Annotated in this window: 67 protein-coding genes (1 of these 67 only partly in view); 37 read left to right on the plus strand and 30 right to left on the minus strand. The window is 68.7% G+C overall.

The window, feature by feature from the left end; genetic code table 11:
• On the minus strand, window positions 1-156 hold the 5' portion of the coding sequence (locus ASG69_RS22100) for a wax ester/triacylglycerol synthase domain-containing protein (RefSeq protein WP_156380459.1). The gene continues 1,542 nt to the left of window position 1, outside the view; 156 of the gene's 1,698 nt are visible here — the first part of the coding sequence; it begins with the start codon at window positions 154-156; the stop codon falls past the left edge of the window.
• A 150-nt stretch (window positions 157-306) separates the two neighbouring features.
• Between ASG69_RS22100 and ASG69_RS08130 the strand changes: the two genes are divergently transcribed.
• Window positions 307-8,793: a non-ribosomal peptide synthetase gene (locus tag ASG69_RS08130; protein WP_162246743.1), complete on the plus strand. Its 8,487-nt coding sequence runs from the start codon at window positions 307-309 to the stop codon at window positions 8,791-8,793.
• Window positions 8,794-8,842: 49 nt separating this feature from the next.
• Here the strand turns inward: ASG69_RS08130 and ASG69_RS08135 are convergent, their stop codons facing one another.
• The 4 genes from ASG69_RS08135 to ASG69_RS08150 form a co-directional block, all read right to left on the minus strand.
• On the minus strand, window positions 8,843-9,715 hold the full coding sequence (locus tag ASG69_RS08135) for an ABC transporter permease (protein ID WP_235578881.1): 873 nt from the start codon (window positions 9,713-9,715) through the stop codon (window positions 8,843-8,845).
• Entirely contained in the window at window positions 9,691-10,500 is an 810-nt protein-coding gene (locus tag ASG69_RS08140; protein ID WP_056441824.1) for an ABC transporter permease, read from the minus strand. Before ASG69_RS08140 ends, ASG69_RS08135 begins: the two co-directional genes overlap by 25 nt.
• Window positions 10,497-11,507 carry a daunorubicin/doxorubicin resistance ABC transporter ATP-binding protein DrrA gene (locus ASG69_RS08145; protein WP_056441827.1) on the minus strand — a complete coding sequence of 337 codons (1,011 nt, stop codon included), beginning with the start codon at window positions 11,505-11,507 and terminating at the stop codon, window positions 10,497-10,499. The genes ASG69_RS08140 and ASG69_RS08145 overlap by 4 nt, the downstream gene beginning before the upstream one ends.
• Before the next feature lie 183 nt (window positions 11,508-11,690).
• On the minus strand, window positions 11,691-13,118 hold the full coding sequence (locus tag ASG69_RS08150) for a wax ester/triacylglycerol synthase domain-containing protein (protein ID WP_082544323.1): 1,428 nt from the start codon (window positions 13,116-13,118) through the stop codon (window positions 11,691-11,693).
• A gap of 212 nt (window positions 13,119-13,330) precedes the next feature.
• On the opposite strand from ASG69_RS08150, the gene ASG69_RS08155 reads away from it, so the two are divergent.
• Complete coding sequence (locus ASG69_RS08155) at window positions 13,331-14,398, plus strand: alpha/beta hydrolase (RefSeq protein ID WP_056441833.1); 1,068 nt, start codon at window positions 13,331-13,333, stop codon at window positions 14,396-14,398.
• Window positions 14,399-14,499: 101 nt separating this feature from the next.
• Window positions 14,500-15,390: a glycosyltransferase family 2 protein gene (locus tag ASG69_RS08160; protein ID WP_056441836.1), complete on the plus strand. Its 891-nt coding sequence runs from the start codon at window positions 14,500-14,502 to the stop codon at window positions 15,388-15,390.
• Window positions 15,391-15,507: 117 nt separating this feature from the next.
• Here ASG69_RS08160 and ASG69_RS08165 read toward each other — a convergent pair whose 3' ends face one another.
• A complete protein-coding gene (locus tag ASG69_RS08165) occupies window positions 15,508-15,984 on the minus strand; it encodes a hotdog fold domain-containing protein (protein ID WP_027504645.1) in 477 nt (158 codons plus the stop codon).
• Between the two features lie 596 nt (window positions 15,985-16,580).
• Between ASG69_RS08165 and rpsJ the strand changes: the two genes are divergently transcribed.
• The 12 genes from rpsJ (at window position 16,581) to ASG69_RS08225 (ending at window position 22,677) form a co-directional block, all read left to right on the plus strand.
• Window positions 16,581-16,886: a 30S ribosomal protein S10 gene (gene rpsJ, locus ASG69_RS08170; RefSeq protein ID WP_003938093.1), complete on the plus strand. Its 306-nt coding sequence runs from the start codon at window positions 16,581-16,583 to the stop codon at window positions 16,884-16,886.
• Window positions 16,887-16,900: 14 nt separating this feature from the next.
• Entirely contained in the window at window positions 16,901-17,566 is a 666-nt protein-coding gene (rplC, locus tag ASG69_RS08175) for a 50S ribosomal protein L3 (RefSeq protein ID WP_027504646.1), read from the plus strand.
• On the plus strand, window positions 17,563-18,252 hold the full coding sequence (rplD, locus tag ASG69_RS08180; RefSeq protein ID WP_027504647.1) for a 50S ribosomal protein L4: 690 nt from the start codon (window positions 17,563-17,565) through the stop codon (window positions 18,250-18,252). The genes rplC and rplD overlap by 4 nt, the downstream gene beginning before the upstream one ends.
• On the plus strand, window positions 18,249-18,554 hold the full coding sequence (rplW, locus tag ASG69_RS08185; protein WP_027504648.1) for a 50S ribosomal protein L23: 306 nt from the start codon (window positions 18,249-18,251) through the stop codon (window positions 18,552-18,554). Before rplD ends, rplW begins: the two co-directional genes overlap by 4 nt.
• A gap of 47 nt (window positions 18,555-18,601) precedes the next feature.
• A complete protein-coding gene (gene rplB / locus ASG69_RS08190) occupies window positions 18,602-19,438 on the plus strand; it encodes a 50S ribosomal protein L2 (protein ID WP_027504649.1) in 837 nt (278 codons plus the stop codon).
• A 17-nt stretch (window positions 19,439-19,455) separates the two neighbouring features.
• On the plus strand, window positions 19,456-19,737 hold the full coding sequence (gene rpsS, locus ASG69_RS08195) for a 30S ribosomal protein S19 (protein WP_027504650.1): 282 nt from the start codon (window positions 19,456-19,458) through the stop codon (window positions 19,735-19,737).
• Entirely contained in the window at window positions 19,734-20,138 is a 405-nt protein-coding gene (rplV, locus tag ASG69_RS08200; RefSeq protein WP_027504651.1) for a 50S ribosomal protein L22, read from the plus strand. The genes rpsS and rplV overlap by 4 nt, the downstream gene beginning before the upstream one ends.
• Window positions 20,138-20,941 carry a 30S ribosomal protein S3 gene (gene rpsC, locus ASG69_RS08205; protein WP_027504652.1) on the plus strand — a complete coding sequence of 268 codons (804 nt, stop codon included), beginning with the start codon at window positions 20,138-20,140 and terminating at the stop codon, window positions 20,939-20,941. Before rplV ends, rpsC begins: the two co-directional genes overlap by 1 nt.
• Window positions 20,942-20,944: 3 nt before the next feature.
• Complete coding sequence (gene rplP, locus ASG69_RS08210; RefSeq protein ID WP_027504653.1) at window positions 20,945-21,361, plus strand: 50S ribosomal protein L16; 417 nt, start codon at window positions 20,945-20,947, stop codon at window positions 21,359-21,361.
• The gene (gene rpmC, locus ASG69_RS08215) at window positions 21,361-21,606 is read left to right on the plus strand and encodes a 50S ribosomal protein L29 (RefSeq protein WP_027504654.1); all 246 of its coding nucleotides are present in this window, start codon (window positions 21,361-21,363) and stop codon (window positions 21,604-21,606) included. The genes rplP and rpmC overlap by 1 nt, the downstream gene beginning before the upstream one ends.
• Window positions 21,603-21,884, plus strand: coding sequence for a 30S ribosomal protein S17 (gene rpsQ / locus ASG69_RS08220; protein ID WP_042575434.1), 282 nt, complete (start codon window positions 21,603-21,605; stop codon window positions 21,882-21,884). The genes rpmC and rpsQ overlap by 4 nt, the downstream gene beginning before the upstream one ends.
• 100 nt (window positions 21,885-21,984) lie before the next feature.
• Window positions 21,985-22,677 carry a hypothetical protein gene (locus tag ASG69_RS08225; protein ID WP_056442399.1) on the plus strand — a complete coding sequence of 231 codons (693 nt, stop codon included), beginning with the start codon at window positions 21,985-21,987 and terminating at the stop codon, window positions 22,675-22,677.
• A 6-nt stretch (window positions 22,678-22,683) separates the two neighbouring features.
• On the opposite strand, the gene ASG69_RS08230 is transcribed toward ASG69_RS08225, so the two are convergent.
• The 6 genes from ASG69_RS08230 to ASG69_RS08255 all read right to left on the minus strand — a co-directional run bounded on the left by ASG69_RS08230 (window position 22,684) and on the right by ASG69_RS08255 (window position 30,308).
• Window positions 22,684-22,935: an alanine:cation symporter family protein gene (locus ASG69_RS08230; protein ID WP_056441839.1), complete on the minus strand. Its 252-nt coding sequence runs from the start codon at window positions 22,933-22,935 to the stop codon at window positions 22,684-22,686.
• A gap of 44 nt (window positions 22,936-22,979) precedes the next feature.
• Window positions 22,980-23,984 (minus strand): aldo/keto reductase family protein, encoded by a 1,005-nt coding sequence (locus ASG69_RS08235; RefSeq protein WP_056441841.1) that lies wholly within the window; start codon window positions 23,982-23,984, stop codon window positions 22,980-22,982.
• Window positions 23,985-24,026: 42 nt separating this feature from the next.
• On the minus strand, window positions 24,027-27,146 hold the full coding sequence (locus tag ASG69_RS08240; protein ID WP_056442402.1) for a helicase HerA domain-containing protein: 3,120 nt from the start codon (window positions 27,144-27,146) through the stop codon (window positions 24,027-24,029).
• 14 nt (window positions 27,147-27,160) lie between these two features.
• Complete coding sequence (locus tag ASG69_RS08245) at window positions 27,161-27,847, minus strand: hypothetical protein (RefSeq protein WP_056441844.1); 687 nt, start codon at window positions 27,845-27,847, stop codon at window positions 27,161-27,163.
• On the minus strand, window positions 27,844-28,866 hold the full coding sequence (locus ASG69_RS08250) for an endonuclease domain-containing protein (RefSeq protein ID WP_056441848.1): 1,023 nt from the start codon (window positions 28,864-28,866) through the stop codon (window positions 27,844-27,846). Before ASG69_RS08250 ends, ASG69_RS08245 begins: the two co-directional genes overlap by 4 nt.
• Before the next feature lie 137 nt (window positions 28,867-29,003).
• The gene (locus ASG69_RS08255) at window positions 29,004-30,308 is read right to left on the minus strand and encodes an AIM24 family protein (RefSeq protein WP_414891258.1); all 1,305 of its coding nucleotides are present in this window, start codon (window positions 30,306-30,308) and stop codon (window positions 29,004-29,006) included.
• 185 nt (window positions 30,309-30,493) lie between these two features.
• Between ASG69_RS08255 and rplN the strand changes: the two genes are divergently transcribed.
• The 5 genes from rplN to ASG69_RS08280 all read left to right on the plus strand — a co-directional run bounded on the left by rplN (window position 30,494) and on the right by ASG69_RS08280 (window position 33,659).
• On the plus strand, window positions 30,494-30,862 hold the full coding sequence (gene rplN, locus ASG69_RS08260) for a 50S ribosomal protein L14 (RefSeq protein ID WP_027504662.1): 369 nt from the start codon (window positions 30,494-30,496) through the stop codon (window positions 30,860-30,862).
• Window position 30,863: 1 nt separating this feature from the next.
• Window positions 30,864-31,178, plus strand: a complete 315-nt coding sequence (gene rplX, locus ASG69_RS08265; protein ID WP_027504663.1) for a 50S ribosomal protein L24 — start codon at window positions 30,864-30,866, stop codon at window positions 31,176-31,178.
• Window positions 31,178-31,744 carry a 50S ribosomal protein L5 gene (gene rplE, locus ASG69_RS08270; protein ID WP_027504664.1) on the plus strand — a complete coding sequence of 189 codons (567 nt, stop codon included), beginning with the start codon at window positions 31,178-31,180 and terminating at the stop codon, window positions 31,742-31,744. Before rplX ends, rplE begins: the two co-directional genes overlap by 1 nt.
• Window positions 31,745-31,748: 4 nt before the next feature.
• Complete coding sequence (locus tag ASG69_RS08275; RefSeq protein ID WP_027504665.1) at window positions 31,749-31,934, plus strand: type Z 30S ribosomal protein S14; 186 nt, start codon at window positions 31,749-31,751, stop codon at window positions 31,932-31,934.
• Window positions 31,935-32,144: 210 nt separating this feature from the next.
• Window positions 32,145-33,659, plus strand: a complete 1,515-nt coding sequence (locus ASG69_RS08280; RefSeq protein WP_051613170.1) for an APC family permease — start codon at window positions 32,145-32,147, stop codon at window positions 33,657-33,659.
• 71 nt (window positions 33,660-33,730) lie between these two features.
• Here ASG69_RS08280 and ASG69_RS08285 read toward each other — a convergent pair whose 3' ends face one another.
• Entirely contained in the window at window positions 33,731-34,204 is a 474-nt protein-coding gene (locus tag ASG69_RS08285; RefSeq protein ID WP_156382959.1) for a hypothetical protein, read from the minus strand.
• Window positions 34,205-34,968: 764 nt separating this feature from the next.
• Here ASG69_RS08285 and rpsH point away from each other — a divergent pair.
• The 9 genes from rpsH (at window position 34,969) to map (ending at window position 40,604) form a co-directional block, all read left to right on the plus strand.
• A complete protein-coding gene (gene rpsH / locus ASG69_RS08290) occupies window positions 34,969-35,367 on the plus strand; it encodes a 30S ribosomal protein S8 (protein ID WP_027504667.1) in 399 nt (132 codons plus the stop codon).
• A 14-nt stretch (window positions 35,368-35,381) separates the two neighbouring features.
• Window positions 35,382-35,921 carry a 50S ribosomal protein L6 gene (gene rplF, locus ASG69_RS08295; protein ID WP_027504668.1) on the plus strand — a complete coding sequence of 180 codons (540 nt, stop codon included), beginning with the start codon at window positions 35,382-35,384 and terminating at the stop codon, window positions 35,919-35,921.
• The gene (rplR, locus tag ASG69_RS08300) at window positions 35,921-36,343 is read left to right on the plus strand and encodes a 50S ribosomal protein L18 (RefSeq protein ID WP_037184745.1); all 423 of its coding nucleotides are present in this window, start codon (window positions 35,921-35,923) and stop codon (window positions 36,341-36,343) included. Before rplF ends, rplR begins: the two co-directional genes overlap by 1 nt.
• 46 nt (window positions 36,344-36,389) lie before the next feature.
• Entirely contained in the window at window positions 36,390-37,061 is a 672-nt protein-coding gene (gene rpsE, locus ASG69_RS08305; protein ID WP_027504670.1) for a 30S ribosomal protein S5, read from the plus strand.
• Window positions 37,054-37,239, plus strand: a complete 186-nt coding sequence (gene rpmD, locus ASG69_RS08310; RefSeq protein ID WP_027504671.1) for a 50S ribosomal protein L30 — start codon at window positions 37,054-37,056, stop codon at window positions 37,237-37,239. Before rpsE ends, rpmD begins: the two co-directional genes overlap by 8 nt.
• On the plus strand, window positions 37,236-37,679 hold the full coding sequence (rplO, locus tag ASG69_RS08315) for a 50S ribosomal protein L15 (RefSeq protein WP_027504672.1): 444 nt from the start codon (window positions 37,236-37,238) through the stop codon (window positions 37,677-37,679). Before rpmD ends, rplO begins: the two co-directional genes overlap by 4 nt.
• A gap of 220 nt (window positions 37,680-37,899) precedes the next feature.
• The gene (secY, locus tag ASG69_RS08320) at window positions 37,900-39,222 is read left to right on the plus strand and encodes a preprotein translocase subunit SecY (protein ID WP_027504673.1); all 1,323 of its coding nucleotides are present in this window, start codon (window positions 37,900-37,902) and stop codon (window positions 39,220-39,222) included.
• Entirely contained in the window at window positions 39,219-39,806 is a 588-nt protein-coding gene (locus ASG69_RS08325) for an adenylate kinase (RefSeq protein ID WP_027504674.1), read from the plus strand. Before secY ends, ASG69_RS08325 begins: the two co-directional genes overlap by 4 nt.
• Window positions 39,807-39,809: 3 nt before the next feature.
• Window positions 39,810-40,604: a type I methionyl aminopeptidase gene (map, locus tag ASG69_RS08330; RefSeq protein WP_056441857.1), complete on the plus strand. Its 795-nt coding sequence runs from the start codon at window positions 39,810-39,812 to the stop codon at window positions 40,602-40,604.
• A gap of 28 nt (window positions 40,605-40,632) precedes the next feature.
• Here the strand turns inward: map and ASG69_RS08335 are convergent, their stop codons facing one another.
• Entirely contained in the window at window positions 40,633-41,652 is a 1,020-nt protein-coding gene (locus tag ASG69_RS08335; protein ID WP_056441861.1) for a glutathione S-transferase family protein, read from the minus strand.
• Between the two features lie 9 nt (window positions 41,653-41,661).
• Complete coding sequence (locus tag ASG69_RS08340) at window positions 41,662-42,378, minus strand: GNAT family N-acetyltransferase (protein ID WP_056441865.1); 717 nt, start codon at window positions 42,376-42,378, stop codon at window positions 41,662-41,664.
• An 82-nt stretch (window positions 42,379-42,460) separates the two neighbouring features.
• On the opposite strand from ASG69_RS08340, the gene ASG69_RS08345 reads away from it, so the two are divergent.
• Genes ASG69_RS08345 through ASG69_RS08355 form a run of 3 tightly spaced genes read left to right on the plus strand, consistent with a single transcriptional unit; the run spans window position 42,461 to window position 45,415 of the window.
• A complete protein-coding gene (locus ASG69_RS08345) occupies window positions 42,461-43,051 on the plus strand; it encodes a PadR family transcriptional regulator (RefSeq protein WP_056441868.1) in 591 nt (196 codons plus the stop codon).
• On the plus strand, window positions 43,048-44,571 hold the full coding sequence (locus ASG69_RS08350; RefSeq protein WP_056441871.1) for an MFS transporter: 1,524 nt from the start codon (window positions 43,048-43,050) through the stop codon (window positions 44,569-44,571). The genes ASG69_RS08345 and ASG69_RS08350 overlap by 4 nt, the downstream gene beginning before the upstream one ends.
• A gap of 52 nt (window positions 44,572-44,623) precedes the next feature.
• The gene (locus tag ASG69_RS08355; RefSeq protein WP_056442405.1) at window positions 44,624-45,415 is read left to right on the plus strand and encodes an enoyl-CoA hydratase/isomerase family protein; all 792 of its coding nucleotides are present in this window, start codon (window positions 44,624-44,626) and stop codon (window positions 45,413-45,415) included.
• Here ASG69_RS08355 and ASG69_RS08360 read toward each other — a convergent pair whose 3' ends face one another.
• Together ASG69_RS08360 and ASG69_RS08365 are read right to left on the minus strand one after the other, a co-directional pair.
• Complete coding sequence (locus ASG69_RS08360; RefSeq protein WP_056441874.1) at window positions 45,416-46,186, minus strand: tyrosine-protein phosphatase; 771 nt, start codon at window positions 46,184-46,186, stop codon at window positions 45,416-45,418. It abuts the gene before it with no gap.
• A complete protein-coding gene (locus tag ASG69_RS08365) occupies window positions 46,179-63,800 on the minus strand; it encodes an amino acid adenylation domain-containing protein (RefSeq protein ID WP_156380460.1) in 17,622 nt (5,873 codons plus the stop codon). The genes ASG69_RS08360 and ASG69_RS08365 overlap by 8 nt, the downstream gene beginning before the upstream one ends.
• A gap of 228 nt (window positions 63,801-64,028) precedes the next feature.
• On the opposite strand from ASG69_RS08365, the gene ASG69_RS08370 reads away from it, so the two are divergent.
• Together ASG69_RS08370 and ASG69_RS08375 are read left to right on the plus strand one after the other, a co-directional pair.
• Window positions 64,029-64,508 carry a MarR family winged helix-turn-helix transcriptional regulator gene (locus ASG69_RS08370; RefSeq protein ID WP_056441889.1) on the plus strand — a complete coding sequence of 160 codons (480 nt, stop codon included), beginning with the start codon at window positions 64,029-64,031 and terminating at the stop codon, window positions 64,506-64,508.
• Window positions 64,509-64,618: 110 nt separating this feature from the next.
• Entirely contained in the window at window positions 64,619-66,550 is a 1,932-nt protein-coding gene (locus tag ASG69_RS08375; protein WP_156380482.1) for an MDR family MFS transporter, read from the plus strand.
• Between the two features lie 138 nt (window positions 66,551-66,688).
• Here the strand turns inward: ASG69_RS08375 and ASG69_RS08380 are convergent, their stop codons facing one another.
• The 10 genes from ASG69_RS08380 to ASG69_RS08425 form a co-directional block, all read right to left on the minus strand.
• Window positions 66,689-67,156, minus strand: a complete 468-nt coding sequence (locus ASG69_RS08380) for a heme-binding protein (RefSeq protein WP_235578883.1) — start codon at window positions 67,154-67,156, stop codon at window positions 66,689-66,691.
• Window positions 67,153-68,205, minus strand: a complete 1,053-nt coding sequence (mgrA, locus tag ASG69_RS08385; RefSeq protein WP_056441897.1) for an L-glyceraldehyde 3-phosphate reductase — start codon at window positions 68,203-68,205, stop codon at window positions 67,153-67,155. The genes ASG69_RS08380 and mgrA overlap by 4 nt, the downstream gene beginning before the upstream one ends.
• Before the next feature lie 12 nt (window positions 68,206-68,217).
• On the minus strand, window positions 68,218-68,829 hold the full coding sequence (locus ASG69_RS08390) for a bifunctional 4-hydroxy-2-oxoglutarate aldolase/2-dehydro-3-deoxy-phosphogluconate aldolase (protein ID WP_056441899.1): 612 nt from the start codon (window positions 68,827-68,829) through the stop codon (window positions 68,218-68,220).
• A complete protein-coding gene (locus ASG69_RS08395) occupies window positions 68,817-69,560 on the minus strand; it encodes an IclR family transcriptional regulator (RefSeq protein WP_027504686.1) in 744 nt (247 codons plus the stop codon). Before ASG69_RS08395 ends, ASG69_RS08390 begins: the two co-directional genes overlap by 13 nt.
• Before the next feature lie 34 nt (window positions 69,561-69,594).
• On the minus strand, window positions 69,595-70,494 hold the full coding sequence (locus ASG69_RS08400; RefSeq protein WP_056441903.1) for a sugar kinase: 900 nt from the start codon (window positions 70,492-70,494) through the stop codon (window positions 69,595-69,597).
• A complete protein-coding gene (locus ASG69_RS08405; RefSeq protein ID WP_056441907.1) occupies window positions 70,487-71,992 on the minus strand; it encodes a tripartite tricarboxylate transporter permease in 1,506 nt (501 codons plus the stop codon). The genes ASG69_RS08400 and ASG69_RS08405 overlap by 8 nt, the downstream gene beginning before the upstream one ends.
• A complete protein-coding gene (locus ASG69_RS08410) occupies window positions 71,989-72,498 on the minus strand; it encodes a tripartite tricarboxylate transporter TctB family protein (protein ID WP_056441910.1) in 510 nt (169 codons plus the stop codon). Before ASG69_RS08410 ends, ASG69_RS08405 begins: the two co-directional genes overlap by 4 nt.
• Window positions 72,495-73,487: a tripartite tricarboxylate transporter substrate binding protein gene (locus tag ASG69_RS08415; RefSeq protein ID WP_235578884.1), complete on the minus strand. Its 993-nt coding sequence runs from the start codon at window positions 73,485-73,487 to the stop codon at window positions 72,495-72,497. The genes ASG69_RS08410 and ASG69_RS08415 overlap by 4 nt, the downstream gene beginning before the upstream one ends.
• A gap of 306 nt (window positions 73,488-73,793) precedes the next feature.
• Complete coding sequence (locus tag ASG69_RS08420; protein WP_200933795.1) at window positions 73,794-75,290, minus strand: molybdopterin-dependent oxidoreductase; 1,497 nt, start codon at window positions 75,288-75,290, stop codon at window positions 73,794-73,796.
• A gap of 13 nt (window positions 75,291-75,303) precedes the next feature.
• Window positions 75,304-76,602: a D-arabinono-1,4-lactone oxidase gene (locus ASG69_RS08425; protein WP_056441913.1), complete on the minus strand. Its 1,299-nt coding sequence runs from the start codon at window positions 76,600-76,602 to the stop codon at window positions 75,304-75,306.
• Window positions 76,603-76,655: 53 nt separating this feature from the next.
• Between ASG69_RS08425 and ASG69_RS08430 the strand changes: the two genes are divergently transcribed.
• On the plus strand, window positions 76,656-77,291 hold the full coding sequence (locus ASG69_RS08430) for a TetR/AcrR family transcriptional regulator (RefSeq protein ID WP_056441916.1): 636 nt from the start codon (window positions 76,656-76,658) through the stop codon (window positions 77,289-77,291).
• Window positions 77,288-78,424, plus strand: a complete 1,137-nt coding sequence (locus tag ASG69_RS08435) for an alanine racemase (RefSeq protein ID WP_056441919.1) — start codon at window positions 77,288-77,290, stop codon at window positions 78,422-78,424. The genes ASG69_RS08430 and ASG69_RS08435 overlap by 4 nt, the downstream gene beginning before the upstream one ends.
• Before the next feature lie 6 nt (window positions 78,425-78,430).
• On the opposite strand, the gene ASG69_RS08440 is transcribed toward ASG69_RS08435, so the two are convergent.
• On the minus strand, window positions 78,431-81,844 hold the full coding sequence (locus ASG69_RS08440; RefSeq protein ID WP_056441921.1) for a TM0106 family RecB-like putative nuclease: 3,414 nt from the start codon (window positions 81,842-81,844) through the stop codon (window positions 78,431-78,433).
• Window positions 81,845-81,874: 30 nt separating this feature from the next.
• Complete coding sequence (locus ASG69_RS08445; RefSeq protein ID WP_056441924.1) at window positions 81,875-82,828, minus strand: alpha/beta hydrolase; 954 nt, start codon at window positions 82,826-82,828, stop codon at window positions 81,875-81,877.
• A gap of 89 nt (window positions 82,829-82,917) precedes the next feature.
• Here ASG69_RS08445 and ASG69_RS08450 point away from each other — a divergent pair, with 89 nt between their 5' ends.
• Window positions 82,918-83,529 (plus strand): alpha/beta hydrolase, encoded by a 612-nt coding sequence (locus ASG69_RS08450; RefSeq protein ID WP_056441929.1) that lies wholly within the window; start codon window positions 82,918-82,920, stop codon window positions 83,527-83,529.
• A gap of 2 nt (window positions 83,530-83,531) precedes the next feature.
• Here ASG69_RS08450 and ASG69_RS08455 read toward each other — a convergent pair whose 3' ends face one another.
• The gene (locus tag ASG69_RS08455) at window positions 83,532-85,106 is read right to left on the minus strand and encodes a molybdopterin-dependent oxidoreductase (protein WP_056441931.1); all 1,575 of its coding nucleotides are present in this window, start codon (window positions 85,104-85,106) and stop codon (window positions 83,532-83,534) included.
• Between the last annotated feature and the right edge of the window lie 93 nt (window positions 85,107-85,199).

Raw genomic sequence — 85,199 nt, forward strand, 5'->3', positions numbered from 1 at the left:
ATGCACCCATTGCGGTAATGGTTTCGAGATGGGCGACAGGTAATGATCGGCGACGCGAACGTCAGGTTTTCGAGGATTGCACACAAAGATTTTCAGACCCGTTTTCGGGTGCGCGTGTCGGTGAGATCCCTGCTCGATCACCGAACTCCGTGTCATAGTTCGGGAAAACCGTCCTTGTCTGAACTTTCGGTATGTGCAACACTCGCCGTTCGATCGTGTGGCGAGCGCGCCTCGACGCCGAGCCTCGGTCGTCGGAGCCCGCGAGTCGAGTCCCGCCGTCGGCGGCTGTCGCAGGAGGTGTCGCTCGTGGGTTCGGTCGACTCAGCGCCCACGCCCGCTCGGGACGGCGCGAGCACCGGTCCTCGGGTCATCCCCCTCACTGCTGCACAGCGCGGGATCTGGTTCGCGCAACAGTTGTCCGGCAACGTTCCGGTGTCCATCGCCCACTACGTCGACGTCCACGGCTCGATGGATCACGCGGCACTCGAGCGAGCGATGATCGACGTCGGCCGCGCGTTCGGATCCGGATTCGTGCGCATCGTCGAGGTCGACGGTGTGCCCGGCCAGGTGGTCGACCTGGACACCACCGACGCGGTCACCGCCGTCGATCTGCGCCACGAGCCCGATCCCGTGGCGACGGCGCTGACCTGGATGCGGACCGAATGCGCCTCTCCCCTCGACATCACCTCCGACCGTCTGGTGGTGTCCCAACTCCTCCGGGTGGGTGACGAGCGGTACTTCTGGTACTGCCGGATCCACCACATCGTGCTCGACGGTTTCGGCGCGATGACCATGATCCGCCAGGTGGCATCGCACTATTCAGCCCTGATCGAGGGACGGGAACCGGCCGCCGTCGTGGCCGGCGATCTCGGTGCCATCCAGGCGGACGACGTCGCCTACCGGGAGTCCTCGCGCTTCCGGAAGGATCGTGAGCACTGGGCGGAGAAGTTCTCGACGCTCCCCACCGGGTCGTCGTTCGTCGATTCCGTCGCCCCCGTCGCCGTGCCGTGCAGATCGTCGTCCGGTGCCATGCCCGTCGACGTCGCCGAGGCGCTCGGCAAGGCCGTCGACTCCTACCGGAGCAGTACCGCGACCCTCGCCATCGCCGCGTTCTCCGCCTACGTCTCCCGCATGACCGGGGTGTCGGACGTGGTGCTGTCTCTCCCGGTCTCGGGCCGAACGAGCGCACTGCTGCGTCGGTCGGGAGGGATGGTCTCGAACGTCGTGCCGTTGGTGGTCACGGTCGACGCACGTGCGACGGTCGCAGACGTCGTCGACCGAGTGCAGCGTGAGCTCACCGGCGCGCTGCGCCGTCAGCGTTACCGGCACGAGGACATCAGACGAGACGCCGGCGAGCTCACCAACACTCGGGGCCTCTTCGGACCCACGGTGAACTTGATGCTCTTCGACAACGAGATCGTGCTGGGTGACACCCGCGGGTCCTATCACGTCCTCACCACCGGTCCGGTCGAGGACCTCGCGATCAACATCTATCCGGCGCCGGGCGACCGCGACGAGTTGCAGATCGACTTCGAAGCCAACCCGAACCTGTACGCGCAGAGTCACATCGATGATCTTCGTGGACGTTTTCTCGACTTCCTGCGACGGTTCTCCGAGGGTGGCGCGGACAGGACCGTCCTCGACATCGAGATGCTCGACCTGCACGAGCGGTCGGCTCTCGTACCGGCTCGCGGCGCGCCCGCCGTCATGGCCAGGCGGTTCGTCGACGTCCTGGACGACGCTGTCGCATCGGCGCCCCAGTCGATCGCGGTCGAGACCGTGCACAGCAGGATCACCTACGCCCAGCTGGACGCGTCCGCCAATCGCATGGCTCGACTGTTGATCGCGCGCGGAGCCGGCCCGGAGACGACGGTGGCCATCGCGTTGCCTCGATCGCTGCACTCGACTCTCTGTACGTGGGCGGTCGCTCGTACCGGAGCCGCGTTTCTCCCGATCGATCCCGCCCTGCCGGCCGCGCGCATCCAGCATCTGGTGTCCGATTCGGGAGCCATCCTCGGGATCAGCGATCTGGGCCGCGTCCACGATCTGCCCGGGTCGGTCGATTGGATCGCGGTCGACGCCGCCGAGACCGACAGAATGGCGTCGCAGTACTCCCCGGCTCGAGTCACCGATGCGCATCGGCGATCGGACATTCATCTGCACACACCGTCCTGGGTCGTCTACACCTCCGGATCCACCGGGCTCCCCAAAGGTGTGGTGGTGACCAACGGCGGTGTCGCCAACCTGACTCGCGACATCGCGCTGCGCCTCGACGTGGATCGCGACTCGCGAGTGCTGGCACTCGCGTCACCGAGTTTCGACTCGTCGCTCTTCGAGATGCTTGCCGCCGCAGGGCGTTCCGCGACGTTGGTCGTGTCGCCGGCGGACGTCTTCGGCGGTGAGGATCTGTTCGACTACCTCGTCGACAAGAACGTCTCGCACGTGACCATCACCCCGGCGGCGCTGGCCTCGATGGACCCGAACGGTCTCGACCACGTTCGACACATCGTCACGGCGGGCGAGGCTCTGCCGCCGGATCTCGCCGCACGCTGGGCGGACGACGGGAGTGGCGACGGGCGTCGACGCCGGCGGGTGTACAACGCGTACGGTCCGACGGAGATCACGATGATCAGCCATCTGTCTCCGGCACTCGAGCCGGACGCGCCGATCACCATCGGAGGGCCCATACGCGGTGCGCACTGCGTCGTCCTGGACAGGTGGCTGCAGCCGGTGCCGACGGGCGTCGTGGGCGAGCTCTACCTGGGTGGCCCGTCCGTCGCGAGGGGGTACGTGCGCGCCCCGGGGACCACAGCCTCTCGATTCGTGGCATCGCCGTACGACCCCGGTCTGCGGATGTACCGGACGGGTGACCTGGTCCGGTGGAACGCCGAGGGCGCCGTCGTCTACGTCGGCCGATCCGATTTCCAGATCAAGATCCGTGGAATACGCGTCGAACTCGGTGAGATCGACGCGGTCCTCTGCATGCACGACGCGGTCCGTTCCTCGGTGACCGTCGCGCATCGCCAGAGCGCGGGTGTGCTCCTACTCGCGTCCTACGTCGTGCTGCAGGACGGACACACCGTCGACCACGATCAGATCCATCGTTTCGCCGTGCAGAACCTGCCCTCGCACATGGTGCCCGCCTCGGTGCAGATCCTCGATGCGTTGCCGGTGACCGTGCAGGGCAAGATCGATCGGGCGCAGCTCCCGCAGCCCGTGATCGAGGTGCACGAGTTCCGCGCGCCGAGCATGCCCGTCGAAGAGATCGTGGCCTCGGTGTTCGCAGAGCTTCTCGGCGTCGACCGAGTGGGCCGTGACGACGATTTCTTCGCGCTCGGAGGGAACTCGTTGATCGCGACGCGCGCCGTCGCACGGCTGGGCAAGGCCCTCGACACGACCGTGACCGTGCGGACTCTGTTCGAGTCGCCGTCCGTCGCTGCTCTCGCGGCGCGCGTGCAGTTCGACGAGGTGCAGGAGCCGAGGCCCGCGCTGGTGCGTCGAGCGGAGTCCTCGTCCGATTCCCTCGCGGACGCTCCCCCGTTGTCCTACGCGCAACGGCGCATGTGGTTCCTGAACCGTTACGACCCGGCCTCCGTGGCGTACAACATTCCGTTCGCGGTTCGACTGGTCGGCGATCTCGATGTGCCCGCACTGCAGGTCGCGATGCTCGACGTCGTCGATCGGCACGAGTCGTTGCGCACGATGTATCCGGACACGCTGACGGGACCGGTACAGGTGGCGTCGATCGCCGAGTCCGTCGTTCCGGACCTCACCCCGGTGGACATCCGCGAGAGTGATCTCCCGCGCGCGATCACGGCCCTGGCGTCCCGTGCGTTCGACGTGACCGAGGAGGTGCCGGTAGCGGCTTCGCTGTACCGGGTCTCGCACGACACGCACGTTCTCGCGGTCGTCGCTCACCACATCTCTGCGGACGGTGCCTCGATGGCTCCGCTGGCACGGGATCTGATGACTGCCTACAGTGCGCGCCTCGGGTGGCATGCACCGACGTGGGCGCCTCTCACGGTGCAGTACGCCGACTACGCGATCTGGCAACGCCAGACCCTCGGCGACGAGAACGACCCGCAGTCGATCATCGCCCAGCAGGAGGCCTACTGGCGCAGCGCTCTCGCGGACATGCCCGACGAGCTTCCGCTTCCACTGGACCGGTCGCGACCGAGCGAACCGACGTACGCCGGGTCGTCGGAGAGCTTCTCCATCGATGCCGACCTGCACGCACAGCTCCTCGAGGTGGCGCGGGCGAACAGCACGACCCTGTTCATGGTGGTGCACTCCGTCCTGGCCGTCGTGCTCGCCCGTCACTCGGGTACCGGTGACATCACGGTCGGGACCCCGGTCGCCGGGCGCGGTGAGGCCGCGGTCGACGACATGATCGGAATGTTCGTCAACACCCTCGCACTCCGCACGCGCGTCGATGTGACCCGCACGTTCACCGATCTGCTCGCTCACACCCGAGAGCAGGATCTTGCTGCGTTCGCACACGCGGACGTGCCGTTCGAGCGACTCGTGGAAGTCATCGATCCGCCACGATCACGCTCGCGACACCCCATCTTCCAGGTCGTGCTGGCCTTCCAGAACCTGGGTCAGACGCATTTCGAACTCGCCGACCTGCGGCTCGAGACGCTCGAGTACGACCCGGGCGTCGTGAAGTTCGACCTCCAGTTCACCCTGGTCGATTCGGTGACGCCGCTGGGGGCGCCCGACGGTGTCGCCGGCACGATCGGGTACGCGACGGACCTCTTCGATCGAGAGACCATCACCTCGTTGGCGGACCGGTTCCTGACGGTGGCGCGTGCGATCGCGGCGGACACGGACGTGGCGCCGGCCGACATCGATCTCACCGGAGCCACGGAACGCGAGCGCGCCGCCGGACCGGTGGAACCGGAGGCCACGGGGGAGCAGTCGCCGTCCGTTCTGGCCCAGTTCTGGGCCCGGGTCGCCGAGACACCGGACGCACCTGTCCTCGTCGACGCCGCGGAGACGCTCACCTATCGGCAGTTCGCGGCGCGCGTCGATCGAACGGCCCGGGCGCTCACGGCGCGAGGCGTGGTTCCGGACACCGCCGTCGTCGTCGCGCTGCCGCGTTCAGTCGACGCGGTGGTGGCGATCTACGCGATCCTGGAAGCCGGGGGCGCGTACGTTCCCGTCGACCCGGCTGGACCGGACTCCGCTGTCGCGCAGATCGTCGAGACCGCGAACGCGCTCATGGTCGTCTCGACGGGACCGCTCGCGGCGACCGACCGCCCGACCGTCACGCTGTCGACACTCGCGGCGGAAGTGTCGGAGACGGGGGTGTCGGAAACGGGGGTGTCGGCTCCCGACTCCCGGCTGGACAGTCGAGTGCGCGGAGGGACCACCGCCTACATCCTCGTCACGTCCGGATCGACGGACACGGTGGAGGGCGTGGCCGTGCCGCATGCCGCCGTTCGGAGTCAGATCGCCCGATTCGCCGAGACGTACTCGATGACGGCCCGCGATGTCGTCCTGGCGAGAACCGCGATCACCTCGGACATGTCGGTCTGGGAACTGCTCGTGGCACCTGCGGTCGGCGGAACCCTGGTGATCGCCGACCCGCAGGGCGACGGGTCTCCCGACCATCTGATGCGAGCGATCGCCGCCCACGGCGTCACCGCCGTGTCGTTCGTCCCGTCCACGTTCGCGGCCTTCGTCGAGGTCGCGGACGAGTACGCCTGTCGATCACTGCGGATGGTTCTCCTCTCCGGAGAAGCGTTGTCGCGCTCCCTGGTGGAGGATTTTCGTGCTCGGTGCGACATCGATGTCCACAACCTCTACGGCCTTACCGAATTCACCGTGCACGCCGTTGCGCATCCCGTCGGGCGCGGCGAGCCGCCCCAGGTCCCGATCGGTCGGCCCGTGCGCGGAACGACCGCCCTCGTCCTGGACGGACGACTCCGACCGGTTCCCGACGGTGTCGTGGGCGAGCTCTACCTGGCCGGTGTCCATTCCGCTCGCGGCTACGTCGGCAGGCCCGAGCTGACGGCCGACCGCTTCGTGGCGTTGCCGGGACACGACGGCGTGCGGATGTACCGCACCGGCGACCTGGCACGGTGGAACCACGGCGGCGATCTGGAATTCGCGGGGCGTGCCGACCACCAGGTCACACTGCGCGGACTCCGTATCGAACTCGGAGAGGTGGTCGCGGCCGTGACTGCCTCGTCTCGGGTGGCCCGCGCCGTCGCCGTCGTGCGTGAGGATCGTCTGGTCGCCTACGTGGTGCCCAGCGTGGGTGCGACCGTCGACATCGACCTGGTGCGCGCCGACGCTGCACGCACCCTTCCCGCGTACATGGTGCCGGTGGTCGTCGTCCTCGACGCCCTGCCGGTCACTGCGAGCGGTGAGCTCGATCACGAGGCTCTGCCGGATCCCCGCGCGCGGGTCACGCGCTACCGCGCGCCCCGGACCCGCGAACAGACGGTCGTCGCCGATGTCATGGCAGAGCTTCTGGGTGTCGCACGAGTGGGGATGTACGACAACTTCTTCGCGCTCGGCGGGAACTCACTGCTGGCGACCCGTGTGGCCGCACGCGTGGGTGCTGCTCTCGGTGTGCGGGTGCCCGTGAAGGCGATCTTCGACACGGCGACGGTGGCGGAACTCGCCGGTGTTCTCGACGTGGATTCCTCCGGTCGTCGACACCCGCACGCGGGACCACGTCCGGACGTGGTGCCGCTTGCACCCGCCCAGCAACGCCTGTGGATCTCGAACCGGGTCGACCCGGGCTCGACTGTCTACAACTTGCCGCTCGGCCTCCGGCTGCGAGGACCGCTGGACGTCGACGCACTCCGCGCAGCGGTCGGTGACACGGTTCGCCGACACGAGACCCTCCGAACGGTGTATCCCGAGGTGGACGGAGTCGGTCGGCAGGTCGTCCTGGCCCCGACACCCGTGACGCTCGAACCAATGCAGGTGACCGAGTCCGATCTGCTCGCCCGCGTCGCCTCGGTGGCGACGACCCCGTTCGACGTCACCTCCGACGTCCCGCTCCGCGTCGAACTGCTGCGTCTCGGCGACGAGGACCACGTTCTGGTCGTGGTGATCCACCACATCGCTGCCGACGGCTTCTCCCTCGTGCCGCTCACCGTCGACGTGGTCACGGCCTTCGCGGCTCGAGCATCGTCGTCGGGTCCGCCGTCATGGTCGCCGCTCGACGTCCAGTATGCGGACTATGCGCTCTGGCACCGTGACATGCTCGGTGACGCAACCGATCCCGAGTCGACCATGGCTCGTCAGATGGAGTACTGGACGACCACGCTGGCCGGCCTCGGCGGCGAGCTGTCCCTTCCGCAGGACCGTCCCCGGCCGTCCGCCGCGTCGGGGGTGGGAGCGTCGGTCAGGGCGGAGATCGCCCCCGCCACGTTCGAGGGTGTCCGAGAGTTGGCGCGGGAACGCCGCGCGACGCCGTTCATGGTCGTCCATGCCGCTCTCGCAGTAGCTCTGTCGAGAATCAGCGGAGCCGCCGACGTGACGATCGGAACCGCAGTCGCCGGACGGGGTAGTGCCGAACTCGATCCCATGGTCGGGATGCTCGTGAACACGCTGGCCCTCCGACTGCGGATAGACGAGAACATGTCGATCGTCGACCTCGTGGACGATGCCCGCGGTGTCGCACTGTCGGCATTCGCGCACGCGGACGTTCCCTTCGACTCCGTGGTGGGCGCTGTGGGCGCACAACGCGGGTCCGGTCTCTTCCGGGTCGCGCTGGCGTACCAGAACACCGAACACTGGGAGATCGACCTCGACGGACTGCACGTGGACCGGCTCGAGAACCCCTTCGAACCGGCACAATTCGATCTGACCCTGACCGTCCACGATTCGCCCGGACGGCGGAGCCAGGACCCGATCGGCGTCGACCTGCTGTACGCGACGGACATCTTCGACGTGGACACGGCTCGCATGATCCTGGCGTCGTTCTCGTCCGTCCTCGAGGACATGATCGCCGATCCGGGACGTGCGGTCGCCTCCATCGCGATCGCCCCGCCCGATCAGCGAGCGGACGACGTCGCCGCGCCCGCACGCGACACGGTCGCGCACGGGGTCGACGTCCCTGTACGGGTCCTCGTCGCTCGATCTGTCGAAGCGGATCCCGGCGCCCCTGCCTACGCACACGGCGAGCGGGAGTCGAGCTACGCGGAGATCGATGCGCTGTCCAACCGGATGGCGAGGTGGTTGCTGCTCCGTGGTGTCGCACCCGGTGACCTCGTGAGCGTCGAGGTGTCCGACCCGGTGGGTCGCCTGTGCGCCGCGTGGGCTCTGGTCAAGGTCGGGGCGACGTGGACGACGTCGGGCGACGCGGTCGTCCTCACGGACCGCGTCGCGTACGACGGACCGTCAGGTCCTGTGACGTCGAGTGATCGAGTGACTGCGCCTGCCGTCCGCGATGCCGTCGTCACTTCGGACGGGGTGGTGACCAGCTACGGCGAGCTCGCGAGTGCTCTCGCCGAGAACGTTCTCGCGCTCGACTACGACTCGCGAGTGTTCGTGGACGCCGATGCTCCGCTCGCTCTCTACGTTCTCGCCGTCGTCGCGGCCGCGAGTGTGGGGGCGACGGTGGTCGGTGCCGACGTCGCCGACGATCCGACCCATGGGCTCGCGGAGGAATGGGTCACCCACGCGGTAGTGTCGGCTGCGCAGAGAAGTGCCCTGGTCGATGAGGAACTGGACGACCTCGAGCTGGTGGTGGTCCAGGACTCGTCCGAGGTGCAGACCCGACAGGACGGCACAGTCCGGGTCGTCTCCGCCGACGCTCTGCGGCGGTGACGCCGGACCCGGCCGCCGCCAGGTCGAGCGGCCGATCGCGGCGGACCGGTCAGGACGCCGCGGCTGCGCTGCGGTAACCGCGCACGGCGGGAACCAGGAAGACCACGAACAGGCCGACCGACCACAGCATCGCCTGGATCAAGGGCGACGCGACCGGACCGCCGAGCGTGAGTCCCTTCATCGCGTCCACAGCGCACGAGATGGGATTGTGCTCGATGAACGGCTGAAGCCACGTCGGGTACGCGCGAGTGGGCACGAAGCCCGAATTGAAGAACATGAGAATCGTGAACACCATGCCGACGACCTCGACGATGGGGAAGGTGGTGGTGACGATCGCCGCGGAGGTGACGAACACCGCGAAGCCCAGCCCGAAGGCGAGGGGTACGGCCATCGCGATGATTCCTGCCACGGGACCCTGGTCGAAGCGGTAGCCGAGGAGGAAGCCGACCGCGATGATGAGAGTCGTCGTGACCACGATGCGCGCGGTCTCCGCCATCAGGCGCCCGAGAAGTCCGGCGGCGCGGTGAACGGGCAACGTCTGGAACCGCGAGACGAGGCCGGCGGCTTTCTCGCGGCGGAGGCCGATCGCGCTCGCGAGTGATCCCGACATCGCGGCCACCATCGCGATCAAGGGGACACTGCCGAAGATGCTGTCCTCGCCCGTCGCGGACGACACGGAATTACCGAGCACCGTGCGCAACATCAGGAGGAACAGAACGGGGTACACGACGGCTTGGATGATGGTGAGGGGGTCTCGCCCCCACCGCCTCAGAAGCCGGCCGCAATGCAGTGCGCTCTGTGACCACAGCGCGACGGGGCTCGTCTCTTTCAGGACGCGATCCGGCTCGGGAAGGATCCGGAGGTCGAGGGCATCGCTCGTCGATGCGTCGGGTGCCATCATGACCGCCTGGTACTCGCCCACACGGCCAACGGTGCGAGAACGGCCATCAGACCGACGGCCCATGCCACGGCCGGCCAGAGCGTGGTCGCATTGACGCCGCCTTCTGCCATGTCGCGCATGGCCTTCGAGAACAACGAGATCGGCTGGTTACGCACGAACGGGCGGATCCACTCGGGGAAACCGGTCTCCGGCACGAAACCGGAGGACAGCATCCCGAGGATGAGCTGGGGGAGGGTCAGCGCCTGGCTCGTGGCTTCCGGCGATCGGGACAACGAGCCGATGGCGTCGCCACCCGTGGTGAGCGCCGCTCCGACGAGCAGCGCGAACAGTATGAAGACGATCGCGTCGTCGACTCCGGCCTGGAATCGGAAGCCGATGAGGGATCCGTAGACGAGCGCCGCCACCAGCGAAAGTGCCGCGTGCAGAAAATTCGCGGTAGTGCGCGCGAGCAGCGGAACCCACGGCGTGACCGGCATGGTCTGCAGGCGGGACGTCATGCCCGACTGACCTTCGACAGCGGAGCGTTGCGCGGCGGAGATGGCGGTGAACGCCATCGCCTGCAGGCAGATGATCGGCATGAGGAACTGCGCGTAGTCGAGTCCCTGGAACTGCATCACCAGCCGGAGCGGTAGGTAGAAGCCGACGGTGTAGACGGCCGGCGCGATGATGGCGATGAGCAAGCCACCGGATCGCACCATCGAACTGAGAGCGCGTCCGGACAGGCTGGACCACTGTTTGAACGCGGTGGGTTCCGGTGCTCGATGCCTCCTGCGCGCCGGTGAGGTCTCGCGTAGTTCCACGGTCACGACACGTCACTCGCAGCGGTGGGAACCTCGGAACGCGTGCCGGGTGACGCTTCCACCTCGCTGGGCCGGCCGGTGAGGCTGAGGAACACATCGTCGAGCGACGGACGACGTAAGCCGATGTCGGACAACTCGATTCCGGCCGCGTCGAGCCGCTTCAGGGCTTCGGTGAGGGTGGAAGGACCATTCGGTGCGGGAATGGTGAGACTGTCGGCCTCGAGATCCTCGCGGCTGAAACCCGGTGGCAGCATTCCGGCGAGGACGTCGGCTGCGCGACGCAGGTCCGCTGGGTCCAGCGGCACGATGTGGCACTGGTTGCCGCCGGTCATGGACTTCAGTTCGTCCGCTGTGCCGTTCGCGATGACACGGCCGCTGTCGATCACGATGATGCTGTCGCTCAGCACGTCGGCTTCTTCCAGATACTGCGTCGTCAGCAGAGTCGTGATGCCCTGCTCGCGGAGCGACGCGACGAGGGACCACACTGCTTTGCGGCTTCGCGGATCCAGACCCGTCGTGGGTTCGTCGAGGAACACGACCTTCGGACGGACCACGAGTCCGCACGCGATGTCGATCCGACGCCGCATTCCGCCCGAGTAGGTACGCACGGGACGGTCGCCCGCTTCGAGCAGGTCGAAGTCGTGCAGGAGATTCTCCGCACGTACGCGCGCCGCCTTCTTCGTCAGGCCCATCAGTCGTCCGAACAGCACGAGGTTCTCGCGACCGGTCAGGGCGTCGTCGATGGCCGCGTACTGACCGGTCATCAGAATGGAGCGACGAACCGCCGCCGGATCGCGCGCGACATCGTGTCCGGCCACGATCGCGCGCCCACGATCCGGCTTGATGAGTGTCGCCAGCACCTTGACGGTGGTGGTCTTTCCGGCCCCGTTCGGGCCCAGGATGCCCAGGATGGTGCCGGCCTCGACACTGAAATCGACGCCTTGCAGTGCGTCAACCGAACCGAAGGACTTGTGAACGTCCTCGACGAGTACGGCTGTGTCATCTGTAGGCATGGGTCTCCACTGTCGTCGGGCGAAGCAACTGTGAGAAGCCTCGAAGAACCGTCCGCGCGAGTGGTCCTTTCCCTGAACATCCCGCAAACCCCGCCCGATGTTACTCACCGAGGGTGAGACTCCCGTCTCCCGGCGCGGTAACCGTACGACTGTGGGCCGGGCGGTCTCGCCCGACCGCCCGATTCAGACCGCTGCCAGATTCCGACCCGTCGACGCGCGAAAGAGCTGGTCCAGCGCGTCGTCGAGACAGGCGATGTACCTGCTCACGTCCGGCATGAGGTCCCGGTGCGACACCGCGGTCAGGCACATCCGACGACCACTGGAGACCACCACGTGCGCGAGTTGCACGCCTTCGACGACGGGAAGAGGTGCGAAGACACCGACCACGGGCGCACCGAGCAACTCCATGGGATCCGGGCCGTAGGGGATGTTGGACACCATCAGGTTCGTCGGCGTGGTGTCGGGACGCGCCGGCCGGCGCGGCATCACGGCTGCCAACCCGGCCAACAATGGTGCGGGCGCCGAGAAGACCGGGTGTGTCGGGAGGTCGCGGGTGCGCGCGACCAACTCCGCCTTGCTGGACGCTGTCGCTGTCGAGATCGCCTGCAGGCGGGCCATCGGGTCTCGAACGTCCGTCGCGAGATCCGCTACCGCGATCGACAGGCGATTGGCAGTCTCGTCCTCCGCAATGGCCCTGATGTTCACCGGGAACGATGCACCGAGGGTGTCCCGCGGCATCTCGTCGCCCAGATACGACGACACCGCCAGAGACACCATGGTCATCACGACGTCGTTGACGGTCGCCCCGGGTACACGGGCCTTCACGGCACGGACCCGATCGAGGTCGAACCACGTGAGTCCGAACGTCATGTCGGGCGGTGTGTTCCTGTTGAATCGGGTGGCCGGGTACTTGTGCCCGGCCGGGCGGGCCGGAGAGCCCGGTCGCCGAGTGGCCACCACGCTCGTCCCCACCGCGCCGATGAGCCGGGCCGCATCCCTCGGGAGAGCCCGCAGTGCCGAGCCGATCGTGGGGACGGTGGACCGAGTCCTCCGGAACTGGTCGTCCGCATACGTCGACGTGTCCGAGCCTGCCGGTGCGAGGAGGCGATGGACGAGAGCCGCGGTGCCCATGCCGTCGATCGCACTGTGGTGCAGCTTCACCAGCAGCACGGTCCCGCCGTCCGGAACGCCGGTGACACCGCGAAGGCCGGTGACGAAGTGTAGTTGCCAGGCCGGGACCTCGAAGTTCATCGGTGTGCGCGAGGCGTCGATGACGCGCCGGCAGAGGAACTCGTGGCCACCCACTGCCGGTGCCGGGTGCACGAAGACGTGGTCGCCGACGTCGACGGCGCAATCGACCCAGTGCGGGAAGGCGAGGTGGCCGGTCACCGTCTGGAGACGGCGGGTGAACAGCGGGTGGGTGTCCAGGATCCCGGCGGCGAAATCGACCGCGTCGGCGTGGGTGCGGACCGACCGGGACGATCGCCCGGCGTCGACGACCACCCCGTGCACGATGGTGCCCGGGGTGCGGTCCGACTCGAAGAAGTAGTTCACGGCATCGCGCGCCGACATGGGCTCGCCCACGACTCGCTTCTGGTGGTCTCTCGACATGATCGCCCCCTCAGTCTCCCCGACCTGATGCAGGTTTAGATGCCCAAAGCATACCTCGAGAAGGTTTCGGAAGGAAGGAATTGGCGTCCGGTTCGGACTGTCGTCGCTGGTGAGGCGAGTTCTGGAACGTGTCTCGGGTACGACCGGCGGTGCCTTACAGTGAGGGCGATCTGTGGCTGTGGACACGGCTGTGACGAGAGGGCCCCCTGCGCATGACAACACCACGACGACGCGTCCGCGACGCGGTCCGCACGGGGCGTCTGCTCGTGCCGATCGCGATCGTGACGGCCCTGTTGAGCGGATGGCTGGTCGCGCCGGTGGCCGCGGCGGCGGAATCGACGGCGCCGATAGCCGGAGTGGTCGGCACCTCGGGGGCCCGCGTCGAGAGCGTCGACCATGTCGGGGGGCTGCGGTACCTCGTGACCGTGTACTCACCGTCCATGGGTCGATCCGTGCCGCTGCAGGTGTTCCGTCCCGCGGACACGTCGGCTCCGCGGCCCACCTACTACCTGCTGAACGGGGCCAGCGGCGGCGAGGATCCGTCGAGCAACTGGCCGGATCAAGCGGACGTCGAACCCTTCTTCGCCGACAAGAACGTCAACGTCGTCATCCCTGTGGGCGGCGCCTACAGCTACTACACGGACTGGGTCGCGGACGATCCGGAACTGGGTCGCAACAAGTGGGAGACCTTCCTGACGCAGGAACTCCCTCCTGTGATCGACGCGTCTCTCGGTACCACCGGAACCCAGGCCATCGGCGGCATCTCCATGGCGGCGAGCGCTGTGCTGATGCTGGCGGCCGACCGGCCGGGCTTCTACTCGTCCGTCGCGTCGTTCAGTGGCTGCGCCGGCACGTCCGATGATCTCGGTCGGGCGTGGGTGACGCTCGTCGTCGAGGCTCGCGGCGGAGGAGACACCGAGAACATGTGGGGCCCCGCGGGCGGCCCCGAGTGGATCGCGAACGACGCGCTGCTCAACGCCGAGAAGCTGCGCGGTACTCCGCTGTATCTGTCCACAGGCAACGGGCTGCCGGGCTTCGACGAGTCGTTGGACAGCGCACGCATCGCGGGAGACGTGCGAGCACTGGTCAACAGAGTCGTGGTGGGGGGCGGGATCGAGGCGATCACCGACTCCTGCACGCGAACGTTCGCATCGAGACTGGCCGAGCTGGGCATTCCGGCGACGGTGGCCTTCCGTGACAGAGGAACCCATTCCTGGGCGTACTGGCAGGACGACCTCCACGATTCATGGCCCATGGTGGCGTCGTCCCTCGGGTTGTGACCTTTGTTCGACGGTCGGGGAGGGGCGACGAGATGCATCCCGAGGTTCTTGCTGGCATTCTGTCCGAGGATGTGTCCTGGTGTCGTGATGAGGAGCAATAGATGCGGTCCGCAGCAAGTGACATCTCACTGGTCGTCCCCGTCCTGAACGAGGAGGACTACATCGGTGCCTGCCTCGATCACGTTCTGGCGCAGATCGACGAGTTCGCCGAGGTCATCGTCGTGGACAACGGCTCGACCGACAGGACTGTCGAGATCGTCGGGAACTACGTCACCCGCGAGCCGAAGGTCAGGCTCGTGCACGAGCCGCGCAAAGGGCTGTTCTACTCGCGTAACACCGGCTTCCGGGAAGCGACGTCTGCGATCGTCGGCCGCATCGATGCCGACACGCGGATCGCGCCGGGGTGGGCGAGCGCGGTTCGCGCCACGTTCGACGACGCGGATCCCGACATCGACCTGGGCGGCATCACGGGGTTGAGCGCCCCGTACGACTCGCCGTTCGACCGCTCGAAGAAGCTTCTCGTCGATTTTCTGGTGAAGCGGAAGTTGCTCGGCAACAGCATGAAGATCGACAACATGCACGGTGCGAACATGGCAGTGCGGCTCGAAGCGTGGAACGCGGTGCAGGACAAGCTGACTTCTCGCGCCGACGTGCACGAGGACATCGATTTCGCGCTGTGCCTGAACGAGGCCGGCTACACCATCGTTCAGCCGACGGAGATGTGGGCCGCTGTGTCGCCGCGGCGCGCACTCACACCCCCGTTCGCCTACACGTCGTTCGTGAAGGCGGGTGTCACCAGTTTCGACGTCCACGGGAAGTCGAACTGGCAACTCCGATGGCTGGTCGCGCCTGTGACGTGGCTCTCGCACGCGGTCTTCTGGTTCCCCTACCGCGCATACGATCCGACCACGCGGCGCTTCTCGGTGCGCCGGCTCGTCAGTCGCCAGGAGTTCCGGCCGGCAGCGCTGTCGGAAGCACCTCCCGGGAGCTGACCGACAGCAGAGCACCGGATGTCACCGCGGGCAGGCCGGAGGCCGGTCGGATGTCACCGCGGGCAGGCCGGAGGCCGGTCGGAAGTCACCGCGGGCAGGCCGGAGGCCGGTCGGAAGTCACCGCGGGCTGACCCACACGGTGATGTCGGCGTGGACGACCTCGGTGCCGCCGGCGTCGCGCAGGCTGACCGGGATCACGAGTTCCACGCCGCTGGTCACCGATTCCCAGTCCGGCCGATCGTCGAGTAGCGCGGTGGCGGTGAGCCCGGATCTGCCGGGGGCCAGGTACTGGACGTTCATGCCCTTGGGGATCCACCGGTGGGTGGTTGGGATCGTCGCCTCGGCGAGCATCCCCATCGCCACCTCGGCCAGATTGCAGGCCGCGATGGCGTGGAAGGTGCCCAGGTGGTTGTGCACTCCGAACCACGTGGGCCCGGAGACCACGCACCGCCCGGGGGCGAGCTCCCGTACGCGGGGGAGGACCGTGGCGAAGAAGGGCACGCGGACACACATTCCCGCGGAGAACGCCAGGGAGCGGGTGATCCCGCCGGGGAGTCGCTGCCAGAGCGCGTACGTGCTGGTGACCGTTGCCATGGCTGCACCTTACTCGGCGGTAAGATGTTCGGGCGCGGTCGATCCGCGCGCCCACCGGTCGTCCGCGCTGGTTGCATCACGCGCGGATGGGTACCACCTGCGCGGATCGCTGCGATCGCGCGATCGACCGTGCGATCCGGCCGCGCTACCGCCTCGATTTGAACTCGACCCCCGGCGTGGGTCATACTGTTCGGGTTGCCTTGACCGAGGTGATCTCTGTCGTGCGTGTTGCGACGTGATCTCGCGGTCGAGGTATGCGACGAGAACGACATGCAGTGATTGCGCCGGCACGATGGGCGCATCCGGTCCGCGTTCTCCCGCCGGTCGAGTTCGGGCCGAGGGAGAATCATGTGCGGGAATGCGACACGCCCGACCGCGTGGACCGGAGAACCATGACAGATGAACAGCGGCAACGGATTCCTCCTGGCCACGCGTGTGCGTGGATGCGAGAGTCCGCCACGTTCGTCCTCATGGATGCGCCTCGCGCTCGGCTTCATGCCGGCGTCGGGTCAGCACACTGCCGGGTTCTCCGGATCGACATCCGGAGACGAGAGACCTGACCAACGGTTAACCAGGGCAAGGAAGAGGACATAAGCGTGGCGGGACAAAAGATCCGCATCAGGCTCAAGGCCTACGACCACGAGGCGATCGACGCGTCCGCGCGCAAGATCGTCGAGACCGTGACCCGCACCGGGGCACGCGTGGTCGGACCTGTGCCGTTGCCCACCGAGAAGAACGTGTACTGCGTCATCCGTTCGCCGCACAAGTACAAGGACTCTCGCGAGCACTTCGAGATGCGCACGCACAAGCGACTCATCGACATTCTCGACCCGACGCCGAAGACGGTCGACGCGCTCATGCGCATCGACCTGCCGGCAAGCGTCGACGTCAACATTCAGTGAGCGCGGAGACAACCATGACTGACAACATCAAGCGTCCGGCCAAGGGCATTCTGGGCACCAAGCTCGGCATGACCCAGGTCTTCGACGAGAACAACCGCGTCGTCCCGGTCACCGTCGTGAAGGCTGACCCGAACGTCGTGACCGCGATCCGTACCGAGGAGCGCGACGGCTACAGCGCCGTCCAGGTCGCCTTCGGTGCCATCGATCCCCGCAAGGTGAACAAGCCGGTCACCGGCCAGTTCGCCAAGGCAGGCGTCACGCCTCGCCGCCATCTCGCGGAGCTGCGCGTCGCCGACGCCGCAGGCTACGAGATCGGCCAGGAGCTCACCGCAGCCGAGTTCGAGGACGGCGCTTTCGTCGACGTCACCGGAGTCAGCAAGGGCAAGGGCTTCGCGGGAACGATGAAGCGCCACGGCTTCAAGGGCCAGGGCGCGAGCCACGGTGCGCAGGCTGTCCACCGCCGCCCCGGTTCCATCGGTGGCTGCGCGACCCCCGGCCGTGTCTTCAAGGGCATGCGCATGTCGGGCCGCATGGGTAGTGACCGCATCACCACGCAGAACCTCTCGGTGCACAAGGTCGATGCCGAGAACGGTCTGCTGCTGATCAAGGGTGCGATCCCGGGCCGCAAGGGCGGCGTCGTGATCGTCAAGAGCGCAGTGAAGGGTGGTGCGCGAGCATGACCAGTCTCGAGAAGAAGACCGAAGCCAACCTGACGCTCGACGTCAAGGAGCTCGGTGGCAAGACCAACGGCACCGTCGATCTCCCCGCCGAGATCTTCGATCGCACCGCGAACATCGCGCTGATGCACCAGGTCGTCGTCGCGCAGCTCGCTGCTGCACGTCAGGGAACTCACTCGACGAAGACGCGTGGCGAGGTCCGCGGTGGCGGCAAGAAGCCGTACCGCCAGAAGGGCACCGGCCGCGCACGTCAGGGCTCGACCCGCGCACCGCAGTTCGTCGGCGGTGGCACCGTCCACGGCCCGCAGCCGCGCGACTACAGCCAGCGCACCCCCAAGAAGATGATCGCTGCAGCTCTCCGCGGTGCCCTCTCCGACCGGGCGCGCAGCGAGCGCATCCACGTGATCACCGAGCTCGTCGCGGGACAGGTGCCCTCCACCAAGGGTGCTCGCACGTTCCTCGCGGAGCTCACCGATCGCAAGAAGGTTCTGCTGGTCATCGGCCGCGCAGACCTGGCCGCATGGAAGTCCGTCCAGAACCTCGACGGCGTTCACCCCATTGCGCCCGATCAGCTCAACACCTACGACGTCCTCGAGGCAGACGACGTGATCTTCAGTGTCGAGGCACTGAACACGTTCATCGCAGGACCGGCCAAGGCAGCAACGGATTCACAGGAGGAGGACAAGTGAGCACCATTGCCGATCCCCGCGACATCCTGCTGGCCCCGGTCATCTCGGAGAAGTCGTACGGGCTCATCGAGCAGGGGACCTACACGTTCATCGTGCACCCCGACTCGAACAAGACGCAGATCAAGATCGCTGTCGAGAAGGTCTTCGGCGTGACTGTGACCAGCGTGAACACCGCCAACCGGCAGGGCAAGCGCAAGCGGACCCGATTCGGCTACGGCACGCGTAAGAGCACCAAGCGCGCGCTCGTGACCCTCTCGGCCGACAGCAAGCCCATCGAGATCTTCGGAGGCCCGGTCGCGTAAGCGGCCGGAGCTCAGAGGGTCCTCGAGGATCAAGGGACGAGACAAACATGGCAATTCGTAAGTACAAGCCGACCACTCCCGGTCGTCGTGGCGCGAGTGTCTCCGATTTCGCGGAGATCACGCGCTCGACACCGGAGAAGTCGCTCATCCGCCCGCTGCACGGCCGCGGTGGCCGCAACGCACACGGCCGCATCACCACCCGTCACAAGGGTGGCGGTCACAAGCGCGCCTACCGGCTCATCGACTTCCGCCGCAACGACAAGGACGGCGTGCCGGCCAAGGTCGCTCACATCGAGTACGACCCCAACCGCACCGCCAACATCGCGCTGCTGCACTTCGCAGACGGTGAGAAGCGCTACATCATCGCGCCGAAGGGCATCTCGCAGGGTTCGCCCATCGAGTCGGGTGCCACGGCCGACATCAAGCCCGGCAACAACCTCCCGCTCCGCAACATCCCGACGGGTACCACCATCCACGCGGTGGAGCTTCGTCCGGGTGGCGGCGCCAAGATGGTTCGCTCCGCCGGTGCCGGTGCTCAGCTCCTCGGTAAGGAAGGCGCCTACGCCACGCTGCGTATGCCGTCCGGTGAGATCCGTCGAGTCGACGTGCGCTGCCGCGCCACCGTCGGCGAGGTGGGCAACGCCGAACAGTCCAACATCAACTGGGGCAAGGCCGGCCGTATGCGCTGGAAGGGCAAGCGCCCGACCGTCCGTGGTGTCGTCATGAACCCGGTCGACCACCCGCACGGTGGTGGCGAGGGCAAGACCTCCGGTGGTCGCCACCCGGTCAGCCCGTGGGGACAGCCGGAAGGCCGTACCCGCAAGAACAAGCCGAGCGATCAGCTCATCGTCCGCCGCCGCCGCACCGGCAAGAACAAGCGATAATCAGGAGGGAGTAGCAGATGCCACGCAGTCTGAAGAAAGGCCCGTTCGTCGACGACCACCTCCTGAAAAAGGTGGACGTTCAGAACGACAAGGGCACGAAGCAGGTCATCAAGACCTGGTCACGCCGCTCGACCATCACCCCCGACTTCATCGGTCACACCTTCGCCGTCCACGACGGTCGCAAGCACGTCCCGGTGTTCGTCTCGGATGCGATGGTCGGACACAAGCTCGGTGAATTCGCGCCGACGAGGACCTTCAAGGGTCACATCAAGGACGACCGGAAGGCGAAGCGGCGATGACCAACTTCACCCCCACCGACAACCCGATCGCCCGGGCCACGGCCAAGCACGTTCGCGTGACGCCGATGAAGGCCCGTCGCGTCGTGGACCTGGTCCGCGGAAAGAGCGTCGAGGATGCCCTGAACATCCTCAAGTTCGCACCGCAGGCTGCCAGCGAGCCCGTCGCCAAGGTCGTTGCCTCGGCAGCGGCCAACGCGGAGAACAACCTGGATCTCGATCCGAGCACGCTGATCGTCTCGGCTGCATTCGTCGACGAGGGCGCGACCCTCAAGCGTTTCCAGCCTCGTGCCCAGGGTCGTGCGTTCCGCATTCGTAAGCGCACATCTCACATCACGGTCATCGTGGAGAGCCTGCCCAAGACCGGCGGCTCGACACGTGGTCGCCGGAAGGGAGCTCAGTAGTGGGCCAGAAGATCAACCCGCACGGCTTCCGCCTCGGCATCACGACCGACTGGAAGTCCCGCTGGTACGCAGACAAGCAGTACGCGGAGTACGTCAAGGAAGACGTGCAGATCCGCAAGCTCCTCGCCACGGGCATGGAGCGCGCCGGCATCGCCAAGGTGGAGATCGAGCGCACCCGTGATCGGGTTCGCGTCGACATCCACACCGCGCGTCCGGGCATCGTCATCGGTCGCCGCGGCGCCGAGGCGGATCGCATCCGTTCCGAGCTCGAGAAGCTGACCGGCAAGCAGGTCCAGCTGAACATCCTCGAGGTCAAGAACGCCGAGTCCGAGGCACAGCTCGTCGCACAGGGTGTGGCCGAGCAGCTCTCGAACCGAGTCGCTTTCCGTCGTGCGATGCGCAAGGCCATCCAGTCGGCCATGCGTCAGCCGAACGTCAAGGGCATCCGCGTTCAGTGCTCCGGTCGCCTCGGCGGCGCGGAGATGAGCCGTTCCGAGTTCTACCGCGAAGGTCGCGTTCCGCTGCACACGCTGCGTGCGGACATCGACTACGGCCTCTACGAGGCGAAGACCACCTTCGGTCGCATCGGCGTGAAGGTCTGGATCTACAAGGGCGACATCGTCGGTGGCAAGCGTGAAGCTGTCGCCGCCGCTGCTCCGGCAGGCGATCGTCCCCGTCGTGAGCGTCCGTCTCGTCCGCGTCGCAGCGGTGCCTCGGGCACCACGGCGACCAGCACCGAGGCCGGCCGCGCAGCGACCGCAACCGCTGATGCACCCGCTACGACCGAGCAGAAGGAGGGCTGACGCATGTTGATCCCCCGTCGGGTCAAGCACCGCAAGCAGCACCACCCCAAGCGTTCGGGTGCCGCCAAGGGCGGAACTCAGGTGACCTTCGGTGAATACGGCATCCAGGCTCTCGAGCCCGCCTACATCACCAACCGTCAGATCGAGGCAGCCCGTATCGCCGTCACCCGCCACATCAAGCGTGGTGGCAAGGTCTGGATCAACATCTACCCGGACCGTCCGCTCACGAAGAAGCCTGCCGAGACCCGCATGGGTTCCGGTAAGGGTTCGCCGGAGTGGTGGGTCGCCAACGTCAAGCCCGGCCGCGTGCTCTTCGAGCTCAGCTACCCGGACGAGCAGATCGCTCGTGAAGCACTGACGCGCGCGATTCACAAGCTGCCGATCAAGGCACGCATCATCACGAGGGAGGTTCAGTTCTGATGGCTACCGGTACCCCGGCTGCCGAGCTCCGCGAGCTCGGCGACGAAGAACTGATCACCCGCCTTCGTGAGTCGAAGGAGGAGCTGTTCAACCTCCGCTTCCAGATGGCCACCGGCCAGCTGGACAACAACCGTCGGCTGCGCGTCGTCCGCCACGAGATCGCGCGCATCTACACCGTGATGCGCGAGCGTGAGCTCGGGCTCGCCGCAGGTCCTTCCGAGGACACGGCAGGTGACGCAGCATGAGCGAGGAAACAGTGACCACTGAAGAAGCACGCAACAGCCGGAAGACGCGTATCGGTTACGTCGTCTCCGACAAGATGCAGAAGACGATCGTCGTCGAGCTGGAGGACCGTGTGAAGCACGCCCTCTACGGCAAGATCATCCGACGCACCACCAAGGTCAAGGCCCATGACGAGAACGGAGTCGCCGGCGTCGGCGATCGCGTTCAGCTCATGGAGACCCGCCCCCTGTCCGCCACGAAGCACTGGCGACTGGTCGAGGTCCTCGAGAAGGCCAAGTAAGACCTGCAGCACCCATGGACGACCCCGCACTCCTCGTGAGTGCGGGGTCGTTCTGCGTTCTCAGGTCCTCGCTACGATGGCCGGACGAGAGGGGATCGGCATGGACAGTGTGATGCAGTTCGCCGGCCAGTACTGGTGGCTGTGGTTCGTCTTCGGCGGGTCCATCGCGGGTGCGGCCAAGGCGGTCAGCGCCGCCAACGAGCGACGTGCGGATCGTCGCCTCGAGCGGTACCGCATCAAGCAGCAGGCCAAGGTCGCAGCGCTCGAACTCTCGAAGTCCACGAAGCAGGACGCGGAGACACAACGTCGATCCGTCGAGAAGGCGCTCGCCGAGCACGACGACGTGAACGCTCGGTGGTTCGCCTACGAGACCGACGTCATCAACCTGCTCGAGTTCCCCATGATGACGAACATGCGCGACCCGATGACGGTGGCCTTCCACCGCGCCAAGCTCGAAGCCGACTCGCTCCGGCCGTCGGCGGCGGACGAACTGGTCGGCGATCCGGAGGCGCAGCGGCTCTACCGCTCGGCCGTGCACGACTACGCCGTGGCGTTCACCGCTGCCGAGTCCGAGGCGAAGCGTCGTCGCCGCGGAAACTTCAGCGAGGCGGAGCAGAACCGACTCACTCGCGCGCAGTCGCTGCTGCGCATGGCCTTGGACGGCGCCTCGACCCCCGCCGAGCGGCAGGCGGCGTACCGCAAGGCGCGCACCGAGCTCGAGGGCCTGGTGACGCTGCCGACGACGGCGTACGCACAGATCGAACAGCGGATCGCGGGGGCGTTGGAGGCGTAGGCGCGGTCAGCCCGTGACGTCCACGTCGTTGACCGCCACCGTCTCGCCCCGGCGATGCGCCATGTAGTCGCGCAGCTCCCGCCTCACGACGGGAAGCAGCAGGTAGAGGCCGATGATGTTGACGAAGGCCAGGGCGAACAGCGCCGCATCCGCGAAGTCCAGTACGGATCCGAGCGACAGCACTGCCCACGTGATGGCGGTGGACAGCGCGAAGAGCGCCACCGCGACCGTCAGAATGTACGGGAACCAGGGGAGCACCGTCTCTCAGACGTATCTGACCGATCCTTTACCTGATCTTGACCTCAGACCAGACGCTTCTCGGGACTCACCGTCTTCGACGGATCCTTCTCGACGATGTCGCCCAACGCCTCGTCGATCTTGGCGAGCACGTCGGCGTCGAGGGTGACGTCCTGCGCCTTGACGTTGTCGGCGATCTGCTCGGGACGAGACGCGCCGACGAGAGCGGCCGCGATGTTGTCGTTGGCCAGCACCCAGGCGATGGCGAGCTGGGACATCGTGATGCGCAGGTCGTCGGCGATCGGCTTCAGCTTCTGCACGCGCGTCAGCGTCTCGTCGTTCATGTAGCGCGAGATCATGTCCGCGCCGCCCTTGTCGTCGGTCGCGCGCGAGCCCTCGGGAAGCGGCTGTCCGGGAACGTACTTGCCCGTGAGGACGCCCTGAGCCAGCGGTGACCAGACGACCTGCGAGATACCGAGTTCCTTGGACGCCGGGACCACGTCGGACTCGATGACGCGCCAGAGTGCGGAGTACTGAGGCTGATTGGAGACGATGGAGAAACCGCGCTGCCGGGCCAGTTTCTGCGCTTCGCGGAGCTGGTCCGCGGTCCACTCGGACACACCGATGTACAACGCCTTGCCCTGCTGGACGACGTCACCGAAGGCGGCGATGGTCTCCTCGAGCGGCGTCTCGTGGTCGTATCGGTGCGCCTGGTAGAGGTCGACGTAGTCGGTGCCCAGGCGTCGCAGCGAGTTCTCGATGCCCTCGAAGATGTGTTTGCGCGAGAGCCCCGTGTCGTTCGGGCCCTTCTCGCCGACCGGGAAATACACCTTGGTGAAGATCTCGAGACCTTCACGACGCTCGCCCGCCACCGCCTTGCCCAGCACGGTCTCGGCCGCGCCGTTGGCGTAGACGTCCGCGGTGTCGAACGTCGTGATGCCGGCGTCGAGAGCCGCCTTCACGCAGGCGGTCGCGACGTCGTTCTCCACCTGCGACCCGTGGGTGAGCCAGTTGCCGTAGGTGATCTCGGAAACCTTGAGTCCGCTGTTGCCCAGAAATCTGTAAGCCATGCGAACAACGCTACTCGCGCGCCGGCGCCAGGACTTCTCCTCTCACTCGCGCGCCAGCGCGAGGACCTCCTCTTCGGTGGGGGGACTCTTCGGGTGGAAGGTGAGGCACAGGGGAGTGGCCGTACGCCGGAATTCCGAACCCTCGACGGCCGCGTAGAACTGACCTGCGGGGAGACGTCCGACGTCGGGCACAGAGCCGCCCTTGGCGCGCGCCATCTCCTGCGCCGCCTGGATCTGGGCGGGGCTGTTCAGCAGGCCGTAGAACTGGGTGGCCGCGTTCCCGGCGATGCGGTTGTGGAGCCCCTTGGGGGCCTGTGTCGCAAAGACGAGGCCCAGGCCGTACTTCCGGGCCTGCGACGCGAGTGCGAGCGTGCTGTGCGTGGCCGGTGTCGCTTTGTCCGAGGGCGCGTAGTTCTGCGCCTCGTCCATGACGAAGAGTCCGCCGAGCGGTCGATCACCCGCCGGGTTCTTCTTGATCCAGGCGAACAGACCCATCTGCAGCTGATTGACGAAGCTCTGCTTCTGCTCCTCGGTGGTGAGCCCCGAGAGGTTGATGACGGACACGCGCGCCTTCTTCCCCTCGGCCGGGGTGAGCAGCACGCCCGGATCGACGGGAGTGCCGGACCCGGCGAACATCGGGTCGTTCGTCATCGCGGCCTTGAGGTTCTCGGCGAGATCGGCCGCGATGCGCACGGCGTCGCGCAGATCGCTGGCGTCGGCGGGGAGATTCTCCAGCAGGTCGATGAAGTCCGACATGTCGCCGGCCGAGCGCCGCCCGAACCCGTCGAGTGCCGCGCGAAGCACCGCCTGGCGGTGCTTCGCCTTCTCCGTGGTGCCCGTCGCCAGTGCGGCGGGAGCCAGCGCCGCGAGACCCGACTCGACGGACGCGTCGAACTCGTCCTTGTCGTTGACGACGCTGGCGAAGTCGGGGAGCGGCTGGAAACTGAGCGGCCGCCCCGACGACTTGCGCGGAGTCCAGATGACGACGTCCGTGTCCCGCAGATACGCAGCAGCTTTCGCCTCGTCGCCCGGCGGCCACGTGCGCTCGTCCTCCGGCCACGGTGTCCCGAGGCGGGCGAGATCGTTGTTGATGTCGAGCACGATCGACGAGACACCGTGCAGGGCACACTCCTCGACCAGCCGACGGATGAGCACGGTCTTGCCGCTACCCGATCCGGCGAAGATCGCCGTGTGCTTGCGCAGCGCCTCGAGCGGAATGCGGACCTCGGCGTTGGTGCTGAGCTCCGTCCCCATCTCGATCTGCTCCCGGCGCGGAGTTGCCGCGGGAGCCTGCGACACCTCGGGTTCGATGAGTGCCTGATCGTCGTCGACGACGCTCGCGTCGGGCAGCACCTCGCGGAACAACGCGATCTCGTGCGCCGGCTTGCGAGCGAGCAGCCACGACGTGAGGGCCGGCGAGTTCTCCGACCGGAGAGCGCCCAGGGCGTGCAGCGAGCGGCGATCGTCCTCGCTCAGCGGCACCTCGACACCACCGGCGCGGTGCAGCGCCGCCACGGTCTGTTCCGTCTTCGCACCCTTGGGCCAGGGTGCGTTGCGGATGAGGATCAATCGACGGCGCGGCATGTCGATGTGGAGACCCGCCGCGGTGACGGCCCGCTCGATACGGGCCAGGGCCGCACGGGCATTGGTGGAGGAGACGGCGCGGAAGCACCAGTGTTCCTCGTCGTCGGTGTCGCTGTCGACGGTGTGGCGGAGCCGTGCGTGCAATGCTGGGCGGCCGCTCGGCGGAGGATCCTGCGCGAGGCTGTCGTCGGACGACTGGTGCTCGTGGATCCACGCGTCGAGACCGGCTGAGAGCAGTGCCGGGACGAGGCTGTCCTCGGTGCTGGGTTCGAGCGGTGTCGACACGTCCGCGGCGCTGCGCAACTGCGCGTACCGCTCGTCGAGCGCCTCGAGTTCGGATCGCTTGGCCGTGGGGAGCGACGGTGTGTCGGATCCCCCTCCGCTGGAGGCGAAGTCGGTCAGTTCCGTCGCGACCCCCGTCTCGAGGCAGTGGCGGATGTGCTTGTCGACGGCGATGAGCAGCTGGCGGGGAGTGAAGTCCGGCGCCTTGTCGAACGCGTCGACGGCCACCGGCCATGTCGGGTGCGGGGTGGCGAAGCCGACCTCGCGGAAGCACGCCTCGAGGCGACGCTCGAGCAGCAGGCGGCCGACGTCCGACGACGGAATCGGCTTGAGCCGCTGCGTCACCCGGAACCGGTCACGCATCGGTGCGACCCCGCGAGCGGCGATCAGGTCCCACGCGCTCGACAGCGCCGACAACACGGAGGCGGTGCGCGGCAACGTCTCACGGAGAGTCATCAGACCGTGGGCGAGCTGCTCGACCACCTTGTCCTCCTGCTCGTCCGCGTAGTCCTTGTCGGCTCCGGTGCGCGCCTGCGCGACGAGGGTGTCGATCTGATCGATGGCGAGGATGGTGGGACCCGTGATCGCGAGCAGTCGGGAGATGTTCTCCGCGATGCCCTGGTGACCGAGCTCCGCGCGGCGGATGCCCCACGACTCGAACTCGTCGGCGTCCACGTCGTCGATCGACTGCAGGTAGGCGTCGCCGATGTCCTGCACGGCCGCGTCGGGTGCGATCGAGAGGACCAGGGCACGCAGGGTGTGCTGGGAGGTCCGACGATGGCGGGGATGGGCCTTGTAGACGCCGGTGACGAACTCGTTCAGCGTGTCGGCGTCGATCATGGTCTCGCCCATGACCTGTCGCCGCTGGTCCTCGCTCACGCCGGCGATGTCGCAGAGCCGCCGCAGGACCAGGCGGAGCTGACTGTCGTCACCGCGACCCGATGGGCGGTTGAGATCGTCGAGCATGCCCATCAGCGTCGAGCGCCAGAAACCCGCGGCGTCGAGGAGCCGGATGAGGAAGAAGTAGCCGCCGCGCGACTGCACCTCCTCGCGGACCTGCCCGAGAAGGTGCGTCTTGCCGGAACCCGCGGGGCCCTGCACGACGACGCCGAGCGGACTGGCGTCGTCCGAGTTCTCGGCGTCGGTGTACGCACTCATGACCTCGGTGAACACCCGCTCGTGCATCCCGGGCACGTGGACGTCCGACTGGGACCGCCACACGTCGTCGGGTGTGGGGGCCCAGCTCAGCCGCACCGACTCGAGAGCGCGGATCTGTTCGGACTTCGTGGTCGTCATCGTGGAGCCGCCCATCACTGTTCGATCGCCAAGAGGTGGTTCTGCTGGTTGCCGACATCGACGGCCGCGGCGCGGTCCTCGTCGGTCAGCGTCTTCTGGTTCTCCTCGGGGATGAGGGAGGCGTCGGGGGCGCGTCGCAGCCGGGCGAGCGCCTCGTCGAGATCCGTGCGCGAGATGTCGGACAGGGCGGGCCGCAGCCGCGACAGCCGCACCCAGGCCCCGGGCTCCCGAGCGAGGTCCGCGTACGTCGACCGGATCCGCTGTTCGACGTCCGCGGCGGACAGTTCACTGCGGACCGCGGGGGCGACGATGGCGTTGGGTGGCGTCGGCGGCGCCGTGATCGACGTCGGAGTGTCGCGCGGGAAGAAGACCTCGGCGGGACGTACGTCGTCGCGGTGGAACCACCGGCCGAGGCCTGCCATGACGGTGAACAGGGCCTTGCCGGGGCCGGCCGCACCCTTCGGCGCCTGCGTGCCCATCAGGTCGGAGCAGTGCTTCCAGCCCTTGTCGGTGAGCTCGACGGTCATCGTCCGCCCCTGCTTGCCCACCTCGATCAGGCCGAGCGACGCGAGGTGGTCCCGGTGGGGCTTCTTCAACTCGGGCCCGAGCGTCGACAGTTCGGGGTTGCGCACCGCGCGTGCCTCGGCCATCAGCACCATCAGCACGGACACCTCGGTGCCGGTCAACTCGTTCGCGCTCACGTGGGAGTCCCCTTCGATCGTCGTCGGTGCAGTGCCTGTTCGATCATCGTCATCACGCTCTCGTGGTCCGCGAGCACGTCCTCGTTGGTGAAGCGCAGCACGATCCAGCCGTGCGTCTGCAGCAGGTTGTCACGGGACCGGTCGTCGGCGAACTGAGCACGCGCACGGTGCTCGTGGCCGTCGATCTCGATGGCGACCTTCTCATCGACCCACGACACGTCCAGCGTGAACGGTCTGCTCAACGTCGTCGGCCGGACGGAGCGGTTGTGGCGTCGGCCCGCCGCCCACTCGCGGGTGGAGAGGACGCGATCCAGCAGGATCTCCGCCGCGCTGGCCGCGTGCGGACGCCCCTCGACGGGCGGGTAGCTCAGCGGCCGGAAGCGGTCGACGATGGTGTCGACGTCGTCCGGGGTCGACGGAGTGCGCACGGTCAGCACCGGGAACCTGTCCACGGCGGGTGCACCGGCCCCGGTCAACCACACTCCCGTCCCGGTGCTGCACCACCATTCCGCGGCGGTCGCCACCGCTGCCGGGTCGGCGTCGGCGGGGACGTCCACGACGAGGACGGCGCGCTCTCGCCCGTGGACGTCGGCGATCACGCGGGCGGCACCGGCGGCTCGGGTCTCGCGAGCGAAGGCGTCGACACGCAGGGGGCGTCCGGACGTCGACGCGCCCGCGAGATGGGCCAGGTACGGGCCGAAGTGTTCGCTCGAAGACGCGTGCTCGTGAGCTCGTGCCCGAGCGGCGTCGCGGGCCAGCGACGAGCGGTCGCCGACGTCGCCGGGCAGCAGGAAGGGGACGAGGTCGAGCGCGGCCTGCTCGATCGCGGCGACGACGGCGTCCACCATCTCCGACGCGGAGCCGTTCGTCAGGGTGAAGAAGAGTGCGGCCGGAGCATCGGACGGCAGCGGGTCCACCGACTCGGCGAGATCCCTCATCGCGGCGCCGGACAGTCGTACGACCCGGTCGAGCGGGGCGTCGTGCCACCAGGGCGTCGCGGTGTCGACGCGTGTCGTCACGTCATCACCCCCGCCCTGGTGTCGAGGCCGACCGGACCGGCCACCGCCCCGCGGCCGATTTCGGCCGACTTCAGGCCTGCCCTGTCGGTTACCATCCCCGAAACCGTACCCGGGGACGGGAACCCGTGTCGCGCGGGTCACCGTCCGAGCAGGCCACCCAGCGCGCCGCCGACACCGGCCTGCTGCCCGCCGCCCGTGCCGCCGACGAACCCGCCGGGCGGCTGCTCCGACGGCTGCACGACGACGAACCCCTGCCCGGAGAACTGCAGGGTGAAGCGCTCGCCGGTGCTGCGGCCGATGAGGGTGCCGAAGTTGAGTTGATCGTTGCTCTTCACCGAGGTCTGCAGGCTCGACGACCACGCGACCGCAGCCTGCGGATCCGCGAAGGTGGGCTGGTCGACGTTCAGCACGACGGGTTGCCCGTCGGTGGTGATGGCGATGCGCCCCTGCCCGGTGAAGATGCAGTTGAACAGGCCCGCGTTGCTGCTGGCGGCCGCACCCTGGACCCGGCCGATGCGGTACGACAGTGACGAGTCGAACGCGAGCACGTTGGCGCCGTTGATGGTGAGACCGTCGCTGCCGTCGAGGTCGATGATGTGCACGTCCTGGGCGGCGTTCGCGAGGAAGAGGTCGCCTCTACCGGACACCTTCATCAGCGGCACGCCCTCGCCCGTCACCGTGCGACGGATCATGTTGCCGATGCCGCCGGATCCCTGCGCCTCGAACTTCAGGTCGCCCTGGTAGGCCACCATCGATCCCGAGCGCGCCATGATCTCGCCGTTCATCGCGACGCGGGCCATCTTGCTGCCCTGCTTCTGGATGCCGACGCCCTGGACCTCGGCGTGGGTGGGGGCGAACAGTTCACTTCTCACGGCCAGTGCTCCCTGCGTCGGTACGGGTGGTGGTGCTGCTGTGGTGGGGACGACGGTCGGTGTCGGTGTCGGTGCCGGTGTCGTGGCCGGCGCGGGCTCGTCGTCGACGGTGATGCCGAAGTTCGTCGCGATGCCCGCGAGCCCGTCGTCGAAGCCCTGGCCCACGGCGCGGACCTTCCAGGCGTCGCCGCGTCGGTAGATCTCGACGCACACGACGGCGGTCTCGCTCGTGAGTCCGCTCATCCGGAACGACAGGTCCGGTCCGATGGAGATGGTCGGCTCCAGGCCGCCGAACGTGGTGGGGCCCGATCCGTCCAGGCTGGCGGTGACGGCCACGGTGTCGACGTCGCGGGGCACCGCACCGGTGTCCACGCGGATCCCGCCGCTGCCGTACGTCACGCCGGGGCCGACCGGGTTGTTGAAGAAGACCAGGTCCGCGTCCGATCGAACCCGGCCCGCGGAGTTCAGCAGGAGCGCCGAGACGTCCACGGCGGCGCCGGACACGGAGATGTCGAGGCTGTCCGAGGGTGCGGGGCGGTTCTCCCCCCGTGCGAGGCTGTCCACGGACATCAGTGTGCCACCGGCGCCTGACAGAGACCTGTGCCGTCGCGCGTGGTGGGGATTTGGATCCCGTCCGCGTGTTCCCTACACTAGAGCGGTTGCCCGTGGTAGACGCATGCGTCGGCCAGGGCCACAGACCGCGCGCGTCGGGTCGGTATCCGCCGCGTACGTACATCCAGGTCACTAGGAGACCCATGATTCAGCAGGAGTCGCGGCTTCGCGTCGCCGACAACACGGGTGCCAAGGAAATCTTGTGCATTCGCGTTCTCGGCGGCTCGTCACGCCGTTACGCCGGGATCGGCGACGTCATCGTCGCCACCGTCAAGGACGCGATCCCCGGTGGAAACATCAAGAAGGGCGAGGTCGTCAAGGCCGTCATCGTCCGCACCACGAAGGAGCGTCGCCGCGCCGACGGTTCGTACATCAAGTTCGACGAGAACGCTGCCGTTCTCATCAAGCCTGACAACGATCCCCGCGGTACCCGCATCTTCGGCCCGGTCGGCCGCGAGCTGCGCGAGAAGAAGTTCATGCGCATCGTGTCGCTGGCTCCGGAGGTGTTGTGAGATGAAGGTGCACAAGGGCGACACGGTTCTCGTCATCTCCGGTAAGGACAAGGGAGCGAAGGGCAAGGTCATCACGGCCTACCCCGAGACCTCCAAGGTCCTCGTCGAGGGCGTCAACCGCATCAAGAAGCACACCGCTGTCTCGGCCAACGAGCGCGGCGCCTCCTCGGGCGGCATCGTCACGCAGGAAGCCCCCATTCACGTTTCCAACGTCGCGGTCATCGACTCGGACGGCAACCCCACCCGCGTGGGCTACCGCACCGACGACAACGGCAAGCGCGTTCGGATTTCCCGTAAGAACGGGAAGGACATCTGATGACGACCACCGAGAACAAGATCGTTCCGCGCCTGAAGACCCGCTACCGCGAGGAGATCAAGGACGCGCTGAACACCGAGTTCGAGTACGCCAACGTCATGCAGATCCCCGGCATCGTCAAGGTCGTCGTCAACATGGGTGTCGGCGACGCCGCCCGTGACGCGAAGCTGATCAACGGTGCGGTCGCAGACCTCGCCGCGATCACCGGCCAGAAGCCCGAGATCCGCAAGGCCCGCAAGTCCATCGCGCAGTTCAAGCTCCGCGAGGGCATGCCCATCGGCGCGCGCGTCACGCTGCGCGGCGACCGCATGTGGGAGTTCCTGGACCGTCTCGTGTCCATCGCGCTTCCCCGCATCAGGGACTTCCGTGGCCTGTCGGGCACGCAGTTCGACGGCAACGGCAACTACACGTTCGGCCTGAACGAGCAGTCGATGTTCCACGAGATCGACGTCGACAAGATCGATCGCCCTCGCGGCATGGACATCACCGTCGTCACGACGGCCACCAACAACGACGAAGGCCGCGCGCTGCTCAAGCACCTCGGCTTCCCGTTCAAGGAGAACTGAGCGTATGGCTAAGAAGGCACTGGTCAACAAGGCCAACAAGAAGCCGAAGTTCGCGGTTCGCGCGTACACCCGCTGCCAGCGTTGCGGCCGTCCGCACTCCGTGTTCCGCAAGTTCGGCCTCTGCCGTATCTGCGTGCGCGAGATGGCGCACCGCGGCGAGCTCCCCGGAGTGCACAAGTCTTCCTGGTGAGACAAGCCTCCTGGTGATCTGATCACCTGATCGACCCGACAGGCCCGAGCCATCACGGCTCGGGCCTGTCGGCGTGCACGGATGCAGTGCGTCGAGGAATGTCGCGCGGTCCGAACGGTCTGTTCCTCTCTGCGTGTCTCCCGCCGTATGCCTCGCGCCGGCGCCTCACCGGGCCTAGTGTTGCGCGACGGGGGAGCGAGCGGAGGAATCATGACTCAGACCGCGGAGACCGAGACCTCGGCCACGCCGGAACTCAAGCGGGTCCTCGGACCCGGACTGCTGTTGCTCTTCATCGTCGGCGACATCCTGGGCGCCGGCGTCTACGCCGTGACAGGCGACATGATCGCCAATGTCGGCGGAATGGCGTGGCTGCCGTTCATACTCGCCTTCGTCGTGGCGACGCTGACCGCGTTCTCCTATCTCGAGCTGGTGTGCAAGTACCCGCAGGCCGCCGGCGCCGCGCTGTACACGCACAAGGCCTTCGGTATCCATTTCGCGACGTTCCTCGTCGCGTTCGCCGTCATCTGCTCCGGCATCACCAGCGCCTCGACGTCCTCGAACGTGGTGGCGGGCAACCTGTTGGCCGGCCTGCACGAGACCTTCAGTACCGAGGACGGCATCGGGTGGTTCGACGTACCCACCGGTGACACAGCGCAATTGGTGGTCGCACTGGCCTTCATGCTGCTGCTGGCGGCGATCAATCTGCGCGGTGTCGGCGAGTCGGTCAAGTTCAACGTGATCCTGACGATCATCGAGATGGCAGCGCTCGCCATCGTCATCGCGATCGGCTTCGTCGCGGTGGGAAGTGGTAGCGCCGAGGGCGACATCGCCAATCTGGTCGTGTTCGACGACGCCAACGAGAAGGGCTGGTTCCTCGCCGTCACCGTCGCGACCACCATTGCTTTCTTCGCGATGGTCGGCTTCGAGGACTCGGTGAACATGGTCGAGGAGACCAAGGAGCCCGAGAAGATCTTCCCGAAGATGATGCTCTCCGGACTCGGCATCGCCTGCCTCATCTACGTTCTCGTCGTCGTGGCCGTGATCGCGGTCCTGCCGCTGGACTACGACTCCGGCAGCGAGGGCATCCTGCTCCACGTCGTGCGACTCGGCGCACCGGGACTGCCGATCGACGAGATCTTCCCGTACCTGACGGTGTTCGCCGTCGCCAACACCGCGCTCATCAACATGCTGATGGCGAGTCGGTTGATCTACGGCCTCGGCCGTCAGCGCATCCTGCCGAAGTCGCTGAGCGCGGTTCTGCCGACGCGTCGCTCGCCGTGGGCGGCCATCATGTTCTCCACCGTCATGGCACTGGTGCTGATCGTGGTGGTCAACCAGCTGCAGGGGAACTCGGTCGTCAGCGCTTTGTCCGGAACGACCGGGCTGCTGCTGCTCTGCGTGTTCGCGGTGGTCAACGTCGCCAACCTGGTGCTCAAGCGCAAGAAGGAGACGACGGGCTTCAGTGCGCCGCTGTGGGTTCCGGTGACGGGCGGCACGCTGTGCCTGTTCCTCGTCGGACCGTGGGCGCGGACCGATGCGCAGATGATCCAGTACCGCATCGCCGGCGCGATGCTGCTCCTCGGTGTGGCGCTGTGGGTGGTGACGTTCTTCGTCAACCGTGCCACGCAGGGCAAGTCGCGCTTCATCGACGTGGATGCGCTCGACCGCGACGAGAAGGCGAATCTCGGTGACCGGGTGCGTGATCGGGGAGACGGCAAGGACTGACCGGCGGGGTCGACCCGCGCACGAGACGAGCCCCGGACCTCCCTGAGGACCGGGGCCCGCGTCGTCGAGCGTCAGCTCTCGAAGATGTCCAACGGCAGAGAGCCACCGCCACCGACAGGTGGGACGACAGGCGGGAGGCTGCCCTCCGGAAGCACTGTGACGGGGAGGTCGACGAGCGTGTCGACCGATGTGCCGCCGTCGTCACAGCTCACCGCGACGCTGTAGAGCCCGGCCTCGAGTCCGTCGATGACGACGGTGCCGACGGCGGGAGCGATCGGCAGGAATGGCGTGACGGGGCCCGAGGCGCTCGCCGTGTTGGTCTCGTCACCCACTTCGGTCGCGGTGACGGTGCAGTCCACCGCGCCCGTGAAGGCGAGAGCGGGTGTCACGGTCACCAGTGTGCTGATCGATTCGACGCCGGGCGTGGGTACCGCGACGACGGCGAGCACCGCCGCCGACGCCGTTCCCGACCCTGCCAACAGCGCAGCAGCAGCTGCCGCTCCCACCATTCCGACCTTGCCGAATGTGCGTACACCGGTCTTCACATCGTCCTCCATCACTCGTCGTGCGCGATAAACGTTGTGAATGGACACTAAAAGGCTGAACGAGAATGGCGGGGCGAAACGGACCAATCGGTCACCGAACTTGGTTCCCCGGCTGAACCCGACCGATGTCGTGGTGAACCGGTGCGTCTGTCGGCGCCGGCGCTGGGCACCGTGCACACCTCCCGTGAGGCTCACACCTGTTGCGGCAGGCCGGAGGGGGTGTTCGCTCACCGCAACCTGTGTGCACACCCCCTGCGGCACCGGCGAGTGCCACACCGGCACCTCACGCCGCACCCGGCCGACACCACCGCCGCGCACTCGTTCCGTGATGCGCACACCCCTCGCCGCAGGCTGCAGAGGGTGTCCGCCCACCGGAACCGGTGCGCACACCCCTCGCAGCACCCCGCGCCGTCCACCCCGAGCCCACCGGAACCGGTGCGCACACCCCTGCAGTACCGGCACCACCCGCCCTACCTGCACCGATTTGGTTCCCGCAGGTCACTCCCTTACACTTGACCGGTTGCCCGGGTACCGTCATGCCTGCATACGACCCGAGCTACTCAGGTTTCTTGCCATGATGCTCGAAACACCCGCCAGTGCTCACGTCTGCACTGGCAGGAGCGCAACCCCTGACCGGCAACAGTCGGTCAGGACAGAACACTTCGCTGTAGGCCCACGACGGGACGAGTCAGGCCCTGCTACCAGGGCACCAGCTCGCACGTGCTGCATGGGAACCGCTGCGAGAAAGGGCCATGAACTCTGTCATGACCATGACCGACCCGATCGCAGACTTCTTGACGCGTCTGCGCAACGCCAATTCGGCGTACCACGATCAGGTGAAGCTGCCTCACTCGAAGATCAAGGCGAACATCGCCGAGATCCTCAAGCGTGAGGGCTACATCTCCGAGTACCGCACCGAGGACGCCGAGGTGGGCAAGACCCTCATCGTCGACCTCAAGTACGGCCCCAGCCGCGAGCGCAGCCTCGCCGGTGTGCGTCGGGTGTCCAAGCCCGGACTGCGTGTGTACGCAAAATCCACCAATCTGCCCAAGGTGCTCGGCGGCCTCGGCGTGGCGATCATCTCCACGTCCACCGGCCTGCTGACCGATCGCCAGGCGGCCAATCAGGGCGTCGGCGGCGAAGTCCTCGCGTACGTCTGGTAAGGGAGGCCACCACTATGTCGCGTATCGGAAAGCTTCCTGTGACAGTTCCCGCCGGAGTCGATGTCACCATCGCCGGCCAGGATGTCACCGTCAAGGGACCCAAGGGCACCTTGAGTCTCACCATCGCCGAGCCGATCACCATCGCCAAGAACGATGACGGATCCCTCTCGGTCAACCGGCCGGACGACGAGCGTCGTAGCCGCTCGCTCCACGGCCTCTCGCGCACTCTCGTCGCGAACCTCATCACGGGTGTGACCACCGGTTACACCACGAAGATGGAGATTCACGGCGTCGGTTACCGCGTGGCACTGAAGGGCAGCGACCTCGAGTTCGCTCTCGGCTACAGCCACCCGGTGCCGATCACGGCGCCCGACGGCATCACCTTCGCGGTCGAGACGCCCACCCGATTCTCGGTCTCGGGTATCGACAAGCAGAAGGTCGGCCAGATCTCTGCCAACATCCGTCGTCTCCGTCGTCCCGACCCGTACAAGGGCAAGGGCGTTCGGTACGAGGGTGAGCAGATCCGCCGCAAGGTCGGAAAGACAGGTAAGTGATGAGCAACTCCGCAGCAACGAAGGGTTCCGACGCGAACCCGAAGCGCATCCCGCTGGGCAAGGACGCCTCCACGCGTCGTCGCCTGTCCAAGACGCGCCGCCACTTCCGTCTTCGCAAGAAGGTCTCCGGAACCGCCGAGCGTCCCCGTCTGGTCGTCAACCGTTCCTCGCGTCACCTCCACGCACAGCTGATCGACGATCTGACCGGCCGCACTCTCGCATCCGCGTCCAGCATCGAGGCCGATGTGCGCGCGACCGAGGGCGACAAGAAGGCCCGTGGCGCGAAGGTCGGCGCTCTCATCGCCGAGCGTGCCAAGGCGGCCGGCATCGAGGCAGTGGTCTTCGACCGCGGTGGCCACGGTTACGCCGGACGCATCGCGGCACTCGCCGATGCAGCTCGCGAAGGCGGGCTGACGTTCTGATGACCAACGCAGCGAAGATTCAGCTCACCAACGGAAGGACAGCCTGATGCCGGGACGTCAACGGCGTGACGGCGGCAGCGGACCCGCCGGAGCCAACGCAGGACCCAATGCAGGCGGAGGTGACAACCGCGGCGGAGACAACCGTGGAGGTCGCGACCGTCGCGACTCGCGGGGCGGCAACGCTCCCGAGAAGAACAACCTCGAGCGCGTCGTCGCGATCAACCGCGTCTCCAAGGTCGTGAAGGGTGGTCGTCGCTTCAGCTTCACCGCCCTCGTGATCGTCGGAGACGGCAACGGTCTGGTCGGCGTCGGCTACGGCAAGGCCAAGGAAGTTCCGGCCGCCATTCAGAAGGGTGTCGAGGAGGCTCGCAAGAGCTTCTTCCGCGTCCCGCTGATCGGTAGCACGATCACGCACCCCGTCCAGGGTGAGGCTGCGGCCGGTGTGGTCATGCTGCGCCCGGCAAGCCCCGGTACCGGTGTCATCGCCGGTGGCGCGGTGCGTGCCGTGCTCGAGTGTGCAGGTGTCCACGACATCCTCGCGAAGTCGCTGGGTAGCGACAACGCGATCAACGTCGTGCACGCCACCGTTGCGGCTCTCAAGAGCCTGCAGCGTCCGGAAGAGGTCGCGGCTCGTCGTGGTCTGCCGATCGAGGACGTCGCTCCCGCCGGCATGCTGCGCGCTCGCGCCCAGGCAGCAGCAGGAGCAGCTCATGGCTGACCTCAGAGTGACCCAGATCAAGAGCACCATCGGTCAGAAGAAGAACCAGCGTGACAGCATTCGCACGCTGGGCCTCAAGAAGATCCGCCAGTCGGTGATTCGCGAGGACACCCCGCAGACCCGCGGGCTGATCAACGTGGTGCGTCACCTCGTCGTCGTTGAGGAGGTCACCAAGTGACCATCAAATTGCATCATCTTCGCCCCGCACCGGGTTCGAAGAGCGCGAAGATCCGCGTCGGTCGCGGTGAAGGCGGAAAGCGCGGCAAGACCGCAGGTCGTGGCACCAAGGGCACGGGCGCTCGTAAGAACGTCCCGGCCGGCTTCGAGGGTGGCCAGATGCCGATCCACATGCGGCTGCCGAAGCTCAAGGGCTTCACCAACCGCAACCGGGTCGAGTACCAGGTCGTGAACCTGGTCGACATCGAGCGACTGTTCCCCGAGGGTGGCGAGATCTCCAAGGACGATCTGGTCGCCAAGGGTGCGGTGCGCAAGAACCGTCTCGTCAAGATCCTCGGCGACGGCGACCTGTCGGTGAAGGTGTCCATCACCGCCGACAAGTTCACCGGCAGTGCCAAGGAAAAGATCAACGCAGCCGGCGGATCCGTCACCGAGTTGTGAGTTCGGCGGCCCGCCCACTCGACGAGTGAGCGGGCCTCCGGCAGTACGGACCGATGGCCGTGGTACGACTCTCGTGCTGCGGCCATCGGCCGTTCGGTGCCACGGTGAGTGGTTGTCCGGCTCGGCCCGGGCTGCGCACTCCGCGGCGCTGTTAGAGTTCGACGGGGTGCCAGTGCGCCCCGACCATCTCCCTCGTTAGTCACCCCGTCCAGGAGGATCGTTGCTTTCCGCCTTTGTGTCGGCCCTCAGGACACCTGACCTGAGACGGAAGATCCTCTTCACTCTCGGCCTCATCGCTCTGTACCGCTTCGGCGCGACGCTGCCGTCGCCCGGTGTCGACTACGGCAACGTCCGTCAGTGCATCGACCAGGTTTCGGGCGGCGACTCCGCCGGCATCTACTCGCTGATCAACCTGTTCTCGGGCGGCGCTCTGCTGCAGCTGTCCGTGTTCGCGATCGGCATCATGCCCTTCATCACCGCGAGCATCATCGTCCAGCTCCTCACCGTGGTCATCCCGCGGTTCGAGGAACTCCGCAAGGAGGGCCAGGCCGGCCAGGCGAAGATGACGCAGTACACGCGCTATCTCTCCATCGCTCTGGCGATCCTGCAGGCCACGGGTCTCGTCGCGCTCGCCTCGCGCGGGCAGCTGCTCCAGGGCTGCAACCTCGACATCATCGCGGACTCGTCCATCTTCGGACTGGTCACCATCGTGCTGGTCATGACCGCGGGTGCTGCCCTGGTCATGTGGTTCGGCGAGCTCATCACCGAGCGCGGCGTCGGCAACGGCATGTCGCTGCTCATCTTCGCAGGCATCGCCTCGCGCATCCCGTCCGAGGGCAAGTCGATTCTCGACAGCCGCGGCGGCATCGTCTTCGCGCTCGTCTGCCTCGCCGCTCTCGCCATCATCATCGGCGTCGTCTTCGTCGAGCAGGGCCAGCGCCGCATCCCGGTGCAGTACGCCAAGCGCATGGTCGGCCGCCGCATGTACGGCGGCTCGTCCACCTACCTGCCGCTGAAGGTCAACCAGGCCGGTGTCATCCCGGTGATCTTCGCGTCATCGCTGCTGTACCTCCCCAATCTCATCGCCCAGCTGACCAATGCCAGCACGGCGGCGGATCCGAGTTGGTGGCAACGCGCCATCAACACGTATCTGGTGAACCCGGCGAACCCGGTGTACATCGCGATCTACTTCGGCCTCATCGTCTTCTTCACCTATTTTTACGTCGCCATCACGTTCAACCCCGAGGAACGTGCCGACGAGATGAAGAAGTACGGCGGATTCATCCCGGGCATCAGGCCGGGACGTCCGACGGCCGACTACCTCAATTTCGTTCTCAGTCGCATCACGCTGCCCGGTGCCATCTACCTCGGCACCATCGCTGTGCTTCCCAACCTGTTCCTCGACATCGGTAACTCCGGTGGCGCCCAGAACCTGCCCTTCGGCGGAACCGCGGTGCTCATCATGGTGAGCGTGGGACTCGACACGGTGAAGCAGATCGAAAGCCAGCTGATGCAGCGCAACTACGAAGGGTTCCTCAAGTGAGACTCGTCCTCCTCGGTCCTCCCGGAGCAGGCAAAGGTACGCAGGCGACGCTGCTGTCGGAGAAGCTGGGAATTCCCCACGTCTCGACGGGCGATCTCTTCCGCGCGAACATCGGCCAGAAGACGCCCCTGGGCATCGAGGCCAAGAAGTACCTCGACGCGGGCGACCTGGTCCCGAGTGCGCTGACCGTGGACATGGTGCGCGACCGTCTGGCGGAGCCCGACGCCACCAACGGCTTCATCCTCGACGGCTTCCCGCGATCGACCGATCAGGCAGACTCCCTCGCCTCCATCCTCGAGGACGCGGGCACGACGCTCGACGCCGTCGTCTCCTTCGTCATCGACGAGGACGTCGTGGTCGAGCGCATGCTCGCCCGTGGGCGGGAGGACGACAAGGAGAGCGTCATCCGGAATCGGATGAAGGTCTACCGCGACGAGACGGCTCCGCTGCTCGAGTACTACAAGAGCCATGGTCGCAGCGGGCAGGCCGAAGGCCGGTCGGGACTACTCGTGACCGTCGACGCCGTCGGCGAGGTCGAGGACGTCAACAAGAAGGTCATCGACGCGATCCAGGGCGACGACTGACCCATGGCTTTCGGACGTAAGCGCAAGGTGGTCCCGTTCCGCAGCGCCGGTGAGCTCGATGCCATGGCTGCGGCCGGGGCCGTCGTGGGCGCCGCTCTCGTCGCGGTGCGCGACGCGGCGAAGCCCGGCGTGTCCACGCTCGAACTCGACGCCGTCGCCGAGTCGGTGATTCGCGCCGCCGGCGCGGTGCCGTCGTTCCTCGGGTACCACGGCTTCACGGGCAGCATCTGCAGCTCGATCAACGATCGCGTCGTGCACGGCATCCCGAACTCGTCCGACGTGCTCGCCGAAGGTGACCTCATCTCGATCGACTGCGGCGCCATTCTCGACGGCTGGCACGGCGACTCCGCCTGGACGTTCGGTGTCGGTGCCGTCATCGAGGCAGACGAGCAGCTGAGCGAGGCCACTCGGTTGTCGATGGAGGCCGGTATCGCCGCGATGCTCCCGGGCAACCGCCTGACCGACGTCTCGCACGCCATCGAGCAGGGCACGCTGGCCGCCTCGGCGGCGCACGGACGTACCTACGGCATCGTCGACGGCTACGGCGGCCACGGCATCGGCCGCGAGATGCACATGGAGCCGTTCCTCGCCAACGAGGGTGCGCCGGGCAAGGGCCCCGAGCTGGTGGTGGGGTCGACGCTCGCCATCGAGCCTATGCTGACACTGGGCACCCACGAGACCCGCGTGTTGGACGACGACTGGACCGTGGTCACCACGGACGGATCGCGATCCGCGCACTGGGAGCACACGGTCGCCGTCACCGAGGACGGGCCGAGGATTCTCACTCTGCGTCCCTGACGCAGATCCTTCCGACCCGTCCGGGTCGTCAGGCCCAGTGCTCGGCCGGAACCTGCTCCGACTCCTTCGGCGGCGGCGGGGGAGTGCCGTCTCCGAACGGCCTGCCGCCCAACGCTTCCCGGCCGTGTGGGCTCAACCAGCTCGACAGGTCCGGCCCCTTGGGCACGATGCCGGTCGGGTTGATGTCGGTGTGCACCTCGTAGTAGTGCGACTTGATGTGCACGAAGTCCGTGGTGTCGCCGAATCCCGGTGTCTGGAACAGGTCTCGGGCGTAGGCCCACAGCACCGGCATCTCGGAGAGCTTGCTCCGGTTGCACTTGAAGTGGCCGTGGTAGACGGGATCGAACCGCGCCAGCGTCGTGAACAGACGGACGTCGGCTTCGGTGATGGTGTCGCCCACCAGGAATCGCTGGTTCTCGAGACGGTCGCTCAGCCAGTCCAGTCGCGCGAAGAGAGCGTCGTACGCCTTCTCGTACGCGCTCTGGGAGCCGGCGAAACCGCACTTGTAGACGCCGTTGTTGACGTCGTGGAAGATCAGTTCCGCCACCTCGTCGATCTCGCCGCGCAACGCTTCCGGGTACAGGTCGGGTGCGCCCTCACGGTGGTACCGCGTCCACTCCGTCGAGAAGTCGAGCGTCATCTGCGGGTAGTCGTTGGTGACCACCTCGCCCGTCGACACCTCCACCATGGCGGGCACGGTGATCCCGCGTGGGTAGTCGGGGAAGCGCGCGAGGAACGCGTCCTGCAGACGTGGGATCTTCAGCACCGGGTCGAGGCCGTCCGGATCGAGATCGAAGGTCCAGCTCCGCTTGTCGTGGGTCGGTCCGCACACTCCCATCGAGATGGCGTCCTCGAGACCCAGGAGCCGACGCACGATGATGGCGCGGTTGGCCCACGGGCAGGCGCGGGCCACGACGAGGCGGTAACGACCGGGCTCCACCGGGTAGCGCGACGACGGATCGTCGACGATGCGGTCCTCGATGTAGTTCGTGTCGCGGTCGAAGCCGCCCTTCTCCACGTAGGACGGGGTACCGCTGTCGGTGCTCATGGTCGTAACTTACCCGGGGTCGGTCAATTCCATCCCGATGTGCACTCCCAGTTCGGTGAAGCCGAGCGAGAGGCCGAACAGCCGGGCGGTCGCGTTGTCCATCGGCACCGACCACTGCGGCACGAGTCCCGCGTCGATGGCCTCGTTCGTGGCCAGCCGTGCGGCGGTCGAGCCGTACCCCCGCCGGCGTCGTGACGGCACGGTGACCGCGACGGTGTCGGCGAGGAAGCCGCGCCACTCGACGTACCCGGCAGCGGCCGCGGGGAGAGCGTCGTCCTCACCGTCGGCGTCGTCGAACACCGTGAACCACGAGTCGACGCCGACCGCGCGGATCCCGGTGGCGTCGTCGGGAGGCACCAGTGCGAGGACGCGGTCCACATCGTGCCCGTCGTGGGAGATCAGAGGGTGTTCGACGCGCACGTCGTCGCGACTGTCGTCGAGGAAGGCGAGGACCCGTGGTCCACCGCAACGACCCCGGCGCTGTCCCGCGAGCTCGGCGAGACCGTCCCGCGTCGCGAGCACGTCGTTGCCCAGTGCCTCGGCGCGGTCGAGGATGTCGCCGGGTCCGACCAGGACCGCGTGGCCGTCCAGGACGACGAACGTGAGGCGGGTCGCGTCGTCGTCGACCACGTGCAACCGCTCCGCGTCGTCGAGCGAGGCGTCGTCGGGAAGACCCAGTTCTCGCGCCCAGGCGAGACGGACGATGTCGATCTGGTGGGAGTTCATCGCCGTCCACGCTAGCGCCGCTTGTGGCGACCATGCTCGGCGCCGTATATTCCAAGCGGAATATACGGGCGAGGGGATCGACATGGAACGCGTGACACCGCTGGCCATCGCCGTGCTCGCGTGCCTGTTCGAGCGGCCGATGCACCCGTACGAGATGTATCAGCTCCTGCTCGAGCGCAAGGACGACCGACTGCTCAAGGTACGTCCGGGGTCGCTCTACCACGCGGTCGACCGCCTGGCGGAGCGTGAGCTGATCGTGGCGGTCGGCACCGAACGGGAAGGTAATCGGCCCGAGCGCACCACCTACTCGGTGACCGACTCGGGTCGGGCGGCTCTGTCGGACACCCTGCGTACTCTCCTGGCGGAACCCACGCCCGAGTACTCGCAGTTCACCCTCGCCTTGTCCGAGTCGCACAACCTCCCCGGGCCGGAGGTCGCGACACTCGTCCGTACCCGTATCGCTCTGCTGGAGAAGGATCTCGACGAGATGCGCGTCATCGATGCGATGGCCGTCGATCGCCACGTTCCCCGGCTCTTCTCCGTGGGCCTCGACTACACCCTCGCCCTGCGCGAGGCCGAACTCACCTGGCTCCGGGCCTTCGTCGACGACATCGACTCCGGACGTCTCCCCTGGCTGGACAGCATTCTCACCGAACGACAGGACCACCGATGACCAGCACCACCAGCCCGGCCGTGAAGGAGGCGTCCCCCTGGATCGCGCTCTGGACCCTGTGCCTCGGCTTCTTCATGATTCTCGTGGACACCACCATCGTCGCCGTCGCGCAGCCGGCGATCCTCGAGGGTCTGCAGACCGACATCTCGAACGTCATCTGGGTGACCAGTGCGTACCTGCTCGCGTACGCGGTACCGCTCCTCGTGACCGGCCGTCTGGGCGACCGGTTCGGGCCGAAGAACCTCTACATCGGCGGGCTCGTCGTCTTCACTCTCGCCTCGCTGTGGTGTGGCGTCTCGGGGTCGATCGAGATGCTCATCGCCGCGCGCGCCGTGCAGGGCCTGGGCGCCGCGATGATCACGCCGCAGACCATGGCTGTCATCACCCGCATCTTCCCCAAGGACAAGCGCGGTGCCGCGATGGGCGCCTGGGGCGCGGTCGCCGGCGTCGCGACCCTGGTGGGTCCGCTGCTCGGTGGCGTGCTGGTCGACGCGTTCGGGTGGGAGTGGATCTTCTTCATCAACCTCCCCGTCGGTGTCGTCGCCATCGCACTGGCCGTCACGTTCGTGCCGACGCTCCCCACCAACGACCACAAGTTCGACATCCCCGGCGTCGTGCTGTCCGCCGCCGGCCTGTTCTTCATCGTCTTCGGTCTGCAGGAGGGTCAGAAGTACGACTGGAACGGGTGGATCTGGACCTCCATCGCCGTCGGCGTGGTCGTCTTCGCCGCGTTCATCGTGTGGCAGTCGCGCAACCGCAACGAGCCTCTGGTGCCGCTCGGGTTGTTCCGCGACCGGAACTTCTCGCTCAGCAACATCGGCATCGCGGCCATGGGCTTCGCGATGACGGGCATGATGCTGCCGATCATGTTCTACGCGCAGAGCGTCACCGGACTGACGCCCACGCGTTCGGCCCTGCTGTTCGTGCCGATGGCGGTGCTCACCGGCGTGCTCGCGCCCAACGTCGGCCGTCTGGTGGACCGCGTGCACCCGCGCTACATCGCCGGTACCGGCCTGACCCTGCTCACCGTCGCCCTCGTCTGGCTCGCGATGGAGATGACACCGACCACGGCGATCGTCCGGCTCCTCATGCCCATCGCACTGATGGGTGTGGCCAACGCGCTCATCTGGTCTCCGCTCGGTGCCACGGCCACCCGCAACCTGCCGATGTCGCAGGCCGGCGCGGGCAGCGGTGTCTACAACACCACCCGCATGATCGGGTCCGTGCTGGGCAGTGCGGGTATCGGCGTGCTGATGCAGTCCCGCATCTCCGCCGAGGTGCCGTTCGCCGGTGCGGCCGGCGCGTCGGGCGAGCTGTCCACGGGCCGGGTGCCCGCACAGGTGGCGGAACCGTTCGCCACCGCGCTCGCCCAGTCGCTGTACCTCCCGGCCGCGGTCCTGCTGGTCGGAGCGATCGCGACGCTCTTCTACGCGCGCCCCAACTTCGGTGGGCACGGGGCTGCGGTTCCGGATCCGTCGGTCGAGGCGAGTGTTCCGGCCGGGACGACGCCCGTCCGCTGAGGCGAGGAGGCCGGAGAACGAGGATGTGTGCGCACCTGGCATGCTCCGATCCATGAGTGAGAAGCCCACCCGTCTCGAGCGCACCACCACCGACGCGTGCGCCGAGGTCGCGATCCTCACGTTCGCCCACGGCGCCCTGAACCTGTTCGACCAGGCGATGTTCGATGCCGTGACGGCCGACGTGGCCGAGTTGGTGGCCGCTCCTCCGCGTGCGCTGCTGCTGCGCGCGGAGGGCAAGGTGGTCTCGGGTGGGGTCGACGTGCACGTCTTCGAGGGGCTGTCGGAGGCCGAGGGAACGGCGTTGTGGGAGGGGCTCTTCGCGGCCATCGCCCACCCGCTCGAGGCGCTGCCCTGCCCGGTGGTGTTCGCCGCGCACGGTCTGACGTTGACGGCCGCGTTGGAGATCGCCCTGGCCTGCGACATCATCCTCGCGTCGCCGAAGGCGACGTTCGGTCTGGTGGAGACGGTGGTGGGTCTGACTCCGTCGATGGGTGGTCCGCAGCGGATGGCGGAGCGTGCGGGCAGCGGCCGGGCACGTGAGTTCGTCATGACGGGCGACCTGTACACGGCGGAGACGATGCGCGAATGGGGAGTTGTCAACCAGATCCACGAGGACGTGGACTCCGCCGCCAGGGCTCTCGTCGCACGGCTCGCGGACGGGCCGACGCGCGCCCATGCGGCCACGAAGGAGATCATCGGTGCGTGGCGCTCCGGCGGTGTGCGCCATGCGGATTCGGTGACGTCTGCGGTGTCGGGTGCTTTGTTCGAGACCGAGGATCTGCAGGGCGCGGTGCGCAGCTTCCTCGATGTGGGGCCCGGCAAGGCGACCTACACCGGGCGCTGATCAGCGCTGGGGGTCCACCAGCGCACGTCGCAGTCCCGTGAGGGCGTCGTGGTCGAGGCCGAGCCAGTCCAGGTAGCCGTCGAACGAGCCGTGCGCCGTGGTCATCGCCTCGAGCCCGGCGCGGTAGTACTCCTCCCGCACGCCCAGCAGGTCGTCGTCGAGGTCGGCGGGGGCCACCTCGTCGTGATCGAGAATGTGGCGCCGGAGTGGAGCGACGGCGGCGTTGCTGCGCAGGTAGTCCGCGACGATGTCCTCCTCGACGACGCCGGCGGCGCGCAGCACGGTGGCGACGGTCCACCCCGCGCGGTCCTTGCCGGCGGCGCAGTGCACCAGCGACGAGGTACCGGACGACAGGGCCTCGACCACGGACCTGATCGCCACCCGCGCACCGGGCAGCGTCGGAAAGGCGCGGTAGGCGCCGTCGAGGTAGCCGCGGGCGGTGGTGGCGGGTACGCCGCGCTCGTGCGGCGCGTCGCGTTCCGCGGCGATGTAGGGGACGCGATGCACGGTGACCGTGTCCGGGGCCCGGTCCGAGCCCCACCGCGTCACCTCGGCGTCGCCGCGCAGGTCGAACACGTCGCTGACCCGGAGTCCGGCCAGCGTGGCCCGGCCCTCGTCGGAGAGGTGCGTGAGTGCCGACGCGCGGAAGAGAAGTCCGCTGCGGGTGCGTCCGCCGTCGGACGTGCGCAGGCCGCCGGTGTCGCGGAAGTTCCACGCGCCGTGCAGGTGGAACTGGCCGGGTTCGGAACCATCCGTGCTGCGTTCACTCACCCGTCGACAGTAACGACGCGGTCTCCACGCGTCCGAGCCACCGTCCCACCAGGGGACCGATGTCCGCCACGGCGTCGCTCGACAGCAGTTCGCCGTGTCGCCACGGCACCGACTCCACGTCGGCGGGTCCGGTGCAGTACTGCGACCAGAAGTCCGACATGCGGCCGAGTTCGACGGCGGTGACGTCGGAGTCGATCATCAGGACGGCGCCGCTGTAGGTCGGCGGCACGTGCTCGTCGACGAGGGCGAACAGCGTGAGCATCGCCTTGGTGATCAGTCGCGCCTGGATGTCCGAGACCGGTAGCTGGTCGCCGCCCATCGCCGACCACACCGACCACAGCGCGTCCGGCGTCATGTCCGCCAGGTCGTCGGTCAGGTGCTGGTACGCGCCGAACATGGCGTCCGCCTGCGCCTTCTTGACCGCACTGCCCGGCACGATGCTGTGCACCGGGTCGAGCAGCGACAGCGACGCGACGGTGTGGCCCTGCGATTGCATCCGGGCCGCGACGGCATGGGCCAGCACACCGCCGACCGACCATCCGACGAGGTGGTACGGGCCGACGGGATCCACGTGCCGGATCTCCTCGACGTAGCGCTCGACGACGTCGTCCATCGACCGTGGTGCGAAGTCGGGGTCCGCCACCGCCGGCGTCTGCACGCCGTACAGGGGGCGGCCGGTCTCGAGGTGGCGGCCGAGCTCGAAGTACGGCCAGGCCAGCCCCATCATCGGGTGGATGCAGAACACCGGGGCGAGCTCGTCTCCGCCGCCCAGTCGGAGAACGGGACCGACTGCGTCGGACGAGGCGATCGACTCGTCGTCGTCCTCGCGGTCGAGATGCTCGGCGACGGCGCCGACGGTGCCGTGCGAGAACAGGAGTCGGAGCACGCGGTCGACCCCGGCGGCACGACCGAGGTGTGCGGCCACCCTGGTCGCGGTCAGTGAGGTCCCGCCGAGGGCGAAGAAGTCGTCGTCGAGTCCGATGTCGCCGACGCCCAGCACGAGGGCGAAGGCGTCGGCGACCATGTGTTCCGTCGAGGTCGTCGGCGCGCGGTACACCGTCGGTGCGAACGTCGGTGCGGGAAGGGCCGCCCGATCCACCTTGCCCGCGGCGGTGCGCGGAACCGCGTCCAGAGCGATGACGCGCGACGGCACCATGTACTGCGGAACCCGTTCCGCCACCGCCTCTCTGACAGAAGCGACGTCGATCCCGTCGCCGGCGACGTACGCGACGAGATGATCCGATCCGGTTCCGGCGTCTCGGTGGAGGAGGACCACCGCCTGCGTCACCGCGGGATGGGCGAGGGCGGCGTTCTCGATCTCGCCCGGCTCGATGCGCAGTCCGCGGAGCTTGATCTGGAAGTCGCTACGTCCCAGATACGCCAGCTCTCCGGCCGAGTTCCACCGCACCAGGTCGCCGGTGCGGTACAGGCGCGCGCCCTGCGGTCCGTACGGCGCGGCGACGAACCGGCTCGCCGTCAGCCCGGTCTGCCCGACGTACCCGCGGGCGAGATGTGGTCCGGACAGGTACAACTCACCGACGGCGCCGAGAGGAACCGGCCGCAGGCGGCCGTCGAGCACCACCGCGTCGACACCGCGGACCGGTGTGCCGATGCCGACGGGGCGGTCCGGCGTGATCGGTCCGTGCGCGGTGGCCCAGACGGTCGTCTCGGTGGGGCCGTAGTCGTCGTACATCTCGCGTCCGGCGGACCACGTCGCCGCGAGGTAATCCGGGAGGGCCTCGCCGCCCACGACGAGGACGCGCACGCAGTCGAGGCCGGCGGGGTCCAGGGAGTCGAGCACGCGGGGCGTGATGATCGTGTGCGTGACCCTCTCGTGGCGAATCAGCGCGCCGACCTCGTCGCCGCTGTGTACGTGCGCCGGCGCGAGAACGAGAGTGCCGCAGTGCGCCAGCGCCATCAGCAACTCGGCGATCGAGGCGTCGAAGGTCGGTGAGGCCACCGCGAGCACACGCACGTCCGGCACGTCGCCGCGCCGGGAACGTTGGTCCGCCAGCGCATCCGCCAGGCCCGCGTGGGTCACGGCGACGCCCTTGGGTCGGCCCGTGGAGCCGGAGGTGTAGATGACGTACGCGATCGAGCTCGGATGCAGCCCCGGACGACGCTCCGGCGCGAGCACCGTGTGCGCCGGGTGACGGTCGAGCGCCGACACCACGTCCGGATCGTCGAGCACGATGCGCGGAATCCACGGCGCCGCGGTCGAGGTGGTCTGCTCGGACCGGGACTCCGTGATCACGACGACGGCGCCGGAGTCCTGGAGGATGTGCGCGATCCGCTCGGCGGGTTGCGCGGGATCGACCGACAGGAAAGCGGCCCCGGCCGCGGCGACGGCCCACACGGACAGGACGTGGTCGATCGAGCGCGGCATCGCCAGCGCGACCACGACGTCGGGTCCTGCGCCGCAGGCGATCAGTTCCCGCGCGAGACGATTCGCGCGCGCGGACAGGTCCGCGTAGCTCAGGTCGATGCCGTTCGCCCGCAGGGCGATGGTGCCGGGACGGGCCGCTACCGCGTCGGCCACGAGGTGGTCGAGAGTCCGGGCCGCCAGCGCGGGGGCACCGCTGCGGGGACGCATCGCGGCACGCTCCGAGGGCTCCACCGTCTCGAGGTCCCCGATCCTGACCGAGGTGTCGCGTGTCATCGACCGCAGTGTCCACACCAGTCTGCGCGAGACCCGCTCGATGGTGCTCCGGTCGAACAGATCGGTCGCGTAGGACAGCTCGATCAGCAGGCGCCCCTGGTCCTCACGCAGCGTCACGGCGAGATCGAACTGCACGGGAGCGCCGCCGAGATCGAGCACCTCGACGGCCGGTGTGGTGACGGGGAATCGCGGCGGCGCGGTGTTCTGCAGAGTCAGCATCACCTGCACCACAGGGTGACTCGCAGTGGAACGCACCGGGTCGAGGGCCGTCACCAGGGTCTCGAACGGCAGAGCGGCATGCGCGAAGGCGTCCAGGGTGGTCTCGCGCGCCGCGGCGAGGTGGTCCGCGACGGTGCCGTCCTCGTCGATCGTGGACCGCAGGACCACCGTGTCCACGAACATGCCGACCACGTCGTCGAGTGCCGGATCGGTGCGACCCGCGACGGCCGTCCCGACGAGGAGATCGCGGGTTCCCGCCCACTGGGCGAGCACGATCGACAGCGCGGTGTGCGCGACCATGAAGAGGGTGACGTCGTGGGCCTGCGCGACGGATCGGAGCGCGCCCAGCGCGTCCGCGTCGAGAACGGTCCGCACCCGATCGCCTTGCTGCGACGGGGTTCTCGACCGGGCGCGATCGGTCGGCAGCGCGAGATCGAGGGGTACGCCGGCCAACCGCTCCCGCCAGTGATCGAGGTGGCGCGACAAGGCCGAGCCGGGATCGTTCAGCGATCCCAACGCTGCGCGTTGCGCGAGGGCATGGTCGGCGTACTGCACGGGTAGCGGTGGTAGGTCGAGTGGCCGTCCCTCCGCGCGAGCGGCGTACGCCGTGACGACGTCGCGCGTGAGCGGCGCCATCGACCACCCGTCCGCGGCGATGTGGTGCACGAGGATCACCAGCACGTGATCGGTCGGCGACACGACGAGAAGAGTGGCGCGCAGCGGAGTCTCGGTGGTGACGTCGATGCGCGCCGCCGCGGCCGTGCGTACCGCCGCGGGGACGTCTGCGGCAGAGGTGCGCACGATCTCGACGGGAACGTCGACCGTGGGCGACACCACCTGGTGCGGCACGCCGTCGAGGGCGGGATGGACGGTGCGCAGGATCTCGTGCCGGAGGGTCACGTCGTCGAGTGCGCACCGGAGCGCGTCGACGTCCAGCGGACCGGTCAGCCTCAGCGCGAGCGGGATCAGCTGTCCACCGCGGTCGGCGTCGACGCGGCCGAGGAACCACATCCGGTGCTGAGCGAAGGAGAGCGGCACCCTGCCCGGGCGCGGCGCCGCCGTCAGGGGAGTGCGCGCCGCGGTCGGCGCCGCGACCAGCACTGCGGCGAGCGCACCCACGGTGGGGTGGTCGAACACCGCGCGCACCGACACCTCGCGCTTCGTCGCCGCCGACACCCGCGCAGCCACCCGGGTCGCGGACAGCGAATGGCCACCGAGAGCGAAGAAGTCGTCGTCCGGCCCCGGCAGCTCCGGCAACTCGAGCACGGTGGCGAAGGCCTCGGCGACGGCGCGCTCGGCCGGACCGACCGCCTCGCGACGCGGGACCGTCGCCACGGTCCCGGGAAGGCTGGAGGCCGGTCGGCGAGGGGCCGACAGAAGTGCGCGACGGTCGAGCTTGCCCGACGCCGTCAACGGGATCGCGTCCACGGTGACGATGTGCGCGGGCACCATGTACTGCGGCAGGCGGCGCGCGGCGTCGTGTCGGAGGGCGGCGGGGTCGACGGCACTCGCGCCGGACGGCACCACGTACGCGACGAGGTGGTCGTCCTGCACCAGCACCACGGCACGGTCGACCGACGGGTGCGAGGCGAGTGCCGCCTCGATCTCGCCGGGCTCGATGCGCAACCCGCGCAGCTTGACCTGGACGTCGGTGCGGCCCAGATACTCCAGATCTCCGCCGCTGGTCCAGCGCACGCGGTCGCCGGTGCGGTAGAGCCGCGCGCCCTCAGCGGCGGCGACGAACCGCTCGGCCGTCGCGGTGGGGCGGCCGACGTACCCGCGCGCGAGGTGGGTGCCGTCGAGGTAGAGCTCGCCGACCACCCCGATCGGCACCGGACGCAGGAACGTGTCGAGCACCCGCGCGCCTACTCCGCGGACGGGCCGCCCGATGGTCACGGCGTCGTCCGCCCGGAGCGGGCCGCTGCTCGTGGCCCAGACGGTGGTCTCGGTGGGACCGTAGTCGTTGAACAGGCGCCGACAGGGGGCCCATCGGGCGGCCAGTGCCGGTGGGCACGCCTCACCGGCGGTGACCAGGAACTGGAGTGACGGAACGTCCTCGGGGGTCAGTGAGTCGAGGACTCGCGGCGTGAGGAGAGCGTGGGTCACCGCGGACTCCGCCACGAGGCGACACAGTGCCGGTCCGCCGAACACGTCCGGTGGTGCGACCACCAGGGGAGCGGACAGGGCCACGGCGATGAGCAGCTCGGCGATGGACGCGTCGAACGTGGGGGACGCGACCGCGAGCACACGTGCCTCCGCAGCCTCGCGCAGTCGCTGGTCCCACAGCGCAGCGCCGCGCAGTCGCTGGTCCCACAGCGCGTCCACGAGGCCGCGGTGCGTGACGCCCACGCCCTTGGGGGTTCCGGTGGACCCCGAGGTGTGGATGACGTACGCGAGGGTGTCGGGACGGATGGCGCCGAGCCGGTCGGCGGGCGTCACGTCGGCCTCGGACTCCGCGCCCGTGTCGAGGACCGCCGGTGACACCGTGGCGAGACGTGCCAGTGCGGCGGGAACCGTCACGGCGGTGACGGCCACGGCGGCGCCCGTCTCGGTGAGCATGTGCCGCAGTCGGTCCGGTGGCCCGTCGGGGTCGATCGGCAGGAACGCCGCTCCGGTCTTCGCTACCGCCCACACCGCGGTGATCTGGTCCACCGAGCGCGGCAGCGCGACGGCGACGACGGTGTCGGGCGCGGCGCCGAGGTCGATCAGTGCCCGCGCCCAGCGGTTGGAGCGGCGGTCCAGTTCGGTGTAGGTGAGCGTGCGCTCCCCGATCAGGGCGGGCCCGTCCGGGTTGCCGGCCACCGCGTCGGCCAGCAGACGAGGCAGCACGCGCGGTGGCAGTCCGGCGCTGCCGTGCTGGGAGAGCAACAGTGCCCGCTCCGACGGGTGCAGGATCTCGAGGGCGCCGATCCGGTCGAAGGGCCTGCGCGCCACCGCGTCGAGGACGCGGAGCAGGACGTCGACGATTCCGGCCGCGGTCCGCCGGTCGAAGAGGTCGACGGCGTAGGTCAGTGCGCCGCTCAGTCCGTCCCCGGTCTCCGTGAGATCCAGGGTCAGGTCCACCGGCGCGGCCACGGGACCCGAGTCCAGGACGTCGATCTCCAGTCCGGCGGCCACGAGAGTGGGCGGAGTCTGGTTCTGGAACGCGAACATGACCTGCACGACGGGGTGGTGCGCGGTGGAGCGCACCGGATCGAGAGCGTCGACGATCAGCTCGAACGGCACGTCGGCGTGGTCGAGGGCCTCCACGGTGTCCTTGCGCACCTGATCGACCAGAGCCGCGACGGTATCGGTACCGGTGACGAACGCGCGGTGCACGACCGTGTCGACGAACATGCCGACCAGCTCGTCGAGATCCTCGTGACCGCGGCCTGCCACCGGTGTTCCGACGGCGATGTCCTCGCTTCCCGTCACGCGGGCGAGAGTGACGGCCCAGGCCGCCTGCAGGACCATGACGAGCGTCGCATGGTGGGCGGTGGCGAGCGCACGCAGCGCCGCGGTCGTGGCGTCCGGCACCGTCACGCGTACACGCGCCCCGCGGTGCGAGGCCACCGGCGGCCGCGGTCGATCGGTCGGCAACGGCAGCACGTCCGGGAGACCGGCCAGGCGGTCCGTCCAGAACGCGACTCGACCACGGATGTCGTTCGCGTGATCCTGTTGCCACACGGCGTGATCCGCGTACTGCATGGGCAGGGGGTCGACAGTCCACTCTCGACCGGACCGGCGGGCCGCGTAGGACGCCGTGAGATCGCGGGTGAGCGGCGCCAGGGACCAGCCGTCCGCGGCGATGTGGTGCAGCACGAGAAGCAGGACGTGATGCTTCTCGGTCACCGCCACGACGGAGGCGCGCAGCGGGAGATCCGCTGCCAGGTCGAACGGTGCCGACGCCATCCGGTCGAGGACGGCCTCCGGTGTCTCCGACTCCCGGTCGATCGCGATCCGCGCGTGATCGAGAACGTATTGCTGCGGAACACCGTTCACGGCGGGGTAGACGGTGCGCAGTATCTCGTGGCGGTCGACCACGTCGGCGAGTGCGCCCTGTAGCGCGCCGTGGTCGAGGACACCGCGCAGCCCGAGTGCGAGCGGGATGACGTAGCCGCTGTCGCTGGAGACCGTGTTCAGGAACCACATGCGCTGTTGGGCGAACGACAGAGGCACCACGTCGGGGCGCGGCCGCGTCCGCCGCGGTGCGATCGCGCTCCGAGGCACGGCGTCGATCTGCGCGGCGAGTGCGTGCACGGTCGGTGCCTCGAACACGCTACGGACCGGAACCTGCAGTCGGGCAGCGACTCTGGTGGCACTGAGGGAGTGGCCACCGAGCGCGAAGAAGTCGTCGTCGAGTCCGACGGGGTCCGCGAGTTCCAGGACCGTCGCGAAGACGGCCGCGACGGCGACCTGCCCGGCGGTGGACGGAGCGCGGAACTCGGCCGTGTCGAGGGGCGGGCGGGGCAGCCGCGCGCGGTCGAGTTTGCCCGACGTCGTCATCGGCAGTGCGTCCATCACGACCACCGCGGCGGGAACCAGGTACCGCGGCAGTGCCGCCGCGGCTGCGGCCGACACCTCTGCCGCGTCGATGCTGTGCCCGTCGGCAGCGACCACGTAGCCGACGAGACGCTCGTCGATCACCCCGGCCGCGGCGGCGCCGACGCCCGCGGCGCCGACGAGCGCGGCCTCGACGTCCCCGAGCTCGATCCGCAGGCCGCGCACCGTGATCTGGTGATCGGACCGTCCGAGGTACAGCAGGTCGCCGACGGCGTTGCGGCGCATCAGGTCTCCGGTACGGTACGTCCGCTGTCCGTCGGGAGCCGCGACGAAGCGGGACGCGGTGAGTCCCGGCCTACCGAAGTACCCGCGTGCGAGATGGTCGCCTGCGACGTACAGCTCACCGACCACGCCGTCCGGAACCGCGTGCAGGCGGACGTCGCGAAGCGAGACCTCGACGCCGAGAGTCGGGGACCCGACGGTCACGGGATCCCCGGCGGCCAGGAGTGCCGTCGTCGACCAGATGGTCGCCTCGGTGGGTCCGTAGACGTTGGTCATCGTCCGGCCGGGTGCCCACGTGTCGACGAGACTCGGCGGGCACGCCTCGCCGGCGCTCATGACGACGCGGAGGTCACCGCCGGGATCGGGTGTCGCGTCCAGAGCGCGGGGTGTCATCAGCGTGTGGGTGACGCGGTGCCGCCGCATCAGGTCGCGGAGTTCGACACCGGCGTAGACCTCGGGAGGGGCGACGACGAGTGCGGCGTCCAGTGCGAGTGCGATGACCAGTTCGCCGACGGACGCGTCGAACGTCGTCGACGACACAGCGAGCACCCGGGCATCGGATGCCGGTGCGTGCCGGGCCCGTTGGTCCTGGACGGCGTTGTGGAGTCCGCGGTGCGTGACGGCGACGCCCTTGGGCCGTCCGGTGGATCCCGAGGTGTAGAGGACGTAGGCGAGGTGGTCGGGTCGCAGAGTCGAGCGACGGTCGCGATCGGTGATCGCTGCGTCCGACAGCGCCGCGACCGCGGCGAGTGTGGCGGGATCGTCGACCGTGATCCGGACGACGTCTGTCGGGAACGGTGCCGCCGTGTCCGCGAGCACCAGCGTGGGCGCCGCCTCGGTCAGGATGTCCGCGAGCCGAGCCCTCGGCTGCTCGGGATCGATCGGGAGGAACGCGGCTCCCGCACGGCTGATCGCCGCGACGAGAACGAGGTACCGCGCCGACCTGGCGACGGCGACCGCGACGACGGTCTCGGGACCGGCACCGAGCGCGATCAGACGGCGCGCCCACCGGTTCGACGCTCGTGCCCACTCGTCCCGCGTGAGAACGGTGTCGCCCTCGATCACCGCGACTGCGGAGCCGTCCGCGTGGGCGTCGAGCAGGGCGGGGAGCGTCGTCGGGGTCGTGCGGGCGTCGGGATGCGTCCACGTGTCGGGCTCGTCCGCTCCGCGGATCGCGATGTCGCCCACTGCGATCTCCGAACCCGGGGCCGCCGCGCGCAGCACGTGCTCGAGGACGGACGAGAGGCATTCCGCGGTCGTGTGATCGAACAGGTCGCACGCGTAGGTGAGGACGACCGCGAGGCCGGCGCCGGCGGGGCGGACGTCGACGGTGAGGTCGAAGGTCGCGGGTGCCGGCCCGACGTCGAGCACCTCGATGTCGGGACTGCCCTGGAGCGGATCCACGTCCTGGAAGGCCAGCACGACTTGGAAGACCGGGTGATGCGCCGACGTGCGAGCCGCACCGAGGGTGTCGACCACGTGGTCGAACGGGACGTGCGCGTGCGCGAAGGCGTCCACCGTCTCGTCTCGGGTGCGGGAGAGCAGCTCGGCGAACGACTCCGACGGATCCACGCGGGTGCGCAGCACGACGGTGTCGACGAACAGGCCGACGAGGTCGTCGAGCGCAGGATCCGGTCGACCCGAGATCGGTGATCCCACCGCGATGTCCGTCGACCCGGTCCAGCGCGCGAGGGCGACGGCGAGGGCGGTGTGCACGACCATGAACACCGTGGCCCGGTGAGCGACGGCGAGCTCGCTCAGTGCGGCCACGGTCGCGTCGTCGAGATCGAGGCGCACCGCGGCGCTCGCCCGGCCGGGCCGCTCCGGGCGCGGTCGGTCGAGCGGCATGTCGAGGACGTCGGGCAGTCCGGAGAGACGGCGCTCCCACCATGCCGCCGCGTCGGAGTCGACGCCCTGTTCCGTCTGCCGCACAGCGACGTCGGCGTACTGCACCGGCAGCGGCGACTGTGCCGGTACCCGTTCCGAGCGATGGGACTGATACGCCGACAGCAGGTCTCGCGTGAGAGGGGCGAGAGACAGACCGTCCGCCGCGATGTGGTGCACGGTCAGCAGCAGGACGTGCTCGTCGTCGGCGAGGCGCAGCACCTCGGCCCGCAGGGGTGGTTCGGTGGCCAGGTCGAACCGCGTGGTCCGGGCATCCGAGAGTCGCTCCGCCAGTGCGTCGGGTGTGACGGCGGTGACCGTGAGGGTGGTCGGTGCCGGGGGCGGCAGCACGACCTGGTGCACGACACCGTCCGCATCGGCGTAGACGGTACGGAGGATCTCGTGGCGAGTCATGACGTGACCGATCGCGGACGACAGCGCGCCGAGATCCAGGTCGCCGAGGACGCGCAACGCCAGCGGCATGACGTAGGACCCCGGTTCGTACCGGTCGAGGAACCACATCCGGTGTTGGGCGTGCGTGAGCGGGATGCGGTCGGGACGCGCAGCGTGGAACCCGTGGTCGGTGTACGCGTCTCCCGCATCGACGGCGGCAGCCAGCCCCGCGATGGTCGGGACGTCGAAGAGCGTGCGGAGCGTCAGGTCGCGTCCGGTCGCCGACCGGATGCGCGCGACGACCCGCGCCGCGCTGAGGGAGGTGGCGCCGAGCGCGAAGACGTCGTCGTCGGCACCCACCGGAGCGGACGTCTGCAGGACGGCCTCCACGATGTCCGCGACGACACGCTGGGTCGGTGTGAAGGGAGTGCGGTGGACCTGGCCGCGGCGCGCGGGTGCGGGCAGCGCGCGCTTGTCGACCTTGCCCGACGCGGTGAGGGGAATGGTTTCGATCTCCACGACGTCGTCGGGAACCAGATGGCGCGGAAGCGACGAGCGCAGCGACTGCAGCAGCGCCTCCGTGACGGCTGAACGGCCCCGTGTCGGAACGACGTACGCGACCAGTCGGTCTCCGACGACCGTTGCCACCGCGCGGTCGATCAGGCCCGACCGCGTCAGCACGGCCTCGATCTCCGCCGGCTCGACGCGCACGCCGCGCACGGACAGCTGGTCGTCACTCCGGCCGAGGAAGTGCAGGTCGCCGGCGGCGGACCAGCGGACACGATCGCCGGTCCGGTAGAGACGAGATCCGTCCGGTCCGGCGACGAACCGCTCCGCGGTCAACGCGGTGCGATGCGCGTAGCCGCGGGCGAGTTGCGCACCACCGAGATACAGCTCGCCCGGGACGTCGATGGGAACGGGGCGCAGGGCGTCGTCCAGCACGAGGGTCGTCGTGTTCCACACCGGCCCCCCGAGGGGGACGTCCGTCGTGTCGGCGTCGGTCACGACGTGGGCGGTGACGTCCACCGCCGCTTCGGTCGGCCCGTACAGGTTCACCACTCGTACGGGGAGCACGGCGCGGACGGCGGCGGCGACCCCCGCGGGCAGTGCCTCGCCCGACGACAGGATCGTGCGCAGCGACGTGCAGGCGGCGAGGCCCGGTGCGTCCGCCATGAGCGCCAGCGTCGACGGGACGGCGTGCACCACGGTGACGCGGTGCCGTGCGATCAGTTCCACCAGCAGATCGGCGTCGCGGTGGTCGTCCGGATCCGCGACGACGACCCGGGCACCGATCTGCCACGGCAGGAACAGCTCCCACACCGAGACGTCGAAGGTGGCGGGTGTCTTGTGGAGCACGACGTCGTCCGCGGTGACACCGACGAACTCGGCGCGCCAACGCAGTTGGTTCACGATCGCGGCGTGCGACACCCCGACACCCTTGGGCTGCCCGGTGGAGCCGGACGTGAAGAGCACGTAGGCGAGGTGGTCCGGGCGCAGGGGTGCGAGGCGATCGTCGTCGGTGAGGGGTGTGTCGGAGAAGGACCCGAGGGGCGCATCGCTGATCGTGATCCACTCGACGTCCTCGGGAAGCGTTGCCGCACTCCCGATACCGAGCCGCGCACCCGACATGGTCACTGCGTGTCGGAGCCTCTCCGCGGGATGGCCGGGATCGAGCGGGACGTAGTGCGCGCCGGTGGCCACGACGGCGTGCACGGCGACGAGCAGATCGATCGACCGCTCGAGCACCACCGCGACGGCCGTCTCCGGTCCGGCGCCGCGGCTGATCAGGTACCGGGCGAGGCGGTGGACGCGAGCCGAGAACTCGGCTCGGGTGACGTGTCGATCGCCGTGAGTGAAGGCCACACGGGACGGATCCAGAGCCGGCACGGCGCCCGGGAGTGTGGTGGGGACGAGGGGGTGCCGGGTGGAGTTCCACGTCTCGGTGACGAGGGTGCGCTCCGTCGCCCCGAGCAGGTCGATCTCGGCGAGCACACGCGAGGGGTCGAGTGCCTCGAGCACCCGCAGGAGTCGGTCCAGCAGTCGGTCCACGGCGTCGGTGTCGAGGACGTCGCGGCGGTGCGTCGCGCGCACGACGAGGCTCTCTCCCGGTTCGACCGCCAGGGACAGCGGGTAGTGCGTCGCGTCCCGCGCCTCGACGCCGAGAACGGAGAGGTCACCCGCCGCCGCGGTCAGAGCGGTGCGATCCAGTGGATACGACTCGAAGGCGAGCGACGTGTCGAATCCGGCGCCCGGCCCGACCTCCGCCTCGATGGCGGACGGAGCGAGGTGATGATGATCGAGCAGCGCGGCCTGCTCACGCTGCAGTCGCTGAGCCGACTCCCGCACCGTCGCTGCGCGTTCGAGCCGCACGCGAACCGGAACGGTGGAGATGAAGAGCCCCACCATGGATGCGGAACCGTCCAGCTCGGCCGGTCGGCCCGAGACGGTGGCTCCGAAGACGATGTCGGTACGGCCCGCCGCGGAGCCCAGTACGAGTGCCCACGCGAGTTGCACGAGGGTGTTGACCGTGACCCCCGCGGCGCCGGCGCGCGCCACGAGTTCGGCGGTGCGCTCGGTGCTCAGGGTCGCGATGCGCTGTCCGGGTGCCTCGTCGATTCCGGAACCGTGCGCGGGAGCGAGCAGCGTCGCCTCGGTCGACCCGGTCAGGGCCTCCGACCATGCCGCGAGCGAGGCCGTGGTGTCGCGTTCGCTCACCCACTGCAGGAAGCCGCGGAGCGGAGGCGGCGCGCGCCGGGGTTCCTCGCCGGAGTAGTCGGCCAGGAGGTCGGCGAGGACGATCGGCAGGGACCAGCCGTCGAGGAGCAGATGGTGATGGGTGAGCACCAGGGTGTGCCGCTCGTCCCCGGTGTGCAGCAGAGCGACGCGCAGCAGCGGTGCGGCGGCCACGTCGACGGCGACGCCGCGATCGTGCGCGAGGAAGGCGTCGAGCACGGCGGCAGGGTCGGGATCGGCCCGGACGTCCACCTCCGTCCACGGCACCGTGACGGAGGCCGCGATCACCTGGACGTCCGTCCCGTCGGCGGTGGTGTCGAAGGCGACCCGCAGCGCGTCGTGACGGTCCACCAGCGAGTACGCGGCCCGCTGCAGACGGCCGGCATCGAGCGCTCCACCGAGGTGCACGATCGTCTGCACCACATAGGGATCGACGCTCCCGGCGGCGAGACGGGCATGCACCAGCAGGCCCGCCTGCAGTGGCGCGGTGGGCAGGACGTCGATCAGCGTGGGATGACGCCCGGTCCACCCGTCGACATCGGATGGTGTCGCATCGACCAGCGGGAAGTCCGACGGTGACCGCCCGCCGGCGCCGGGGGTGTCGACGTGGCGCGCGACGGCCGTCGCCGCCTCGACCCACAGCGAGACGAAGGCCGCGACGTCCGCGTCCGCCAGGACGGCGTCGAGCGTGCTCAGTCGTGCGATCAGGGTGTCCCCGAAGACGACGGTGTCGATCTCGAGCACGGCGGCCGCACCCAGGTCGTCGGGCCGTGGTCCCGACAGCGGGGAGATGCCGGGAACCGGGAGCCAGTCACCGGTGTCCGTCGTCGTCATCCTGCCGAGGTGCGCGAACGAGATCTGCGGTGTCCAGCGCAGAGCGTCGCGCGCGTCGTCGTCGGCCCCGTGCCGCAGCAGCCCGTAGCTCGCACCGTGGTCGGGAACTCGTGCGAGGTGGTCCTTGACCCGCAGGATCGTCTCGCCCGCAGCAGGTCCGCCGCGCAGCGCCTCGGCGAGGTCGAGACCCGTGAGGTCCAGTCGTACGGGGAACACCGTGGTGAACCAGCCGACGGTGCGCGCGGTGTCGGCGCCGGGAACCAGGTCGTCCTCCCGTCCGTGTCCCTCGAGTTGGACGAGCCTCGTCGGTGCGTCGTCCTGTCGCCAGGCGGCCAGCGCGAGGGCGAGCGCGGCGAGGAGCGCGTCGGTCGGTCCGGCGTGGAACAGGGTGGGCGCGCGGACCAGTAGTGCGTCGGCGATCTCTGCTGGAAAGGCGACGTCCCGGACCGTCGTGTCCCGTACCCGATCGACGACGGGGTCGAGGAGTCGTTGTCCGAGAACGGGATCCGGGCCGTCCAGAACGCCGGTCCAGTACGGCAGCCGCGCGCTCGCGTCGTGCGCTGCGAGACCGGACGACCAGCGCCGCATCGACGTGCGGACGGGGGCGAGAGTCGGTGCGGCCCCGTCGCGCACCGCGGCCCACGCCGCGACGAGATCGGCGACGAGGACGCCCCACGACACCACGTCCACCACCAGGTGGTGCGCCGCGATCACGAGTCGTCCCGCCGTGTGTTCGCCGACGCCGTTCCAGCCGAGTCCGAGCATCACGCCGTTCTCGGGATCGAGTGTCGCGACGATGTCCTCCACCGCGAGATCGGCGCCGCGGCGCAGCAGTCCGTCGACCCGGACGGCATCCCGCGGGCGCACCTCGAGGTGTACGCCGTCCGCGTCGCGGACGAGCACGGAGCGCAGCATGTCGTGGTGCGCGACCACGGCCTCGATCGTGGACACCAGGGATGCGCGGTCGATGCCGACCGGGAGCGAGAGCGTGAGGGTCTGAGCGAACCGATCCGGTGTTCCGCCGCGCTCCAGTAGGTGGCGCACGATGGGTGTCGGGTCGACGCGGCCGATGCCGCTGCCGGGTGGCTCGTCGACGGTGCCGACCGTGTCCGCCACGCGCGCGAGCCCGGCGGCACTGCGTTGTTCCACGACGTCACGAGCGCTGATCCGCACGCCCGACGCCGCCGCGACGGTGACCAGTCGGATCGAGAGGATGCTGTCACCGCCGAGCGCGAAGAAGTCGTCGTCGACCCCGACATCGTTGCGGGACAGCACGTGTGACACCGCGTCGAGCAGCCGCCGCTCGACGTCGGAGGCGGGTTCACGGCGGGTCGTGGTCCGGCGCTTCGGCTCGGGGAGTGCGCGGACGTCCACCTTGCCGGAGGCGCTCAGCGGGAGCGCGTCCAGCGGCACCACGTGCACCGGGACGAGGTGGCTCGGCAGCGTCCGGACGACGGCGGCGAGAACGTCCGTGGGGTCGGCGTCACCGGTCACGTACGAGACCAGCTGCTCGCTGTCGCCGTCACGGCGGACCACTGTGACGGCCTGCGTCACACCGGGAACCGCGACGAGGGCCGTGTCGATCTCGCCGGGTTCGACGCGGCGTCCTCGTACCTTGACCTGACTGTCTGTGCGCCCCAGATACTCCAGGTCACCGGACGACGTCCACCGTGCGCGGTCACCCGTGCGGTACAGCCGCGTTCCGTCGACCCCGGCCACGAAGCGCGCCGCGGTCTCCGCCGACCGTCCGACGTACCCGCGGGCCAGGCCGGCTCCGGCGAGGTGCAGCTCACCCGGAACTCCGACCGGGACGGGGCGCAGGCGGGAGTCGAGCACCACGGCGCGCACTCCGGGCAGGGGACGCCCGATGGTGACGGTTCCGGCCTCCGTCAGCGGCGCGGTCCCGGTGGCCCACACCGTGGTCTCGGTGGGTCCGTAGTCGTTGTGCAGCAGGAGGTCCGGTGACGTCGACCACCGGGACGCCAGCGCGGGAGAGCACACGTCGCCGACGCTGAGGACCTGTCGCAGCGACGGAGCTCCGGTCGGGGACAGTGTCTCGAGCACCCGCGGAGTCAGGATCGCGTGGGTGATCGATTCTCGTCGCAGCAGATCCTGCAGAGGTGCACCGGAGTACGCGTCGGAATCGGCGACGACGAGGCAGCCGGACAGTGCGAGGGCGAGAAGGTGTTCCGAGATCGACGCGTCGAAGGTCGGAGCCGCGACGGCGAGGACGCGACTGCCCCCCAACTCCGGAACCCGTGTCTCCGGACCGCGTGCGCGGTGGCCGGCCACGACACCGTGCAGTCCGGCGTGGGTGATGGCGACGCCCTTCGGGCGGCCGGTGGAGCCGGAGGTGTACATGACGTAGGCGAGGTCGGTGATCGCCGGCCGCTCCCTCGTCAGCGGCTCCGGTGCGACGTCCGTGACGGCCATCCCGGTCGTTCCGCTCGGCAGATCGACGGGATGTCGATCCGTCGTGACGACGAGGGTCACCCCGGATTCGGCCAGCACGGCGGCGAGCCGCTCGACGGGGTCCGCGGGGTCGACCGGGAGGAACGCGGCACCGGTGCGCACGACGGCCCAGAGCGCGATCACCTGGTCGACTGACCGCGGAAGTGCCAACGCCACCACGGTTCCCGGAGTCGCTCCTGCATCGCGGAGAGTGCGGGCGAGGCGCCCGGAGGCGTCGTCGAGTTCGCCGTACGTGAGCGTGGCCGTTCCGCCGCGCACGGCCGGCGCCGCCGGGTCGCTGCGCACGACCGCCGCCATGAGGTCCCCCAGCGTCGTCGCCGTCGGTGCCGGCCCACCCGACCGGTCGAGCAGATCGGACGCCTCGCCGTCGTCCAGGAACGCGAGATCGCCCACGGTGGTGTGGTCGTCCGCCGCGACGATGCCGCCGAGGAGTCGCGTCAGCCGCACGCCGTGCCGGTCGATGTCGAAGGCGTCGTAGCGCTCCGGGTTCCACTGGATGTCCAGCGTCAGTGTGTCGCCGGTGTAGATGTTGATCGCGGTGTCGTGGACGGGCCCCGACGACAGGATCCCGACGGGAGCCGAGATGTCGTCGAACTGCAACGGGGCGACGAACGGCATGATGTTCACGACGGGGCCGAAGGAGACGCCGAACGGCCGCACCTCCGGTGCCAGAATCTGATCCCAGTCCCGGAAGCGTTGGTGCCGAAGCGCTCCGGTGATCTCTCGCCGTACCTGTACGAGCAGTTCTCGCACCGTCGTGGTCGCGTCGACCGTCAGCCGCAGCGGCACCAGATTGGCCATCATCCCGGCCGTCGCCCGCAGAGCGGCGGTGGTGCGTCCGGTGACGGGGAATCCGAGGACCACGTCGTCGGTGTCGAGCACCCGCGACTGATGCACGGCGAGAGCGGCGACGACGGCGAGCGGGTCGGCTGCGGTTCCCCTCGGCTGGGTCCACGACAGGCGCGTCGCGACGGGTTGCCGGGGTGCGCTCGGTGGTGCCGCCGACAGGGCCGTGGGGCCGCCGACGTCGGCGAGGTGCTCGCGCCAGTGCTCGAGGTCGGCGTCGTGGCGACGTGACGCGGCGTAGGCGACCTCCGCATCGTGGATGCGGGCGGCGGTGTCGGGCGTCGGCGCCGGTCCCGGAGCCGACGTCCCCGAGTAGTGGCCGGCGATACGTCCGAGGAGGGTGAAGGCGCCCTGACCGTCGAGCACCACGTGGTGGGCCCGCAGATACAGGAACGTGCGGTGATCGTCGAGTCGGAGGAACACGCATCGAACCAGCACGGTTCCGTGGAGATCGACGGGCTCCCGGAACTCGGCGCGCATCCACGCGTGAGCGGACGCCTCGGGGTCGGCGTCGCCGCGCAGGTCGAGCACGTCGAGGTTCATGACGGCGTCCTCGAGGTGGATCAGACACGGCTCGTCGTCCTCTCCCTGCGCGAGGCGCGTCTGCCGCAGGCCGGACTCGGTGCCCGCGGCGTACATCGCCCGTTCCAACCGAACGAGGTCGACACCGGAGCCGACCGGAGCGGAGATGTCGACGTACAGGGCGACGGTGAGGGCCGCGTCGGGATCGAAACGCTGGGCCAGCCAGAACGGCCGTTGCGCACCCGTCAGCGGAACCCGGGCGGGGCCGCCGTCCGGTTCGGGGGACACGACCGCCCCCTCGTTCCGGTCGTCTCCCACAGGACGAAACCTATCCGCGGGAATTGCCCGTTCGGTCGGGCTCGCCGTCTTCTGGAGGACTCACAGGAGGCGGCGACGACTGCTGGTCCGGGCCACGCCCCACGGCTCGGGAAGAGAGACACATTAATAGTTGTTTACCTCAGGTATCTATCTATATAGTTGCAGACAGCAAGTAAACGAGTTCGAGGAGAGATCGCCGTGGCCGTCCACACCGAGACAGCAGAGCTGCTGATGGAAGAAGTCTTCCGCTTCGGCCGCGCACTGCGCGTGGCCGTGTCGACGGGGGACGACCGCACCGAGTTGCCGGCCGCCCTGGTCGGCGTACTGGGAACGCTCGCCACTCACGGCGAGTGCCGACAGTCCGAACTGGCGAACGCCATGTGCACCAGCCAGTCCGTGCTCAGCCGTCAGCTCGCCGAGCTGGTGGACGCCGGCCACGTCGTGCGTACTCCCGATCCCGACGACGGACGTGCCACCCGGGTTCGGGTGTCCGACGTCGGACTCGCCTGCTTGGACCGCATCAAGGAGCACCGAGTCGCACGGTTGTCCCGCATGTTGGGGGACTGGGACGAGGACCAGGCGAATGCCGCCCTCGACTCCATCCGTCGACTCACGTCCACCTTCACCGACGAGGCGCAGGCCCGGCACTCCGGCCAGCGCATCCTCTCGCATAACTGAGAATAGGAAGAACCACAGACATGACCGTCACACACGACACTCCGCCCTCCCGGGTGAGTGACACCGATCAGCTCTCGGCTCCGGCCGAGGCCGCCGCGGACTCGACCCCGATGACGCACCGGCAGATCCTCGAGGCCCTGATCGGTCTGCTCGCCGGGCTCTTCACCGCCCTGCTCAGCACGACCATCGTCTCGACCGCCCTGCCCACCATCATCGGTGACCTGAAGGGCTCGCAGACCGCGTACGCCTGGGTCATCACGACGGCACTGCTCGCCAACGCGGCCTCGACGCCGATCTGGGGCAAGCTCGCCGACCTCTTCAACAAGAAGTTGCTGGTCCAGAGCTCACTCGTCATCTTCGTCATCGGCTCCGTCATGGCCGGCCTCGCGCACAACGTGCCGATCCTGCTCGCCGCTCGCGTGGTGCAGGGCATCGGCATGGGTGGTCTGACCGCACTCGTCGTCGCCATCATCGGCAGCATCGTGTCTCCTCGTGAGCGCGGTCGCTACTCCGGCTACATGGGCGCCGTCATGGCCGTCTCGATGTCCGGCGGCCCGATCCTCGGCGGCGTCATCGTCGACAGCCCCCTCGGGTGGCGCTGGTGCTTCTTCGTCTGCATCCCGCTCGCCGTCATCGCTCTGCTGCTGCTGCAGCGCACGCTGCACATCACCACCGAGCGCAAGGACGACGTCTCCATCGACTGGCTCGGCGCGCTTCTCCTCACCGCCGGTGTGTCCGTGCTGCTCATCTGGGTCTCGTTCGCCGGCAAGGCCGGGTACTACGACTGGATCTCCCGTGAGACCGCGATGTACGTCGGCGGCGGTGTCGCTCTGCTGATCCTCACCGTCCTCGTCGAGGCGAAGGTCAAGAGCCCGATCATCCCGCTCAAGATCGTCACCGAGCGCACCACCGGACTCGCCATCATCGCCTCCGTCGCCGTGGGTGTCGGCCTGTTCGGCGCCACCACCTTCCTGGGTCAGTACTTCCAGACCGCTCGTGGCTACTCGCCCACCGCGGCAGGCCTGCTCTCCATCCCGCTCGTCGCCGGCATGCTCGTCTCGTCGGTCGGCTCGGGTCAGCTGATCTCCCGCTTCGGCAAGTGGAAGCCCTTCATCGTCACCGGTTCCTTCCTGCTCGTGGTCGGCTTCGGTCTGCTGGGCACGCTCGATCACGCCACCAACCTGTGGCTCGTGGGCGTCTTCATCGCCATCGTCGGCCTCGGTACCGGCATGCTGATGCAGAACCTGGTGCTGGCCGTGCAGAACACCGTGAGCGTGCAGAACATCGGTGCGGCATCGTCCACCGTCGCGTTCTTCCGGACGTTCGGTGGCGCCATCGGCGTCTCGGTTCTGGGATCGGTCCTCGCCACCCGCGTCGCCGACAACTCGGCCTCCGGACTCGCCGCCCTCGGTGTCCCCGCCGGCTCCAACGGCGGCGGCACCCTGGACATCGGATCGCTGCCCGACCCGATCGCCGCGGTCATCCGTACCGCCTACGGTGACGCCACCGGACGCATCTTCCTGATCGCCGGGTTCGTCGCACTGGTCACCGTGCTCGCGGTGCTGTTCATCCCGAACCGCCCGCTGCGCACCACGATCGACCTGAAGCCTCAGGGTGAGCAGGCCGTGCCCGTCGAGGACTCGGACGTGCAGGGCGAGACCGCCGTGGACATGCAGAAGGACGAGGCTCGCACCGACACCGCGGACACCACCGAGATCGCACCGGTGACCGCTCCCGTCGGCAAGCACGAGGCCGCGGAGGGCTCCGCACCGTTCGACGGACTGAGCACCGATGCCCGCGACCGGCTGCTGTCGCTGCTGCTGCCCAAGCCCGCGGAGACTCTCGACGCACTCGAGGAGGCCGAGGTGCTGCGCGCCGAGGTCGCCGAGCTCCAGCAGGAACTCGATTCCAAGATGCTGAGCTTCGACGCCGTGTGCGAACGACTGCGCCGGTTGGGTCTCAGCGAGGACCAGATCGCTCGCGTTCTCGGTGACGTCCACGTGCCGGACGTGCACTCGCGATTCGACGCCTCGCACAACTAGTTCGACGACGACAGAGCGGACGCACCCGATTCGGGTGCGTCCGCTCTCTCGTGCGTGGGGTGCACGGGTTCCGTGATGTGCACACCCCTTCTGTCCGGCGGACGAGGGTGTGCGGCGCGGGAACCTGTGCGCCAGCGATCATCGGTTCACTGCGTACTCCCGCAGCTGCTCCACGACGAACGCGTGATCGTCGCGGTGCGGTAGACCCGAGACGCCCGCGTACCCGACGACTCCGACGCCGTCCACCCGCAGCGGCAGCACTCCACCCGCGGCGGCGTGCGTCTCGGCGGGCAGGCGCGACTGCGCATCGAAGTCGCGGCCGGTGGCGGTGAAGAACTCGAGCACGCCCAGCGAGCTCCGCCCGTACCTCGTGGCGGTGTTGGTCTTGCGGGTCAACCAGTCGTCGCTCTCCGGATACGACCCCGGCAAAGCTGTGTGGAACGCCCGCTGATGGCCGTGCACGACGCCGATGACGAGGGGGAGCCGACGCGTCGCCGCGGCCTCGCGCATCCGGCAACCGAGAGCCCAGGCGTCGTCCAGGTCGAACGAGGCGAAGGTGACCGCGGTCTCGTCGGCGATCACCGCGGCGAGTTCCGGGGTGCTCATGCGGTGGACGAGGCGAGCCAGATGTTCAGACCGCCGTCGACGGCGTACTCGTCGATGTCGGCGAGATCCTGATCGCTGAAGGGCGGGCTGTCGAGGGCTGCGACGCTGTCCGCGATCTGCGACGGCCGGGACGCACCGACGAGCACCGAGGAGACCTGTCGGCGACGCAGCACCCAGGCCAGCGCCATGTGCGCCAGCGACTGTCCGCGCCGCTCGGCGATGCCGTTCAGTGCCGCGACGTTGCCGAGGTTCTCCTCCGACAGCATGCCGTCACGCAGGGTCTTGCCCTGAGTCGCGCGGGATCCCTCGGGAATGCCGTCCAGATACTTGGTCGTCAGCAGACCCTGCGCCAGCGCAGAGAACGCGATGCAGCCGATGCCCTCCGCGTCCAGCACGTCCAGAAGTGACGGAACTCCCTGCTCCACCCAGCGATTGAGCAACGAGTACGACGGCTGATGGATGGCCAGCGGCGTGCCGAGATCCCGGAGAAGAGCTGCCATCTCGACGGTCCGCTCCGCGGAGTAGGACGAGATGCCCGCGTACCGTGCCTTGCCCGAGCGCACCGCGGTGTCGAGTGCACGGGCCGTCTCCTCGAGCGGGGTGTTCGGATCGAACCGGTGGCTGTAGAAGATGTCGACGTAGTCGAGCCGCAGACTGGTCAGCGAGTGGTCGAGGCTGCCCAGCAGGTATTTCGCACCACCGCCGCGGCCGTACGGTCCGGGGAAGAAGTCGTATCCCGCTTTCGTGGAGACGACGATCTCGTCGCGGAGTGTCGCGAAGTCCTCGGCCAGGATGCGGCCGACGTTCTTCTCCGCGGAGCCCATCGGCGGGCCGTAGCCGTTCGCGAGGTCGAAGTGGGTGATGCCCAGATCGAATGCGCTGCGGATGATCTCGCGCTGATTCTGCAGTGGCGTGTCGTCGCCGAAGTTGTGCCACATACCGAGTGACACGGCAGGCAGCAGGAGGCCCGAGGTCCCGACGGGCCGGTAGGCCATCGAGTCGTAGCGGGTCGACGCCGGGGTGTATGCGTCACGGAGCAGGGAGGGCATGAAGGAGAACTCCTATCGGGTGAGGGAGAGGTCTTTCAGAAGGTCGATCTGGGTGTCGTCCTCGAGAGCGGACCCGACGGCGACGACGTCGGCGCCGGCGGCGAGATAGTCGGGGGCGTTGCGGGCGTTCATGCCGCCCGTCGCGACGAAGCGCATCGCGGGGAATGGGCCCTTCATCGCGGCGAACCAGTCGGCGCCCAGGACGGATGCGGGAAACGCTTTGACCCATCCGAGCCCGAACGCGGCCGCTGCCTGGACGTCGGTCCCGGTGGCGACACCGGGAAGGTGCGGCATACCGGCGTCGATGCTCGCCCGCGCGACGGCGGGGTCGAAGCCGGGAGCCACCGTGAAGGCGGCACCCGCCTGCTGTGCCGTCCGCACGAGGTCGGGGGTGACCACCGTCCCCGCCCCGACGGTCATGCCGCGCTCGGCTGCCGCGCTCACCACCGCGGCCAGGGCGTCCACCGCGGCGGCGGACTGCACCGGCACCTCGATGCAGGTGATGCCGGCGTCCCAGCCGCGCTGGGCGAGCGCGACCGACCGCGCGGGGGAGAACCCCCGCAGAATGGCCATCACGGGTCGCGACGAGAACGCGTCGTCGAACCAGTCGTTCACGGTCTCCATCCGAGCTCCTTCGACACGTTGTCGGTGACTGCCCGGAGGTCGGGCAGCAGTTTCTGCAGGGCGGCGAGGTCCGCGCGCCCCTTCAGCGAGGTGATGGACACCGCCGCGACGACGCGATCACTCGCGTCTCGCACGGGCATCGCCACACAGTTGACGTAGTCCTCGTACTCGGCGTCGTCCACCGACCAGCCGCGTTCGGCGACGACTCGCAGTTCCTCGTCGAACTGCTGCCGAGAGGTGATGGTGGTGGCCGTGTGTCGCGAGAAGTCCGCGCCGTCGAGCACGGCATCGACCACCTCGGGGTCCTGGAATGCCAGTACCGCCTTGCTGACGCCGGCCGTGTGCAGGCACACGGGAGCGCCGATCTGGGAGAACAGCTTGATCATGCCGGGTTGTTCGATCTTGTCGACGTAGATGATGCGGCCGCCGTCCAACTGAGCGAGATGCACTGTGTGCGAGCACTGTTCACCCAGTCCGACCAGATACGGGCGAGCGGTGTTCGCGAGGTCGAACTGGTCACGCGCAGCGTGAGCCAGCCCGGCGATGCGGTACCCGACGCCGTATTTCCCGTCGGCCCGCTTGCGGGTCAGGCCGTGGTCGGTGAGGGTCTGCAGCACCCGCAGTGCCGTCGACCGGTGGATGTCGAGATGCGCCGCGACCTCGCTCTGGGTCCGCGGCTGGACGGCGACGAACTCCAGGATCTCGACCGCTCGTTCCACGCTCTGCGACATCGTTCACGCTCCTTCGACTGTGGGGCTCGTGCCGTCAGGCATCGAGCGCTGCTGCGGGGACGAAGTCGGTGGTGCTCGACAACGCTCTCGAGGCGAGATCGTGCCCCATGGACAGCCTGCCGTGTGCGTCCTTGCCTGCACGCAGTCCGGACAGGTATCCCGCCGCGAACGCGTCACCGGCCCCGACCACCTCGACCACCTCGACGGTGTGCGCCGGTACGAAGACGTCGCCCGACGGGGTGAACTCCGTGGCACCGACATCGCTGTCCTTGATCACCACCGTTCCCGACGTTCCGACGAGGGAGGCGATCGACCGGGCGTCCTCGGTGCCCCACAGGTCGGCAGCCTCGTCGCGGCCGACGAAGACGATGTCGGCGCGTCGGGCCAGATCGAGCAGGATCGGCGCGGCCCGCTCACGCGACCAGACGCCGGGCCGGTAGTTCACGTCGAACGACAGGATCGTCGACGTGCCGGCGCAGAGGTCGAACAGTCGATCCGTCATCGCCGCACAGGTCGGCGACAGCCCCGCGGTGATACCGGACGTGTGGACGACGTCGGTCCGGTGCAACGGCAGTCCGTCCAGAGTCGCCGGCGACATGCGCGACGCAGCAGAGCCCCGCCGGTAGTAGTGGACGGTGGTGACACCGTCGTCCGGGTCCTTGAAGTAGACGCCGGTGGGCGCGTCCTCGCGGACGGTGACGTGGGAGGTGTCGACGCCGTGGGACGCGATGGCGTCGACGATGCGACGGCCGAGCGGGTCGGCGCCCACCGCGCTGGCCCACGACACCTCGTGTCCCAGTTCGGCCAGGTAGAGAGCGACGGTCGATTCGGCCCCGCCCATGTGCAGGGTGAACAGATCCGCCGTGTGGAGTGGGGTGGCGTCGACCGGTGCGACGAGCGTCATCGTCTCTCCGATGCAGAGGAACTCAGGCATCGACGCTCTCCTTCGGGGCGCGGGTGCGACTCTTCTTCAGGCCGGCACGCAGGTACGGGCCGACGACGGCCAGCGCGCTCAGCACGAGCAGACCGACGGCGATACCGCTGGTGTAGATGCTCGCGGCGCCGTCGATGAGGAACGCCCGACGGATGTTGCTCTCGGCCAGCGGACCCAGAATCAAGCCCAGTACGAGCGGACCCGCCGGAAAACCGTTGCGTCGCAACACCAGTCCGAGCAGTCCGAAGACGAGCATGAGTCCGACGTCGAATGCGCTGTTCTGCACCGCGTAGGTCCCGACCATGCAGAAGGTGATGATGACGGCCCACAGGTACTGCTGCGGGAGGTCGAGCAGCTTCACCACGCCGCGCATCCGGACGAGTGCGAGAGCGAGTGCACCGAACGTCGCGAGCAGCATGATCGCCGCGAGGCTGTAGACCAGGTCGGGGGAGTCGACGAACAGGGCCGGGCCCGGCTGCAGGCCCCAGATGACCATCGACCCGATCATGACTGCCATCACCGCGTCGCCCGGAACACCCAGTGCCAGTGTGGTGGTGACCGATCCGCCCATGGTGGCCGTGCTGGCGGTGTCCGCGGCCGCCAGGCCCTCGAGTGAGCCCTTCCCGAACTTCTCGGGATGCTTGGACGCCCGCCGAGCCTGGTCCCACGAGACGATCCCGGCGATGTCGCCGCCCGCCGCGGGGACCACACCGACCACCGACCCGACGCCGGATCCGATGAGCGCCGGCTTGAGCAGCTCACGGCGCTCCGCCTTGGTCGGCCACCACTTTCCGAGCTGTGTGATCGGTGCGGGGAGTAGACCGGGGCGGCGGCAGATTATCTGGTTGAACACCTCGGCGATGCCGAACAAGCCGACGATCGCCGCGATGAAAGGTATGCCGGAGCTCAGTTCGTTCAGTCCGAAGGTGAAGCGGCCGTCGCCGGTGATGGGATCGCGGCCGATGGCCCCGAGTCCGAGGCCGAGGATGCCGGCGAACAGACCCTTCACGACGCGCCCACCCGAGACGCCGATCATCATCGTCATGCCGAACACCACGAGGGCGAACATCTCGGCCGGCCCGAACCGGAGTGCCACACTCGCGATGGGTTGTGCGGCGAAGACGAGGATGCAGATGCCCACCACGGATCCGATGGCGGACACGAGCGCCGAGCTCGTCAGTGCGATCCCGGCCCGCCCCTGCTTGGCCATCGGGAACCCGTCGAAGGTGGTGGCGATCGACGCCGGGGTGCCGGGCGTGTTGATGAGGATGGACGGCACCCGATCGCCGAACTGGGCGGCGACGTAGATCGACAGGAGGACCGAGAGGCCCTGCAGCGGTTCGAGAGTGAGCGTGAAGCCGGCCGCGAGTGCGACTGCCATCGCCGCGGTGATGCCCGGCACGGCACCGACGAGTGTGCCGAGCAGGATGCCGATGAGAAGGCACAGCCCGATGCTGGGGTCGAGGAGGGCGCTCAGTCCCTCGCTGACGGCGCTCACAGCGGCACCTGCAGGAGCATGCCGAAGATCACCCAGAGAACCGCCGTGGTGACCACCGGGAACACGAGGAGCGCCTTGATTCCTCGGCCGCCGAAGATCGCGACGAGCGCGGCGAGCAGCACCACGGTGACGACCCGGAAGTCGAGGTACTGCCAGGCGGTGCCGTAGACGACGATGACCAGCAGCGTCGCGGTGAGGGCGACACCGCCCGATCGGGTCATCGCGGCCTCGTCGGAGACGATGCGTCCCGTGAAGGCCTGCACGACGAGGACGAGTCCTGCGATCACCATCGAGATCGCGAGCGCGGTGGGCCACCAGCGCGGACCGAAGGCCTGCCCCTCGCGGGCGAGATCGATGTCCCGTGCGGCGACGAACAGGGCGCCGCCGACGAGGGCCACGACGACGCCGATGACCGCTTCGTAGGTGCGGCTCGTGTGCCGCACGTCCTCCTCGGAGGAGTCGCCCGGGATCGTCACGGACGAATCCGTCAGGTCGTGCGTCGTCATTCCTGTGCCGCCAGATCCGCGAATCGATCCGACTCGGATCCGACGAAGGTGGTGGTCTCGTCCGCGGAGCGGTAGAGCGGCAGGTTGCCGCCGGACTCGATCAGATCGATGTACTCGTCTGTCGCGGAGGCGCTTTCGATGGCGCCCTCGATGCGGGTGGCCACGCCGTCGGGCAGGCCGGTCGGCGCCGCGATGACGGCCCAACTGCCGATCACCACGTCCTGACCGAGCTCGGTGGCGGTGGGGACTCCCGGCAGCGCGGGGGCGGGCTCCTCGGTGAAGACGGCGAGAACGCGGAGTCGCCCGTCGGCATGAGCGGGTGCCGTCTCTCCGATCCCGGCGACGACGGCATCGACCTGGGAGCCCACGGCCGCGGTGACCGCGGGTGCGCCGCCGTCGAAGGGGACTCCCGTGAACTCGACACCGGCGACACTGCCGAGTTCGACGGCGCCTGCTTCCCAGATGCTTCCGGGTCCGGCGTTCGACACGGTGATGCCGCCCGGATCGGCCTGCGCGGCGGCGAGGAGGTCGTCGAGAGTCTGATACGGGCTGTTCGCCGGCACTGCGATGGTGCCGGGCTGGGAGTTGACCTGTCCGAGGAAGTCGTAGGACGCCGGATCGATCGAGTAGCCCTGATGACCGAGCAGGCTCACCTCGACCGGGAGAACACCGATGGTGTATCCGTCGGGATCCTGATCGGCGAGGTACTGCATGCCGATGGATCCTGCTCCGCCCGGTCGGTTCTCGACGATCACACTGACACCGAGGGATTCCTCCATCTGCCGGCCCAGTGTGCGCGCGGTGAGGTCGGTCGCGCCGCCCGCTGCGGTCGGCGTCAGCAGGGTGATGTTGCCGGTGGGGAAGTCCTCGCCGGACTCGGCGCCGCCGGACGATCGATCCGCGCAGCCCGCCGCGACGCCGGCGACCAGGGTCGCTGCTGCCACGACGCCGAGCGCCCGGTGCGAGGAACGAGAGGGTGAGATGCGCACGCATGCCTCCAGGATGGGATTGTGTTGCACTGTCTGCAACACGGTTGCTGAGAGTGCACTCACCATAACCCATATGTGAGCCAGTGCATACCAATTGTCCGTTTGTGATCGAGGCGTCGTCGACGCGGCGGTACCCGCGCGGCGGGCACGACGAGTGCACCCCTTCCGTCGAGCCGGAAGGGGTGTGGGGCGCCGAAACCTGTGCGCGCAGTGGCAATGGGGCACTGCGCACCGGTTCCGCGACGTGCACACCCCCTGCAGTCGGCGGAGGGGCGCGCGTACCGCGGAAGCCCGCGCGGATGCGACCTACTGCACCGTCACGGGCATGCTCGCGTACCCGCTCGCACCGTCGGGAACGGTGTCGACGCGCACGTCCGTCTGCACCTCACCGGTGCCGTCGGTGGCCCGAGCCTCGATGCGGTGCTGGCCGGAGGTGGCCGTCCAGGCGTACGACCATTGGCGCCAGGTGTCGCGCGAGTACTCGTCGGAGAGGGTGGTCTCGGTCCAGGGGCCGTCGTCGACGCGGACCTCTACACGGGAGATGCCTCGATGCTGGGCCCACGCGACGCCGGCGATCATCACCGTGCCCGCCTGGACGTCCTTGCTGCCGACGGGGGTGTCGATACGGCAGGCCGTCTTGATCGGTCCGCGCTCGGACCATCCGCGGTCGGTCCAGTACGCGCGGGCCTGGCTGAACTTGGTCACCTCGAGGTCGGTGATCCACTTGGTCGCCGAGACGTAGCCGTACAGGCCGGGGACGACGAGGCGCGCCGGGTAGCCGTGCTCGATCGGCAGCGGCTCCCCGTTCATGGCGACGGCGAGCATGGCGTCGCGCCCGTCCATGAGGACGTCCAGCGGGGTGCCGGCCGTGAAGTCGTCGTGCGACGAGGACAGCACCATATCGGCCGATGCCTGCGGACGTGCTTCCGCCAGAATGTCTTTCAGGGCGTAGCCGGTCCAGGTGGCGTTGCCGACGAGGTCGCCGCCGATGGGGTTGGACACGCAGGTGAGCGTCACCATCCGTTCGATGGACACACGCTGTTCGAGATCGGCCAGCGTCAGCGTCATCTCGTTGTCCACCATGCCGTGGATGCGCAGACTCCAGTCCTGCGAGTTCACCCGCGGCACCACGAGAGCGGTGTCGATCCGGTAGAACTCGGCGTTCGACGTGACGTACGGGGACAGGCCGGGCAGCCGGAGATCCGCGGCGGCGGGCACGGGCGGCGCCGGGCTGTCGGGCATCGGGACGGTGAAGGCGTTGCGGTCCTGCGTGACCGCCCGCGTGGAGGCGCCGAGCACCCGTCCCGCGGCGCCGGTCGCGACGGCCGCGGCAGCGCTGATCCCGGCGAGCATCACGAAGCGTCGACGGGAGAACCCCTCCGACGCGTCCGGGTCCGCGCGCTCGACGAGCGACCGTAGGACGAGGATGCCGACCGCGACGCCGGCGACGGTGGGGAGCGCTGCGATCGATCCACTGCCGGAGCGCGAGATCGCCGCCAGGACCCCGAGTACGCCGAGAACCACGAACAGTGCCGATCCGATGGGTCGCCGAGCACGTTCGAGGATGCCTGCTCCGGCGGCGAGGAGGGCGATGACGACACCCATACCGATGAAGAGGGCGAGCTTGTCGGAGGTGCGGAACGTGTCGATGGCCCACTCGCGGACGCCTGCGGGGGTGTTGTCCACCGCGGCCGACCCCACAGCGACGATCGGTGACGAGTCCGGGCCGACCACGGCGGCGAGGAGTTCACCGACACCGAGCACGAGGGCGGCCGAGAGGATTCCGGACAGGGCCCTGCGCATCACGTTCACTGTGTCACTCTAGTCGCGCGAGCACCGTGTCCGAATAGTCGTTTCCGAAGGTGCCGTGGGGATCCACTCGCTCGCGTTCGGCCACGACGTCGTCGAAGCGCGGGTACAGCGAACGAAGTGTGCCCGCGGTGAGGGAGTGCAGCTTGCCCCAGTGCGGTCGTCCACCGACATCACGAGCGATCGCCTCCACCGCGTCGAAGTACCCACCCACCGGCCGCCGGTGGTACTGGTGGACCGCGACGTAGGCGGTGTCACGGCCGTGCGCGGTGGACAACCAGACGTCGTCGGCGGCGGCGCAGCGGACCTCGACCGGGAAGGTCACGCGGTAACCGGTCCGCGCGATCCAGGCCTCGATCGCGCGGATCACGCTCGGCACGGACTCGGGCGGCACCGCGTACTCCATCTCGCGGAAGCGGACCCGACGGGAGGACGCGAACACGGACGAGCTGCGATCGGTGAACGTGCGACCCGACCAGGCCGCCGCCGACACCGTGTTCGCCCTCGGGATGATGGACGGGATTCGCGTCGTCACGCGATTGATCACCTCGAAGGCGTTGTTGGACAACAGTTCGTCGTCGATCCACGACGACACGCGGCCCACGGGAGACAGTGGCGTGTCGGCGGGCAGCCGCGTGTTGCGCTTGGTCAGCACCCGATCCGTGTGCGGGAACCAGTAGAACTCCGGATGGTCGACGTCGCGCATGTCGTCGGGGAAACGCTCGAGTGCCTCGCCGAGGCGACCCGGGGTCTCCTCGGCGTGCAGCGCGAAGGCCGGAACGCACCGCATCGTCACGGCGGTCAGGATCCCGAACGCCCCGAGGCCGAGTCGCGCGCACTCGAACAGCGGCCCGTCCGACACCGTGACCTCCGTGCCGTCGGCCAGCACCAGTCGCGCCCCGACCACGTGGGCGGACAGCCCGGCGAACCGCGCCCCGGTGCCGTGCGTGCCGGTCGAGATCGCACCCGCGAGTGCTTGCACGTCGATGTCGCCCATGTTGGTCAGCGCCAGTCCGCGGGCATGCAGGAGATCGTTCAGGGTGTGCAGCCGCGTTCCGGCGCGCACGGTGACGTCGGTGGTGCCGTCCGGTCCCGCGGCCACACCCTCGATGCCCGTCAGATGGTCGAGCGCCACCAGGACGCCGTCCGTCAGCGCGGCGCCGGTGAACGAATGGCCTGCTCCGACCGCGTGGACCCGGCCCTGCGCGCGCACGACGACGTCCCGGATCTCGTCGGCGCTGTGCGGTCTCACGATCGACGCGGGCCGTGCGCGCTGGTTTCCCGCCCAGTTCGTCCATTCGGTCATGGATGGATACAAGTACTGGACAACCGTCCAGGTCAACCCCCTAGACTTCGACCATGACCGTGCGCCTCCCCGCCGATCTCCGGCGTTCGCAGCTGATCGAGGCCGGGCTCACCGTGGCAGCGGAGGCCGGGATCGCCGCCGTCACCGTGCGCGCCGTCGCCGAACACGCGGAGGTCTCGCTCGGCGTCGTCCACTACTGCTTCGAGAACAAGGAAGCGCTCGTCACGGCCATGGGCGAGGCGTTGGTCCAGGAGCTCGGCGCCGCCGTCGGCACGGCCCTGCACGCTGCCGCCGCCGATGGCCGGCGGGACTGTGTCGGCCCTCGTGCGCTGCGCGAGATCCTGCACCGCGGCGTGGCCGCACTCTGGTCGGTCATCGAGAGCACGGCCGACCGGCAGCTGCTCACCTACGAGATCACCGCCTACTCGGTGCGCTCCGCGGGAGCCGGGCCCGGCATCGGCACGTTGCAGTACCGCGTCATGGACACCGAGACGGAGCGCTTCCTCGAGGCGGCGGCCGAGGCGTCGCGGATGCGGTGGACCGAACCGATGACGTCGTTGACGCGTTCCGCGCTGGCGACCATCGACGGCGTGGTGCTCCGGTGGCTCGTCGACCAGGACACCCTCGCCGTCATCGCGGAACTCGACGACCTGGCCGCGCGCATCGCGGCGAAGGCGGTGCCGTCGTGACCGTGCTCGATCGGCTCGGTGCCGCCACGGCCGACCTCGACCCGCCGCTGCTCGCGATCGACGAGGAGTCGCTCGAGGCCAACCTCGCGGATCTGGTGCGACGAGCCGGCGGTACGCCCATCCGTCTCGCGTCGAAATCCGTCCGTATCCGCGGTGTCCTCGAGCGTGCGCTGGCCGTTCGGGGGTTCGCGGGCGTCATGGCCTACTCGCTGCGAGAGGCGTTGTGGCTGAACGAGGTACCGGACATCCTCGTCGGCTATCCGACCGTGGATCGACAGGCGCTCGCCACCCTGGCCGCTGACGCCGACGCGTGCCGCCGCATCACTCTCATGATCGACTCGCGAGCACACCTCGACGTGATCGACGCCGCCGGTCCGTGGGCAGCTCCGGTGCGGGTGTGTCTCGACGTCGACGCGTCGCTCCGCATCGGACCCGCTCACATCGGCGTTCGTCGGTCGCCGCTACGTCGTCCGGCCGAGGTGGCCGCGCTGGCGCGGGAGGCGGTCCGGCGCGGCGCGTCCGTCGTCGGCGTCATGTTCTACGAGGCGCAGATCGCGGGGCTGCCCGATTCCGGACGAGCAGTGCGGTGGATGAAGCGGAAGTCGGCGTCCGAGTTGGCCTTCCGGCGACGCGCCGTGGTCGATGCCGTGCAGGACGAGGTGGGCGTGCTCGAGATCGTGAACAGTGGCGGCACCGGGTCGATCGAGGTGTCGGCTGCGGATCCGGCGGTGACCGAGGTGACGGCGGGATCCGGCTTGTTCGCGCCGACGCTGTTCGATCGCTACGACGCGTTCACTGCACGACCGGCGCTGTTCTTCGCGCTCCCCGTCGTCCGCACGCCGACGCGGACCATCGCGACAGCGTTCTCGGGTGGGTACATCGCCTCGGGACCGACGGGGGCCTCTCGCGTGCCGTCACTGATCGGACGCGGGGCGTTGATCCGCACCGAGGGGGCCGGGGAGGTCCAGACGCCGGTGGCGGGATCCGGTGCGGCGGTGGGGGATCGGCTGTGGTTCCGGCATGCCAAGGCCGGTGAGGTGTGCGAGCGCTTCACCGAGGCACACCTCGTGTCCGCGGACGGTTCTCGCACGACACTGCCCACCTACCGCGGTGAGGGCCGGGCCTTCGGCTGACCGGCATCACTCGTCGGGGCTCACCCGCATGAAGGCGCCGACCAACGACAGCTCCGCCGGTGTCGAGGGCAGATAGTGCGTCAGCGCGGGTGAGCGGACGACGTACGCGGCCCACTGCCCCCGCGACAAGGCGACGTTGATGCGGTTGCGCGACAACAGGAACTGCATGCCGCGCGGCACGTCCTCGGGGGCCGACGCGGCCATGGACACGATCACGACGGCGGCCTCCCGACCCTGGAACTTGTCGACGGTGCCGCACGAGGCCTCGTGCAGTCCGGCATCGTCGAGCGCCGCGCGCACGGTGGCGACCTGGGCGTTGTAGGCCGCCACCACGAGCAGGTCCGAGGCGCCCAGCGGCCGTGTCTCCCCGTCACACGTCCAGGCCGATCCCACCAGTGACCGTGCCAGTCGGACGATCTCGACCGCTTCCTCTCGCGAGGACGTCGCGTTGCCCTCGTGGTCGACGAGAACTGTGTGCACTCCCGGGTCGACGCCGTCCAGGTGCCGTCCCAGCACTGTGTCGTGCGAGCGGAGCCGTCCGTCGTATGACAGGTCGGACACCACGGAACACAGCTCGGGGTGCATGCGGCGAGTGGTGGCCAGGAAGTACCCGAGGTCGGCCGGGAGCGTGTCGGAGCCGTCCGCGAGCCAGCCCAGAGCAGAGGTGTCCACCGGTTCGGGGTGGCTGCCCTGGCTCACCTGCGGCAGCTGCTGCGGATCGCCGAGCAGCAGGAGGTTGCGTGCCACCCGCGCCACCGCAATGGTGTTGGCGAGCGAGAACTGGCCCGCCTCGTCGACGACCAGCAGGTCCAGCTCCTGCTCCGTGAACTCCTTGCGGTTGGTGAACGGCCAGGCCGTCGCACCGACGACGCATCCGCCGGTGTGTGTGGCCAGGTACCCGGAGTACGAGTCCACGCCGAGCCACGAGTGCGTGCTGTCGGACGACCCCTTCTTGGCGACGCTCTCGGGATCGAGCCCGGCGGCGACGACACCGTCGAGAAGGTTCTCGATCACCGAGTGCGACTGGCCGACCACCCCGATGCGCCAGCCGTGATCGCGTGCGAGTGCGGCGATCACTCGCGATCCGGTGTAGGTCTTCCCCGTTCCCGGCGGCCCTTGGACCGCGATGTAGGAATCGTCGAGATCGAGGAGCGACGCCGTGATGGCCGCAGCGACCTGCTCGTCGACGACCTCGGCGAGCGGTGCGCCGGACCGGGTCCGGGGAGGATCACGACGCAGGAGGTCGACCACGGCCGAGGCGCGGACTTCGGGAAGGCGATCCGCTGCCTCCGCCGCGGTAGCGGCGATGGCCTCCCGCAGCGTGGTCGTGTTGACGAAGGCATCGGGCGTCGTGGCGACCGGTGCGACATCGTGGGGTTCGGCGCCCTTGGACAGCGACTCCTCGAGCGTGAGGTGGGCGCCGTCCTCGGACACCTCGACGATCGTTCCGGGCATCGTCCAGCGATACTGCGGGTTCGCGCGTCTGTCGGGCGCGATCCAGTCCGGAGCAGGCGGCGCGTAGAGCACGGTCACCTTCGACCCCACGCGCCCACTGCCGGGCCCGAACTCACCGCGCACCACGCTCGTGCGCCGCTGGACCCGCTTGCCGGGCGGTGTCGCCCACTCGGTCATGGACTCCACCTCCTCGACCATGAACACGTCGCGGGTGTCGGCCCACTCGTCCATCGGCGAGGCCAGTCGGTCGAAGTGCGCCCACCAGTAGGGCTTCTCCTCGCGCTGGTGGTAGCCGACAGCGGCCGCGAGCAGGGCGATCGCCTGCTGGTCGGTCGTGCGTGAGACCGATTCACCGGCGAACTCCCACAGGGCGTCTCGCACCGCGTTCCGGTCCTCGTCGACCGGTTCGGCCGCGTCGAGCGGACCGCGGGGCACCACACCCGCGCGTTCGGCGTGACCGAGCAACCAGTCGCGCAGTTCCAGTGTGGAGCGGCAGTCGTACTCGTTGTAGTCGGCGATCTCGGCGAGGACGCCGGCCGCCTCGTCGAGGTCGCCACGGTCGCGCAGATCGCACCACCGCGCGTACTCGGTGATGGAAGCGACGGCGTCTGCCACGTCGCCGCGGTGATCGGTCATGTACAGCGGTTCGAGCTTCTTGATGCTGTAGCTCGGTGCGCCGATGCGCAGGGCGGACCGCACGACGGGATACAGGTCGACGAGGATCTGCTGCCGGAGAAGGTCGTCGACCTCGTTCTCGTACACCCCGTACCGCGAGGCCAGACGCAGCAGAGCCGACTTCTCGTAAGCCGCATAGTGATACACGTGCATGCCGGGGAACGCCTCGCGGCGTGCACGCACGTACTCGACGAAGGCGACGAAGGCGGCCCTCTCCTCGTGCCGGTCGTGGGCCCAGAACGGCCGGAACGCGCCGTCGGACTCCATGACGCCGAAGAGGTACTCGAGCCCCCAGTCGGAGGAGCCGCGTTCGGCGTACAGCGGGTCGCCCTCGAAGTCGAAGAAGATGTCGCCCTCGTCCGGAGCGGGCAGTGCGCCGAGAGCACTCGGGGTGTGCACGTCGACCACCGGTGACCCCGACTGCTCCTGCTGAACCTGGGCCAGGGCCTGCGCGCGCAGGGTGCCGAGGGACCGCTCCGAGAGGTCCGCGACGGAACCGGTGTGTGCGGCCAACTCGTCGACGGTCGTGATCCCCGCGGCGTGCAACGTGGACCGCTGGGAGACGCGCATCCCGGCGACCAGCAACAGGTCGCGCTGTGCCTCGACCTCGGGGGTGCAGTGCTCGCACCGGAAGCAGGCGCGAATGTCGAGGTCGGCCCAGGATGCCGGGAGCAGTTGCGTCAGGTGGCCGGACAGCAGGGCCACCATCTCGCGCCGTGCGCGGCGGTAGACGGGGAGGACGTCCGGCAGGTGCACGAGATGGTCGGTGCCGTCACCGAGGACGAGGTGGCCCGTGGCGGACGTGGGAACTCCGACAGCCGCGAGCGCGTCGGCGTACGCCGCGATCTGCAGGACCGACGGGACGCGCTCGGTGCGCGACAGCTTGGTGTCGTGCACCGCATAGGTGTCGGTCGACGGGTCGTGGATCAGGAAGTCGCTGAAGCCGAGGAACTCGCCGTCGAAGAACGTGCCCTGGTAGATGACGGGGACGCGCTGCTGCGCCGCGGCGAGGGTGGCCTGTGCGGCGGCGGCCAGCGCGGACGGGATGCTCTCGGCCGGCCGTTCGATGGTCACGACGCCGTCCGGATGCTCGCGCTTCAGTCTCAGCAGCTCGCGGGCCTCGTGCTGACTGCCGAGGCGCGCGAGCCGGGCGAACATCGCGTCGTCGACCTGCTCGGTCTCGATGCGGCCGAGGTTCGCGTCGAGCGTGCGCAGGAGTGCGTACTCGCACCGGGACGCCAGCGCGAGGTCGCCTGCGCTGTGGACGAGGGTGTCTCCGGTGACGAACATGCCGCCACCCTAACGAGACCGGCCGACAGGTCAGCGGGTCCCGAGGGCCGGTGCGATCGTCGTGCCCCAGGCTTCCTTCAGCTGGTCCTCGAACAGTGCCCAGCTGTGCGAGCCCTCGCCGCGCATCGAGATGGTCGCAGGCACGCCCGCCCTCCGCACCGCGTCGGCGAAGATGCCGGTGCACGTGTTCACCATGGCTTCGACGGCTGCTCCGCCGAACGGGGGAATGCTGCCGGGCGGGATGCGGTCGACGGGGCCGGGAACACCGCTCGCGGATCCTGCGTAGACAGCCGTTCCGCGGAGGCGGTCGGCGTGGAGGGACGGGTCGTGCTGCGCCCATGCGGGAGCGCCGGGAGGGCCCCACATGTTGAAGGGGTTGTTCAGGGCGCCGCCGATCATGATCGAGATCGCGGCCTGGGCGAGCGGGTTCGACGAGGCGGGGCACCCGCTGATGGACGCCGCGGCACGGTAGAGGCCGGGCGCCTGCACGGCGAGATCGAGTGCCGGACCGCCGCTCATCGACACCCCTGCCACCGCGTTGCGGCGCGTACTGCCGAAGTGCTGGTCCATGACACCGGGCAGTTCCTGCGTCAGATAGGTCTGCCATTTGTTGGATCCGAGGATCGGATCGTCGGCGAGCCAATCCGTGTAGAAACTCAGACGCCCACCGATGGGGAGCACGACGGTGACGTTCTTGTCGGCGAAGAATCCCGGGGCGCCGGAGTTGTTGATCCAGCCGACTCCGTCCTCGTTGCCCAGGGCGCCGTTGAGAAGGTAGAGCGTGGGGAGCGACCCGCCGCGAGCCGGGCGGAGCACGTCGTTCGGCACGACGCGGTTCATGGCGGGGGAGTAGACGTCGACGACCGAGTGTGTCGGCGAGAGCTGCCGCACCCCGACCACTCGGGCAGGCTCCGCAGCGGTGGCGGCGGGCGCCCCGAGAAGAGCCGCGACGACGGCGACGACGATGACGAAAACCAACCTCATGGTCCGATGCTCGCACGGCGGAGGGAACCGTGGGGTTCGGTTCTGTGTCGAACCGGTGACTATTGAGTCACATCAGCCACAATGGCCACATGCCGTTCTTCGAAGGACCCCGAGGTCGCGCCCACTACCGCCAGTGGGGACCCACCGAGGACCCTGCCGCGACCCTCGTGTTCCTGCACGGGCGGGGACAGCACACCGGCCAGTACCACCGGTTCGGCGCTGCCCTGGCAGCACACGGCATCGCCACCTGGGGCCTCGACCACATCGGCCACGGCTTGTCCGAAGGAGAGGCGGCCGACGACGCCGCCTACCTCGACGCGCTGGCGGAGAACGCACGACATCTCCTCGGCGTCGTGGTCGAGGCCGGCCACCGACCTGCGGTGATGGGCCACTCGCTGGGGTCCGCGACCGCGGTGCGGATGCTCGCGACCGGCGGGAGCGCGCCCGCCGTCGTGCTGGTGGCGATGCCGCCGCGCGCGATCTCCCGCGAGGATCTGACGGCAGCGACCCGGTCGCCCACCCTGGCACTGCACGGTGTGGACGACCGCATGGTGCCGATCGACGGCGTCCGAGACCTCGTGCGCGGCATCCCGACGATCACCCTGCGCGAGTACGCCGACGCCGGACACGACCTGCTGCACGAGAAGATCCACCGGACCGTGAGCGACGCGGCCGCGGACCACGTCCTCGCGAACGCCTGACGTCAGCTGACGATGATGGTGCGGGTGTGCCACCCGGTCGAACCACCGGGGATCGGCGGGGTGCGCTCCTCGACCTGCGTGTTCCCGTCCTGATCCGTCGCGCGGACCTGGATGTTGTGGTTGCCCGCAGTGGCGTCCCAGTCCCAGAACCATTGGCGCCAGGTGTCGATCGTGTACTGCTCGGCGAGCGTCGCCTCCTGCCACGGTCCGTTGTCGACACGAACCTCGACGCGCTCGATGCCACGCTGCTGCGCCCAGGCGGTACCTGCGACACGGACGGGACCGGGTGCGACGGGGGCGAAGGCGGCCGGCACGTCGATGCGTGACGCCGTCTTGATCGGTGCCTTGTCGCCCCAGCCGCGGTCGGTCCAGTAGGCCGTCGCCTCGTCGAAGCGCGTCAGTTCCCAGTCGACGACCCACTTGGTGGCGGAGACGAATCCGTACAGACCGGGCACGACCTGACGCACCGGGTAGCCGTGCTCGACGGGCAGCGGCTCGCCGTTCATCGACACCGCGAGCATCGCGTCGCGGCCGTCGGTGAGGGCCTCGACCGGCGAACCGATGGTCATGCCGTCGATGCTCGTGGACAGCAGCATGTCCGCGTCGGCCTGCACACCCACCTCGTCGAGGATGTCCTTGATGGGGAACCCGATCCAGGTCGCGTTGCCGGCGAGCGGTCCGCCGACCTCGTTGGAGACGCACGTCAGCGTCACGACGCGCTCGATCGGAGTGCGAGCCATGAGGTCGTCCCAGCTCAGCGTCATCTCGCGGTCGACCTTGCCGTGGATCTTGAGCTGCCACTCGGCGGTGGTCAGCTGCGGGACCTGCAGAGCGGTGTCGATGCGGTAGAAGGTGTTGTTCGGCGTGACGAAGGTGGTCGCGCCCTCGACGCCGATGTCGGTACCGGCCGGAATGGCGGCGGCTTTCTCGCCGGCCGCGACCGTGGGGAGGCGGAAGTTCTTGATGTCCTCGGCGACACCGGCCACACGATCGCCGAGGTACCGGCCGACCGTGCCGGCTGCGACGGCCACCGCGGCGGCAGCGCCGAACAGGACGAGGAACTTACGACGCGGCATGAACCCGTCGACCGTGCCCGCCGGCACCTCCAGCGCTCGCGTGAGGGCCTGCAGGACCGCGATGCCCAGGACGACGCCCACCACGGTGGGGATGACATCACTGAGCGAGGCCGTCGGCCGCTGCAGCACCGCGTAGACGCCCACGGCACCGAGCACCAGCAGGATCACCGATCCGATGGGACGGGACGGGCGCTCGAGCAGGCCGGCGATGGCGGCGATGATCGCGATGCCGATGGACATGCCGACGAACAGGGCGGCCTTGTCGTTGGTGCCGAAGGTGTCGATCGCGAACTCGCGGGCGAACGCGGGCGTGCGGTCCACGGTGGTGGAGCCGACGGCGAAGAACGGTGACGACGCCGAGCTGAAGAGGAGCGAGAGGATCTCGCCCACGCCGAGCACGACGCCGGCGGCGACCACTCCGCTGAGCATGCGTGCGAAGGGGTGGACGCGCGTGCGCGCGGAGTCACCCGAGGTCTGGCGTTCGGTGGTCGTCGTGGTCATGACTGCTATTCGTCACGATGGCAGTGGCGGCTTGCTCCGGTGGGCGTGTTGACGAGCCACAACGAACGAGGCGCGCCCGTGAGGAGTTCTCAC

This window comes from Rhodococcus sp. Leaf225 (genome assembly GCF_001426145.1).
GTDB lineage: Bacteria > Actinomycetota > Actinomycetes > Mycobacteriales > Mycobacteriaceae > Rhodococcoides.

Excerpts from the sequence above, each read along its gene's own strand:
- ASG69_RS08145 (WP_056441827.1), bottom strand. The coding sequence starts at position 11,507 with ATGCCTACAGATGACACAGCCGTACTCGTCGAGGACGTTCACAAGTCC.
- ASG69_RS08150 (WP_082544323.1), bottom strand. The coding sequence starts at position 13,118 with ATGTCGAGAGACCACCAGAAGCGAGTCGTGGGCGAGCCCATGTCGGCG.
- ASG69_RS08155 (WP_056441833.1), top strand. The coding sequence starts at position 13,331 with ATGACAACACCACGACGACGCGTCCGCGACGCGGTCCGCACGGGGCGT.
- ASG69_RS08160 (WP_056441836.1), top strand. The coding sequence starts at position 14,500 with ATGCGGTCCGCAGCAAGTGACATCTCACTGGTCGTCCCCGTCCTGAAC.
- ASG69_RS08165 (WP_027504645.1), bottom strand. The coding sequence starts at position 15,984 with ATGGCAACGGTCACCAGCACGTACGCGCTCTGGCAGCGACTCCCCGGC.
- rplC (WP_027504646.1), top strand. The coding sequence starts at position 16,901 with ATGACTGACAACATCAAGCGTCCGGCCAAGGGCATTCTGGGCACCAAG.
- rplD (WP_027504647.1), top strand. The coding sequence starts at position 17,563 with ATGACCAGTCTCGAGAAGAAGACCGAAGCCAACCTGACGCTCGACGTC.
- rplB (WP_027504649.1), top strand. The coding sequence starts at position 18,602 with ATGGCAATTCGTAAGTACAAGCCGACCACTCCCGGTCGTCGTGGCGCG.
- rpsS (WP_027504650.1), top strand. The coding sequence starts at position 19,456 with ATGCCACGCAGTCTGAAGAAAGGCCCGTTCGTCGACGACCACCTCCTG.
- rplV (WP_027504651.1), top strand. The coding sequence starts at position 19,734 with ATGACCAACTTCACCCCCACCGACAACCCGATCGCCCGGGCCACGGCC.
- rplP (WP_027504653.1), top strand. The coding sequence starts at position 20,945 with ATGTTGATCCCCCGTCGGGTCAAGCACCGCAAGCAGCACCACCCCAAG.
- rpmC (WP_027504654.1), top strand. The coding sequence starts at position 21,361 with ATGGCTACCGGTACCCCGGCTGCCGAGCTCCGCGAGCTCGGCGACGAA.
- rpsQ (WP_042575434.1), top strand. The coding sequence starts at position 21,603 with ATGAGCGAGGAAACAGTGACCACTGAAGAAGCACGCAACAGCCGGAAG.
- ASG69_RS08225 (WP_056442399.1), top strand. The coding sequence starts at position 21,985 with ATGGACAGTGTGATGCAGTTCGCCGGCCAGTACTGGTGGCTGTGGTTC.
- ASG69_RS08235 (WP_056441841.1), bottom strand. The coding sequence starts at position 23,984 with ATGGCTTACAGATTTCTGGGCAACAGCGGACTCAAGGTTTCCGAGATC.
- ASG69_RS08240 (WP_056442402.1), bottom strand. The coding sequence starts at position 27,146 with ATGACGACCACGAAGTCCGAACAGATCCGCGCTCTCGAGTCGGTGCGG.
- ASG69_RS08255 (WP_414891258.1), bottom strand. The coding sequence starts at position 30,308 with ATGTCCGTGGACAGCCTCGCACGGGGGGAGAACCGCCCCGCACCCTCG.
- rplN (WP_027504662.1), top strand. The coding sequence starts at position 30,494 with ATGATTCAGCAGGAGTCGCGGCTTCGCGTCGCCGACAACACGGGTGCC.
- rplX (WP_027504663.1), top strand. The coding sequence starts at position 30,864 with ATGAAGGTGCACAAGGGCGACACGGTTCTCGTCATCTCCGGTAAGGAC.
- rplE (WP_027504664.1), top strand. The coding sequence starts at position 31,178 with ATGACGACCACCGAGAACAAGATCGTTCCGCGCCTGAAGACCCGCTAC.
- ASG69_RS08275 (WP_027504665.1), top strand. The coding sequence starts at position 31,749 with ATGGCTAAGAAGGCACTGGTCAACAAGGCCAACAAGAAGCCGAAGTTC.
- ASG69_RS08280 (WP_051613170.1), top strand. The coding sequence starts at position 32,145 with ATGACTCAGACCGCGGAGACCGAGACCTCGGCCACGCCGGAACTCAAG.
- rpsH (WP_027504667.1), top strand. The coding sequence starts at position 34,969 with ATGACCATGACCGACCCGATCGCAGACTTCTTGACGCGTCTGCGCAAC.
- rplF (WP_027504668.1), top strand. The coding sequence starts at position 35,382 with ATGTCGCGTATCGGAAAGCTTCCTGTGACAGTTCCCGCCGGAGTCGAT.
- rplR (WP_037184745.1), top strand. The coding sequence starts at position 35,921 with ATGAGCAACTCCGCAGCAACGAAGGGTTCCGACGCGAACCCGAAGCGC.
- rpsE (WP_027504670.1), top strand. The coding sequence starts at position 36,390 with ATGCCGGGACGTCAACGGCGTGACGGCGGCAGCGGACCCGCCGGAGCC.
- rpmD (WP_027504671.1), top strand. The coding sequence starts at position 37,054 with ATGGCTGACCTCAGAGTGACCCAGATCAAGAGCACCATCGGTCAGAAG.
- map (WP_056441857.1), top strand. The coding sequence starts at position 39,810 with ATGGCTTTCGGACGTAAGCGCAAGGTGGTCCCGTTCCGCAGCGCCGGT.
- ASG69_RS08335 (WP_056441861.1), bottom strand. The coding sequence starts at position 41,652 with ATGAGCACCGACAGCGGTACCCCGTCCTACGTGGAGAAGGGCGGCTTC.
- ASG69_RS08340 (WP_056441865.1), bottom strand. The coding sequence starts at position 42,378 with ATGAACTCCCACCAGATCGACATCGTCCGTCTCGCCTGGGCGCGAGAA.
- ASG69_RS08345 (WP_056441868.1), top strand. The coding sequence starts at position 42,461 with ATGGAACGCGTGACACCGCTGGCCATCGCCGTGCTCGCGTGCCTGTTC.
- ASG69_RS08350 (WP_056441871.1), top strand. The coding sequence starts at position 43,048 with ATGACCAGCACCACCAGCCCGGCCGTGAAGGAGGCGTCCCCCTGGATC.
- ASG69_RS08355 (WP_056442405.1), top strand. The coding sequence starts at position 44,624 with ATGAGTGAGAAGCCCACCCGTCTCGAGCGCACCACCACCGACGCGTGC.
- ASG69_RS08375 (WP_156380482.1), top strand. The coding sequence starts at position 64,619 with ATGACGCACCGGCAGATCCTCGAGGCCCTGATCGGTCTGCTCGCCGGG.
- ASG69_RS08380 (WP_235578883.1), bottom strand. The coding sequence starts at position 67,156 with ATGAGCACCCCGGAACTCGCCGCGGTGATCGCCGACGAGACCGCGGTC.
- mgrA (WP_056441897.1), bottom strand. The coding sequence starts at position 68,205 with ATGCCCTCCCTGCTCCGTGACGCATACACCCCGGCGTCGACCCGCTAC.
- ASG69_RS08390 (WP_056441899.1), bottom strand. The coding sequence starts at position 68,829 with ATGGAGACCGTGAACGACTGGTTCGACGACGCGTTCTCGTCGCGACCC.
- ASG69_RS08395 (WP_027504686.1), bottom strand. The coding sequence starts at position 69,560 with ATGTCGCAGAGCGTGGAACGAGCGGTCGAGATCCTGGAGTTCGTCGCC.
- ASG69_RS08400 (WP_056441903.1), bottom strand. The coding sequence starts at position 70,494 with ATGCCTGAGTTCCTCTGCATCGGAGAGACGATGACGCTCGTCGCACCG.
- ASG69_RS08410 (WP_056441910.1), bottom strand. The coding sequence starts at position 72,498 with ATGACGACGCACGACCTGACGGATTCGTCCGTGACGATCCCGGGCGAC.
- ASG69_RS08420 (WP_200933795.1), bottom strand. The coding sequence starts at position 75,290 with ATGCGCAGGGCCCTGTCCGGAATCCTCTCGGCCGCCCTCGTGCTCGGT.
- ASG69_RS08425 (WP_056441913.1), bottom strand. The coding sequence starts at position 76,602 with ATGACCGAATGGACGAACTGGGCGGGAAACCAGCGCGCACGGCCCGCG.
- ASG69_RS08430 (WP_056441916.1), top strand. The coding sequence starts at position 76,656 with ATGACCGTGCGCCTCCCCGCCGATCTCCGGCGTTCGCAGCTGATCGAG.
- ASG69_RS08440 (WP_056441921.1), bottom strand. The coding sequence starts at position 81,844 with ATGTTCGTCACCGGAGACACCCTCGTCCACAGCGCAGGCGACCTCGCG.
- ASG69_RS08445 (WP_056441924.1), bottom strand. The coding sequence starts at position 82,828 with ATGAGGTTGGTTTTCGTCATCGTCGTCGCCGTCGTCGCGGCTCTTCTC.
- ASG69_RS08450 (WP_056441929.1), top strand. The coding sequence starts at position 82,918 with ATGCCGTTCTTCGAAGGACCCCGAGGTCGCGCCCACTACCGCCAGTGG.
- ASG69_RS08455 (WP_056441931.1), bottom strand. The coding sequence starts at position 85,106 with ATGACCACGACGACCACCGAACGCCAGACCTCGGGTGACTCCGCGCGC.